A 110,538-nucleotide genomic window follows, 5' to 3' on the forward strand; every position below is an offset into this window, starting at 1 on the left:
CCGCCGCCGTTGTTGATCTGTTCGACGGCCAGCTCGACGGCCTTCTTGTCCTCGCTGCCCAGCGGGGTGTAGTTGCCGGTCAGCGAGACGATGAGGCCCACTTTGATGGGGTCTTGGGTGCTCGATCCGCCACTGCCGCAGGCGGCCGTGGCGAGAACGAGACAGGCCAGGGACGGGAGAAGCCTGCGCATCAGGACCTCCTGGACCGCGAATGTGGCCCTGAATGTAGGCAGGCTTTTTACGCCTGTCAATAGAGTGCCCAACATTGTGATCGGGAGGACGTTGGGCAGAACGGTGACAGCCGTTGCACCGTGGCCTAACTTGGGGCGTACGACGCTCAAGAGAAGGTGATCCACATGCGCACCTCACCCCCTTTCCGCGCAGACCATGTCGGCAGCCTGCTCCGGCCGCCGGCCCTGCTCCGCGCCCGTGAGAGTCTCACCGGCGAGGCGCTGCGCGAGGTGGAGGACGAGGCGATCCGCGAGGTCGTACGCAGGCAGGAGGAGCTCGGTCTGCAGGCGGCGACCGATGGGGAGTTCCGCCGGGCCTCCTGGCACATGGACTTCATCTACCAGCTCGGCGGCATCGGCCAGGCGACCGGCGAGCACATCACGGTCCGCTTCCACAACGAGCAGGGCGACCTCGAGTTCACCCCGGCGGCGATGCGGGTGCACGACAAGATCAGGCTGGACGAGCCGATCTTCGCCGACCACTTCACGTTCCTGCGCGACACCGTGACCACGGTGGTGCCCAAGCTGACCATCCCCTCGCCCAGCATGGTCCACTACCGGGGCGGTCCCGCCTCCATCGACCCGGACGTCTACCCCGACGTCGAGGAGTTCTGGAGCGACCTCAGTGCCGCCTACGCCGAGCAGGTCCGCAGGATCGGTGAGCTGGGCTGTACCTACCTGCAGTTCGACGACACCAGCCTGGCCTATCTCAACGACCCGGCGCAGCGGGCGGAGCTCGCCGAGCGCGGCGACGACGCCGAGCACATGCATCTGCGCTACATCAAGCAGATCAACATCGCGCTCGCGGCCAAGCCCGAGGGTATGGCGATCACCACGCACATGTGCCGGGGCAACTTCCGTTCCTCCTGGGCCGCCTCCGGCGCCTACGACTACGTTGCCGAGGCGCTGTTCGGCGAGCTGGCCGTGGACGGGTTCTTCCTGGAGTTCGACGACGAGCGCTCCGGCGGCTTCGAACCCCTGCGCTTCGTGCCGCCGGGCAAGATGGTGGTGCTCGGCCTGGTCACCACCAAGCGCGGGGAGCTGGAGTCCAAGGACGCGCTCAAGCGGCGCATCGACGAGGCCGCCAAGTTCGTCGACCTGGACCAGCTCTGCCTGTCCCCGCAGTGCGGCTTCTCCTCCACGGTCGAGGGCAACGTGCTCACCGCCGACGAGCAGTTCGCCAAGCTGGCCCTGATCGTCGAGACCGCGCGGGAGGTGTGGGGCTAGGAAGCCCCGGCCAGGTCGCGGCGGGCGTCAGGTGCGGATCGCGGACCGCGCAGAGCCGCGGGCGCGGACCGCGCAGAGGAGGCGGTTGTTGCCGCGCTGCCAGAGCGTGCCGACCTCGGCGAAGCCCGCCCGGCGCAGGGCCTCGACGTGCTGGGACAGCCGGCCGGACTCGGTGCCGCTGTGGGCCGCGCCCGCGGTGGTGCGAGCGGTACGGGCGTCGTTGAGTTCGGTGAACGCGGGCTCGGCTTCGATCGCGTCCCACCACTGCCGCCAGTCCTCCGGGCGGTCGCCCGCGAACACCCGGTCGGTGTGGCGGTCGTGGATGGCGCGTTCGAGCCGGGCGATGGCCGGGGTGGTGTCGTCGTCGGAGTCGAAGTGGTCGCCGTTGAGCAGCAGCCCGCCCGGCCGCAACACGGTGACCAGGTCGGCGTACAGCTTCCGGAGGTCCGGCTCGGCCAGCCAGTGCAGCGCGGTGGTGCTCACCGCGACGTCGGCCGGGCGGTCCAGGCGCAGGGACGCCGTCCAGCCCGGTGTCCGCAGGTCCACGTCGACGAAGCCGAGCTGCGGGTACGCGGCCCGGCCGAGACCGAGCAGCAGCGGGTCGGCGTCGACCGGGATCACCGTGGCCTCGGGCAGCCGCTCCAGGAGCCGGGCGGACAGCGAGCCCGGCCCGCAGCCGAGGTCGATGACCAGCGGGTCGGGGCGGCCCAGGGCCTCGACGGTGTCGATCAGCGCGGTGAAGCGCTCCTCGCGGTCGGGCAGGTAGCCCTCCTGCTGCCGGTCCCAGCGCGTGATCCAGTCGAGTGCGATCTCATGGGTGAGCACGTCGTCTCCTTGTGACCATCGTTTAACCTTTAGACAGTCACAAGCTAAAGCATGGGATGTAACTGGTCAAGTGAATTTCAACAGTCACACGGACACGGTCGTGAGAGTCGCCGTGGCAGTGGTCAACGCGCTGACTCCGGGCGAGAGCCGGGGGCGGCCCTGGCCGGCGCCACGCGATCTCGCCGCCACCGCCACCGACGTGCTCCGTGCCGTCTACCCCACGCATCCCGAGGTCACCGAGGCGGAGGCGGGCGAGTACGCCGAAGTCGCGGCGCGCCTGCGGGTGGTCTTCCAGGCCGTCGCGGATGACGACATCGACACGGCGGCGACGCAGGTCAACAGCCTGCTCGACGAGTCGCGCGCGCGGCCGATGCTCCAGCGGCACGACGGCGAGCCATGGCATCTGCACTTCCACGGCACGGGCGGCACCCTGGCCGGTGACTGGGCGGCGAGCTGCGCCACCGGGCTCGCGATCGTGCTCGGCAGTGAGTTCTCCGAGCGGCTCGGCGTGTGCACGGCGCCGCACTGCGACCGGGTCTACGTGGACGTGTCACGCAACGGCACGCGCCGCTTCTGCTCCACCGCCTGCCAGAACCGGGTCAAGACCGCGGCCTTCCGGGCGCGGGGCAAGGTCACGTGAGCAGGCGGACCGGGGTGCCCGCGAGGAAGGCCTCGATGTCGGCCACGGCCTCGCGGAAGTAGGTGCGGTAGTTGCCCCGTGTGACGTAGCCGAGGTGCGGCGTGGCCAGGACGTTCGGCAGCGTGCGCAGCGGATGGTCGTCCGGAAGCGGTTCCCGGTCGAAGACGTCCAGCCCGGCGCCGGCGATCCGGCCCTCGGACAGCGCCTCGATCAGGGCGGCCTGGTCCACGATGGCCGCCCGCGAGGTGTTGACCAGATAGGCCGTGCGACGCATCAGCGCCAGCTCCGGAGCGCCGAGCAGCCCGCGGGTCGTGTCGCTCAGGACGAGGTGGATCGACACGATGTCCGACTCGGTCAGGAGCGCCTCCTTCGTGGCCGCGTACCGTACGCCCAGCTCGCCCGCCCGATCGGCGGTCAGATTGCGGCTCCAGGCGACGACGTCCATGCCGAAGGCGCGGCCGATGGCGGCCATCTGGGAGCCGATCTTGCCGAGGCCGAGCAGGCCGAGGGTGCTGCCGCGCAGGTCCAGGCCGATCGTGTGCTGCCAGGGGCCGCCGGTCCGCAGGGCGGTGGCCTCGGGGACCAGGTGGCGGGCCAGGCCGAGGATCAGGGCCCAGGTCAGCTCGGTAGGGGGCGCCGAACTGCTGCCCGTGCCGCAGACCGTGACGCCGTGGACGCGGGCGGCGTCGAGGTCGATGGAGGCGTTGCGCATGCCCGAGGTGATGAGCAGGCGGAGGTTCGGGAGCCGGGCGAAGAGCTCGGCGGGGAACGGGGTGCGTTCCCGCATGATCACCACGATCTCGTGCTCGTGGATGGCCCGGACGAGGTCGTCCTGGGTGGCGAAGTGCTCGCGAAAGCTCGTCGCCCGGACCGCCGCCCAGTCGGCCAGACCGAGTGCGATATCCTGATAATCATCCAATACAGCACAGCGCAGCATAAATGCGGATATTACCGGCGATGTCCCCGGCAGGCACAGGTCGCTTGCCGTGTCGCCACTTCGCCCTAACTTCGCCGCCGTGGCTTATCGCCATATACGTGCGGAAGGGTGTCCTGAAGTCTGATGGGAGAGGAAATCATCCCATGCGCAGACCCTTGGCAGCCGCCACCCTCACAGCAGCGGCCCTCATCACCACCTTCGTCGCCCTCCCTGGCGCGGCGAACGCGAGCCCGGCCGGCACCGCCGACCGTACGCACCGCGTCTTCATGAACGGCAGGCAGGAGGTGCCCGGCCCCGGTGACCACGACGGGATGGGCGTCTTCACCTACCAGGTGAAGGGCTCGGAGCTCTGCTACACCATCACCGACCGCCACATCAAGCCGGCCACGGCGGCCCACATCCACAAGGGCAAGAAGGGCGTGGCGGGCCCGATCGTCGTCACGCTGAAGACCCCGGCCAAGGGCTTCGCGAAGGGCTGCATCAAGGCGGTCAAGGACGAGAACAAGAAGAACGCCGCGCTCGTCCTGACCCGGAGCGAGCTGCACGGCATCGTCGACTCGCCGCAGCGGTACTACGTCAACGTGCACAACAAGAAGTTCCCCATGGGCGCCATCCGCGGCCAGCTGTGACCCCCTGCTCCAGCTCCCCGGTGCGATGCGGGGAGCTGGAGCCCGTTCAGCCGGTGGACAGGCGTTCCGCCTCCTCGTGCAGTGCCACGATGAGGATCAGCTCCAGGTGGAGCTCCGCCAGATCGGGCGCCGCGAGGCTGTCGAGGACATGCATGATGGGCCTCCCTCAAGCAAGGACGTCCCATCTGTCACGGGGGTTTACCAGATCATTCCCGGAAGCGTTCCCAGGCCGACTGGCGCGTCATGCTGAGCGAGGCGCCGATGCGCTCCCAGCTGACGTTTCTGGTGCGCAGGTGCCGCACCCAGTCGTGGAGATTGTCGTCGATCTGCACCTGCACGGCGGCGATCTTGGGGAGGTGGTCGAGGATCTGGTCCTCGCTCATGGTCTCCCACACGGGCAGGCGCGGCTCGGTAGAGGCGGCGAGCCGCTCCTCCTTCAGGATCTCGGCGCACAGTCCCACGCACTCGTCGCAGATGTGCACGCCGGGTCCGGCGATGAGCTTGGTCACCTCGGCGGCGCTCTTGTGACAGAACGAGCAGCGCGTGTTTTCCTTCCAGTCAGGCATGGCCTGACACTAGCGCGTCAGGTGGCTCCTGACAAGCCGGTGAGCGTCTGCATGATCTCCTGCCGCTCCTCGTTGATCCTGCGGCAGATCGTCACGTAGGCGTTCAGCACCTTGCAGTACGCCTGACGCGCCTCGTCGAGCTGAGCCGCGCGGATGACGATCCGCTCATGGTCGCCCTGGATCTCGGCCTCGGTGAGCAGCGCCCGCGCCTCGTCCACGATCTCTTCCGCCCTGATCCGCGTACGGCGGAGCAGGGCTGAGCATTCGTAGAGCTCTCCCAGCCGCGCTGAGGAGACGATGAACTCCGCAGCGTGTACGGCCGAGCCGATCACCCTGGGCCCGCGAAGATCGGATCCCACTCTCGCCACCTCCCCGGTCAAGGTTGCCTCACTGTAGACGCGCCACCCCATCCGGTGGATCACCTGTCCTGACGTGGGGGTACCGCATCCTTCCCCCGGGGGAGGTTCTCTCCTCCCGGGTGGGAAAACAGCGTCCCTGAACCTCATTCGGTCTTGCCGGATTGCGGTAATAGGCGGCCTCACCTGCGCTTATGTGAAGAGTGCGATGAATCTTCGGTCTGCGGAAGAGGTGGGGATGAAGAGACGAGATCGGCCACGCGATGCCCGCTCGCCATCACATACTGAAACGACGTGACAGCGGATCGTGACGGCTGAGGGGCGCGCTGGTGGCTATGCCGAAATCGAACGGCGACGAGGACGCGGTGGACGTCAGCGTCATCATCCCTGCCCACAACTGCCGGTCATACCTCGACCGGTGCCTCACCGCGGCGCTGGTCCAGCGGATCAGGAAAGAGATCATCGTCGTCGACGACGGATCGACCGACGGCAGCGAAGAGCTGCTCGACCTCTACGCCACCTACCACAAGGGCAGCGTCAAGGTCGTCAGCATCGCCGGCTCCGGCGGCGCCGGGCGGCCGCGCAACGTCGGCATCGAGCACGCCACCGGCCGCTACGTCTTCTTCTGCGACGCCGACGACTACCTGGGCCCCGAGGCGCTCGAACGCATGGTCGCCATGGCCGACCGCAACGGCTCCGACATCGTGCTCGGCAAGGTCGTCGGGCACGGCAGGCGGGCTCCGATGTCGATGTTCCACCGCGGCGCCGAGCGGGCCGAGCTCGGTGACAGCGCCGTCTACAACAGCCTGAGCTGCTTCAAGCTGTTCCGCAGGGAGATGCTGATCAGCCACGGCATCAAGTTCGGCGAGGGGATGCTCGTCGGCGAGGACATCCACTTCACCGTGCACGCCTACTGCCATGCCAAGGTGATCTCCGTGGTGGCCGACTACGACTGCTACCACCTGGTCTCCAGGGCCGACGGCAGCAGCATCATGCAGCAGCCGGGCAGCCGCGACCCGCGCGGCTGGCTCACCATGATCCGCGGGCCGATCCAGCTCATGACCGAGCACGTCCCGCCGGGGCCGCTCCGCGACCACCTGCTCCGCCGGCACTTCAGGCTCGACGTGTTCGAGCAGCTCGGCGCGCCGTTCCTGGAGGCGGACGAGGTGCAGCGCAAGGAGATCGCGCAGGAGGTGGCCGCGCTCTGCGACAGGTGGATGACGCCCGGCGTCTACGAGCGGCTCAACCGGACCGACAGGCAGCGGCTCACCGCGCTCGGCGACATCAACCGCCTGGTACGCCTGGCCGAGATCGAGGGCGCCGCCGTACGCCGCCGGCTGACCGGCCTGCGCTGGGAGGCGAACCGGCTGGTCGTGACGGGGATCGCCGGGCTCGACGGCATGCCGGAGCACGACGGGGTCGCGGTCGTGCTGCGCGCCCGCAACGTGCGCGGACAGGAGCTGATCGTGCCCGCCGAGCGCGACGGCGCCGCGTTCGCCGCCCGCATCGACGTGGCCGCGCTCGACTCGGGCATCTGGGACCTGCGGGTGGCCGTCGAGATGGAGGGCGTGGTCAGGTACGGCCGGCTCGGCGCCGACCGCGACGGCTGCGTCACCCGGCCGGCGCCCAGGCTGATCGGCAGCGTGGTGACCCTGCCGTACTTCACCAAGGACAACGGCAACCTCAGCATTGACGTCGGCGGTCACCTGATGACGGTGCCGGGCCGGGCCAGGATCCACCGGACACGGTGGACGCTCGGGCGGCGGCTGGTCATCGACGGCGAGGTCACGGTCGTCGGGGTGGTCCCGGCGGCGTCGGCGATCAGCCGGCTCGTCTGGCGCGAGCGGCAGACGGGCAACGAACGGGCCGAGCGGGTGGTGGCTCTGCCCGGTGGCGGGTTCGCGGCCCGGCCCGCGATGGGCAGGTTCGCGCCGGGCATCTGGGACGCCTATCTGGAGGTCGAGCTGGGCGGCCCGCCGGCCAGGTTCCGGATCGAGACCGACGCCCAGACCGTCGCCGCACCGCGCCGGCTGTGGGGCCGGTTGCGGGGCGGGGCCGTGGTCAGGAGCGTGCGCCCGTACGCGACCTCGGGCAAGGGCCGGCTGAGCACGGTGGTGCGCAAGATGAAGACCCGGACGGCCTTCCGCAAAATCCTCGGCTAATTGCCACCTATGTGCAGGTGCAAGTCGATGTCCTAAACTAGCCGTGTTGCAGCACCGCTTGATGAAGGGCTTTTCCGTGCACGTACCTGATGGCTTCTTCAACGCGGCCGTATCCGTGTCCGCCGGGGTGGTCGCCGCCGCGGGGCTGGCGGTCTGCCTGCGCGGAGCCCGGCGCGAGCTCGACGACCGGACCGCGCCCATGGCCGGGCTGGTGGCCGCGTTCATCTTCGCCGTCCAGATGCTCAACTTCCCCGTCGCCGCGGGTACCAGCGGTCATCTGCTGGGAGGGGCGCTGGCCGCCATCCTCGTGGGGCCCTATACAGGTGTGCTCTGTATGGCCGTGGTCCTGCTGGTGCAGTGCGTGTTCTTCGCCGACGGCGGCCTCACGGCGCTGGGGATCAACATCTCGATCATGGGCATCGTCACCGTGGTGGTCGGCTGGGGGGTCTTCCGGCTGGTGGCGAGGCTCACCAAGAGCAGGGGCGGGGTGACGGCGGCCGCGTTCCTCGCCGCGCTGATCTCCGTTCCGTCTGCCGCGCTGGTGTTCTCGGCGTTGTTCTGGGTCGGCGGCACCGCGCCGATCGAGGTCTCCGCGGTGGCTCTTGCCATGGGCGGCGTGCATGTGCTGATCGGCATCGGCGAGGCCGTCATCACGGCGCTGACCGTCGGCGCGGTGCTGGCCGTCCGGCCCGACCTCGTGTACGGCGCCCGCGGGCTGACCAGACCCCTCGTGCTGAGGGGGGCGAGCGCCGGGGAGCCGATCACGGTGGCCGCCGAGGAGCCGGCCCCCGCCCGCGCTTCGGTGAAGCCGTTCCTGCTCGTCGGCCTCGGCCTGACCCTGCTGCTGGCCGGGATCGTGTCCTTCTTCGCCTCCTCCAGCCCCGACGGGCTGGAGGCGGTCGCCGAGAACAAGGGCTTCCTCGACCAGGCCACCGACCACGTGTTCGGGAGGTGGGCGCTGGCCGACTACGGTGAGGTGGGCGGCATCCCCGTAGGGATCGCCGGGATCATCGGCGTCGGGCTCGTGCTGCTCATCGCCGGCGGCGTGGCCTACGCGGCCCGCAGCCGAGGAAAAGTTCGGGTCTGAGCGAATGAACGGGAGACGGTGAGTAGCGGGTGGGCGCTGGGCACCATCATCAGCTCTACCTGGCGGGGGACTCGGTCGTGCACCGGCTTCCGCCGCAGTGCAAGCTGCTGGCCGTCGCCGCCTTCGCCATCGTGGTGGTGGCGACGCCGCGGGAGCGGTTCTGGGCGTTCGGGCTCTACGCGGTCCTGCTCGCGGGCGTCGCCGTGGCCGCCAAGGTGCCGCTGACGTACGTGCTGCGGCGGATGGTGGTCGAGCTGCCCTTCGTGCTGTTCGCCTTCCTCATCCCGGTGATCGGGCTGGGGGAGCGGACGACCGTGCTGGGGGTCTCGCTGAGCGTGGCCGGGCTCTGGGCCGGCTGGAACATCCTGGCCAAGGCGACGCTGGGCGTGGTCGCCTCGATCCTGCTCGCGGCCACCACCGAGCCGCGGGTCATCCTCATCGGGGCCCAGCGGCTCCGGCTGCCCACCCTGCTGGTGCAGATCGCGATGTTCATGCTCCGCTACATGGACGTGATCATGGATGAGATGCGGCGGATGCGGGTCGCGCGGGAGTCCCGTGGCTTCGAAGCACGGAATTTCCGGCACATCCCGGTGATCGCCCGCTCGGCGGGCGCCCTGTTCATCCGCTCGTACGAACGCGGTGAGCGGGTGCACCTCGCGATGCTCAGCCGCGGCTACTCCGGGCGTATGCCGATGATGGACGAAATTTCGGGATCTGTTGGGCAGTGGGCCACGGCCCTCGCCCTGCCGGCCGTGGCTCTAGCCGTACTAGGACTCTCGCTGTGAACTCTCTGGTCGTGAACTCTCTGGAAGTGAACCGGCTCGCCTACGCCTACCCCGACGGGACGCAGGCCCTGTTCGGCGTGGACTTCGCGATCCGGCGCGGCGAGCGCGTCGCGCTGCTCGGCCCCAACGGCGCCGGCAAGACCACGCTCGTCATGCACCTGAACGGCATCCTGACCGCCGGGCACGGCTCGGTCAGCGTGGCGGGCACGCCGGTGCGCAAGGACACGCTCAAGGAGATCAGGCAGCGCGTCGGCCTGGTCTTCCAGGACCCGGACGACCAGCTCTTCATGCCCACGGTCAGGGACGACGTCGCGTTCGGCCCGGCCAACTCGGGTGTGGCCGGCGAGGAGCTGGAGCGCGCGGTCAAGGGGGCGCTGGAGCGGGTCGGCATGCTGGAGGTCATCGACCGGCCGCCGCACCACCTGTCGTTCGGTCAGCGCCGGCGGGTGGCCGTGGCGACCGTGCTGGCGATGGAGCCGGAAATCCTGGTGCTCGACGAGCCGTCGTCCAACCTCGATCCGGCCGCGCGCAGGGAGCTGGCCGAGGTCCTGCGCTCGCTCGACGTGACCGTGCTCATGGTCACCCACGACCTGCCGTACGCGCTGGAGCTGTGCGAACGCTCGCTCATCCTCTCCGACGGGGTGATCGTCGCGGACGGGCCGACCCGCGAGCTCCTCGCCGACTCCGAGCTGCTCGCCCGCCACCGCCTGGAGCTCCCTTACGGCTTCGCCATCCCCGCGGCGGCTGAATAGGGCGGATGGCGGCGGGTCTTTTTCGGGTTTTGGCCCCCTGCATCAAAACCATCCGAGTTTGTGCATGCCCGGTATCCGGGGATGTCGAAGTACAGTGGCTCATCGAGGAGGGGCCAAATGAAGCTGCGGCTTGCGCGACACGCCCTGGGTGATGCCGTGGTGGTGGCCGTTGAGGGGGAGCTTGACCTGTTCACGGCGCCGTTCCTCCGCGACGAGGTCCGCGACGCCATCAAACAGGATGGCGCCTGGCTGGTGCTCGATCTCCAGCAGCTGTCGTTCATGGACTCCAGCGGGCTGTCGGTGCTCATCGAGGCCTGGCGGCTGGCCACGGGAGAGGGCGGCGGCGTGTCACTCGCCGCGCCACAGGCCCCCGTCGCCCGCATCCTGCGCACGACCGGGCTCGACCGGCGGATCAAGGTATATTCCGATGTCGACACGGCCGTAGGTGAGATTTAACCCACTCCGAGTAGAACCTCATTCGGTTGGCGGGTTAGGGTCCGGGATATGGACGTGAACGGATCTGCAGCAATCATCTCCGGCGGGGCCAGCGGCCTCGGCGAGGCGACGGCCCGCGCACTCGCGGGTCACGGCGCCACAGTGGTCATCGCCGACCTCAACGAGCAGCGCGGCAAGGCCATCGCCGACGAGCTCGGCGGCGTCTTCGCCAAGACCGACGTGACGGACGACGAGCAGGTGCAGGCGGCCGTCGAGGCGGCCGTCGCCACCGGCAAGCCGCTGCGCGTCGTGGTGAACAGCGCGGGCATCGGATGGGCCGAGCGCACCGTCAACCGTGACGGCGCCCCGCACAACCCGGCCTCCTTCCGCAAGGTGATCGAGGTCAACCTGATCGGCACGTTCAACCTCATGCGCGTCGGCGCGGCGGCGATCGCCAAGACAGAGCCGGTGGATGCCGATGGGCAGCGCGGTGTGGTGGTCAACACCGCCTCCGTCGCGGCGCTGGAGGGCCAGACCGGGCAGCTCGCCTACTCGGCCTCCAAGGGCGGCATCGTGGGCATGACCGTGCCCGCCGCGCGCGACCTGGCGGCCATCGGGGTGCGGGTCAACACCGTCTGCCCGGGGATCATCGACACCCCGATCTACGGCTTCTCGGCCAACGCCGACGAGTTCAAGGCCAAGCTGGTGGCGCCCGTGGTGTTCCCCAAGCGCATGGGACGGGCCGACGAGTTCGCGCACCTGGTCAGGTCGCTCATCGAGAACGACTACATGAACGCCGAAGTCGTCCGCTTCGACGGCGGCATCCGCTTCCAGCCCAAGTGAGGTTCCGTGTCTGACGAAGTGCTCGTCGAAGAGTCCGACGGCGTGGCCGTGATCACGATCAACCGGCCCGCCGCGCGCAACGCCATTAACGGCGCGGTGGCCCGCGGCATCGCGGCCGCTCTGGACGAACTGGACGCCCGCACCGACATTTCCGCCTATGTCCTGACCGGCGCGGGCGGCTACTTCTCGGCGGGCATGGACCTCAAGGGCTTCCTGTCCGGCGACTTCCCCGTGGTCGAGGGGCGCGGCTTCGGCGGCCTGGCCGAGTCGCCGCCCAAGAAGCCGATCGTGGCGGCGGTCGAGGGCTACGCGCTCGCGGGCGGCTTCGAGCTCGCGCTGTCGTGCGACGTGATCGTGGCGTCGTCGGAGTCCAAGTTCGGCCTGCCGGAGCCCAAGCGGGGTCTCGTGGCAGGCGCGGGCGGCATCATGCGGCTGCCGCGCCGGATCCCGTACCACATCGCCATGGAGCTCGCCCTGACCGGCGACCACTACCCCGCCTCGCGCCTGTACGAGCTGGGGCTGGTCAACCGGATCACCCCGGCGGGCGAGGCGCTGGACGGGGCGCTGGAGCTGGCCCGCAAGATCGCCGCCAACGCCCCGCTGGCGCTCGCGGCGACCAAGAAGGTGATCATCGAGTCGCAGGACTGGTCGCTGGAGGAGATGTTCGCCAAGCAGGGCACGATCATCAATCCGGTGTTCGGCTCGAAGGACGCCATGGAGGGCGCGGCGGCCTTCGCCGAGAAGCGCGCTCCCCAGTGGAAGGGCGAGTAGCCCTTTTCCCGACCCCCTCCCCTGATTGGGAGGGGGTTTCCTTAGCGCACGCATAAGTTCTTCTGCGTACGGTAAAGAAGGAGACGGCAAGCGGGAGGGGCGCATGAGCGACTATTCGAGGTCCGCGTACGAGTCCGCCAAGCGTCGTGCGGGCACCCTCCTCACCGGTGCGCTGAGCGCGGCCTTCGTCATGATCGTGATACTCGGCGTGATGTGGGCGGTCGAGGTCGTCGACTTCACCATGAACGGCAGCCTCGACCGGGAGTTCGGCATCGTCGGCCTGGAGCCTTCGGGGCTCATGGGCATTTTTTTCGCCCCGTTCCTGCACGTGGGCTTCGGTCACCTCATGGCCAACTCGCTGCCGCTGCTGATCCTGGGGTTCCTGGCCGCGTTACGCGGGATCGGGCGGTTCTTCGCGGCCAGCCTGCTGATCATCGTGATCGGCGGGATCGGCACCTGGGCCACCAGCGGGCTCGACACGGTCACGGTGGGCGCGAGCGGCCTGGTGTTCGGATATTTCGGGTACGTGCTGGCCCGCGGGATATTCGACCGGCGCGTGTTCGACATCCTCATCGGCATCGGGGTGGCGGTCGTCTATTACTCGATCCTGTGGGGGCTGCTGCCCAACCAGCAGGGCATCTCGTGGCAGGGCCACCTGTTCGGCCTGCTGGGCGGCGTCATCTCCGCCTGGGTGCTGCGCCGCAAGCGCGAAGCGCTGTAGGACGGCATTTTTCCCCCGATAAGGGTGAAATACCGATACGGCCTCAGACATGTAAGGGGTGACCACAACCCCTGAATGAGGAGGCCGACCATGGGATTCGCCTGTGGATGACGACCGGAGACGCCGGTTCGAGGCCATGTATGCCCAGACATACGAGCCCATTCTCGGATACGCCATGCGCCGCTGCGAGTCCCCCGAGGACGCGGCGGACGCGGTGGCCGAGACGTTCGCCATCGCCTGGCGCCGAGTCGACGTGCTGCCGCCTGACGCGGAGGCCAGGCTCTGGCTGTACGGCATAGCCAGGAACGTCCTGGCCAACCACCGGCGCGGCCGGGTCAGGCGGCTGTCCAGAAGCGTGCAGCTCGACGCCGACCTCGCCGACCTGTACGCCTACTCGCCCGAGGGCAGCGTCGAGCTGGGCGCGATCGCGCAGGCGTTCAAGGAGCTGCACGAGGACGACCGGGAGCTGCTGTCCCTGGTCGCCTGGGAGGGGCTGGACCACGCCCAGCTCGCCAAGGTCCTCGACTGCTCGCGCAACGCCGTACGCATCCGGCTGCATCGCGCGCGCAAGCGCTTCGCCAAGACGCTCGCCCGGGCGGGCGTCTCCGTCAACCGTGTCACCGTGGAGTCCGTATGAACGAGTTGAGGCAGCTCGCCAGGGTCCGGGACGAACAGCTGGCCGGTCAGGCGTCCGGCGCGGGGGCCCGTGCGCTGCTGGCGGCCATCGTCGCCGAAGAGCCGAGTACGGAGGATGCCGGGAGCCGGGCGCCGAGATCCCGCCGCACCCGCCGCCTGGTCGTGGGGCTGGTCGCCACCGCCGCGCTCGCCGTCGCGGCCGTCATGGGCCCCACCCTGCTGAAGCGGGACGCCACCTCGTACGCGAACACGGCCATCGACATCGAGCTGCGGGGTGACGAGTACGTCGCCAGGATCAAGGACCCGTTCGCCGACCACGCCCTGTACGCCGAGGCGTTCCAGGCGATGGGCCTGGACATCGGCATGGAGCTGATACCCGTCTCACCGACCCAGGTGGGCGGCATCGTTCGCATGGGATTCGCCGGCACCACCATGGACGACAAGCTCGGCGGCAACCTGGAGCCGGACGGATGCGCGTTCGGCCACGAAGGCTGCTTCCTCACTGTCACGGTGAGCAAGGGATTCAAGGGCCGTGGCGTCTTCTACCTGGGCCGGCCTGCCAAGCCCGGCGAGAAGTACCAGGCTGTCGGGCAGGCCGGCAGGAAGGGCGAGATGCTCGAAGGCTACGACGCCGACGGACGGACCGTGGGCAAGGTCGTGGCCGAGGCGCGTAGGCGGAACCTGCGGGTGGTCTTCCAGATCATCGAGCCGAACCCGGACGGCAACGGCTTCGGCATGAGCCGGGATCAGTCGGCCGAGGTCGGCGACCACTGGTACGTCTGGGCCGCCGAACCCGAGCAGGTCGGCACCGTGCGACTGCTGGTCACGGAGAAGCACCTCCGGAAGAACCCGGTCACCGGCGAGTAGCTAGGAGGGGTGCACCCGCTCGGCCGGGGAGGATGAGAGCAGGCGATCTATCAGTGCCAGGCCGATGGCCGACAGGACGAAGGCCAGGTGGATGATCGTCTGCCACATCATCTTGCTGTCCGGGATGTCCTGGGCCTTGATGAACGTCTGCAGCAGGTGGACCGACGAGATGCCGATGATGGCCGTCGCCAGCTTGACCTTGAGCACGTTCGCGTTGACGTGGGACAGCCACTCCGGCTCGTCGGGATGCTCGTTGAGGTTGATGCGCGAGACGAACGTCTCGTAGCCCCCGACGATGACCATGATGAGCAGGTTGGAGATCATCACCACGTCGATGAGGCCCAGCACCGACAGCATGACCGTGACTTCGATGTCCTTGTTGCTGCCGTGGAGGACACCTTCGATCAGGTGCCATAACTCGACCCCGAACTGCCACACGTACACGCCCTGGGCCACGATGAGCCCGAGGTAGAGCGGGACCTGGAGCCAGCGGCTGGCGAACATCAGGTAGCCCAGGCCGTTGGGCCGCCTGCTCATACTCATCCGGTATAACCCCCGTCACATGACGATATATCCGCCCAACTGGGCGGAAGGAAGATCAGCCCCGTTCGCGCATGTGGGCTTTTTCGGTAAGAATGTTTCCTAACTCACCTAGCCGGAGGTTGGTCAGTTGGCGAAGCTGGGGTCCCTGGAGCGCGCGATCATGGACGTGCTGTGGGATGCCGGTAAGCCGATGCGGGTGCGCGAGCTGCTGGCCACGCTCAACGAGGAACGCGAGCTCGCCTACACCACGGTGCAGACCGTCGCCGAACGGCTGGTGAAGAAGGGGCTGCTCGTCCGCACGCCGTACCGGAACGCCTTCAAGTACGCGGCCGCCTACTCCAGGGACGAGCACGTCACGCGGCTCATGCTGGAGGCGCTTGCGGCCAGCACCGACCGGCTGCCGGTGCTGGCGAGGTTCGCGCAGAGCGTCGAGGAGGAGGACGCCCTGGCCCTGCTGGACGAGCTGTCGCGCCGGACGGGTCAGAGACGCTCGACCACGTAGTCGACGCAGACCGTCAGCGCCTCGACGTCGGCCGGGTCGATGGCCGGGAACATCGCGACGCGGAGCTGGTTGCGGCCGAGCTTGCGGTAGGGCTCGGTGTCGACGATGCCGTTGGCGCGCAGCGCCTTGGCCACGGCGGCCGCGTCCACGTCGTCGGAGAAGTCGATCGTGCCGACCACCTGCGAGCGGAACTCGGGAGCCGCGAACGGCGTGGTGTAGGAGGTCTTCTCGGCCCAGGTGTAGAGGCGCTGGGCGGAGTCGGCGGTGCGGGCGGTGGTCCAGGCCAGGCCGCCGTTGCCGTTCATCCAGTCGAGCTGGTCGGCCAGCAGGAACAGCGTCGCCACCGACGGGGTGTTGTAGGTCTGGTCCTTGCCGGAGTTGTCGATCGCGACCGGCAGGCTGAAGAACTCCGGCACGTAGCGGTCGGTGGCGGCGATCTCCTCGACCCTCTCCAGGGCGCGCGGCGACATGAGCGCGATCCACAGGCCGCCGTCGGAGGCGAAGCTCTTCTGTGGGGCGAAGTAGTAGACGTCGGTCTCCTCGATGGCCACGGGCAGGCCGCCCGCGCCGGAGGTGGCGTCCACGAGCACCAGCGAGTCGTCGGAGCCGCCCAGCTCGATCGGCCGCTCGATCGGCATGGCCACGCCGGTCGAGGTCTCGTTGTGGGTGAGCGCGTAGACGTCGACGCCGTCCTCGGGCACCGCGGCCGGGTAGGTGCCCACCTCCGACTTGATCACCGTGGGCTCGCCCAGCCAGGGCGCCTTCTTGGCGACGGTGGCGAACTTCGAGGAGAACTCGCCGAACGACAGGTGCTGGGACCGCTCACGGATGAGTCCGAAGGAGGCGATGTCCCAGAACGCGGTGGTGCCGCCGTTGCCCAGCACGACCTGGTAGCCCTCGGGGAGCGCGAACAGGTCGATGAGGCCGGCGCGTACGCGGCCGACCAGGTTCTTGACCGGCTTCTGGCGGTGTGAAGTGCCCATGAGACTCGCGCCGGAGGCGGCGAGCGCGGCCAGTTGCTCGGTGCGAACCTTCGAGGGCCCGCAGCCGAAACGGCCGTCGACGGGCTTGATGTCAGCGGGAATCACGATGTCAGCCACCTGACCAAGGGTACTTACCCGTGAAGGTTGCCTGGACCCGGGTCCGGATGGTGAGAAAGGATGAACCATTCCCACTGATCATTCGTTGGACCAGCAGCACAGAACAGCACCGGCTGGAGGAGCGTCCGGGTGGCCGATCTGCGGAGTGTCGTCGAGGGGCTGATTCGCCGGCCGGCGTTCTGGCGGGCCGACCCGCCGCTGCCCACGGTGTTCGTGACGGGTCCCGCGGCGCTCGCCGCGGCCGAGATGCTCGCCAAGCCGTTCGTTGGCTGCGTGCCCTATGCCCATGTCAAAGAGGGCGCGCACAAGTCGATCCAGGCGCTGGTGGAGGAGCTGGCGGGGGAGCAGAAAGGCGAGCTGGGCAAGCCGGTGGGCGGGTCGCTGCTGCCGCCGCCGCGCTTCCCACTCGCGCAGTTCGTGCTGTGGGCGAGGAAGCAGCGGTATCTGCCGCCGCCGGGCGATGATCCCAAGGATCCTGAAAGCTGGCTGCCCGCTCCGGGCACGCACCCGGGCTACCGGATGTTCAAGGAACGGCTCAAGGAGTGGCAGCGCAGCAGCCGCGACACCGACCGGGGGCGCAGAACGTCGGCCGACTTCCTGGCGCGCGCCGCGACGACCTGGGTGCCGGTCGGCACGCTGGCCGTCTGGTGGTTCAACGGCCCCGCCGACCTCGTCGGCCTCGCCCCGTGGGTGCTCGGCCTGTTGGTGGCCGCGCTCGGCACCACCGGCCAGTTCTTCTTCTCGATCAGGGGGACGTTGTTCACCGGCTGGTTCCGCAAGCAGCCATACGTGCGGCGGGAGCCGTTCGACGGGCCCGCCAAGTACGCGCTCCGCCTGGCCAACGCCGACGACGAGGAGATCAAGCGGTTATTGGTGCACGCGCTGATACGGGATCTGCGCGAGGCGTACAAGAAGTGGATCATCCCGTGGCCGAGCTGGGGCAGGGGCCAGTACGCCCTGCTGCTGATCGAGGTGGTCGATCCCGACGGGATCAACGCGGAGTTCCTGCAGCTCGTGGAGGAGACCACCAAGAAGACCGGGATGCTGCCGCCGATGGTCGTGCTGGCGGCCGTGCCCGCTGTCCCGCCCGGGCCGCCGACCGAGTCCGAGGAGCTGGACGAGCTCGAGAAGGCCGTCGGGCGGTGGCGGGCCGCAGCCCGGTTGCGCGTCCCGGACCTGCGGATCGGCGTCCATGCCACGGATATGCCCGCCGCCGGGGACTACCCGCCGGTGCTGCCGCGCAGGAAGCGGGCCCTGGGCTACTGGACGGCCATAGGGCTGCTGCTGGTCCTCCCGTTCGCCTTGGTCTTTTTGGTGCAGCGAGACAGCATCGCCCACTGCGGCGGCCTGGAGTGGGCGGATCGGATCGGCACCGAGTGCGTCGGCGTCGTGAACGCCACCAGCGACACGCCGGACGGCCTGCTCGTGGATGACGTGAAGGAGACGGTCAAGAAGATCGACGCGAACAACGCCTACGCCATCGGCTCGGGACGGTACGTCAGTGTGGTCGTGTTCGGCGAGTACTCGATCACGAAGACAGAGGCGAACGACACCCGGCTCTCGTCCGCCGTGTCCGAGCTGGAAGCGGTGGAGGAGCAACAGCGGACCGCCAGCACCACGCCCCGCCTCCGAGTGTTGATCGCCAACGCCGGCGACGGCTTCCGCCACGGTCGCCGGGCGGCGCAGCTCGTTACCGAGCTCGCCGGACAGGATCCTCACGTGATGGGCGTGATCGGCCTGCCGCGCAGCGTGGAGGGCGTCAGCCAGGCGATCGAGGAGCTGCATCTGGCGAAGATCCCGATGGTGTCGAGCACGGCGACGGCGGACCGGCTCGGCTACGTCGGCGACTCCGCCGACGGCAAGCAGCCCGGCCAGCCGTCCCCCTACTACTTCCAGGTGGGGCCGACCAACTTCCGTGAGGCGACGCTGGGCGCGCGGTTCGCCCGGCGCATGCTCCTCCCGCACGTGGACAAGCCGGTCGCGGTCATCATCCGGGACGAATCGACCACTGACCAGTACACGAAGAACCTGGCCGACGATTTCGTGACCGCGCTTAAGGAGCAGGGCATCACGGTCAAGGAACCGAAGGACTACACCGTCGAATCGGGCGGCGTCCAGGAAGCCGCTGTGGGGGCCTGCGGCCTCAAGCCGGACGTCTTCCTCTATGCCGGGCGGGCCGCGGAGTTCCTCGGCTTCCTCACCTCGGTCGAGGGCAGCGGCTGCAAGGACGCGAAGGTGATCGCGGGCGACGACGTCGTCAGGGCGATGACCGACCACAGCGGCGAGATCGGTCACATGAAGCAGATGGAGGTCTACTACCTGGCGCTGGCGCACCGGGCGGTGTGGAGGCAGAGCTCCACCAGGCAGACCGCGTTCATCAGCAGCCTGCTCGCGGGCGCGCACACGAAGACCTCCGAAGACAGTCTCATCCTCACCTTCGACGCGGCCAACGTGCTCTACCAGGCGGCCAGTACGGCCTACCGGGCCGGAGCGCAGGAGGGAGGCGGCCTGCCCAGCCGGGGCGACATCCTGTACCGGCTCACCCGAAGGGTCTGGAGCGGATCCAGCGGGAAGATCGACTTTGGCACCGCCGATCTGCACACCCCGGTCGACAAGGCCCTCTCGATCATGAAGGTGGACGTGGACCAGGCAGGTCACCCGAAGCCGGTCGTCCGCTGCGGCTCGCTGGACGTCGGCGAGACGCCCCCGAACAACGCCGTGTGCCCCGGCCTGCCCGACACCGCCGACTCCTCGCCGTCCACCAAATGACGTACGGCTGCCGCGTCGGAACGCGGCAGCCGTACAGATCAGGATCGAGGCGTCAGATGGTGCCGACGACCTCGGCGGCGCCGGGCACGTCGCTGAGCGGACGCGACGCCGGGCCGATGTACTTGGCACTCGGGCGGACCAACCGGCCCGTGAGCTTCTGCTCCAGGATGTGCGCGGCCCAGCCGGCCGTACGGGCGCAGGTGAACATCGAGGTGAACATGTGCGACGGCACCTCGGCGAAGTCCAGCACCACGGCCGCCCAGTACTCGACGTTCGTGGCGAGCACCCGGTCGGGCTTGCGTGCGTGCAACTCCTCCAGCGCGGCCTGCTCCAGAGCGGCGGCGACCTCGTAACGAGGCGCGTTGAGCTCCTTCGCGGTACGGCGCAGCACCCGCGCGCGGGGGTCCTCGGCACGGTAGACGCGATGGCCGAAGCCCATCAGCCTGCTGCCCTTGTCCAGCTCGCTCTGCACGTACTTCTTGGCGTCGCCCAGGTGTTCGACACCTTCGATCATGTGCAGCACCCGGGCCGGAGCACCGCCGTGCAGCGGGCCGGACATGGCGCCGACCGCACCGGAGAGCGCGGCGGCCACGTCGGCGCCGGTGGAGGCGATGACCCTGGCGGTGAACGTGGAGGCGTTCATGCCGTGCTCGGCGGCCGAGGTCCAGTAAGCGTCGATGGCCTTGACATGGTTGGGGTCGGGCTCGCCACGCCAGCGGACCATGAACCGTTCGACGATGGTCTTGGCCTCGTCGACGCGGCTCTGCGGCACCATCGGCAGGCCGAGGCCGCGCGCCGACTGCGCCACGAAGGAGAGTGCCATGACGGAGGCACGCGCGAGCTGGTCGCGGGCCTCCTCGTCACTGATGTCGAGGAGCGCCTTGAAGCCGTAGGCCGGGGCCAGCATGGCCAGCGCGCTCTGTACGTCTACGCGGATGTCACCGGAGTGAACAGGAATGGGGTACGGCTCCGCCGGGGGCAGGCCCGGCTGGAACTTGTTGTCGACCAGCAGGCCCCAGACGTGCCCGAAGGGGACACGGCCGACCAGCTCTTCGATGTCGACACCCCGATAGCGAAGGGCTCCCCCTTCTTTGTCCGGTTCCGCGATCTCGGTCTCGAAAGCTACAACGCCCTCGAGGCCGGGTTTGAAGTCGGACATTCTCGGCCGCCTCCCTTTCTTGCCATGTTCCGGCAATGCCTTGATGTCGAGATACCGGCGGGTCAATTTAACCCCCTACCCGCCCGTGGTCCGTCTCCGGACCCGCCGGAACGTGAAAGCCGCTGGTAGGGAGTGTTGTGTGGGATCTGCCACCAAGCGCGCAAGAATACCGTCTCGTGGATGGAACCTCGCGCCCGCCCGCGCTGGCGGGGCTTCGCCGTACCTATGAGGGCGAGCCGCTGCTCGAAGCCGATCTCGCCCCCGATCCGATCACGCAATTCGCCGTCTGGTTCCAGGAGGCGCTCGCCGCCGGCCTGCCGGAACCGAACGCCATGGTGCTGGCCACCGCCTCGGCCGGCGGCCGGCCGAGTGCCAGGACCGTCCTGCTGAAGGGCTACGACGAGCACGGATTCGTCTTCTACACCAACTACGAGTCGCGCAAGGGCCGTGACCTGGCCGAGAACGCCCGCGCGTCGCTGCTGTTCCCCTGGCACCCGATCCGCCGCCAGGTACGCGTCGAGGGCACGGTCGTGCGGCTCTCGAACGAGGAGTCGGCCGACTACTTCAACTCCAGGCCGTACGGCTCGCGGATCGGGGCCTGGGCCTCGCGCCAGTCCGCGGTCGTGCGGTCCAGGGAAGAGCTGGACGCCCGGTACGAGGAGCTCGCCGCCCGATGGCCGGAGGATCCGCCCGTGCCCGAGTTCTGGGGCGGGTACCGGGTCAGCCCGCTGGAGGTGGAGTTCTGGCAGGGGCAGCTTGACAGGATGCATGACAGGCTCCGCTACCGGCGAACCCGCCCCGGGTGGGTCTTGGAGAGACTTGCCCCTTAATGTGCCTTAAGTGGCAATCGGGGAGCTGGTCAAGCGTCATCTGATAGACATACGGCCGCTGGCCGTGCCCACCTACCGGCGGCTCTGGTCGGGTCAGGCGATCGCCAACATCGGCATCGGAGTGACCGTCGTCGCGGTCAGCAAGCAGGTCTGGGACCTTACCCAGTCCTCGTTCTGGGTCGGCCTGCTGGGTCTGGCCAACCTGATCCCGCTCCTGGTGTTCGGGCTGTGGGGCGGGGCGTTCGCCGACGCGGTCGACCGGCGCCGGCTGCTGATCACCAGCTCGCTCATCTCCTGGGGCGCGACGCTCTTCATCCTGGCGCAGGCCCTCCTGGGGCTGGGCAACGTCTACCTGCTGCTGCTCGCCTCGGCGGTGAGCGCCACCGGGTTCGCCATGACCTCGCCCGCCCGCGGCGCGATCATCCCCAGGATCCTGCCCCCCGAGCTGGTGCCCGCCGCCAACGCGCTGAACTCGCTGGTCTTCGGGTTCGGCGCGATCGTCGGGCCGATGATCGCGGGCGTGCTGCTGGCCTGGCAGGGCTACCCGCTGGCGTACGCGATCGACGCCGTCCTCTTCACGGCCAGCCTGTACGCGGCGATCCGGCTGCCCGAACTGCTGCCCATGGGGGAGATCCAGCGGCCCGGCTGGCGGTCGGTGATCGACGGGCTGCGCTACATCGCGACCGGGCCGGTCCTGCTGATGTCGTTCGTCGTGGACATCATCGCGATGGTCTTCGCCCTGCCGAGGGCGCTGATCCCGCAGGCCGTGGCCGAGCGCTTCGACGGCTCGCCGATCGCGCTCGGCTGGCTGTCGGCCGGCATGGCCATCGGCGCGGTGCTCGGCGCGCTCGGCTCCGGCTGGCTGGGCCGGGTACGCCGCCAGGGGGTCGCTCTGACGGTCACAATCGCTCTCTGGGGCCTCAGCGTGGCCGCGGCCGGGTTAGCCCAGCAGCTGTGGCTCATGGTCGTTCTGATGGCCGTCGGAGGAGTGGCCGACATGGTCTCGTCGGTCTGGCGGCAGTCCATCCTGCAGTTGCACGCTCCCGACGAGATGCGCGGGCGGATGCAGGGGGCGTTCATGGTGGTCGTGGCGGGCGGCCCGCGCCTGGGCGACCTGCGGGCCGGCCTCACCGCCGTGTGGTTCGGGATGACCTGGGCGTGGGTGGGCGGCGGCCTGGCGTGCGCCGTCGCGGTCCTGATCGTCGGCCTGTCGGTGCCCAGCTTCCGCAACTACCGGGCCGGCTAGGCGTACGCCACCGGGCCGGTCGGGAAGGAACTGGGTCGCCCCGGTGTTGTCGTCCTTCGCCATCGCCGGTCGTTCTCCCCATAGGGTTCCCTGTGACTTCTGTGCCCGTCGCGGACGGGTCCAGTCCCCGCCCTGACCGGCGTAGCATTCAGATGGGAGGAGCCTTGACCGCACACGGCCTGATCGACACCACGGAGATGTACCTCCGCACGATCTTCGAGCTCGAGGAGGAGGGCATCGTCCCGTTGCGCGCGCGCATCGCGGAGCGGCTCCAGCAGAGCGGTCCCACCGTGAGCCAGACAGTGGCCCGGATGGAGCGCGACGGCCTGGTCCGCGTCGAGGGTGATCGCCACCTGTCGATGACCGAGCTCGGCCGCACCCTGGCCACGCGCGTGATGCGCAAGCACCGCCTCGCGGAGTGCCTGTTGACCGAGGTCATCGGCCTGCCGTGGGAAGAGGTGCACATCGAGGCGTGCCGCTGGGAGCACGTGATGTCCGAGTCCGTGGAGACCCGCCTGGTGACGCTGCTCGACAACCCGACGGTCTGCCCGCATGGCAATCCGATCCCGGGTCTGGGCGAGCTCGGCGCCAGAGAACCCATAGAAGGCGGCCCAGACCTCTTGACATCCATGTCCGACCTCGCCGGGCCCAGAGATATCCCCGTAGTCGTGCGGCGAATTAGCGAACAAGTGCAAAGCGATCCTGCTGTGATGCTTAAACTCAAGCAAGTTGGGATACAACCCGGACGCGAGGTGACGCTCGCGGCGAGCGACGACGGTGTGCGGGTGACAGGTGACGGTGACGCGAACGACACTCTCGCGGAGCTTCCGCGTGACGTTGCCGCGCATGTTTTCGTCTCCAGACGCTGACTCGCCCGCTACTCCTTGGTTGAATCCCTATTGGGAGGCCCTCCACTCCCCGCCGGTCAACACTGTTGCAGGAGTGCCCGTGGTTCGCTTTGCGCACATGCCCTCCCTAGGAGTGGTCTCCGGATGAAGCGTTGGGGGGATCTGTCGCACGACGAGGCTGATCAGCTGGCGGCCGAATCCGTACTTGATCATGCGGAGATGGCGGTCGTCGTGACCGACCGTTTCAGCAACCTCCTGTATTGGAATCCGTTCGCCGAGAAGCTCTTCGGGCGCCCTTCGAAGTCGTCACGTGACACCTCGATGCTGTCGCTCGGCATCATGGAGAAGGACCACCCGCTCGCCATCGAGCTGACCAAGCACGTACTTAAGGGCGGCGTGTGGGAGGGCACCTTCGACGTGCGGCGGGGTGACGGCACGATCGTCTATGTGCGCGCCCAGGCCGTGCCGCTGCGCCATCCCTCCGGGTCGGTGACGGGCATCGTCGTCACCGCCCGCGAGGCGCTGCGCAGCAACGAGCGGGAGAAGGACCGCTTCGGCCTGCTGGAGCGCATCGGCGAGCGGCTGGCCGGCTCGCTGTACGTCGAGGAGACGCTCAAGCGGGTGGCCGAGATGCTCGTCCCGCAGTTCGCCGACCACTGCTTCATCGAGTTGATGGAGGGCGACCGGCTGGTCCGCCGGGTCTCGCAGCACGTCCAGGGATGGAGCCCGCCGCCCGGCACCTGGAAGCCGATCGGCGCGGAGATCCGCTACCCGGCCAGCCACTACGCCGACACCGCGCTGCGCCGCCAGGAGACCATCCTCGTCGAGGACTTCGCCACCAGCAGCTTCCCCTCGCCGAGCGAGGGCAGCGCCAAGCTGTGCGGCGAGGTCGGCATGACCTCCGCCATCGTCGCCCCCCTGTGCGTACGCGGCGAGACGCTCGGCCTGATGTACCTGGGCCTGTCCAACCTCACCGACCGCCGCAGCCCCCACTACGACGCGTTCGACCGCGACTTCGTCGGCGCCATCGCCACCCGGGTCGCGCTCGCGATCGACAACGCGCTGCTGTTCGAGGAGGAGCGGCACACGGCCGAGTCGTTCCAGAAGCACCTGCTGCCGCGGGCGCTGCCGCAGCTCGACGGCCTGCAGATCGCGGTGCGCTACTACCCGGCGGCGCCGCTCGCCTCCCACGGCCAGGGCATCCAGACCCAGGTCGGCGGCGACTGGTACGACGTGATCCCGCTGTCGGCCGGTCGCGTCGGCATCGTCATCGGCGACGTGGAGGGCCGGGGCGCCAAGGCCGCGGCCATCATGGGCCAGCTCAGGGCGGCGCTGCGGGCCTTCGCCCAGGACGACAAGTCACCGGCCGACATCCTGGCCAGGCTCGACGAGTGGACCCGCATCATCGCCGATCCGGAGAAGGACGACAGCGGCGCCGACATCAGCGTGCCGCCGATCGTGACCTGCCAATACCTCGTCTACGACGCCTGGTCGCGGCAGCTCTCGTTCGCCAACGCCGGTCACGCGCCGCCGCTGCTGCTGGTCGACGGCCAGTGCGTCGAGCTCGACATCGAGGAGGTCGGCCAGCCGCTGGGCGTACGCGCCAAGGGCCTGCACGCCGACCTCGTCTACAAGGAGGAGACCCGCACGCTGCCGCCCGGCGCGGCGCTGCTCCTCTACACCGACGGCCTGGTCGACCGCCGCCCCGGCCGCGACGGCCGGATGCCGACCGACGCCGAGACACTGGGCGTGCTCTGCGAGAAGCTGGCGAAGATGGCCGACTCCGAGGTGGAGCGGGTGGCCGACGCCGCGACCGTCGCGGTGCCCGGCGAGATCGACGACGACATGGCGATCCTGGTGGTCCGGTCGAGCCAGTCTGACCTCGACGTCGAGGAGCGCACGTTCCCGGCGCAGCCGATCATGGTCGGCGAGGCGCGCCGGATGGCCTCCGAGGCGTTCGGCGGCTGGAACGTCCCTGAGGAGCGCGCCGAGCTGGCCTGCCTGCTCGTCTCCGAGGTCGTCACCAACGTGGTGCTCCACGCGGCCCACGCGGGCGTGCCACGCAGGGAGCTGGTCGTCGAGGGGCCGCCGCTGCCGTTCGAGGAGTCCTGGGACGTGCCCGGCTTCGAGGACGAGGTGGTCGGCGACAAGGAGTTCACGCTGCGGCTGCGCCGGGGCGAGGAGTCGGTCTGGGTCGAGGTGTTCGACCAGGACCTGCGCCTGCCGCGGATCCGGAGCGCGGGGGAGAACGACGAGGGCGGACGCGGCCTTTACCTGGTGGACCAGCTCGCCAGGCGCTGGGGGTCGCGACCCACCAGGGAAGGCAAAGCCGTCTGGTTCGAGATTCCCACCCGTAGCCGCTGAGTGGTTGACTCGAGGCCATGGAGCTGGCCTACGAGCGTCGCGGCACCGGTGCGCCGCTGATCCTCATTCATGGCATCGGCCACCACTGGCAGGCGTGGCTGCCGGTCATGGACCGCCTGGCCGCCTCGCGCACGGTCATCGCCATCGACCTGCCCGGTTTCGGCGTCTCGCCCGGCCTGCCCGATGCCATTCCGTACACCGCAGAGTCGCTCGCCGACGCGGTCGAGTCGTTCTGCGCGCTACTCGGCGTGCGTGATCCGCACGTCGCGGGCAACTCGCTCGGTGGTTACGTCGCGCTGGAGCTGGCCTCGCGCGGCGTGGTCGCGACGGCCACCGCGCTGTCGCCCGCGGGTTTCTGGTCGCGCCCCGAGCTGCTGTACTGCCAGGCGGTGCTGCGCGCGCTGCGGGCCACGGCCAGGTCGCTGCCGCCGGAGCAGGCCGTCCGGCTCGCCGAGCACCCACTGGGCCGGGCCCTGTCGGCCGGGCTCCTGGTCGCCCATCCATCCCGGATGTCGCCGACGGCCCTGATCGCCGCCACCCAGGCGCTGGGCGCTTCGTCCGGCTTCGAGGAGACGCTGGAGGCGTTCTCCGGCGTGATGCCGCCCGCGCCGCCCAAGTCGCCCATCACGATCGCCTGGGGCGAGCACGACCGGCTGCTGTTGCGCCGTCAGGCCGTGCGCGCCGCCAGGTGGTCGGGGCAGCGGGTCAAGCTGCTCAAGGGCTGCGGTCACGTGCCGATGAGCGACGATCCGGGGCTGGTGACCCGGGTGCTGCTGGAAGGCAGCGGCGGCTAGGCCGCTTCGAGGTTGGCGGCCATCTGGTTGAGCACGGCGAGAGCGGTCTGGAAGTCTTCCGTGCTGACGCCCTGGGTGGCCAGCCGTCTGTACTCCTCCACGCGGCCGATGACCGCCGCGTGGACCGCCTTGCCTTCTTCGGTGAGGGCGGTGCCGTTGATCCATCCCCTGGTGGTCAGCTCGCGCACCGCGTCGCCGGTGCCGTCGAAGGCATCCAGTGCCTCGTAGGGGTCGTCGCCCTCGGATACGGCGTTGAGCGTCTGCCATTCGCGGCGCGAGAGCTTATGGTCGTGTAGCGCACGGCCCATCGTCTCCTCAAGGAGCGTGTGGACGTGTTTGAGCAAGTATCCGACTCTTCGGTTCATGGATGTATAGTAGCAACTATATGTATTTTGACAATGATATTGCAGCGGTCGAGCGCGCCATGGTCGCGATCAGGCGCAGGCAGAGCAGACGCGCGCTGGCGCGGCTGCAGGGCGCGCCGGGGCCGGAGTTCGAGGTGCTCGACGTGATCGAGGCCGCGAGCCCGCCCGTCACCGTCTCGACCGTCGCCGACGCGCTCTCGGTCGACCAGCCGAGGGCGAGCAGGCTGGTGGCGGCGGCCGTCGCGGCCGGCCTGGTCAGGCGTGAGGCGGACCAGGCCGACGGGCGCAGGGCGCTGCTCGTGCTGACCGACGAAGGCCGGACGGCGCTGGAGCAGGCGCATCACGGCAGGCAGACGGCGTTCGCCGCGGCCATGACGGAATGGTCGGACGCGGAGCGCGCGGAGTTCGCGCGGCTCCTCACCCGCTTCGTCGAGGGGCTCCCCGGCTAGCGGAACGTCTGGCCATAGACGAGCAGCATGACGATGACGAAGACGATCATCACCCCGACGTAGCCCACGGGTCCCATGCGCAGCGCCCGGCGCACGCGGTTGAGGCCCCAGGCGAACAGCAACGCCAGGAAAACCAGCAGGATCAGGCCGCCATCCATGCTGACCAGTATGCGGTGTCGGAGCCCTTGCCGCGCGGTGTCAGTTGGAGTTGCCGTGGCTGGCCGGCCAGCCCTTGGTCTCCATCTTCGCCAGCCGGCGAACCGTGATCTTCTTCTTCGGCTGGGTCTCTCGGCTGTCCTCCGGCGCGATCTCTTCGGGACGCACTCAGCAGCCTCCTGGGTCGGTTTCGGTATGGGTGACTGACGCGATTCTGAACGATCAACCACTGCTGTCAAGCACTACACACGTCACACTCGTCACGCGCGGGGAAGCGGACGAAGATCTGGTCGTCGGGCGCCACCAGGTTGAGGCCGTACGCGTAACCGGGGGCGACGTCGGGGATGCCGGTCAGCAGTGAGATCACCGCGTGGGCGGTGAGCAGGCCCGACAGGCCGCCCGAGGTCGAGAGCACGCCGGGCCAGCCGGAGTCGGTCGTCCTTCCGCGGCGCTCGCCTTCCGCCCGCAGGCACTCGTAACACGGGAAACCCGGCGCGAAGACGCCCACCGACAACTGCGGGCCCTCGTAGCCGCCGCCCACCCAGGGGATGCCCGCGGCGGCGCAGGCTCGGTTCGCCCACTGGCGGATGCCATCGGGCTCGCGTGGCTCGTCCGCGCAGAGCGCGAGCACGTCGAAGCCGGTGATCAGCCGGGTCAGCTCCGCCAGGCTGCCGATCCGCCGGTTCTCGCCGGTCACCTCGATGTGGGAGTTGACCGCTCGCAGCCGTTCCGTGGCGACGTCCACCTTGGGCAGGCCCACGTCCTCTTCGCCGTACAGGGTCTGGCGGTTGAGGTTGGACAGCTCGACGCGATCGCCGTCGACGCAGTGGATAGTGCCGACGCCGGCGGCGGTGAGGGCCCAGGCGGCGTGCGAGCCGGTGCCGCCCAGGCCGAGCACGACCACCCTGGCCCGCTTGAGCAGGAGCTGCGGTGCCCAGCTCGGCTCGCGCGGGCGCAGGCTCGCCCAGCGGAAGTAGGCGGCGTTCCTGGCGTACCGGTCCAGCTCGGCGGGGGCCAGCTCCGGCGGCGGCGCGGCCGACGCGTCCTCGACGTGGCCGGAGTCCAGCAGCGTCGTGACGAGCTCGGCCGCGTTCGGGCAGCGGTCCGCGAGCGCGGTGACGATCTCTCCTCGGGTACGGGTGCCGTCCATGAGCTGGAGGGCGTGCCAGGCGTGGCCGTTCGGGTCCTCGATCTCACTGGCGAGTCCGTAGATTTCCCCGCCTATCCGGATCGTGCCGTTGTCGAGACGATACGGGCGATGCTCCGGTTTTACCCGAGGACGCGTCATGCGTCCGGATTCTAGAACCCGAAGGACCGTCCGATGATCTCCTTCATGATCTCGGTGGTGCCGCCGTAGATGGTCTGGACGCGGCTGTCGATCCAGGCCTTGGCGACCGGGTACTCCATCATGTAGCCGTAACCGCCGTGCAGTTGGAGGCAGCGGTCGATGACCTTGTTCTGGAGCTCGGTGGTCCACCACTTGACCTTGGCGGCGTCGACCACGGTCAGCTCCTTGGCGTTGAGCGCCACGATGCACTTGTCCACGTAGTGACGGGCGATCTCCGTCTCGGTGGCCAGCTCCGCCAGGACGAACCGGGTGTTCTGGAAGGACCCGATAGTCCGCCCGAAGGCCTGGCGGGACTTGCAGTACTCGATGGTCTGCTCCAGCACGGTCTCCGCCGCCGCGACCGCCGCCACCGCGATGGACAGGCGTTCCTGGGGCAGGTTGTTCATGAGCTGGAAGAAACCCTGGCCCTCTTCGGCGCCGAGCCGGTTGGCCACGGGAACGCGGACGTTCTCGAAGAACAGCTCGGCCGTGTCCTGCGCCTTCATCCCGATCTTGTCGAGGTTCCGGCCGCGCCCGAACCCCTCCATACCCCGCTCGACGACCAGCAGCGTGGTGCCGCGCGCCCCCGCCTCGGGGTCGGTCTTGGCGACCACCACGACGAGGTCGGCGTTGATCCCGTTCGTGATGAACGTCTTCTGCCCGTTGACCAGGTAGTGATCGCCTTCGCGGACCGCGGTCGTCCTGATCCCCTGCAGGTCGCTCCCGGCACCCGGTTCGGTCATCGCGATCGCCGTGATGAGCTCGCCGCCGGCGAACCCGGGCAGCCACCGCCGCTTCTGCTCCTCGTCGGTCAGGTCGACGAGGTACGGCGCCATGATGTCGTTGTGCAGGCCGAATCCGAGCCCTGACGCCCCATGCCGGATGATCTCCTCGACGATGACCGCGTTGAACCGGAAGTCGGTGACACCGGCGCCTCCGTACTCCTCCGGGACGGAGAATCCGAACATGCCGATCTCGCCGGCCTTCTTCCATACCTCGCGCGGGACGATGCCGTCCTTCTCCCACTCACCGTGGTGTGGTGTCACTTCACGGGCCATGAACTCGCGCACGGTCTCCTGGAAAAGCAGGTGCTCCTCATCGAAGAGGTCTCGCCGCATCAGTCGCCTCCAAGCTGGGTGGGTGTGCAGAACAGAATACGATTCTGGTGCGGCTTTTCCAGGGGCGGACACGGGTTCATCACAAGTGCTGATAGTTACGGTGTTCGGCGGATATCGACCCTAAGATCGACCTTCGGCTTAGTGTTGATCGGAGTGTGCCGTGAGTCGGTTGCGGAAGGCGTTAATCGCCGCATCGGTCGGCATGGCGGCATCAGCCGCGTTCGTGGTGACATCCACTCCAGGCGAGGCGGAGTCATCGCTCGTCGCGAAGTATCTCTGCACGGGTGGTGTCGCCGGGACCGGGACGGGCGTCCAGCTGGAGGCCACGATCACGCCCAGGCTGACCGAGGGCGGCATGCTGAATGTCGGCTGGGCGCTCAAGTATCAGGGCACTCGCCGGTTCGGATCGCCCGGGTTCTTCCCGGCGGGTTCCACGCTCAACCTCGAAGGCGTGGTCGACATCACCGGCGCCTGGACCGGCCAGCTCCGGCCGAAGGGCAGCAAGGACCAGGCGGACCTCGTGCCCGGCGACCAGCTCGTGCTCCCCGACGGCCTGTCCGACGCCGGCTCCGTGCAGCGCACCGGCACCGTCCGGATCAAGCCGGCCGCGCTGGTCGTCCGGTTCAAGCCCGCCGAGGGGGAGGTGATGGTCAACAACCACAAGAGCGTCATCTCGTACACCCCGGACTGGAGCCGGATCCACACCGAGGAAGAGTTCGGCGACCACCTCTACGACCTGCACACGACCAACACGAAGAACGGCGTCGCCAAGCTGAGCTTCACCGGCACCCAGGTCGCCTACATCAGCAGGCGCGAGCGGGACCTCAGCGAGGTGCGAGTGCTCCTTGACGGCGACACCGTGACCGACGGGCTGGTCGAGCCGGGCAAGGACCGCGACGGCACCCCGATGACCGGCACCCAGGCCCAGGAGGTCCTCTGGGAGTCGCCGGTGCTCGACTACGGACCCCACACGATCGAGGTCATCAACACCGAGGCCAAGACCGCGTACGTGGACGCCTTCAAGGTGACCACCGGCAACCTGGACGAGCCGCCGACCCACAACCAGGCCACGTGCACGCTGCAGGGCGACCCCGGCGCAATCGAGGTGACGGTGCCCGGCGCCACCCCCAACTCGCCGACGCCGACGCCGACCCCGACACCCACGCCGACGCCCACCCCCACCCCGACCCCCACGCCGAGCGGCTCGGTCAGCCCGTCGAGCAGCCCGACGGTCTCGTATCCGAACGTGAACCCGGGTATCGACCGCAACCTGGTGAGCGTGGTGCCGGGCGGCGTGAACACCAGTACGGCGACCCCCAAACCGACCACCACCAAGACCAAGTACGTCAAGGCGCAGGTGGCCAAGACGCCCAAGGGCGGTGTGGACTCCGGTGTGGCTCCGGAGCCGGGGCGCGGGTCGTACGGGCTGATCGCGGGCGGCTCCATGCTGCTGATGGGGAGCGTCACAGGAGGGCTGGTGCTACGGCGGCGCAAGGCCGGGCACACCGGAGGAGTTGAGTCATGACCGAGCAGAAGCCGCTGCTGAACAGGGCACTTCCCGGGCTGTTGATCGCCGGGTCGCTGGGCGGGGTGGGCGCCATCATGGTCGGCCTGCTGTCGCTGGCGCCGACCGTGGACGACGGCTCGGGTCCCGGACCGCAGGCCCAGCCGAGCACGGTTCAGATTCAGAACGCGGCGGGCGCCTTCGTCCTGCCCCCGACCGTGGGCCCGGGCGGCAAGAACGTGCCGCTCACCCCGGCTCGCCTGGACGCCCCGCCGCCGCTGGCCGCCGCCCCGGTCGTCGCACCGATCCCGCCGGCCAAGACCAAGGCCAAGAAGGCGGCGCCGGTCCGCATCAAGATTCCGAAGATCAAGGTCAACGCCACGATCGGCTCGGTCACCGTCGACATCAAGGGCAACATGACCACCCCGCCGCTGTCCAAGCCGAGCCTGACGGGCTGGTACAAGTTCTCGCCGGTCCCGGGCGAGCTGGGGCCCGCGGTGATTAACGGCCACGTGAGCACCACGAAGGGCGCGGCGGTGTTCTACCGGCTCTCCGAGGTGGCCAAGGGGGACCAGATCTACGTGTACCGGTCGGACAAGAAGGTGACGCGATTCACGGTGAGCGGGGTCGAGCAGGTCAGCAAGTCCTCGTTCCCGACCGCTCGCGTGTACGGGAACACGAAGAACGCGCAGCTCAGGCTGATCACTTGCGGGGGTGTCTTCAACAAGACGGCTCACAGCTACACGGACAACATCATCGTGTACGCCACCCTGTCCAAGAAGAAGGGGTGAGGCGGGCAAGTGCTTGCTTGTAGGGTTTACGCGAACTTCACAGGGACAGTTCGTATCATCTCTACCTAACCGTGACCAACGGCTGGGATTCTGATACGCCTGTTGTTACTGCGCTGAACGGAGAAGGACAGTGCTGACGTCCAAGGCGAGGCGCCGCCTCGCCCTCAAGGCATCTGGCCTGGCCGTAGCGGGTGCAGGTATTTTCTGGGTTGTCCCGGCGGTGGCCCAGGCGATGGCGACGAAACCGGTGACCTACACGTGCACGACAGGCACGGGCGCAGGTGTCGACTACAAATTCGAGATGGACCTGCAAGGGCCACTGACCACGCCAACGCCCAGCTCCACAGCGGTGGTGACATGGAAGATCGCCCAGCCGGCGGCCTCGCCGACGTCGTTCACGGCACCGTCGGCGATCGCCACCACAGACCGCGTGGTCATCCAGGCGACCGCGGTGATCACTGGGACGCCGAATCCCAGTCCGACTGAGACGCGGTCGGTTGGTGCGTCCATGACGCCCCTCGCACCGGTCACCGCCAAGGCCACCATGCCCATCCCGCCGGTCCTGATTTCGCTCACGCCCAAGGCGACCGGTGTGATCGCCGTTGTGCCCGACGACTTCATCCTGCAGGTGGGCCCCACAAGCGGCACGGCACCGTCTACTTGGTACACCTGCAGCGTCAAGACCGGTTCCGAGGCCGAGGCGACCGCCGCGGCGGCTCTGATCACCGTCGCGACCGCCGGCACCACCCCCACCGGCACTCCGACCAGCAGTTCCACCCCCACCACCACGCCAACGACCACCCCCACCAGCTCGTCCCCCAAGCCCACCAAGACGCACACCAAAATCGTCACCAAGACGCCCACTGCGACGAAGACCACCACCAAGAGCTCCAAGACCCCCAAGGCCGGAGCCGACACAGGTGGTGGCGGTGACATGGGTCCCGACGGCAGGATGATCGTGCTGACCGGATCCCTACTGATCCTCGCCGCCGGCGTTGGAGGACTCGTGCTGCGTCGCCGTACCATCTCCAAGGGCTGACCGACGTGGCCGGACAGTACCCCTACGGGGGTGAGCCGCCGCAGGACAGGGGAAGCACGGTCCTCAGGTCGGTGCTGATCCTGGCCGCCGTGGCCGGGGTGGTGACCGTGGTGGCGGGGCTGTTGATCGTGCTGCGTTCGCCCCAGGAGTATGGTCTGGCCAGCCAGCGTGACACGCTGCCCGTCACCGTTCAGCCCGACGGCAAGGCCACGGGACAGCCGGCACAGGCCCTGTTCAAGGCGGCCCCCACGGCGCCGCCGCCGTTGCCGGAGCTGAACCCGGCGCCCCCGATGCTGCCGTCCACCCCGCAGCGGATCGTGATCAAGCGGCTGGGGATCAACGCGCCGGTCCAGTCCGTCGGGCTCGCCAAGGACGGAACCATCCAGGTGCCGCCGGCCGACAACCCCAACCTGGCCGGCTGGTACCGGAACATGTCCACTCCCGGCGAAGCCGGTCCGGCCGTGATGCTCGGACACAAGGACACCCGGACGCGCAGCGCCGTCTTCAGTCGCCTGTACGAGATCCGCAACGGCGACACCATCGAGGTCAAGCGGCAGGACCACACGACCGCCGTGTTCACCGTCGGCGGCGTGGAGCAGGCGAGCAAGAAGACGTTCCCCACCCAGCGGGTCTACGGCAACCAGACCAACGCCCAGCTGCACCTCATCACCTGCGGCGGCACGTACAACCGCAGTATCGGTCATTACACCGACAACATCATCGTCTATGCGACGATGACAAGCTCCTATCGAGGCTGAACGCGGAGGCGCGCGCATGGGCTGGATGGCTAAGCGGAGACTGCGTACTGGCCCGACGGCGGCCCTGCCCGCCAAACCGAGCCAGGCAGATCTCCTGCGAGTGGTACGACTGGCCGACCCGGAGGCCCGCGAGGACGGCGGTGACATCGTGGCGGTGGACGTCCGCGTGCACGCTCCGGTCGAGGCCGAGCCCGCGTTGGTGGGCGACGAGCTGGAACAGGTGTGGGCCTGCCGGGTGGTGGCCGAGGGGCCCCTGCCGTTCGACTACTTCGACCGTTACCTGGCCGAGGGGATCGCCTTCCGCCTCGGTGGGCTGGCCGTGTGCAGGGGAGAGGTGACCGATCCCGCCGACGACGATCGCGGCGGCCCGGCGGTGATCCTTCCGGTACGGCCGACGCCGGACGAACTGCGAGCGGTGCTGAGCCGCATCGAGGGCGGCCACAAAGCCGAAACAGGCGACAGTGACGATGCCGACGGCGCCACGGACGTGGCGACCTCGGACGCCGCGACCGAGGACGCGGCGATCACGGGCACCGCGACCGAGGCCGCCGTACCTGAGGACGCCGCGATCGCCGACGCCGCGACCGCAGATGCGGACGCGGATGCGGAGGTCGACGCGGATGCGGTCGCGAGCACGGACACGGCTGCGGACGGCGACGGCAAGCCCGACGTCGCGACCGCGGACACCGAGAGTGCCGCAGACGTCGACAGCGAAGCCGAGTCTGAGGCCGACACCGCGACAGTGGACGCCGATGCCGACGGAGAAGCCGAAGCGGTGGTTGCCGAGGTCCCCGCTGCCGGCAGTGACGCCGACCAGGACGATTTCCTCTACACGGTCGGCGACATACGGATCCTCGTGGTCCCGGAGAAGGGCCGGCCGCCCGCCGTACAGGAGCTGCTGCCCTTCGCCACCGAGCTGACCGCGATCGAGCTGCGCGGCGATGACCCCGCGAAGGTCGGCGCGCTCGCACTACGCCTGTCGGACGAGCTGAACGGGCTGATCGTGGACCGCTGGCGGTTCCGGATCGACGCGGTGGAGGACCTTCTGCCCCCGGGGTGACGGGGCGCAGAGCATCGTTCTGTTGTAGTCTCTCCCTAATAACCGAACAATGCTCGGTTTCAGGAGGGCACTGTGGCAGAGGCGTACATCGTCGGGGCGGTCCGTACCCCGGTCGGCAAGAAGAAGGGCGGCCTTTCCACCGTCCACCCCACTGACCTGGCCGCTCACACGCTGAAGGCGCTGATCGACCGCACCGGCGTCGACCCCACCGCGGTGGAGGACGTCATCATGGGGTGCGTCATGCAGTTCGGCCCCCAGAGCATGGACATCGCGCGGAATGCCTGGCTCTCGGCGGGACTGCCGGAGACCACGGCCGGTGTCACCATCGACCGGCAGTGCGGCTCCTCGCAGCAGTCGATCCACTTCGCGGCGCAGGGCGTCATGTCCGGCACCCAGGACCTGGTCGTGGCGGCCGGAGTCGAGTCGATGAGCATCGTCCCCATGGGCTCGTCGATCACGGCCGCGCTGGAGAAGGGCATGCCGTTCCCGTTCGGCGACATGTGGGTCGAACGGTACGGCAAGCAGGAGATCTCGCAGTTCCGCGGCGCGGAGCTGATGTGCGAGAAGTGGGGCCTCAAGCGCGACGAGCTGGAACGGTACGCCTTCGAATCCCACCAGCGGGCCGCCAATGCCATCGCGAACGGCCACTTCAAGGACCAGATCGCCCCCATCAACGGCGTCTCCGACGACGAGGGGCCGCGCGCGGACACGACGCTCGAGAAGATGGCCGGGCTGAAGACGCTCAAGGAAGACGGCCAGATCACCGCCGCCACGGCGTCGCAGATCTCCGACGGCTCGGGCGCGGTGCTGATCGCCTCGGCGCAGGCCGTGAAGGACCACGGGCTGACCCCGCGCGCCCGCATCCACCAGCTCGCGCTCATGGGTGACGACCCGGTGTTCATGCTGACGGCGCCGATCCCGGCGACGCGGCGGGCGCTGAAGAAGGCGGGGATGTCGATCGATGACATCGCGGTCACCGAGATCAACGAGGCGTTCGCGCCGGTGCCGCTGGCGTGGATGAAGGAACTCGGCGCCGACCCGGCCACCGTCAACCCCAACGGCGGCGCCATCGCCCTGGGTCACCCGCTGGGCGGGACGGGCGCGATCCTGATGACCAAGCTGCTGCACGAGCTGGAGCGCACGGGCGGCAGGTACGGCCTCCAGACCATGTGCGAGGGCGGCGGCCAGGCCAACGTCACCATCATCGAGCGCCTCTGACCCTGTTACTCAGTCCTGACGACGGTGCCCCGGCTCCTCGAACGAGGAGCCGGGGCACCGCGGGGAGTGCGGCGCGCCCATGGCGTCGGGTCGCGCGCCGCACGTACTACCATCCCGGGTAGTGGACTAGCGTCCCTTGGACGGGATCCGCCTGGGCGGCGCGATGGGCCGCTGCGGCATCCTCGGCATCTGCCGGGGAACCGGCGGGCCCTCCTGCCCAGGGAGGTTCTTGCCGTTTTTCTTCTTGCCTGAACGAACTCGCATGAGGAAGCTCCTTTACAAAACTCACGACGCGGCCCATGGCCGGTCGACAAGCTCAGCTGCCGCGTCTTGGACGAGATCGGCGGGTGTGCGCACCGCCGGACGGGTTGCCGAATTACAGGTAAAGGCGCATGTCATCGACCCTATGCGCGTCCACTGCCCATCGCAACTGATTTATTCGCGCGTCCTTGTGAGCTCCTGGCGGATGGCCTGTGCCGTCGCGCGGTGCTCGGTGGCGGCAGCCGGATCCGGCCCGTCGAGCACGGCCGCGATCCCCTCGTGGGCCAGTGCCTCCTTGTACCGGTAGCCCACCTTCCGGGCCAGTTCGAGTGCTTGACGGTGCAGGCGCAGGGCCTCGTCGGGCAGGCCGGCCAGCCGGCAGGTCTCGCCGTAATCGTGGAAGAAGTGCATCTTCCACTCTTCCTCGAACAGCTCGTCCAGGAGCGTGAACGCCTGCCGATGGCTGGCCAGCGCCTCTTCGTAGCGGCCCATCTGACGCAGGGCGACGCCCAGGCAGTTGAGACACCACGCCTCGTTGTGTTTGTGGCCGTCCTCGCGGGCGAGTTCCAGTGCTTGGCGCAGGTGCGCCGCGGCCTCGTCGGGTCGCTCGTGGGCGATGGCCATGCCGAGGGTGATCCGGGCGGTCAGCGCGGCCGGCCAGGCGGGGGCGGGGTGCGGGATGTTCAGCACCTCGCGGGCCAGCCGCGCCGCCTCCTCACGGTGTCCCAGCTGCAGCAGCGCCCAAGCCTCGTAGGCGCTCGCATGGGCCGCGCCCATCGGGCAACCGGCGTCGGCGTACAGCTTCCCCGCCAGCCGGAAGAGGTCGAGTGGCTCCTCGACATGGCCCTCGTCCCACCCCAGGAGGCCGCGGCGCATGATCAGGTCCGCCTCGGAGCGGATGTCCCCGGCCTGGGACAGCAGCGGTGCCGCCGCCTCGTACGCGGCGCCGGCCTCCGCCATCCGGCCCGCGTTGTAGCGGGCGAAGCCCAGGTCACTGTGCGCCTCGGCCAGTTGCCGCGGATCGCCCAGGCGCTGGGCGGCGGTCAGCGATCGCTCGAAGAGGACGTTGAGGTGCGTCGTGCCGCAGCGCCGCGCGAAGAACGCCCGCATGAAGCGCGGCAGCTCGCTCGCGTGCGCGTCGGCTCCGGTGGCGACCGCCACCTCGAAGACGCCCATCAGGTTCGTGTACTCCGTGGCGAACCAGCCGAGAGCAGCGTGCTTGTCGGTGAACCGCGGCAGCTCGGCCGGGGGCCGGCCCGCGGAGGCCGCGCGGCTGCCGGACACGTCCGGCATCGCGGCGTCGGCGGCGGCCGCCGCGTGCACGTAATAGTCGAGCACCCGGCCCAGCGCCTGCTCACGCTCCGCCGGAGAATCCTGCTCCGCGGCGGCTCGGCGCGCGTGCTGGTGCACCAGGTCGTGCAGCGTGTAGCGACCAGCCGACGGCTGCTGGACGAGGTGCGCGTCGAGCAGGTCCTCCAGCATCGCCTGGGCCCTGCGCAGCGGTACGTCCGCCAGCGCCGCGGCCACGTACTCGTCGAAGGACGACCCGGACAGCAGGCCCAGCAACCGGAACAGCCGGCGCTCGGCCCGGCCCAGCTGCCGTACGGACATGGCGAACGCGGTGTCGAACTCGCTCGCGCCCTCCGCCATGCGTTCGACGAGGATGCCCACGGTCCAGCCCGGCCGGTGCCGCAGTCGGGCTCCGGCCAGCCGCAGGGCCAGCGGCAGATGTCCGCACAACCGCAGCACCTCGGCCGCGGACTCCGGGTCGCGGGCCAGCCGGCCGTCGGGGCCGCTGGGATCGCCGCTGGCGCGGACCAGTAGCTCCGCACTCTCCTCCGGGGTCAGCACGTCCAGCGACACCGGGGGCACCTCCTCCAGGCCCAGCAGCCGGTTGCGGCTGGTGACCAGGGCGACGGAGGGGCCCGCGCCGGGCAGCAGCAGGCGGACCTGGTCAGCACTGGCGGCATTGTCGAGGACCACGACGGCCCGCCGACCGGCGAGTTCCGACCGCCAGCAGGCGGCCAGCGGCTCGACGCCACCCTCCTGCGGGATCTTTTCCGATGGGACGTCGAGCGCGGCGAGCAAGGTCCGCAGCGCGGGATCGGGATCGAGTGGTTCCCGCCCGTCGGTGAACCCGTGCAGGTCCAGATAGAGCTGGGCGTCCGGGTACTCGACGGCGAGCCGGTGCGCGGCGTGCACCGCAAGACAGGTCTTTCCGACGCCCGCCATGCCGTCTAAGGCGACCACCCGGCTGCTGTCCACCGCGGCGAGTACGGCGGCGAGCTGGGCCTCACGTCCGGTGAAGTCGGGCACGTCGCGCGGCAGATCGTTGCGGGGCGGGCGTGGGGCACCGGCGGGCGCCGACGGGGGCTGGACCTGACGGCTCGTCTTCGGAGGCGCCGGCAGGGGGTTCGTGGCCCGTTCCCACAAGGGGCGCAGCGGACGAGGGTCACGCTTGACGAGGCGGCAGAGCTCGATCACCACGGGCCAGGGCGGCACCGACTGGCCGCTGAGGTAGCGCGACAGCGACGACGAGCTGAGACCCGTGTCCCGCGCGAGGGCCCGCACGCCGCGCCCGGACAGCTCCTGGAGCAGACGCAGCCGGGCGGCCAGTTCGTCTTGAGGGTCCGCCTTGGTCATCCGCTGTGTCCTGCCTCTCTGTCCCACTGCCGAAGCAACTTACCTGGACGAATCGCCGCAGGCCATAGCCGTTTCAGCTGTCCCACGGTGTCCCATCGCCATCGTCATGGCAAGCCCGTTCGGCTGTTATGGAGTCACGCCCCGAGGGACGGGGCGCCGATCCGGAAGAGGAGAACCACAATGCAGTCCCGTATGCAGAACCCGGCCGCCATCCTGCCCGACGCGATGCAGCCCATCCAGCAGCTCTTCAAGGCCGTGCACGCCGGTGGGGTGGACGGTCAGACCCTGGAGCTGGTGCACCTGCGGGTCAGCCAGATCAACGGCTGCAGCGCCTGCGTCGACGCGGGCGCCAAGAGCTCCCGCAAGGCCGGGGTGAGCGACGAGCGGCTGGCCACGGTCGCCGCCTGGAGGGAGGCCCCGTACTTCACCGAGGAGGAGCGGGCGGCGCTCGAACTGGCCGAGGCCGCGACGCGGCTGGCCGACCGTCCCGACGCGGTGAGCGACGAGGTCTGGGACAGGGCCGCCACCTATTTCGACGAGAAGCAGTTGGCCGCGATCGTGCTGATGATCGGCGTCACCAACCTGTTCAACCGGCTCAACGCCACCACCCGGCAGATCGCCGGCGCATGGGGGTGAGCGGTGCGCGGTCCCGGACCCGCGGCCCGGGACCGCTCGCCTCACCTTTGCCAGCCCGTCGCCCATACCAAGAGGGAGATTTCCACCATGAACGAAACGCGTAAGTCTGACCAGAAGTTCGATGGGTTCACCGACGAAGAGCGAGCCGCGATGAAGGAGCACGCCCAGGAGCTGAAGACGGCCGCGCGCCGCGGCTCGCGCGCGGCCAAAGCCGACGGGGAGCGCGACGTGCTCGCGAAGATCGCCGAGATGGCGGAAGCGGACCGGGTCCTCGCTGAGCGGATCCATGCGGTCGTCAAAGCCGGCGCGCCGGCTCTGTCACCGAAACTCTGGTACGGGATGCCCGCCTACGCCAAGGATGGCAAGGTCGTCTGCTTCTTCCAGAGCGCGGAGAAGTTCAAGGCGAGGTACGCCACCCTCGGCTTCAACGACCCGGCGAACCTCGACGACGGCACCATGTGGCCGACCGCCTTCGCGCTGACGAAGTTGACCGCTGACGACGAGGCGCGGATCGCCACACTCGTGCGGCAGGCGGCGGGCTGAGGGTCAACGCTCTTGACCGAGCCGCCCCTCGAACCCCGAAACCATGGCCCGCATCCCCGCCTCGAACCACTGGTCGTAAAACGCCACCACCGCTGTGCCGTTCGGTTGCGGGGCGTCAGTGCTGCCCGGTGGGGTGCCGACCTGGGCCAGGGCGTGGCCCAGGACGTAGACGGCGATCGACTGGATGGCGGTGAGCGCGTCCTGACGCGGGATCCCCGCCGCCTCGAAGCGGTCCAGCAGCCCGGCCAGCAGCTCCAGCCCCAGATCGATGTCCACCGGATGGGTCGCCAGCAGTGGCACGGCGTGCGGATGGCCGAGCAGCATCCGCCGGTAGGCCCCCGCGAACCGGGCGAGTGCCTCGGGCCACGGCATGTCCGCTTCGAGGTCGATCACGGCCTCGGCGAACAGGTGATCGACCACCGCGGCGAGCACCGCGTCCCGGTTCGGCAGGTGGCGATACAGGGACATGGCCGCGACCCCGAGCTGGGTGCCGAGGCGGCGCATGGTGAGCGCGTCGAGCCCCTCGGCGTCCAGTACGTCGATGGCCGCGGCCACGATCCGTTCGCGGGTCAGGACGGCCGGGCGTCCCCTGCCGCGCCGGGGTGCGGGCTCGTTCATCCACCCAGGGTAACGATCAGCGTGGTGGCCAGCATGAGCAAGGACAGAGCGCCCACCACCAGGTGCTGAACGTCGATCACCACCTCATGCCCCTCGGTCGGCAGGATCTTGAGCGTCCGGCTGTACTCGCGCTGATAGGTCTCCCGCTGGGCGGCCGTGCCACCGCGGAAGTAGGGGAGCCACCAGTTCCGTACGTGTCCGCCGACTATGAGCACGCAGAGCGCGGTGGCGGCGATCAGCGACCAGGTCTGGTGCAGTGCGACCCCGGCTGCGATCAGTAACGGGAACGGGTAGTTGACGCAGGCCGCGAGCACGCGCTGGCCGATGTTGCCGGGCCGGAGGTCGTTCAGCGGGAACATCGGCACCCACTCGGTCACGACGAGCCAACCGAGCCAGACGAACGGGACGATGATCGCGATGGTGGACATGGTGCTACCTCTCGATTGATTTTGAGTACGTTGTAAGCTTACGTAGTACACAAAATGGCCGCAATGGGGTTGCCGGAGATCGGGTCGCTGGGACATGCTCGGGGGATGATGGACGACCGGAGGCTGGTGCGGATCTCGAAATACCTGGCCAAGCACCTACGCCATGAGCCCGAGCGGATCGGGATCGAGCTGGACGAGCGCGGCTGGGTGGAGGTCGACGTCTTCCTGCGGGCCGCAGCCTCCCACGGGTTCCCCATCGACCCGGCTGACCTGCAGCGGGTCGTGGCAGGCAACGACAAGCAGCGGTACGCGCTGGAGAACGGCAGGATCCGGGCGAACCAGGGCCACTCCATCGAGATAGACCTGGACCTGCCGGTGGCGGAGCCGCCCGCGTACCTCTATCACGGCACGGTGGCGAGGAGCCTGCCCGCGATCCGGGCCGAGGGCCTGCGGCCGATGAACCGCCACCACGTCCACCTGTCGCCCGACCGCGAGACGGCCACGCGGGTGGGAGCCCGGCGGGGCAAGCCGGTGGTCCTGTCGGTGGACGCGGGGGCGATGCACGAGGCCGGACACGAGTTCCGCGTCAGCGCCAACGGGGTGTGGCTGGTGGACGGGGTGCCACCGGCGTTCCTCCGCTTCCCGGACTGACGTCAGACTTTCGTCAGGGGTGGTCCTGGACGGTCGGCGGATCTTTTCCGGTCGGCTGATTCCTACCGTCGTCACCATGAAACCCAAGCTCATCGGCGCCCTCGCCGCGGCGGCGGCGCTGATCGCCGCACTGTCCGCACCCTCAATCGCGCAGGCCGCGTCGAGCGCCGAGCTGACCCCCGCCGCCATCGACACCTACCTCGGCAAGGTCATGGATGCCACCGCTTTGCCGGGTATATCCGTCGTGGTCACCCACAACGACCGAGTGATCCACGCCGCCGGCTACGGTCGGGGCTCCGACGGCAAGCCCGTCACCGCCGACACCCCCATGCGGGTCGCTTCTCTCAGCAAGTCGTTCACCGCCATGGCCGTGCTGACGCTGGCCGACGCGGGCAAGATCCAACTGGACCAGCCGGTCGCCGAGCAACTGCCCGGCTTCCACATGGCGGACCCGCGCGCCACGACGATCACCGTACGTCAGCTGCTCAACCAGACCTCCGGCCTGTCCGACACCACCGTCGACATCAGCGCGCTGGAGGAGACCACCTCCCTCACCCAGTACGTGGATCGGCTCAAGACCGGCACGCTCGCCACCGCCCCTGGCACCAAGTGGGCGTACTGCAACGTCAACTACGACCTGGCCGCCCGCCTGGTCGAGGTCGCCGGCGGCCAGAGCTTCGACGACTACCTGAAGCAGCACGTCTTCGCCCCGCTCGGCATGACCCACAGCGCCCTGCGACAGGAGCAGGTCCGGCCGTCGGACGGCTACAACTCGGTGTTCGGCGCCTGGATGGCTCGTCCCGAACTGCCCGGGTTCCTCGACGGCAGCGGCTCCGGCGGGGTCATCACCACCGCCGCCGACATGGGCGCCTGGCTGGTCAGCCAGAACGGCAAGGGCAAGCAGCTCGTCACACCCCAGAGCCTGCGGACCATGCACGCCCCGTCGAAGATCAGCGACTACGGCATGGGCTGGAGCCTCGACGGCGACACCAAGCTGTACGTGCACTCCGGCAACCTGTTCACCTATACCGCCGTCGAAGCGATCTCCCCCGAGACCGGCTACGGTTTCGCGGTCATGACCAACAGCGCGGCCCTCACCGACGACACGTACGCCGTCGCCACCGGTCTCTTCGCGATGACCCAGGGGCGGACGCCCGAGGTGCCCGGTGGTGGGCGGCAGACGTTCGAGCTGGTGCTCGGCCTCATCGGGCTGGCGGCCGTCGGGTTGGGCATCGTGGGCGTAGCGCGGTCACGACGCTGGGCGGCCAGGCGGGCCGGGCGTCCCGGGTGGCGAATCGCGTTGCGGATGCTACCGGTGCTGCTGCCGGTCGCAGTATTGGCGGCATATCCGGACATGATCTCGTTCATCTCGAACGGGCGGACGGTCACCTGGGCCCAGCTCACCTACTTCCCCGTGCCTCTCACGATCACCCTGACGGTCGCGGCGCTGGCAGGCGCGGCCACGACGGTGATGCGGCTCGTCCGGCTGCGGACACTACGGCGCTCGATAGGGTCTAGCAGGTGAGAAACGGGGCGATTCTGGCGGTTGTCGCGGGGATCAGCCTGGTCAACGGGCTGCACCTCGACTACATCCCGGTCTGGCGGCAGTTGCTGTTCGTGGTGGTGGCCGTGGTCGCCTACCTGCACGGCCGGCATCTTCCGGTACGCCGGGACTGGCTGGTCCTGGGGGCGGTCGCGATACCCGGTGTCGTGGCGCTGGGCGTGGATCTCTGGGACGGTGTGGGCGCGCTGATGTCCCTGGGGCTGTTCGCGGTGCTGCCCTGGTTGGCGGGGCGGTTCCGGCGGCAGCAGGCGGAGCTGGTCGAGGCGGGACGGCAGCGCGTCGGTCAGTTGGAGCGGGAGCAGCAGTACACCGCCGAACGCGTCAAGCTCCATGAACGCGCTCGTATCGCCTCCGACATGCACGATTCGCTCGGCCACGAGCTGGCGCTGATCGCGCTGCGGGCCGGGGCCCTGGAGCTGGCCGCCGACATGAGCGAGGCGAACCGGGAGGCGGCCGCCCAACTGCGGGTCTCGGCGGTGACGGCCACCGACCGGTTGCGCCGTACCGTCGGCCTGCTGCGCGACTCGGGCGGCGCCACGACGGACCCACCGGACGAATCGATCGAGGCACTGGTCGAACGGGCTGTGCGGGCCGGCATGGCGGTGACCCTGCGTCGCGACGAACGGTCGGCGATCCTGCCGCCTCTGCTGGACCGGGCCGCGCATCGGGTGACACAGGAGTCACTGACCAATGCCGCCCGCTACGCACCCGGCGCCGAGGTCCAGGTCACCATCGAACACAACGCCGGTACGCTCACTGTCACCGTGACCAACGCACCCCCGCCCACAGAACCGGCCTTGGCCGACGACGACGCCAAGCGAGGGTCGGTGCCGGTGGGCGGCCGTGATGGTGGACGGCCCGTGCGGGTCGGTGACCACAGCGGTCGGCCGGTCCCGAGTCCCGGCGGTGGGGCGGTGCCCATCGGTGGTGGCGGTGGCACCGGGCTCGCGAGCCTGCGAGAACGGGTCCGGCTACTGGGCGGCACGCTGCAGGCCGGACCAACCGGCGCGGCCGCCCCGAACGTGGCGCCGCACATCGGTGGGTTCGCCGTGACGGCCCGGTTCCCCTGGCGGCCGTCGGACACAGGAGAAAGCGCATGATCCGAGTCCTACTGGCCGATGACGAGCCCATGGTCCGGGCAGGGGTCAGGTCGATCCTGGCCACCGACACCGGCATCGAGGTGGTCGCCGAGGCCGGAGACGGCCGGGAGGCCGTCGAGCTGGCCCTCGCGCACCGGCCGGACGTGGCGATGCTCGACATCCGCATGCCCCGCCTGGACGGCCTGGCCGCGGCGGCCGAGTTGCGGGCCGTGCTGCCGGACGTGGCGGTGGTCATGCTGACCACGTTCGACGAGCGCGAGTACGTGGCCAGGGCGCTGGAGGAGGGCGCGGCCGGTTTCCTGCTCAAGGCCGCCGACCCGCGCGAGCTGATCATCGGCGTCCGGGCGGTCGCGGGCGGCGCGGCGTACCTGTCGCCACGCATCGCCCACCAGGTCATCGCCGAGCTGAACGACGGCCGGCTCACCCGCACCACCACAGCCCGCAAACGGACCGAATCCCTCACTCCGCGCGAACACGAGGTGCTGGCCCTCGTCGGCCGCGGCCTGTCCAACCAGGACATCGGCCGCGAGCTGTTCCTGTCGCAGGGCACGGTCAAGGCCCACGTCAGCGCCATCCTCCTGCGGCTGGAGGTGACCAACCGCGTCCAGGCCGCGATCATCGCCTACGAGGCGGGCCTGGTCACGGACTGAGGACATCCGAAGGCTCGTACGGCAGCAGACTCGGCGCGGTGTTGTGCACCTGCTGGAAGATGACCGACGTACGGAACCCGGCGATCTCCCGCCGCTTGCTGAGCCGGTCGAGCAGGAAGGCGTGCAGGTGGTCCAGGTCCTGGACCGCCACGTGCAGCAGGAAGTCGTCCCCACCCGCCAGGACGAACACGCTCAGCACCTCCGGCTGCTCGGCCGCCGACTGCTTGAACGTCTCGATGACCGTCCTGCTGAGCGGACGTACCTGGACGGAGACGAGCGCCTGGACGCTGCGGTTCAGTGCCGCCGGGGCGATGTCGGCGTGGTAGCCCCGGATGACCCCGCGCCGGGTCAGGGCGCGGACGCGTTCCAGACAGGTGGAGGGGGCGACGCCCAGCTGTCTGGCCAGTTCGCGGTTCGATTGCCGCGCATCCGTTTGAAGAAGCCGAATGATTCCCGAATCAAGTTCATCCACAGCGGCATTATCTCTTCGGAACCAGCCAAACGTTCGCCGGAAGGCAGGAAGCATCACGCATTCGACTAATTTCGGCTGCTATGTCGGAACAAACGAAAGGTCGCCTGAGTGCCGGGCAGGGTACGGCGATGCTGCTGGGCGGGGTGCTCGGACCGGGCATGCTGGTGCTGCCGCAATTGGCCGCCCAGGCCGCGGGCCCGGCGTCGATCCTGGCCTGGGTGGGCCTGCTGGTGCTGAGCGCACCGGTGGCGATCACGTTCGCCACGCTCGGCGCGCGCTACCCGAACGGCGGCGGGGTGGCCGCCTTCACCGGCCTCGCGTTCGGCGGCCGGGCCGCCGCGGTGGTCGGCTGGTGGTTCTACGGCGCGGTTCCGCTCGGCATCGTGGCCGGCGCGCAGGTGGGCGCGGTCTACGTCGCCGCGACCCTGGGCGTGGACCAGACCATCGCCGCCGCCACCCTGCTCGCCGCCGCCTTCCTCGCCAACGCCGCGGGCCTGCGCACCTCCGGGCGCCTCCAGGTGACCTTGGTACTCCTCCTGATCGCGCTCCTGGCGACGGCCGTCGCCACCGCCGCGCCACACGCCAGCGCCGCGAATTTCACCCCATTCGCCCCGTACGGCATGGCAGGCGTGATCTCCGCGGCCGGAGTGCTCTTCTTCGCCTTCGTCGGCTGGGAAGCCGCCACCCACCTGTCCGCGGAGATCGGCGACATCAGAAGGGCCACCACGGTGACCCTGCTCGTGATCTCCGTCCTCTACCTGAGCGTCTCCATCGTCTCGATCGCCGTCCTGGGCCGCCCGGCCCCCATGTCCGCCCTGCTGGAGACCGGCATCGGCGCCGCGGCCGGTCCGATCACGATGGCCGCGGCCATCGCCCTCACCTTCGGCGCCATCAACACCTACATAGCCGGCGCCGCCCGCCTGGGCGCGTCCATGGCCGGGAGCGGATCCCTGCCGTCCTGGTTCGGCAGAGGCGGCGCACCTGGACAGACCCCCTACCGCAGCCTGGCCCTGCTGGCCGCCCTGACCGGCCTGGTCATGCTGTTGCCGGCCGACCTCGACACCCTCATGCGGGCCACCTCGGCCTGCCTGGCCGCGGTGACCACGGCGGGAGTGGCCGCGGCCACCCGAATCCTGCCGCCGGGAACGCAGCGCAACACGGCCATCGCGGCGACCGCCCTGTCATGCATAGCCCTGGCCTGCTGCGGCACATACCTAGCAGTGCCGGCGGCTCTGTCCCTGATAGCCCTGCCGGTGGCAAAGCGGCAACGAGCGTAGGCCCGAAACCGGGTGCGGCGGGTGGCGGGCGACCCGGGCTTGCCGTAGAAGAAAGAGAAAGAGACCCCTCACCGAACGGAAGAGGGACGCGATGACCGACTACGCAAAGGCGAGAGAGCTCGGCGAGCAGGCCCGCGAGAAGGAGTGGACCCGCCCGAGCTTCGCGAAGCAGCTGTTCCTTGGAGACTTCCGCCTCGACCTGGTCTATCCCGCACCCACGCTGGCCGACGAGGCGACCAAGCGGGGGGAGGACTTCGTCAGAGCCGTCCGGCGGTATCTGGACACGCACGTCGATCCCGCCGCGATCGAGCGGACCGCGCAGGTGCCCGACGAGGTGGTCAAGGGACTGGCCGAGCTCGGGGCGTTCGGGATCACGATCAGCCAGGACTACGGCGGGCTGGGCCTGCCGTATCTGTACTACTGCCGCGCGCTCATGCTCGTCGGGTCCTACTGCCCGGCGCTGGCCACGCTGCTGTCGGCGCACCAGTCGATCGGGGTGCCGCAGCCGCTCAAGCTGTTCGGCACCGAGGAGCAGAAGCGGGAGTACCTTCCGAGGTGCGCGCGCGGCGAGGTGTCGGCGTTCCTGCTGACGGAGCCGGACGTGGGCTCCGACCCGGCGCGGCTGTCCACGACCGCCGTCAGGGACGGCGACGACTACGTGCTCGACGGCGTCAAGCTGTGGACGACGAACGGCGTGGTCGCCGACCTGCTGGTCGTTATGGCCCGCACCGGCAAGAAGATCAGCGCGTTCGTGGTCGAGGCCGACTCACCCGGCATCACGGTGAAGCGGCGCAACGCGTTCATGGGGCTCAGGGGCATCGAGAACGGTGTCACCGAGTTCTCGCAGGTCAGAGTGCCTGCCAAGAATCTTATCGGGCGTGAGGGCGAAGGGCTGAAGATCGCGCTCACCACGCTCAACACCGGGCGCCTGTCGCTGCCGGCCACCTGTGCGGGCAACGCCAAGTGGGCGGTGAAGATCGCTCGCGAGTGGAGCAACGCCCGGGTGCAGTGGGGGCGCAAGGTCGGTGAGCACGAGGCCGTCGCCACGAAGATCGCTTTCATCGCGGCCACCGCCTACGCCCTGGAGGCCGTCTGCGAGCTGACCAGCCGCATGGCCGACGACCAGCGCAACGACATCAGGATCGAGGCCGCGCTGGCCAAGCTCTACGCCTCCGAGCTGTCGTACCAGGTGCTCGACGAACTGGTCCAGATCAGGGGCGGGCGCGGCTACGAGACCGCCGAGTCGCTGGTCGCGCGGGGCGAACGCGGGGTGCCGGTCGAGCAGATGCTGCGCGACTCGCGGATCAACCGGATCTTCGAGGGCTCCTCCGAGATCATGCGGCTGCTGATCACCCGCGAGGCGGTCGACGCCCACCTGTCGGCGGCCGGGGAGCTGATCAACCCCGACGCGTCCAGGAAGGAACGCGCGCAGGCGCTGCGACAGGCCGGCCGCTTCTACGCCCGCTGGCTGCCGAGCCTGGTCGCGGGCAGCGGCAACCTGCCCGCCGGCTACGCCGAGTTCGGCCCGCTGGCCGCCCACCTGCGCTTCGTCGAGCGGACCAGCAGGAAACTGGCCCGGTCCACCTTCTACGGGATGTCCCGCTGGCAGGGGCGGCTCGAACACAAGCAGTCGTTCCTCGGCCGGATCATCGACATCGGGGCCGAACTGTTCGCGATGACGGCGGTCTGCGTCAAGGCCGAGGAGGACGCCCACGACCTGGGGCGGCGGCCGTACGAGCTGGCGGACACGTTCTGCCAGCAGGCGCGGCGCCGGGCGGAGGCGCTGTTCGCCAGGCTCTGGGACAACAGCGACAGCCAGGACACGCGCCTGGCCCGCTACGTCCTCGAAGGCCGTTACACCTTCGTCGAGGAGGGCATTCTCGACCCGTCCATCGAAGGGCCGTGGATCGGATCACCGCAGGGCGGGGAGAACGTACGGAGAAAGATCCTCTGACGCGCGGTCTAGACCGGTTGTGAGGTTTTTCGCGCCTGAGTGTTTTCAAACCGAGACCAACCGGTATAGACCAGACGCCAAATCGGGGCTTACTCTGACGCAAACGCGTTGAGCTGTGACTCACGCACCCGGCGGCTGGTACGGACCAGCAAGACCCGTCCGATGAGAAGGCGGTACTTTCGGTGAACATGAAACTTGTGGGCGGTGCCGCTCTCGGCTTGGCGACCGTGCTGGTCCTGTCCAGCTGCGGCTCGGGAGGCGATTCCGGGAGCACTCCGAAGGCCTCCGCCGGCGGCGCGGTGACGCTCAAGATGGTCGCCGCCGACTACGGCGACGGCCCGGGCAAGCCGAACTCGGGTGAGACGTTCTGGAAGGGCGTCGTGGACGAGTTCCAGGCGGCGAACCCGAACATCAAGGTCGACGTCCAGGTCATCAACTGGAACGACATCGACAAGCAGGTCGCCACCATGGTCCAGAACGGCCAGGTGCCCGACATCCTGCAGACCGGCGACTACTCCGGCTTCGTCAAGGACCAGCTCCTCTACAAGGTTGACGAGGTCCTGTCGCCCAACGTCTCCGGCGACATGCTGCAGAAGTTCGCCGACTTCGGCAAGGTCGACGGCGCCGCGTACGGCATCCCGTTCGTGTCCTCGGCCCGCGCCCTGTTCTACAACAAGGACCTGTTCAAGAAGGCCGGCATCGCCGAGCCGCCCAAGACCTGGGACGAGCTCAAGGCCGACGCCGAGAAGCTGAAGAAGGCCGGCGTCAGCCAGCCCTTCGGCCTCCCGCTCGGGCAGGAGGAGGCCCAGGCCGAGTCGTTCCTGTGGATGCTCGGCAACGGCGGCGGCTACAAGGACGCCTCCGGCAAGTGGGCGATCAACTCCCCGCAGAACGTCGAGACGTTCAACTACGTGAAGGGCCTGGTCAACGCCGGCCTGACCACCCCGAACCCGGGCACCAAGGACCGTAAGACCGTCTGGGAGGACTTCGGCGCCGGCAAGGTCGGCATGGTCAACGGCGGCCCCATGTCCATCCCGATCTTCGACGCGGCCGGGCTGAAGAACTACGGCGTCGCGCCGATCCCCGGCAAGTCCGGCCCGCTCGACACCACGCTCGGCGTCATGGACTGGATCATGGCGTTCAACAAGAACGGCCACGCCGCCGAGATCAAGAAGTTCTTCGACTTCTTCTACACCGGCAGCGCCGCGCAGAAGATCAGCGACACCTACAAGCTGCTGCCCGTGACCAACGGCGGCATCCAGAAGCTGTCGGGCGACGAGAAGCTCAAGCCGTTCCTCGACGCGCTGCCCAACGCCAGCTTCTACCCGTTCCAGGACCCGAAGTGGGCCGAGGTCAACCCGGCGATCAAGCAGACCATCGGCGGGGCCGTCAAGGACGATCCGGCCAAGGTGCTCGGCGAACTCCAGAAGACCGCCGAGGGCAGCTGACCCTTCGGGGGCCCGTACGGCCGGCGCTCCGCGTCCAGAGCGCTGGCCGTACCGTTATGGAAGGTTCCGCATGAAAAGGTTGCGCGCCCTGGAGCCCCTAGCCTGGGTCGGGCCTGCTGTCGTACTGATCGCCCTGGTCGTGCTCTGGCCGGTGGTCGAGATGATCCGCTCGTCGTTCCTGAAGATCAGCCGGTTCGGTGTGGTCCAGGGCGGGAACGGCGTGGCGAACTACGAAAAACTGTTCGGTGAGAAGGACTTCGCCGACATCATGGTCCGCAGCGTGATCTGGGTGGTCGCGGTCGTCGCCCTGACCGTGCTGATCTCGCTGGCCCTGGCCCAGCTCTTCAACCAGCGTTTCCCCGGCCGCAAGCTGGCCCGCTGGGCGCTGATCGCGCCGTGGGCGGCCTCGGTGCTGATGACGGCGATCATCTTCAAGTGGATGCTCGACCCGGAGGTCGGCGTCATCAACCAGATCAGGCTCAAGCTCGGCCTGATCGACGCGATGGGCGGCGCCTCGGCCGACCAGCTCGGCGACGCCTCGACGGCGATGCCGTGGCTGATATTCGTCGCGGTGTTCGTGTCGGTGCCGTTCACCACGTACGCGCTGCTGGCCGGTCTGGCGACCATTCCCAACGACGTCTACGAGGCGGCCAAGATGGACGGCGCCACCCGGCTGCGGACGTACTGGTCGATCACCCTGCCGCTGCTCCGGCCCGCCCTGACCGTCGCCGCGCTGATCAACGTCATGAACGTCTTCAACAGCTTCCCGATCATCTGGGCGATGACGCACGGCCAGCCCGGATATTCGACGGCGACCTCGACGATCCTGATGTTCATCCTCAAGGGCTCCAACATCGGCGAATCCGCCGCCATGTCGGTCGTCAACTTCGGCATGGTGATCATCCTGACCGCCATCTTCCTCAAGGTGTCCCGCTGGAACAAGGAGGTGGCGTGATGGCCGTCAAGACGGCGCCGACGCTGGCCACGCACCACCACGCCAAGCCCCACCGTGCCCCTGCACGCCGGATGCCCAAGCTCAAGACCGTGGTCATCGCGGGCAGCGCGTACGTGATCGCGCTCATCTTCCTGTTCCCGTACCTGGTGATGCTGCTCACCTCGCTGCGTCCCCAGGAGACGCTGCGCGACGTGACGTTCTTCCCGACGCAGTGGGAGTGGTCGAACCTGGCCAACTTCTGGACCAGCGGCCTGGCCGGGAACCTCATGGTCACGCTCAAGGTGGCGGCGGGTTCGACCGTTCTGGTGCTGCTGGTGGCGCTGCCGGCCGCGTACTACTCGGCCCGGCACAACTTCAGGGGGCGTACGGCGTTCCTGATCCTGGTGCTGATCACCCAGATGTTCCAGCCGACGGCCATGCTGGTGGGCATCTACCGGGAGTTCTACCAGTTCGGGCTGGTGGACTCGATCTGGTCGCTGATCCTGGTCAACGGCGGGTTCAACCTGGCGTTCGCGGTGTGGATCCTGAACGCGTACTTCTCCTCGATCCCGCGTGAGCTGGAGGAGGCGGCGTTCATCGACGGCAACGGGCGGTTCGGGGCGTTGTTCCGGATCACGCTGCCGCTGGCCATGCCCGGGGTCATCACCGCGCTGATCTTCACCTTCATCGCCGCGTGGAACGAGTTCGTGGTGGCGCTGACGCTGACCACGACCCCGGCGAACCAGCCGCTGACGGTGGCGCTCAACTCGTTCATCGGTCAATACCAGGTGGACTGGCAGAACCTCTTCGCCGGTTCGGTGATCGCCACCATCCCCGTGATCATCCTCTTCGCTCTGATCGAGCGAAAGGTGGTGGGAGGTCTGACGGCGGGCTCCATCAAATAACCCGCCACGACAGCCATCCCCGCCCGGGCCCTCCTCCACCGGCCCGGGCCCCTCAGCCGCCCCGCTCGCCGGTGGCGGCTGAGGTGGTTTCTACTGGGGTACGCGGGCGACGCAGAAGACGGTCTGGCCGAAGGGAGGCCGGATGAAGCGCTCGATGAGACGCGTGGCCGGGACCACCGTCCGGTCGTAGATCTTCACGAGTCGCGGATCCGGGTAGCCCACGCCGCCCCGGCGCACGGCCGCCCACCAGGCGATGCCGCCCAGGAAGTTGATCGGCTTCAGCACCTCGGCGTCCAGCCCCGCCTTGGCGACCGTCGCGCCCAGGGTCTTGGGGGTGTAGCGCTGGACGTGCCCGACCTTGCGGTCGAAGTCTCCATAAAGCTGCATGTAGCCGGGCACCCAGATGATGATCCGCCCGCCGGGCTGCGTGACCCTGGCCAGCGAACGCAGCGCCTCGGCGTCCTCCTCGATGTGCTCCAGGACGTTCATCAGCACGACGGTGTCGACCTTGTCCTCAAGCGGGATGTCGGTCGGCAGCCCGAACTGCAGCACGCTGATGTCGTCGCGTCCCTCGAAGCGCTTGCCGAGCTGCTCGACGCAGTAGGGGTCGAAGTCGCTCACCACGAGCCGGTCAAGACGCGGCAGGAACTGCTCGGCGAAATGTCCCAGCCCAGAGCCGATCTCCAGCATCGAACGACCGACATGCGGGGCGACCATGTCGAACTCGTACTGCCGATAGTTCTTGGCCTCGTCCCCACCTAGGTGGTTCTCCAGGGCCTCGTCGCCGGCCGCCGGTTGTACTACACGGTCATACCCAGAAGACATAGTGCCGTTCCTTCGAAGGGCTCATGGATTTGCCCGAGTCTAATGCCCCAGCAGCGCCGATGGTCACCTGATGCGCCAACCGCCCTTCCCCCAACCCCCATAAATGCGGTGAAATCTGACTCATTCATGGACGACGACGAGGCGATAAGCCGCTCGCTCGCCGGTGACCTGTCCGCCTACGAGGCGCTGGTCGCCCGCTACAGCGCGCTCGCGCACCGCACCGCCGCGATGCTCGGAGCGGGGGACGAGGCCGAGGACGTGGTGCAGGAGGCGTTCGTCAAGGCGTTCAGGCATTTATCGTCCTTCCGTAGGGACGCCCCTTTCCGGCCGTGGCTGCTGCGGATCGTGGCCAACGAGACGCACAACCTCACCCGGTCGCGCGGGCGTAGATCCGAGCTCGCCGTACGTCTCAGCGCCACGGCCGACGTCACGGCCCCCGACGACCCGGCGGGCTCGGCCATCGCCACGGACCGGCGCGCCCGCCTGCTGGAGGCGGTACGCCACCTGCCCGAACGGGAACGTCAGGCGGTCGTCTGCCGGTACTTCTTACAGCTGACGGAAGCGGAAACCGCCCAGGTGCTCGACTGGCCGCTCGGCACCGTCAAGTCCTGTACTCATCGCGGCCTCGCGAGGCTCAGGGAGGAGGTGGGCAGTGAGCTCGCATGACCCCTTCGACGACCTGGCCGCCGAACTCACGGCCCTCGCCGACTTCCTTGACGTCCCCAGCCCACCTCCGGCCGACGTGGCGGCAGCCGTCCGCGCCCGCCTGGGGCCCACCCAAGCCACGCCTACGACTCCTGAGGCGTCCCTTGAGGCCGCCCCTGAGGCTGAGGCGTCCCCTGAGGCCGCCCCCGAGGCTGAGGAGGCCTCCGAGGAGCGCCCTGAGGCGCCCGGTGTGCCCGACACCAGGCGGCACCCCCCGGCGCCGGGTCGGCGGGACGATGAGCGGCGGCCTCCGGCGCAACGTAGGCGGCGCGCCAGATGGCAGATCGTGACAGCCATCGTCCTGGCCGTCATAGCCATCACGGCCGCCACCCCCCAGGGCCGAGCCGCTGTGCGGGCGATCCTCCACTACGCGGGCATCGAGCTGCGCGTGGGCGGCTCCACCCCCGAGCCCGTCATCACCCCCACCACCCTGCCGGGCGAGCACGCGGTGGCCCCGGCAGACCTCGCCGAACAGGTGAGGTTCCCCATCAAGACCCCCACCGCGCTGGGCACCCCCGAGCGCGCCACGGTGAGCGACAACGGCCGCGTGGCGTCGATGTTCTGGCCGGGCGGCATCCGCCTGGACCAGTTCGACGGCACGCCCAGCCCGTACTTCTTCAAAACCATGGGCCCACCCTGGCCCGAGGACATCCAGGTCGCGGGCGTCACCGCCTGGTGGCTCGGCGGCTCGCACCCCCTCGGCTACATCAAGCGCGAGGACGGCACGTCGGTCCCCCTGCGCCAGGCCGAACCCACCCTCATCTGGCAGTCCGGCACCACCGGCTACCGCCTGGAAGGAGCCGGCACCAAGGAGCGCGCCGCCGAAATAGCCGCCTCACTCCGGTGAGGCCAGCCAATCGTCGATCTCCTTCAGCAGCTCCTTACGCACATCCTCCGGCGCCGTGGACGCCTTGATCGACTGCCGCGCCAGCTCGGCGATCTCCGCGTCGCCGAAGCCGTAGGCCTCCCGCGCCAGCTCGTACTGCCGCAACAACCGCGCCCCGAACAGCAGCGGGTCGTCGGCCCCCAACGCGATCGGCACCCCCGCGTCGAACAGCCTGCGCAACGGCACGTCCGCCACCCGCTCGACGACCCCCAGACCCACGTTGGAGGTCGGGCACACCTCGCAGCAGATCTGCCGCTCGGCCAGCCGTTCCATCAGCCACGGGTCCTCCGCCGCCCGCACCCCGTGCCCGACGCGATCCGCGCCGAGGTCGTCCACGCACTGCGCGACGCTCCGGGGCCCGAGCAGCTCACCCCCATGCGGTACGGCCAGGAGCCCGGCGCGCTTGGCGATGCGGAACGCCCGCTCGAACTCCCGGGCCGCACCGCGACGCTCGTCGTTCGACAGCCCGAACCCGACGACCCCCTTGTCCAGGTATTGCGCCGCGAGCCTGGCCAGCGTGTTGGCGTCGAGCGGGTGCTTGGTGCGATTGGCCGCCACGACCACCGCGATCCCGATGTCCGACCGGGCGGCGGCCTGGGCGGCGGCGTCCAGCATGAGCTCCAGAGTCGCCGTCAACCCGCCGAACCGCGGCGCGAACCCCGACGGGTCCACCTGGATCTCCAGCCACCGCGACCCGGCCGCCGCCTCGTCCTCGGCCGTCTCCCGCACCAGCCGGTAGACGTGCTCCGGCCGCCACAGCACCGACCTGGCGATGTCGTACAGTCGCTGGAACCTGAACCAGCCGCGCTCGTCGGTGGCGTGCAGCTGGGGCGGCCAGTCCTGCTCCAGTGCGTCGGGCAGGTGCAGGCCCTGTTCGCGAGCCAGCTCGATCAGCGTCGTATGCCGCATCGAGCCGGTGAAGTGCAGGTGGAGATGAGCCTTGGGCAGCAGGTCAAGCGGGCGTGGCATTTCCATATCTTGCCACTCAACCTGTCCGGGCGTTCGCGCGTTGGGAGGGGCGAAAGGGGACCCCGCTCATGACGGATGAAGACGAAACGGCATTCGACGAGTTCCTTGCCGCCCGCAGCACATCGTTGTTACGCACCGCGATCCTGGTCTGCGGAGCCACCCACCACGACGCCGAGGACCTGGTCCAGCACGCTCTGGAGAAGGTCTACCGGCACTGGCGGCGGATCCGGCACGACAACCCCGAGGCGTACGCGCGGAAGGTCGTCGTGAACGCGGCGATCAGCCGGGCGCGGCGGCGGCGCGTCGTACAGGAGATCACGTTCGCCCGGCCGCCCGACACCGCCGCGAACTCCCCCGACCTGGACCTGCGCGACACGCTCATCGAGGAGCTGCGCAGGCTGCCGCCGAAGATGCGGGCGGTGATCGTCCTGCGCTACTGGGAGGACCAGTCGGAGGCGGTCACCGCGTCGCTGCTCGGCTGCTCGCTCGGCACGGTGAAGAGCCAGGCGGCCCGGGGCCTCGCCAAGATCCGCGAACGCATGACCGTCGCAGAAGGAGCGATCCGATGAAGGTTGAAGACGCCCTGGCCGAGGCCATGGCCGCGCACGTCGCCGACGTTCAGGCCACACCGTCACTGGGCCGGGACGTGCGCCGCCGCCACCGCGCGCACGTGATCAGAATCCGTACGGCCGGCGCCGCCCTCGCCACCGCGCTGGTCGCCGTGACCGTACCGGCGATGCTGAACTCGGCGGAACCCGCCAAGACCCAGCACACCGCCACCGGCCCGGACCGGGCCGTGGTGGACGCGGTGATCGTCCCGGAGGTCAGGGACATGCCCGTCGCCAAGGCGATCGAGACGCTGAAGCAGGCCGGACTGGTCGTCGAGGACCCGGAGACGGCCACCGCCAAGGGTCTGGTTCAGGTGCAGGACCCCGCTGCGGGCCAGGAAGTGGCGAAGGGGACGAACGTGCGGCTCACCGTCGCCCTGGCGTCGTCGATGCCGCAGGATCTCGGCGACCTGGGCGACGGCAGGAAGTTCGGCGGCATCCACGTCGGCTACCTCCCCGACGGGCTCGAATGGGGCAGGTGGTCGGGCAAGAACGGCTTCGGCAAGACGAGCTATACGACCACTTTCAAGGAGCCTGGGCAGGAAGAGGGCCTCTACGCCTTTCAGGTGGTCGTGTTCGTGGATGAGGCGAGCAAGCAGATCGCGCAGCAGTTGGCGAGGTACCCCAGCGAGGGCGCCGAAACCACCGACATCGGTGGTAAGCGGGCCTACCTGACGAAGGTCACCGAAGGCGGTGAAGTCGCCGCCGAGGGCGACAACGTCTCGACGAGCACCATCGGCTGGACACTGCGCAAGGGGCTGGCGGTCGAGGTGTACATCAGCCCGGACTATGCGAAAAAGGTCGACGCACGGGTCGAGCTGAAGAAGATCGCCGAAGGGATCGAACCCGTCAAGTGAACGGGGGGTACGGGTGAGATCAGACCGGGGATCTACCGTGCATGATGCCGGAGGGCGGGACCAGCGGTCAGGCGCTGCGCGCGATGCTGGCGTTCCTGGCGCTCGGGGTCGCTGCCTCGATCATCTATGGGCTGTTCTCCTCCGGATTCGGGCAGGTGCATCCCGTACCGGTGGGGGCGCCCCCACCGGTACGGACCGACGGGCCTTCGCCGGTCGCGGGTGGGGCGACTGCCCCGGCACCCGCACCGGCGCCCGTCCGGGGGGTGACCGTCACCGCTTCCAGCGCGTCGGCCCGGATCGCGGTGGTCTCGAACGACTTCTGGCTCACCTACCTGCCCGCCGGGCTGGATCGCGCCGACGGGGGAGCGATCGAACCCGACCAGGGCGCCTGGGCCAGATTCGCCCCCAAGACGAAGCCGGGCGGGTACGTCGAGGTACGGGTCGAGCACGGCCCGGTGGCCGCCGACTGGCTCACCTACCAGCGGCGGATCTCGCTGCGAACCCCCAGGGACACCACCGTCCGCGGTAGACCCGCCCTGGTCGGCAGGTATCCCGGGGGCGGCCTGATGATCGTCTGGCTGGAGCGCACGGGCACCGGAGCCTGGATCCGGGTCAGCGAGTCCTTGAGTGACGAACTCCTTCGTGTTGCCGCCTCGGTCAAGGCTCCTGTAGGAGACTAGGGACCTTTTCTGCGGTATTTCACTCGAAGTCATGGGGGGCTGATGCGACGCCTGGCAGCGGTCTTCCTCGTGTTCGCGCTGACCGCGTGCGGCGGACCCGCCGTGCCGGAGGCGGATCAGGAGGCGGACACGGTCACACCGGAGCCAAGCCGGGCCGAGCTGACGAACACGTCTCTGACCTGCGATTCCGGAGAGCTCGACATCGTGAACCTGCCCGCGGGGGTGGAACGCGCGGGCACGTTCGCGCGGGTGAAGTCACTGCGCGAGCAGCTCAAGGTGAAGGGCGTGCGATGGCGCAGGAACGACGAGGAACTGCTCGTCGCCGTGGTGTGCGGGGTGCATGGCGCCGAGCGGTTCGCCACGCTGGTCAGCCGGTCGAGCCTGGGCGCGTACCACGGCAAGCCCGCCCTGCGCTGGCGTACGCGGGGCGGGCTGAGCAACTTCATGTGGCTGGAAAGGCCGGGCACCGCGGTCTACATCGGCGCCACGCCCGGACTGGCCCACGATATCGAGAAGGTGGCCGCGGGAGTCGGCTGACCCTCGCGGCCTGGGCCTCCGATGAGCGGTCCGGTCAGTGGGCTTCGGCGAGGAGCTTGGCCAGGCGGCTGACGCCCTCCGCCAGGTCGTCGTCCCCCAGGGCGTACGAAAGTCGGAAATATCCGGGCGTGCCGAACGCCTCGCCCGGAACCACCGCCACCTCCGCCTCCTCCAGGATCAGCTCGGCCAGCTCGGCCGACGACTGCGGCCGACGGCCGCGCAGCTCCTTGCCGATCAGCTCCTTGACCGAGGGGTACACGTAGAACGCCCCCTTCGGCTCCGGGCAGAGCACGCCCGGGATCTCGTTGAGCATCCGGACCATCGTCCGGCGGCGGCGGTCGAAGGCCTCACGCATCTCCGCCACGGCCGACAGGTCGCCGGAGACGGCGGCCAGAGCGGCCATCTGGGACACGTTCGAGACGTTGGACGTGGCGTGCGACTGGAGGTTCGTCGCGGCCTTGACCACGTCGGACGGGCCGATCAGCCAGCCCACCCGCCAGCCCGTCATGGCGTACGTCTTGGCCACGCCGTTGAGGATGACGACCCGGTCGCCCAGCTCGGGGACGGCCGTGGCGATGCTGGTGAACTCCGTTCCGTCGTACACGAGATGCTCGTAGATCTCGTCGGTGACGACCCAGAGGCCGTTGGCGGCGGCCCAGCGGCCGATCGCCTCCGTCTGCTCGCGTGAGTAGACGGCGCCCGTCGGGTTGGACGGCGAGACGAACAGCAGGACCTTGGTGCGCTCGGTGCGGGCCGCTTCGAGCTGTTCGACACTCGCGAGGTAGCCGGTCGTCTCGTCCGTGACGACGTCGACCTGGACGCCGCCGGCCAGCTTGATCGCCTCGGGGTAGGTCGTCCAGTAGGGAGCGACCACCAGGACCTCGTCGCCCGGGTCGAGCAGTGTGGCGAACGCCTGGTAGACGGCCTGCTTGCCGCCGTTCGTGACCAGGACCTGCGACGCTTCGACCTGGTAGCCCGAGTCGCGCAGCGTCTTGGCGGCGATCGCCTTCTTGAGCTCGGGCAGGCCGCCGGCCGGGGTGTACTTGTGGAAGCGGGGGTCGTGCGCCGCGGCGACCGCCGCCTCGACGATGTAGTCCGGCGTCGGGAAGTCGGGCTCACCGGCGCCGAAGCCGATGACCGGGCGGCCGGCCGCCTTCATCGCCTTCGCCTTGGCGTCCACGGCGAGCGTGGCGGATTCGGAAATCGCGGAAATTCGGGTGGAGATTCGAGGTCGGGTGGACATGGGTCCATGCTGTCATGAGCCCCGTGACCTGGGCGATCGACTTTTGGTTCGACGTAGTGGGCATAACCCCGATACACTTTCGCCTGGTCGTGCCGCCGCATGTCGACGTGCGGTTCGGTCCAGGCAGTGAGCTGATCAGGGTAGTGTGGTTGGCGACATAGGGCACTGGCGCAATTGGTAGCGCACCGGTCTCCAAAACCGGCGGTTGGGGGTTCGAGTCCCTCGTGCCCTGCGAGTGCGGTCCGCGCAATGGCGTGTAAGCGCGCCGCAAACTGCGTTGGATACGACAGATTCAGGTGAGGACTGTGGCGATCGACACGCGCGGCGAGACCGCAGGCAAGCCTAGTGGCGAGAAGAAGACGCGCACCTCGCCGGCTCTTTTCTACCGGCAGGTAGTCACCGAGCTGCGTAAGGTCATCTGGCCGACACGCAAGGATCTCATCACTTACACCACGGTCGTTCTGGTATTCGTTCTGATCATGGTTGGGATCGTGTACGGGCTCGACGCCGCGCTCGGCTGGGCCGTCCTCCGCGTCTTCGGCGGATCCTGATCCGGACACCGCCGGTTTCGGCCGACGGGGTCGCCATTCGATTCGACGAAAGAGGAAAAGTCACCGTGTCCGAGTCTTCAGTGCCGGCAGACGAGTCCCGCGAGGAGTGGGACACCGAGCCGGAAGAGGCCGCCGAGGCCGCTGAGGAGACCGTCGACGAGTTCGACGCCGACGTCGCGGACAGCGACGAGAGCGACGATGACGAGGTCGCCGACGAGGCTCCCGCCGTCGACGAAGACGGTGACATCCTGCCTGACGTCGACCCGGTCGAAGAGTTCAAGCGCTCACTCCGTGGTCAGCTCGGCGAGTGGTACGTGATCCACTCCTACGCCGGCTACGAGAACCGGGTGAAGTCCAACATCGAGAGCCGCAACGTGTCTCTCAACATGGAGGACTACATCTTCCAGGTCGAGGTGCCGACGCACACCGTCCAGGAGTTCAAGAGCGGCAAGAAGGTGCCGGTCAAGGAGCGGGTGCTGCCCGGCTACGTGCTGGTGCGCATGGAGCTGACCGACGAGTCCTGGGCCGCCGTGCGCAACACGCCCGGTGTGACCGGCTTCGTGGGCCTGTCCAACAAGCCGAGCCCGCTCAACCTCGACGAGGTCGCCAAGCTGCTGGCGCCCGAGCCGACCGAGGAGAGCAAGAAGTCCTCGGCCAAGACCAGCACAGGACCGACCGTCGAGTTCGAGATCGGCGAGTCCGTCACGGTCATGGACGGCCCGTTCGCCACCCTGCCCGCCTCGGTCAGCGAGATCAGCCCCGAGTCGCAGAAGCTCAAGGTGCTCGTCTCGATCTTCGGTCGTGAGACTCCGGTCGAGCTGTCGTTCAACCAGGTCTCGAAGATCTAAGACGATCACGTAAGCTGATATGTCGTCCCCACACGCGTGGACGGTGACCCCTGTGTTCTGGGGTCCGCACGCCCGTGGGGGTTTGCAACACCATTCTCAGGACCCGGAGAAGGATCATGCCTCCAAAGAAGAAAATCGCGGCGCTGGTAAAGGTGCAGCTGCCCGCTGGCCAGGCCACGCCCGCGCCGCCGGTCGGTACCGCCCTCGGCCCGCACGGCGTCAACATCATGGACTTCGTCAAGCAGTACAACGCTGCCACGGAGTCCCAGCGGGGCAACATCATCCCCGTTGAGATCACGATCTTCGAAGACCGCAGCTTCACCTTCATCACGAAGACGCCCCCGGCGCCCGAGCTGATCAAGAAGGCTCTGGGTCTCGACAAGGGCAGCCCGACCCCGCACAAGGAGAAGGTCGGCAAGCTCAGCCGCGAGCAGCTCCGCAGCATCGCCGAGACCAAGATGCCGGACCTCAACGCCAACGACATCGCCGCGGCCGAGAAGATCATCGCCGGCACCGCCCGGTCGATGGGCATCACCGTCGCCGACTAAGACCTTCCCGATCCGCGGGAGGGCCAGCACCTTGGCCCACACCGCGATCCGTGGGAGAGCCGGTTTCCGGCTCCAACCCGCACCCGATCAGTGGGAGGGCCGTACACCGGCCCGCACACCACAAGGAGACAGACATGAAGCGCAGCAAGGCGCACAAGGACGCGTCGGCCAAGGTCGACCACGACAAGCTCTACGCCCCCGTCGAGGCCGCGAAGCTGGCCAAGGAGACGTCCACCACCAAGTTCGACGCCACCGTCGAAGTGGCGCTGCGACTGGGCGTCGACCCTCGCAAGGCCGACCAGATCGTGCGCGGCACGGTCAACCTCCCGCACGGCACCGGCAAGACCGCCCGGGTCCTGGTCTTCGCCACCGGTGACCGTGCCGAGGCGGCCCGCGAGGCGGGCGCCGACATCATCGGCGCCGACGAGCTCATCGACGAGATCGCCAAGGGCAACCGGCTCAACGAGTTCGACGCCGTTGTGGCCACCCCTGACCTCATGGGCAAGGTCGGCCGTCTGGGCCGTGTCCTCGGCCCGCGTGGCCTCATGCCCAACCCCAAGACCGGCACCGTGACGCCCGACGTGGCCAAGGCTGTGACCGAGATCAAGGGCGGCAAGATCGAGTTCCGTACGGACCGGCAGGCCAACCTGCACTTCATCATCGGCAAGACGTCGTTCAACGAGCGCCAGCTCATCGAGAACTACGCCGCCGCCCTTGACGAGGTGCTCCGGCTCAAGCCGTCGGCTGCCAAGGGTCGTTACCTGAAGAAGGTCACCTTCTCCACGACCATGGGCCCCGGCGTCCCCGTCGACCCCAACCTCACGCGCGGCCTGACCGCCGACCTGGACGCGTAGCGAACCCCGACCGCCAGAAGCCCCGCTTCCGGCGCTCATCGCACCATCTGGCCCTCGCCGACTTCGGCGGGGGCTTGTTGCGTTCCCGGGCTCGGTTCGGACGGTTGGTGGCCACAAGCGCCCGCTGTTCGTCGCGTCCTCCGCTGCGGCGCGTTGCCCATGGGGGCGTCCGCTGCGCGCAGAGTCGTGCGGCCGGTAGGTAGCGCCGCCCTCATGGGAGCCTCCGCGCGTGCGGACATTGTGCGCCCCGCGGATGTCGTCGGATGCGGCGCGCCCCTACGAGTAGCCTCCGCCGTGGCGTGCGCTCGTTCGGTCGCCGCGCTACCGTCGACATCCGCAGGAGCCTCGCGGGCGGTCTCCGTCGCGGTGCTTCCCTGTCTTTCGCTGTCGCGTGTTGCCTCCACTGAGGCGTGACTCCTTGGGAGCTCTTCGGTGGCGTGCGTTTCGCGTGGATGGCGCCCATGGGCGCGCCCGCGTCGGTCATGCGGCCCACCGGTGTTGGCGCGCCTCACGGGGGCCTCGTGGGGCCTCTGTCGCGGTGCTTTCGTGGGCGGTCTTTTCGATGTTGCGGCCTGCCTCCGTTGCGGCGTGTGCCTTCTGGTGAGCGCGATCCGGTACGGCTGGCAGGGGAAACCGGGGGATGAGTACCGCATGCGGTGACGTACCGGAAAGAAAGATCAGAGCACCGCGCAAAGACAGACGCCGAGGCAGAGAGCATGTTGACCCGAGAGGGAAAGCGGGTCGGGGAAGACCCTGGGTTTTCCCTGAAAAGTCAGGGGAAGACGGCAAATCGGGTCACCGACACGTAGGGTCAAAACATGCTGAAGCGCAGAATTTCTCTCGCTACCGCCGCGGCCGGTGCCGCTCTGGTCGCGGTAACGGTTGCCGGTTGTGGAACGAACGCGCAGCCCATCCAGGTCAACCTGGCCGCGTCCGAAGTACTCACGCAGGCCGCGCAGAAGACCGCGGAGGTCACCAGCTACACCGTCGACGCCGTCGTCGACGTCAAACACCCCCAGGAGGGGAGCGGCAGGGTGCAGGGGCGGATGCTCTACCAGAGCAAGCCGCAGCTGGCCGTCGACCTCACACTCGACACCATCGACATGGGCGACAAGAGTCTGCCCGGCGGAGCGCGAGCCGTGCTCCAGGGCGACGCCGTCTACGTCAAGGTCGAGGCGCTCAAGCAGCTCGTCGGCGCGACGAAGCCGTGGATCAAGGTGCCGCTGACCGAGGTCGGCGGCCCCGGTGAGATCAAGACGTACCTCGACCAGATCCAGCAGTTCGACCTGGCGGCGGTCACCAAGATGGTGACGGCCTCCAAGGACGTCAAGGCGGCCGGCAACGAGACTGTCGGCGGCGTGGACACCACCCACTACAGCGGGACGTTCCCGGTGGACGCGGCGGTGCAGCAGTTGCCGGCTGACAAGCAGGAAGCCGCCCGCTCGAACCTGGCCGAGCTCAAGGACATCAAGTTCGACATCTGGGTCGGCAGCGATGGCCTGCCGCGCAAGGTCGCGCTGAACGGTGCCAAGGAAGGCGCCACGATGGACGCCACCCTGCTTTTCAAGGGGTTCAACGAGGCCGTCAACATCCAGACGCCGCCCGCCGACCAGATCGGTGAGCTGCCGAAGAACGTCTCCAACTAAGGACGATCGCTGAGCGGCGCCGCCTGAGTGCGGCGCCGAAAGCGTCGCCGACCGAGAGCGATTTGGAAACTCGGCGACCAGGACGTACTCTGGTCGTTGCCGAAGACCGCCGGTTGTCGTCAGGTTCTCAAGACCTGGTGACCGAAGGATCCACAGTCTGTGGACGGCCCGCGCAGGTGTGATACGAGTTTCCTACACGGTCTTTTCCGTGTGTGAGCCCCGTGTGCGCCCTGCGCCCGGGGCCGTTCTCATTTCTGGGCCTTCACCGGTGGCACATCTGGAAGGAGGCCCATGGCGAGGGCGGATAAGGCGACAGCAGTTGCCGAGCTCAGGAGCGAGTTCGAAGGCAGCGCTGCGGCCGTTCTGACCGAGTACCGCGGTCTCACCGTCGCGCAGCTCAAGCAGCTGCGTGTTTCTCTTGGTGAGAATGCGAAGTTCGCCGTGGCGAAGAACACCCTGACCAAGATCGCGGCCACGGAGGCCGGTTTCGCGGGTCTTGACGACCTGCTCGCCGGTCCGACCGCGATCGCCTTCGTCAACGGCGACGTTGTCGAGGCAGCCAAGGGTCTGCGTGACTTCGCCAAGGCCAATCCCCTTCTGGTGATCAAGGGCGGCGTCCTTGACGGCAAGAGGCTGGACGCTACAGAGATCACCAGGCTCGCCGACCTCGAGTCCCGCGAGGTTCTCCTCGCGAAGCTGGCCGGCGCCATCAAGGCGAAGCAGAGTTCTGCCGCCGCGATGTTCGCCGCGCTGCCCACCAACATGGCCCAGCTGGCCGACGCCCTTCGCGCCAAGCGCGAAGAGGCGGGCGAGTAGTACGGGGATTGCCGCAAATCCCGCGGTCCCGTTCCTAGTTATCGCAAGATCCATACGGAGGAAACCATCATGGCGAAGCTCAGCACCGACGAGCTGCTCGACGCGTTCAAGGAGATGACCCTCCTCGAGCTTTCCGAGTTCGTGAAGCAGTTCGAGGAAGTGTTCGACGTCAAGGCCGCCGCCCCCGTCGCGGTTGCCGCCGCCCCCGCCGCCGGTGGTGGCGAGGCCGCCGCCGTTGAGGAGCAGGACGAGTTCGACGTCATCCTCGAGGCTGCCGGCGACAAGAAGATCCAGGTCATCAAGGAGATCCGCGCCCTGACGTCCCTGGGCCTCAAGGAGGCCAAGGACCTGGTCGACGGTGCTCCCAAGAACGTCTTCGACGGCAAGGTCAACAAGGAGCAGGCGGAGAAGGCCAAGGCTGCCCTTGAGGGCGCCGGCGCCAGCGTCACCGTCAAGTAACACTTTCGAGGCATATCACTCGAAGAGCATTACCGAATCGCCCGCTGTGGCGTTTCACCCCCAGAAGGGGCGGCTGCACCCAGGTGCCGGGTGCGCCGCCTCTTTTGTGTTTTCTGCCTGGCCGGCGCATGGCGTACAGAGCTCACGAGATTCTCATGGTCGTCTCATCGCAGGGCGAGAGGCCGTGTTTAGCGTTCGAGTGTGTTCAAGGATGTGCGTGTCAGAGATCGATGGGCGTTGGCCGGGCTGCTCGCCGCCACCGCGGTGCTCTACGTATGGGGGCTCAACGCCTCCGGATGGGCGAACTCGTTCTACTCGGCTGCCGTACAAGCGGGCAGCCAGAGCTGGAAGGCGTTCTTCTTCGGGTCGTCCGACGCGGCCAATGCCATCACCGTGGACAAGACGCCGGCCTCGCTGTGGCCGATGGAGCTCAGCGCCAGGATCTTCGGGCTGAACTCCTGGAGCATCCTCGTGCCCCAGGCGCTCATGGGCGTGGCGACCGTGGGCATGGTCTATGCCGCCGTACGCCGCCGGTTCCCCGCGTGGGCCGCGTTGCTCGGCGGGGCGGTCATGGCGGTCACGCCGGTGGCGGTGCTGATGTTCCGCTTCAACAATCCGGATGCGCTGCTGGTGCTGCTGCTGACCGTCGCGGGTTACTGCGTCGTGCGGGCACAGGAGAAGGCGGGGACGCGGTGGCTGGTGCTGGCGGGGGCGTGCATCGGGTTCGCGTTCCTGGCCAAGATGCTGCAGGCGTTCGTGGTACTGCCGGGGTTCGCGCTGGTCTACCTGATCACGGCTCCGACCACGCTGGGGCGGCGGCTCTGGCAGCTCGTGCTCGCGGGTGCGGCCATGCTGGTGTCGGCCGGGTGGTGGCTGGTGGCTGTGGCGCTGGTGCCCGCCGCCGACCGGCCGTACATCGGCGGCTCCCAGACGAACAGCGTGCTGGAGCTCGCGCTCGGTTACAACGGGATCGGGCGGCTGAACGGCGGCGACTACGGAGGGCTCGGCAACCTCAACCAGGAGGCCGGCTGGTTGCGGATGTTCGACACCGAGGCGGGCGGCCAGATCTCCTGGCTGCTGCCGGCAGCGCTGGTGCTCCTCGTGGCCGCGATCTGGCTGACGCGGTCGGCGCCGCGGACTGATCCCGTACGGGCGCAGGTGGGTGTGTGGGGGAGCTGGCTGGTGGTGACCGGGCTGATCTTCAGCCTGATGCAGGGCATCTTCCACGCGTACTACACGGTGGCGCTGGCTCCGGCGATCGCGGTGCTGGTGGGTTCCGGGGTGGCGCTGCTCTGGGAGCGCCGGGAGAACCGGGTGCTCGCGCTTACGGCGGCTGTTACGGCTGGGTGGGCGTACGTTCTGCTGACGCGTAGTTCGGAGTGGAATTCCTGGCTGGGGCCGATCGTGCTCGTCGCCGGGTTGGCGGCGGCAGTGGGGCTCCTGGTCGTCGGGCGTGACCAGGAGGTCGAGACGGGTCCGGCTGGGGTGCCGTCTGAGGGATTGGCGGGCATGCCGTCTGAAGGATCGGCGGGCGGTTCGTCCGTGGAATTGACGGGCGCGCCGTCTGCGGGGACCGCTGCGGTGTCGGCTGAGGGGCCTGAACGGGTGCTGTCCGCTGGACCTGTGGGGGAGCCGTCGGCGGGAACCGCCTGGGTGCTGTCTGCCGGACCTGCGGGAGCTCCAACCTCGGGAGGGTCATCGGAGGGGCCTGCCGAGGTGCTGTCTCGAGGATCTGTAGGAACGTCGTCCGAGGGGCCTGGAGGGGTGCGGTCCGGGGGACGTGGTTGGTGGTCGCGGCGGTTGTCGGGGATTGTCGCCGGGATGGCGGTCGTGGTGTGCCTGGCCGGGCCGGCCGCGTACGCGGTGGACACCGCCGCGTCCGCGCACACCGGCGCGATCCCCACGGCGGGTCCCTCGACGGGGGGTTTCGGCGGACCTGGAGGGTTTCGCGGAGGTCGCGGGCCCGCGGCTATGGGACCGGGCGGGTTCGGCGGGGGCGGCCAGCCAGGCGCCGCCGGTAGGGGCGGTCAGCAGGGCGTTACCGGTCAGCCGGGTGGTACCGGTCAGCCGGACGGCACCGGCGGCAATGCGAGGTCTGACGGTATGGGCGGCGGCGGGTTCGCTCGCGGCGGCCGGGGAGGCGGGATGGGCGGGCTGCTCCAGTCCGCCACCCCCAGCGCCGAGCTGACCGCCCTCCTGAAGAGCAACGCCTCCGCCTACACCTGGGTCGCCGCGGCCGTCGGCTCGAACAACGCCGCCGGATACCAGCTGGCCACGGGTCAGCCGGTGATGGCAGTGGGCGGCTTCAACGGGACCGACCCGGCGCCGACACTCGCCCAGTTCAAGCAGTACGTGGCCGAGGGGAAGATCCACTACTTCATCGGTGGTGGCATGGGCGGTATGCGCGGCGGGACCGGCACGGGCGGTAGCGGCGACGCGAACGAGATCGCGGCGTGGGTGCAGGAGACGTTCACCGCCAGCACCGTCGGCAATGCCACGATCTACGACCTCACCGCCACCAAGTGACCGACCACAGCGGCCCACAGGCCCTGCCCTAACGCCGGGGCCGCCCGGCTCCTCCCGAGCCGGTCCCCCGGGTCGGCCCCGGCAGGGTCGGCCCCCTCGGCCGCTCGCCCCAGGCCGGCCCGCAGAGTCGGTCCGCTCACTCCGGGTCGGCCCACCGAGGGGCCCGCACGTGCCGCCCGCGCGGCCAGGCGCACGTGCTGGTGGCCCGGCCGCTTGTACGTGCGGGCGGTGCTTCTGCCAGGTCGGTGAACGTCAGCCGGTCACCGCGCTAGGCGGCGCGGACGCGGGCGATGGCGCTGGTGTCCATATAGTCACGCGTGTGGACGATCAGTCCGTCCCTGACCCGCAGGATCAGCAGACCCGGCACCGTCAGCTCTTGATCGGCCACCGTGACCACCGTCTCGTGCTCCGCCACGACCACCTCCGGGTCCGTGGTCTGGCGGATGGCCACGTCGCGGATCTCCTTCACCAGAGCCTCCATGGCGCCCCACATCATCGTGTACCCCGCCCGGACCCCCTCCCGGCCCTTGAACGGCGGCAGCCCGCCGAACGGGAACTCGTGCAGACCGTCCTCGGCATAGAGATCAGCCAGCTCGTCGGCCGATTTGTGCAGCATCGCGGCGTGATAGGCGGCGACGACACCAGCAACGGACATGGGAACCCCATTTCGCTCAACGGACGTTGACTCAACGAGCGTAGAGCGAAACGAGGCGAACGGTCAACGCCTGTAGAGTGAACGGCATGACGGAGTGGGTGGCGTGACCGAACGGGCGGAACGCCGCCGCAGGACCGAGCAGCGGATCCTGGAAGCGGCCAGGAAGCTCTTCGCCGACCTGGGGTTCGAACGGACCACGATCCGGGCGGTCGCCAAGGCGGCCGAGGTCGACCCCGCGCTCGTCATGCAGTACTTCGGCAGCAAGCAGGATCTGTTCAGCCAGGCCGTACGCGTGGCCCCGGCGCCCGTGGCCCCGGGCGACACCGATGAGCTGGTCGAACAGCTCCTCGGCAGCCTCGGCATGAAGATGGGGGAGCTGCCGCAGGGGTCCCTGGCCATGATGCGGTCGATGCTCACCCACCCGGAGGCGGCCGCGTCGGCGCGGGCCGTACTGAGCCGTCAGATTCAGCAGATCGGCGAGTCGATCCCTGGCGACGACGCGCGGATGCGGGCGGCGCTGATGACGACGATCATGCTGGGCGTGACCGTGGGCCATCAACTGCTCGAACTCGACGAGCTACGCGAAGTGCCTCAAGCGGACATCGCACGGGTCCTCCGCCCGGCCCTGAAAGCGATCGCCGGCCCTCAGGCCGAATAGAGGCTCAGGACCGCATCCTCCCGTTGCTGGACTCGGCGTCTCATAACCGGCCAGTAACAAGTTATTAGAACTGGTTCCAATTCGCTCGCCCGCCGCTATAAAGTGTGCGGCACGTTACCCCCTGCGCATGGAAGGTGACCCATGGGCGTCGAAGTCGTGGTCGACGGGCTGACCAAATCGTTCGGCCGGCAGGTCATCTGGGAGGACGTCTCACTCACCCTGCCCGCGGGCGAGATCTCGGTGCTGCTCGGCCCGTCCGGCACCGGCAAGTCGGTCTTCCTGAAGACCCTGGTCGGGCTGCTCAGGCCGGACCGCGGGCACATCTGGATCGACGGCTACGACCTCGCCAACTGCAACGAGAACAAGCTCTACGAACTGCGCCGCCTGTTCGGCGTGCTGTTCCAGGACGGCGCCCTGTTCGGGTCGCTCAGCCTGTACGACAACATCGCCTTCCCGCTGCGCGAGCACACCAAGAAGAGCGAGTCGCAGATCCGCCAGATCGTGCTGGAGAAGATGGAGCTCGTCGGCCTGCTCGGCGCCGAGACCAAGCTGCCCGGCGAGATCTCCGGCGGCATGCGCAAGCGGGCCGGGCTGGCCAGGGCACTGGTGCTCGATCCCGAGATCATCCTGTTCGACGAGCCCGACTCGGGTCTCGACCCGGTACGGACCGCCTATCTCAACCAGCTCATCGTCGACCTGAACGCCGAGATCGAGGCGACGTTCCTGATCGTCACGCATGACATCAACACCGCCCGTACGGTGCCCGACGACATCGGGCTGCTGTTCAGGCGGGAGCTGATCATGTTCGGGCCGCGCGAGATGCTGCTGTCGAGCGACGAGCCGGTGGTCCGGCAGTTCCTCAACGCCAGGAAACACGGGCCGATCGGCATGTCGGAGGAGAAGGACGTCTCCGAGTTGGAGGCCGAGGCGCAGCTGGGCCACGACCCCGGCTCGCTGCCGCCGATCCCGCCGCAGCTGATGCCGAGCGGCAACGGGCTCCGCCGTACGCAGCGGCCGCCCGGCACCTGGTTGGCGGCCAACGGGGTCATCCCGCCCCAAGGCTCCTTCGTGGACGATCGCGGGCGCAACTGGCTGGAAGAGTATCCCCGCCTGATCAACGCCCACCTCAACGGCGTCAGGTAGAGATCACGACATTTCCTGACGACGGCTGTCGCAGGCGGTCTGGACCGGTTCGTGGCCCTCGCCGGACTCGCGGGGAATCCACTGGCCCTGCCGCCAGGCGGCCCGAGAAGGCGCTTTCCACGGCCTCGGTGATGGGAAAGGGCAGAATGCCGCGCTGTGCGCGCAACGGGCCTCAGGGGGCCGTCTGACGGCGTTTGTCAGGTGCTTGCCTCATCGAGGCCGGCCAGGACAACGCGCCCCGCCTCCGTGAGGGTCCTATGTCGCCTCTGTCGTTTCCCGGGCTGCGGGACGGATCGGCGGGTTATCATCCGCGCAACCAAGCCGGGAGGTGAGCAGACGTGGACGAACCCGCCGCCCGGCCACTCCGCGTCCTGACCGGCGTACTCGTTCTGCTGGTGGTGCTGCTCGGCGCCGCCGTGGTGTTCCTTCGCGGACAGGATCTGGCCGAGCAGGCCAGAGCGGACGACCGGCGAGCCGCGCTCGACGCGGCGGGCACGCACGCGATCAACCTGATCTCGCTCGACTACAAGACCGTCGACGCCGACGTGGGGCGCATCCTGGCCACCTCCACCGGCGTGGCCAAGGAGGAATACACGGCCAACGCGGGCAAACTCAAGTCCACCACGCTGAAGAACAAGGTCGTCCAGCACGGCGTACTCCGCGCCACAGGGCTCGTGTCGATGACGGAGGAGACCGCGCGGGTGCTGGTCGTGGCCGACGTGGAGATCCGCTGGGACGGTTCCAAGACCCCCAAGCAGGAGCGGTTCTACCGGTGGTCGATGGACCTGGCCAAGGAGAAGGGAGTCTGGTTGGTGTCGAGGGCGGTGCAGGTGGTGTGAGGGCGGTCGTGATCGCGCTGCTGGTCCTGGTGCTCGGGCTCGGCGCGGTGTCAGGAGTGTTCTGGTACGACGCGCACTCCTTGCGCGTGGACGAGGAGGCCGGAAGAGAGGCCATGGCCGCGGCCCGTACGGTGGCGCCGGACCTGCTGTCGTACGACTACCGGACGGTCGAGCGGGATCTGGCCCGGGCGACCGGACACACGACCGGCGAGCTGGCCAAGCACTACAAGGAGCTGGCGGCCACCCTGGTCGCCAAGGCCAAGGCGGAGAAGACGGTGCAGACGGCGGCCGTCGCCGACGCGGGTGTGGAGCGGGCAGAAGGTGATCGAGTTGAGGTTCTGCTCTTCGTGAACACGGGTACGGTCAAGAAGATCCCCGGCAAGGCCGAACCACAGCAACAGGTCAGCCAGAACCGGGCCAGGTTCGTCATGATCCGGCAAGATTCGCGCTGGCTGGTGGCCGAGCTGTCGACCTTGATCGGTACGGCTTGAGTCACCGGGCGCGTCCCAATGTTCAATTGTTACCAAAAATAAGGTTTAGCGAACCCCAAGTACCGGGCATCAGAGTCACAGCAGCACCGGTTGTCGGCATGGGTTCGACCCTCGGTGTGACGGAGCGTTAACCGTCCCCGTTCGCGGGTATCGTCTTGGGCCTGACGGTAGGCGTCCGATCACGCAGGGGAGAAAACCCAGCGTCCGGCCCCTGGGTCGGCGGAAAGTCGCGCTTGCGGGCTTGACGTTTCCGCTCGAACGGGCGATGCTGCGACCAACGTGGAGCATGCAGCGAGAGTGAAGTGGACAGGCGTGTGCCGTTCGGCTACACTGCCCCTTTGCGCTGCCCTTTGACGACCCGCTCCGCTTGCTCACGTTGCGAGGTTGTCTGGCGTGCGTGTAGTCAGTCCGCCGCGAGCCCTCGGAAGGACATCTGTTGGCAGCCTCGCGCAACGCCTCCGCCGTACCCGCTGGTCCCCGTCGCGTCTCTTTTTCGCGCATCCAGGAGCCCCTCGAAGTTCCTGACCTTCTCGCCCTGCAGACCGAGTCATTCGACTGGCTGCTCGGTAACGAGAAATGGAAGGCCCGGGTAGAGGCGGCTCGTCAGGCCGGGCGCAAGGACGTCCCGACCCAGTCGGGCCTCGAAGAGATCTTCGAAGAGATCAGTCCCATCGAGGACTTCTCGGGGACCATGTCCTTGTCGTTCCGCGACCACCGGTTCGAGCCGCCCAAGTACTCAGTAGATGAGTGCAAAGACAAGGACATGACCTTCTCCGCCCCGATGTTCGTCACGGCGGAGTTCATCAATAACACCACAGGCGAGATCAAGAGCCAGACGGTGTTCATGGGTGATTTCCCGCTCATGACGCCGAAGGGCACCTTCATCATCAACGGCACCGAGCGTGTCGTGGTCTCGCAGCTCGTCCGGTCCCCGGGCGTCTACTTCGAACGTAATGTCGACAAGACGTCGGACAAGGACCTCTACGGCTGCAAGGTCATCCCGTCCCGGGGTGCCTGGCTCGAGTTCGAGATCGACAAGCGTGACAGCGTCGGTGTGCGTATCGACCGCAAGCGCAAGCAGGCCGTCACCGTGCTTCTCAAGGCACTGGGATGGACCAACGAGGCGATCCTCGAGCGTTTCGGCCAGTACGAGTCGATGCGCGCCACCCTGGAGAAGGACCACACGGCCGGCCAGGACGACGCGCTGCTCGACATCTACCGCAAGCTGCGTCCGGGCGAGCCGCCCACCAAGGAATCCGCGCAGACCCTGCTGGAGAACCTGTACTTCAACCCCAAGCGTTACGACCTCGCCAAGGTGGGTCGTTACAAGATCAACAAGAAGCTCGGGGTCGGCAGTGAGATCAGCCAGGGGACGCTGACCGAAGAGGACGTAGTCGCCACGATCGAGTACATCGTCCGGCTGCACGCCGGCGAGGACTCGATGCCGGCCGCCCAGGAGGCGCCGGTCGACACCGTGATCGTCGAGGTCGACGACATCGACCACTTCGGCAACCGCCGCCTGCGCAGCGTCGGCGAGCTCATCCAGAACCAGGTCCGCCTGGGTCTGGCCCGCATGGAGCGCGTCGTGCGCGAGCGGATGACCACTCAGGACGTCGAGGCGATCACGCCGCAGACCCTGATCAACATCCGCCCGGTCGTGGCGTCGATTAAGGAGTTCTTCGGCACCTCGCAGCTGTCGCAGTTCATGGACCAGACCAACCCGCTGGCCGGCCTGACGCACAAGAGGCGTCTGTCCGCGCTCGGCCCCGGTGGTCTGTCCCGTGAGCGGGCCGGCTTCGAGGTTCGTGACGTGCACCCGTCCCACTACGGCCGGATGTGCCCGATCGAGACCCCGGAAGGCCCCAACATCGGCCTGATCGGCTCGCTGGCCTCCTACGGCCGGATCAACGCCTTCGGCTTCGTGGAGACGCCTTACCGCAAGGTCGTCGACGGCAAGGTGACCGAACAGATCGACTACCTGACCGCCGATGAGGAAGACCGCTTCGTCAAGGCGCAGGCCAACAGCGCGATCAACCCCGACGGCTCGTTCGCCGAGGCTCGCGTCCTGGTCCGCACCAAGGGCGGCGAGACCGAGCTGGCCCGGGCCGAGGAGGTCGACTACATCGACGTCTCGCCGCGCCAGATGGTGTCGGTGGCCACCGCGATGATCCCGTTCCTGGAGCACGACGACGCCAACCGGGCGCTGATGGGCTCCAACATGCAGCGCCAGTCGGTGCCGCTGCTCAAGAGCGAGGCGCCGCTGGTCGGCACCGGCATGGAATACCGTGCCGCGACCGACGCCGGTGACGTCATCAGCGCCGAGAAGGCGGGCGTGGTCGAGGAGGTCTCCGCCGACTACGTCACCGTGATGAACGACGACGGCACCCGCACCACCTACCGTGTCGCCAAGTTCAAGCGGTCCAACCAGGGCACCTCCTTCAACCAGAAGCCCATCGTCGCCGAGGGCGACCGGGTCGAGGTCAACCAGGTCATCGCCGACGGTCCCTGCACCGACACCGGTGAGATGGCGCTGGGCAAGAACCTGCTGGTGGCGTTCATGCCATGGGAGGGTCACAACTACGAAGACGCGATCATCCTGTCCCAGCGGCTGGTGCAGGACGACGTCCTGTCCTCGATCCACATCGAGGAGCACGAGGTCGACGCCCGCGACACCAAGCTGGGCCCTGAGGAGATCACCCGGGACATCCCCAACGTCTCCGAGGAGGTCCTGGCCGACCTCGACGAGCGCGGCATCATCCGCATCGGCGCCGAGGTCGTACCCGGCGACATCCTGGTCGGCAAGGTCACCCCGAAGGGCGAGACCGAGCTGACCCCGGAGGAGCGGCTGCTGCGCGCGATCTTCGGTGAGAAGGCCCGTGAAGTCCGCGACACCTCGCTGAAGGTGCCGCACGGCGAGCAGGGCAAGGTCATCGGGGTCCGCGTGTTCTCCCGCGAAGAGGGCGACGAGCTGCCGCCCGGCGTCAACGAGCTGGTCCGCGTCTACGTGGCCCAGAAGCGTAAGATCACCGACGGCGACAAGCTGGCCGGCCGGCACGGCAACAAGGGTGTCATCTCCAAGATCCTGCCGGTCGAGGACATGCCGTTCCTGGAGGACGGCACCCCGGTCGACATCATCCTCAACCCCCTGGGCGTGCCCGGCCGAATGAACGTCGGCCAGGTGCTGGAGACCCACCTCGGGTGGATCGCCGCCCGCGGCTGGGACATCTCCGGCGTCCAGGAAGCCTGGGCCGAGCGGCTGCGTGACAAGGGCTTCGAGAAGGTCGCCCCGCGCACCAACATGGCCACGCCGGTCTTCGACGGCGCCCACGAGGAGGAGATCGTCGGCCTCCTCGGCAACACCGTCGCCAACCGCGACGGCGACCGGATGGTGCAGCAGAGCGGAAAGGCCAAACTGTTCGACGGCCGCTCCGGCGAGCCGTTCCCCTATCCGATCGCGGTCGGCTACATCTACATCCTGAAGCTGCTCCACCTGGTCGATGACAAGATCCACGCCCGGTCGACCGGCCCCTACTCCATGATCACCCAGCAGCCGCTCGGCGGTAAGGCCCAGTTCGGTGGCCAGCGCTTCGGTGAGATGGAGGTCTGGGCTCTGGAGGCGTACGGCGCCGCCTACGCGCTCCAGGAGCTGCTGACGATCAAGTCCGACGACGTCCTGGGCCGCGTGAAGGTCTACGAGGCGATCGTCAAGGGCGAGAACATCCCCGAGCCGGGCATCCCGGAGTCCTTCAAGGTCCTCATCAAGGAAATGCAGTCGCTGTGCCTCAACGTCGAGGTGCTCTCCAGCGACGGCATGTCCATCGAGATGCGTGACACCGACGAGGACGTCTTCCGCGCGGCGGAGGAGCTCGGTATCGATCTGTCCCGGCGTGAGCCGAGCAGCGTGGAAGAAGTCTGAGGGGGAGATCGCACAAAATGCTAGACGTCAACTTCTTCGACGAGCTCAGGATCGGCCTCGCGACGGCCGACGACATCCGTCAGTGGTCGCACGGCGAGGTAAAGAAGCCAGAGACCATCAACTACCGCACCCTCAAGCCGGAAAAGGACGGGCTCTTCTGCGAGAAGATCTTCGGTCCGACCCGCGACTGGGAGTGCTACTGCGGCAAGTACAAGCGCGTCCGGTTCAAGGGCATCATCTGTGAGCGCTGTGGCGTCGAGGTGACTCGCGCCAAGGTGCGTCGTGAGCGGATGGGCCACATCGAGCTGGCCGCGCCCGTCACGCACATCTGGTACTTCAAGGGCGTCCCGTCGCGCCTCGGTTACCTGCTCGACCTGGCCCCGAAGGACCTGGAGAAGGTCATCTACTTCGCGGCGTACATGATCACGCATGTCGACACCGAGATGCGTGAGCGTGACCTGCCCTCGCTGGAGGCGAAGATCTCCGTCGAGCGGCAGCACATCGAGCAGCGCCGTGACGCCGACGTCGAGGCCAGGCAGAAGAAGCTCGAAGGCGACCTGGGCGAGCTTGAGGCCGCGGGCGCCAAGGGCGACCAGCGCCGCAAGGTCCGTGAGGGCGCCGAGCGCGAGATGCGTCAGCTTCGCGACCGGGCCCAGCGTGAGCTGGACCGGCTCGACGAGGTGTGGAGCCGCTTCAAGAACCTCAAGGTCCAGGACCTTGAGGGCGACGAGCTGCTCTACCGCGAGATGCGCGACCGCTTCGGCCGCTACTTCAAGGGCGGCATGGGCGCTCAGGCGATCCAGGACCGCCTGATCAGCTTCGACCTCGACGTCGAGTCGGAGAACCTGCGCGAGACGATCCGCAGCGGCAAGGGCCAGAAGAAGGCCCGCGCGCTCAAGCGGCTCAAGGTCGTGTCGGCGTTCCTCAACACCACCAACTCGCCGCGTGGCATGGTGCTCGACTGCATCCCGGTCATCCCGCCGGACCTGCGCCCGATGGTGCAGCTCGACGGTGGCCGGTTCGCGACCTCCGACCTGAACGACCTGTACCGCCGGGTCATCAACCGGAACAACCGCCTCAAGCGTCTGCTCGACCTCGGCGCGCCCGAGATCATCGTGAACAACGAGAAGCGGATGCTCCAGGAGGCCGTCGACGCGCTGTTCGACAACGGCCGTCGTGGTCGCCCGGTCACCGGTCCCGGCAACCGTCCGCTCAAGTCCCTCAGCGACATGCTGAAGGGCAAGCAGGGCCGGTTCCGCCAGAACCTGCTGGGCAAGCGAGTCGACTACTCCGGCCGTTCGGTCATCGTCGTCGGCCCGCAGCTCAAGCTGCACCAGTGTGGTCTGCCCAAGCAGATGGCGCTGGAGCTGTTCAAGCCGTTCGTGATGAAGAGGCTGGTCGATCTCAACCACGCCCAGAACATCAAGTCGGCCAAGCGGATGGTCGAGCGGGCTCGTCCGGTCGTGTGGGACGTGCTCGAAGAGGTCATCACCGAGCACCCGGTGCTGCTCAACCGCGCTCCGACGCTCCACCGTCTGGGCATCCAGGCGTTCGAGCCGCAGCTGGTCGAGGGCAAGGCCATCCAGATCCACCCGCTCGTCTGCACCGCGTTCAACGCGGACTTCGACGGTGACCAGATGGCCGTGCACCTGCCGCTGTCGGCTGAGGCCCAGGCCGAGGCACGCATCCTGATGCTCTCGACCAACAACATCCTCAAGCCGGCCGACGGCAAGCCCGTGACGATGCCCACCCAGGACATGGTCATCGGCCTCTACTGGCTGACCACCCAGAAGGACGGCGCGGCGGGCGAGGGCCGGGTCTTCGGCTCGATCGCCGAGGCTCAGATGGCCTTCGACCGTCACGAGCTGGAGATCCAGGCGAAGATCCAGATCCGGCTCAAGGACGTCCTGCCGCCCCGCGAGTGGGTCGCGCCGGAGGGCTGGGAGCAGGGTGACCCGATCCGTCTGGAGACGACGTTCGGCCGGTGCCTGTTCAACCAGACGCTGCCGGCGAGCTACCCGTTCGTCAACTTCCAGGTCGGCAAGAAGCAGCTGTCCGTCATCGTCAACGAGCTGGCCGAGACCTATCCCAAGGTCGACGTGGCCAACTCGCTCGACGCGCTCAAGGACGCCGGCTTCCGCTGGGCGACCCGCTCCGGTGTCACGATCTCGATCGACGACGTCGTCGCGCCGCCCAACAAGGCCACCATCATGGAGAACTACGAGCGCCGGGCCGACAAGGTCCAGCGTGAGTACGAGCGTGGTCTGATCACCGACGAGGAGCGCCGTCAGGAGCTCATCGAGATCTGGACGCACGCGACGGCCGACGTCGAGACCGACATGGTCAACGCCTTCCCGGCGACCAACCCGGTCTGGATGATGGTCAACTCCGGTGCCCGAGGCAACAAGATGCAGGTGCGTCAGATCGCCGGCATCCGTGGTCTGGTGTCCAACACCAAGGGTGAGACGATCCCGCGTCCGATCAAGGCCTCGTTCCGCGAGGGCCTGTCGGTGCTGGAGTACTTCATCTCCACCCACGGACAGCGGAAGGGTCTGGCCGACACCGCCCTGCGTACCGCCGACTCGGGTTACCTGACCCGTCGTCTGGTGGACGTGGCGCAGGACGTCATCGTGCGTGAGATCGACTGCGGCACCGACCGCGGGGTCCCGCTGCACGTCGCCGATCGGGACGCGTCGGGCAACCTGGTCAAGGCGGAGAACGCCGAGTCCAACGTGCACGGCCGCATCCTGGCCGAGGACGTCGAGGTCGACGGCAAGGTCATCGCGGCGGCTGGTGTCGACATCAACGACATCCACGTCACCGCGCTGGTCGAGGCCGGCATCGAGACCGTCCGCACGCGGAGCGCGCTCGTCTGCGAAGCCAAGATCGGCGTCTGCGCGACCTGCTACGGCCGCTCGCTGGCGACCGGCAAGCTCGTCGACGTCGGCGAGGCGGTCGGCATCATCGCCGCCCAGTCGATCGGTGAGCCGGGCACGCAGCTGACGATGCGTACCTTCCACACCGGTGGTGTGGCGGGCGCCGACATCACCCACGGTCTGCCCCGTGTCCAGGAGCTCTTCGAGGCGCGCATCCCCAAGGGTGTCGCCCCGATCTCCGAGACCGAGGGCAGGGTCCGCATCGACGAGACCGACAAGTCTCGTAAGATCGTCATCACACCGGATGACGGCTCGGAGGAGATCGCGTACCCGGTCTCGATGCGTTCACGCCTGCTCATCTCCGATGGCCAGCGCGTGACGGTCGGCCAGCAGCTGGTCGCCGGTGCGGTCAACCCCAACGAGGTGCTGCGCATCCTCGGCCCGCGGGCCGTGCAGCTGCACCTGGTGGCCGAGGTCCAGCAGGTGTACCGCTCGCAGGGTGTGTCGATCCACGACAAGCACATCGAGATCATCGTGCGGCAGATGCTCAAGCGCGTGAACGTGCTGGAGTCCGGCGAGACCGACCTGCTGCCCGGCGAGCTCGTCGAGCGCCCGCGCTTCGAGCAGATGAACCGCCAGACGGTGGCGGAAGGTGGCTCCCCGGCCGCCGGTCGCCCGGTGCTCATGGGCATCACGAAGGCGTCGCTCGCCACCGAGTCGTGGCTGTCGGCGGCCTCCTTCCAGGAGACCACCAGGGTCCTGACGGACGCGGCGATCCACGCCAAGTCCGACTCGCTCCTGGGCCTGAAGGAGAACGTCATCATCGGTAAGCTCATCCCGGCCGGTACGGGCATGCCCCAGTACCGCAACATCCGGGTCGAGCCCACCGAAGAGGCCAAGGCGGCGATGTACACCGTCGGTGGATACGACGGTTCCGCGGCCGACTACACCTTCGGCACCGGCAGCGGCGAGGCCGTTCCGCTGGAGGAGTACGACTTCGGTCAGTACAACCGCTAGTCAGCGTTTCGAAGCACCGCGTCTGGATCTTGGTGATCCGGGCGCGGTGCTTTGTTTTGTAGTTACGGCCAGCCCGGTGGGCCCCACCCGCCGTACGGGGCCGGGCTCCCTCCAGGGGCACGCTCCTCCGGTTTACGGGCTGGGCGCCGCTACGTGCGCGCTCTGGGCCGTCTGGGTGGTCGGAGGGTAGCCGGGACCACTTCACAGGTTCCGATGCCTGGTGCGCCCATCCAGCGCGCGCATGGCCATGCGTGGTCCGGTGCGAGTCATCATGGGGAACCGCGACGAAATACTCCGTGGGCCGGATATCATGGGCGTGGAGCAGTAGCCGGGCATGTATCGAAGAGGGCCCAGCGACCAGCAGTAGTGGCAAAAGCGTGTCCGCTTTGTCGCGCTGCTTTGACGTGTCGCGTGGGCCTGGGTAGTCTAGAGCATCGTGCCCGTCGTTAGCGGGCTCTCGGCTGTGCGCTCATATATGGGAGCGCCGGACGGCTTCCTGGCTCGTTGTCCCTGCGGATGTGTCTGTGCGAAGAGCGCGACACGCCCGAGCGCGGGGGCGCCGAGACGGGGAAAACCAGCAGGTCATGACACCGGCAGAACCTGCGAAATGCACAAGACGTATTACCGGCCAGCACGAACGGAGTGGCAGTGCCCACTATTCAGCAGTTGGTCCGCAAGGGCCGGCAGGACAAGGTCGCCAAGACCAAGACTCCTGCCCTAAGGGCGAATCCGCAGCGTCGAGGTGTGTGCCAGCGCGTCTACACCACGACCCCTAAGAAGCCCAACTCGGCACTGCGCAAGGTGGCCCGTGTTCGGCTCACCAACGGCATCGAGGTCACGGCTTACATCCCCGGTGTGGGCCACAACCTGCAGGAGCACTCCATCGTGCTCGTGCGCGGCGGTCGTGTGAAGGACCTGCCGGGTGTCCGCTACAAGATCATTCGCGGTTCGCTGGACACCCAGGGTGTCCGCAACCGCAAGCAGGCTCGCAGCAAGTACGGCGCGAAGAGGGAGAAGAGCTAACTATGCCTCGCAAGGGTTCTCCCGGCCGCCGTCAGCTCATGTCTGACCCGGTCTACAGCTCGCCGCTGGTCACCGCTCTGATCAACAAGGTGCTCCTGGACGGCAAGCGTTCCATCGCGCAGTCGATCGTGTACGGCGCCCTTGAGGGCTGCAGGGACAAGACGGGCAACGACCCGGTCGTCACCCTGAAGCGCGCGCTTGACAACGTCAAGCCGACCCTCGAGGTTCGCAGCCGTCGTGTTGGTGGCGCGACCTACCAGGTGCCGGTCGAGGTGCGCGCCGCGCGCAGCACGACGCTGGCCCTGCGCTGGCTGGTGCAGTACTCCCGCGCCCGCCGCGAGAAGACCATGACCGAGCGCCTCATGAACGAGCTCCTCGACGCCAGCAATGGCCTCGGAGCGAGTGTCAAGAAGCGCGAGGACACCCACAAGATGGCCGAGTCCAACAAGGCCTTCGCCCACTACCGCTGGTAACCCCGGCGGGTTCGACGAGACGACGAGGACGCGAGAGAAGTGGCCGCAACGACCGCTCTAGACCTGGCAAAGGTCCGAAACATCGGGATCATCGCCCATATCGACGCGGGTAAGACCACCACGACTGAGCGCATCCTGTTCTACACCGGCATCAACTACAAGATCGGTGAAGTCCACGATGGCGCTGCCACCATGGACTGGATGGAGCAGGAGCAGGAGCGTGGCATCACGATCACGTCCGCTGCGACGACCTGCGAGTGGGACGGTCACACGATCAACCTGATCGACACCCCGGGCCACGTCGACTTCACCATCGAGGTCGAGCGTAACCTTCGTGTCCTCGACGGTGCGGTCACCGTGTTCGACGGTGTCGCGGGCGTCGAGCCGCAGTCGGAGACGGTGTGGCGTCAGGCCGACCGCTACAACGTCCCCCGCATTTGCTTCGTGAACAAGATGGACCGGGTCGGCGCGGAGTTCCACCGCTGCGTCGACATGATGGTCACGCGTCTGGGCGCCACCCCGGCGGTCATTCAGCTTCCCTGGGGCGTCGAGGCCGGTTTCAAGGGCGTCATCGACCTGGTGAAGATGAAGGGCCTGCTCTGGAGCGAGGACGCGGCCAAGGGCGAGATGTACGACGTCGTCGACATCCCGGCCGACCACGCCGAAGCCGCTCGTGAGTGGCGCGACAAGCTCGTCGAGACCGTCGCCGAGAACGACGACGAGATGATGGAGCTCTTCCTCGAGGCGATCGAGCCCACCGAGGAGCAGCTGGTCGCGGCTATCCGCCGCGCGACGCTGGCCAGCGTCATCAACCCGGTTCTCACCGGCACCGCGTTCAAGAACAAGGGCGTGCAGCCCCTGCTCGACGCGGTGGTCGCCTACCTCCCCGCGCCGATCGACATCCCGGCTTTCGAAGGCCACGCGGTCGGCAACGAGGAGAAGGTCGTCGTCCGTCACGCGGACCCGACCGAGCCGTTCTCCGCGCTGGCGTTCAAGATCGCGAGCGACCCGCACCTGGGCAAGATCACCTACATCCGCATCTACTCCGGCACACTCGAGTCGGGTTCACAGGTCGTGAACTCGGTGAAGGGCCGGAAGGAGCGGATCGGCAAGATCTACCAGATGCACGCGAACAAGCGTGAGGAGCGCCCGGTGGCCTCCGCCGGCCAGATCGTCGCCGTCATGGGTCTCAAGGACACCACGACCGGCGACACCCTGTCCGACCCGGCCAACCAGGTCGTGCTCGAGTCCATGACGTTCCCGGCTCCGGTCATCAACGTCGCGATCGAGCCCAAGACCAAGGGCGACCAGGAGAAGCTGTCGACCGCGATCCAGCGGCTGGCCGAGGAGGACCCGTCCTTCCAGGTCCGTCGTGACGAGGAGACCGGCCAGACGGTCATCTGGGGCATGGGCGAGCTTCACCTGGAGATCCTCGTCGACCGTATGCGTCGCGAGTTCAAGGTCGAGGCCAACGTCGGTCGTCCTCAGGTGGCCTACCGCGAGACCATCCGCCGCACGGTGGACAAGGTCGACTACACCCACAAGAAGCAGACGGGTGGGTCCGGCCAGTTCGCGCGGGTCATCATCAAGCTCGAACCGCTGGGCGAAGGCAACGACGGCTACGAGTTCGAGAACAAGGTCACGGGTGGCCGGGTCCCGAGGGAGTACATCCCCTCGGTCGACGCGGGTGCCCAGGAGGCCGCCGAGTTCGGCGTGCTGGCCGGCTATCCGATGGTGGGCGTGAAGGTGACGCTGATCGACGGTGCCGCGCACGACGTCGACTCCTCGGAAATGGCCTTCAAGATCGCCGGCTCGATGGCCTTCAAGGAGGCCGCTCGCAAGGCCGACGCTGTACTCCTCGAACCGATGATGGCCGTCGAGGTCACCACGCCCGAGGACTACATGGGTGACGTCATCGGTGACCTCAATGGTCGCCGCGGGCAGATCCAGGCGATGGACGAGCGGGCTGGTGCCCGTGTCGTCTCGGCGCTCGTACCGCTTTCTGAGATGTTCGGCTACGTGGGCGACCTGCGTAGCAAGACGCAGGGGCGCGCGAGCTACAGCATGCAGTTCGACTCTTACTCGGAGGTGCCTCCGGGCATCGCCAAGGAGATCGTCGCGAAGGTCCGGGGCGACTAGTCCCGGAACCCCCGGCCGGGCCCAGCCCGGCCGTCAAGGGGCTTCGGCCTCTGGTGGGGCGGTGCGAGCCGCCTCACCGCCTAGGGGTTCGGGATCACCCGGGCCCGAGTGTGTAGACGAAAGTCAGTCAGATTCTCAAGGAGAGAACCAGTGGCTAAGGCCAAGTTCGAGCGGAACAAGCCGCACATGAACATCGGCACCATTGGGCACATCGACCACGGCAAGACCACGCTGACCGCGGCGATCACCAAGGTGCTCCACGACCGTTTCCCCGAGCTGAACAAGGCTACTCCGTTCGACAAGATCGACAAGGCGCCGGAGGAGAAGGCCCGCGGCATCACGATCTCCATCGCGCACGTCGAGTACCAGACGGAGAAGCGCCACTACGCTCACGTGGACTGCCCCGGTCACGCGGACTACGTGAAGAACATGATCACCGGTGCCGCGCAGATGGACGGTGCGATTCTCGTGGTCGCCGCCACTGACGGCCCGATGCCGCAGACGAAGGAGCACGTCCTCCTGGCCCGCCAGGTCGGCGTCCCCTACATCGTCGTGGCCCTCAACAAGGCCGACATGGTCGACGACGAGGAGATCCTGGAGCTCGTCGAGCTCGAGGTCCGTGAGCTGCTCTCGGCTCAGGAGTTCCCCGGCGACGACCTTCCGGTCGTTCGCGTCTCCGCGCTCAAGGCTCTTGAGGGCGACGCGAAGTGGGCCGACAGCATCATCGAGCTGATGAACGCGGTCGACGAGAACGTGCCCGAGCCGCCCCGCGAGACGGACAAGCCGTTCCTCATGCCGGTCGAGGACGTCTTCTCGATCACCGGTCGCGGCACGGTCGTCACCGGCCGTATCGAGCGCGGTGTCGTCAAGACCAACGAGCAGGTCGACATCATCGGCATCAAGGCCGAGAAGACGACCACCACGGTCACCAGCATCGAGATGTTCAACAAGATCCTCGACGAGGGTCACGCGGGCGACAACGCCGCGCTGCTGCTCCGCGGCATCAAGCGCGACGACGTCGAGCGCGGCCAGTGCATCATCAAGCCGGGCACGACCACCCCGCACACCGAGTTCAACGGCCAGGTCTACATCCTGTCGAAGGACGAGGGCGGCCGCCACACGCCGTTCTTCAACAACTACCGCCCGCAGTTCTACTTCCGTACGACTGACGTGACCGGTGTCGTGCACCTCCCCGAGGGCACCGAGATGGTCATGCCGGGCGACAACACCGAGATGCGCGTTGAGCTGATCCAGCCCATCGCCATGGAGGACGGTCTCAAGTTCGCGATCCGTGAGGGTGGCCGCACCGTCGGCGCCGGCCGGGTCATCAAGATCATCAAGTAGTACGATCGCGGGGCGGCGGTCGTCCCTCGGATATCGAGGCCGACCGCCGCACCACGAGAGGGCAGGAGTCCCTACGGCTCCCGCCCTCAGGCCTCACGGGAAAGCCGTGATCTCGCAGTGGCTTCGGAGTGACCGAAGTAACTGCCGGATCACGGAAGAAAACGGCAGATCATCAACGTCTGTCACGTGGGGTTGTGCGGGCTCGTCCTGCACGAATAGCGGCAACAGGCCGCACGATACTTTTTCAGACGACAGCGAAGGACACCGAGGCCACTATGGCGGGACAAAAGATCCGCATCCGGCTTAAGGCCTATGACCACGAGGTCATCGACAGCTCGGCCAAGAAGATCGTCGAGACGGTGACGCGGACTGGCGCGAAGGTCGCGGGCCCGGTGCCGCTGCCGACCGAGAAGAACGTGTACTGCGTCATCCGCTCGCCGCACAAGTACAAGGACAGCCGCGAGCACTTCGAGATGCGCACGCACAAGCGGCTGATTGACATCATCGACCCGACGCCCAAGACCGTCGACTCGCTCATGCGGCTCGACCTCCCCGCGGGCGTCGACATTTCGATCAAGCTCTGAGGGAACGCACTGACATGGCTAAGACGATCAAGGGCGTCCTGGGCAAGAAGCTCGGCATGACCCAGGTCTTCGACGCGGACAACCGGATGGTTCCGGTGACCGTGGTCGAGGCCGGTCCGTGCGTGGTTACCAGGGTCCGCACCGCCGACAAGGATGGCTATTCCGCCGTTCAGCTCGGCTTCGGACAGGTCGACCCACGGAAGGTCAACAAGCCGCTCGGCGACTACCTGCGTAAGCACGACATCACCCCGCGCCGTTACTTCGCGGAGATCCGCACCGACGACGCTAGCGACTACACCCTGGGCCAGGAACTCCTGGCCGACACCTTCGAGGCCGGCCAGTTCGTCGACGTGACGGGCAAGAGCAAGGGCAAGGGCTTCGCCGGTGTCATGAAGCGACACGGCTTCAAGGGCCTGAGCGCGTCGCACGGTACGCAGCGCAAGCACCGCTCGCCGGGTTCCATCGGTGGCTGCGCCACCCCGGGCCGCGTATTCAAGGGTCTTCGCATGGCTGGTCGGATGGGTAACGTCCGCACCACCGTGCAGAGCCTCAAGGTTCACGCCGTCGACGTCGAGAACGGTCTCATCCTGATCAAGGGTGCGATCCCCGGCGCCAACGGCAGCCTGGTCCTCGTCCGCACCGCTGCCAAGAAGGGGGCTGCCAAGTGACCAGCATTGACGTCCTCGACGCCAGCGGTTCCAAGGCCGGCACCGTCGACCTGCCCGAAGACATCTTCGGCGCCAAGGTCAACATTCCGCTGATCCACCAGGTGGTCGTGGCCCAGCTCGCCGCTCGCCGGCAGGGCACCCACAAGGCCAAGACCCGTGGTGAGGTCAGGGGCGGCGGCAAGAAGCCGTACCGCCAGAAGGGCACCGGTCGCGCCCGTCAGGGCTCGACCCGCGCGCCGCAGTTCACCGGTGGTGGCGTCGTCCACGGCCCGGTGCCGCGCGACTACTCGCAGCGGACGCCCAAGAAGATGAAGGTCGCCGCCCTGCGCGGTGCCCTGTCCGACAGGGCGAGCGGCGGGCGCGTGCACGTCGTGAGCGGTCTGGTCACCGGCGAGACGCCGAAGACCAAGGCGGCTCTCGAGGCCCTGCGTAAGATCACCCAGTCCAGGACCGTCCTCCTCGTCGTCGACGAGGCCGACGAGCTGACCTGGCTGAGCCTGCGCAACGCTCCCGAGGTTCACCTGCTGGACTCCGGGCAGCTCAACACCTACGACGTGCTCTGCCACGACGACGTGGTCTTCACCCAGGAGGCGTACGACCAGGTCGTGGCGCGGCTGTCGGCAGGGTCGGCCAATGCGAGTGAAGGGGCTGACGCCTGATGGAGAAGATCGCCGACCCGCGCGACATCATCATCAAGCCGGTCGTCTCTGAGAAGAGCTACGGCCTGATCGATGAGAACAACAAGTACACGTTCCTGGTGCGCAATACCGCGAACAAGACCCAGGTCAAGATCGCTGTTGAGCAGATCTTCGGGGTCAAGGTCACCAGCGTGAACACGATCAACCGGCAGGGCAAGCGCAAGCGCACCCGCACCGGTTTCGGCAAGCGTCCCGACACCAAGCGCGCGATTGTGAGCCTGGTCGAGGGCGATCGGATCGACATCTTCGGTCAGATCGGCTAGCAGCCATAGAAGTAGGCGGGCCGTACGGCTTGCCAAGGGTAGAGACCGTCGCACGTTCGTGCGGCGGGCTCACCCATGTAACCGACGAAGGATGAACGAAAAAGATGGGCATCCGTAAGTACAAGCCGACGACTCCGGGTCGCCGCGGGTCGAGTGTCTCGGACTTCTCCGAGATCACCCGCAGCACGCCCGAGAAGTCGTTGCTTGCGCCCCTTCACAGCAAGGGCGGCCGCAACGTACACGGCCGGGTCACCGCTCGCCACCAAGGCGGCGGTCACAAGCGCGCCTACCGGATCATCGACTTCCGGAGGCATGACAAGGACGGCATCCCGGCGAAGGTCGCTCACATCGAGTACGACCCCAACCGCACCGCCAACATCGCTCTGCTGCACTACGCCGACGGCGAGAAGCGCTACATCATCGCGCCGACCGGCCTCAAGCAGGGCGACCGCATCGAGAACGGCGCCGGGGCCGACATCAAGCCGGGCAACTGCCTGCCGCTGCGCAACATCCCGACGGGTACCTTCATCCACGCGGTGGAGCTCCGTCCGGGCGGCGGCGCCAAGCTCGGCCGCTCCGCTGGCGCTCAGATCCAGCTGCTCGCCAAGGAAGGCCAGTACGCCACGCTGCGTATGCCGTCTGGTGAAATGCGCATGGTCGACGTGCGCTGCCGGGCGTCGGTGGGTCAGGTCGGCAACGCCGAGCAGGCCAACATCAACTGGGGCAAGGCCGGCCGCATGAGGTGGAAGGGCAAGCGCCCGACCGTCCGCGGTGTCGCCATGAACCCCGTTGACCACCCGCACGGTGGTGGTGAGGGTAAGACCTCCGGTGGTCGCCACCCGGTGAACCCGAAGGGCAAGCCCGAGGGCCGTACCCGCCAGGCCAACAAGTCCAGCGACCGGCTGATCATCCGCCGCCGGAGCAAGAGGAAGAAGCGGTAGGAGCAGCCGATATGCCACGTAGCCTTAAGAAGGGTCCCTTCGTCGACGACCACCTCGCCAAGAAGGTGGACGTTCAGAACGAGAAGGGCACCAAGACCGTTATCAAGACGTGGTCGCGGCGCTCCATGATCGTGCCGGACATGCTCGGGCACACGATCGCCGTGCACGACGGCCGCAAGCACGTCCCGGTGTTCGTCACCGAGTCGATGATCGGCCACAAGCTGGGAGAGTTCGCCCCGACGCGTACCTTCCGCAGTCACGTCAAGGAAGATCGCCGCAGCCGGCGATAGACGCCTTCAGAAGCAGTTAAGAGGAGTAAGCGATGGAAGCCAGGGCTCAGGCGCGGTTCGTCCGCGTCACGCCCCTCAAGGCCCGCCGCGTGGTGGACCTTATTCGCGGGCTGCCCGCTTCGGAGGCGCAGGCCGTGCTGCAGTTCGCTCCCCAGTCGGCGAGCGAGCCGATCTACAAGGTGCTCTCGAGCGCCATGGCAAATGCAGAGCACAACTTCGATCTCGACCCCCAGACGCTCTTCGTGAGCCGGGCGTGGGTCGATGAGGGCCCGACGCTGAAGCGGTTCCGTCCGCGTGCCCAGGGTCGTGCCTATCGGATCAACAAGCGGACGAGCCACATCACCGTGATCGTGGAGTCCCGCGAGCCGAAGGGAAGGACCCGATAGTGGGCCAGAAGGTTAACCCGCACGGGTTCCGCCTCGGCATCACGACCGACTTCAAGAGCCGGTGGTACGCCGACAAGCTGTACAAGTCGTACGTCGCCGAGGACGTGTCGATCCGTCGCATGCTGCAAAAGGGCATGGAGCGGGCCGGCATCTCCAAGGTGGAGATCGAGCGCACGACCGACCGCGTCCAGGTCGACATCCACACCGCCCGGCCGGGCATCGTCATCGGCCGTCGCGGCGCGGAGGCCGACCGCATCCGCGGTGACCTGGAGAAGCTGACCAAGAAGCAGGTCCAGCTCAACATCCTCGAGGTGAAGAACCCCGAGATCGACGCCCAGCTCGTCGCGCAGGGTGTCGCCGAGCAGCTCTCCAGCCGTGTCTCGTTCCGTCGTGCCATGCGCAAGGCCATGCAGTCGGCCATGAAGAGCGGCGCCAAGGGCATCCGGGTGCAGTGCTCGGGCCGTCTTGGCGGCGCTGAGATGTCGAGGTCGGAGTTCTACCGCGAGGGCCGCGTGCCGCTGCACACGCTCCGCGCGGACATCGACTACGGCTTCTACGAGGCCCGCACCACCTTCGGCCGCATCGGCGTGAAGGTGTGGATCTACAAGGGCGAGGCGCCCACCAGCCGCGCCGAGCGTGAGGCGGCCGCTGCCGGTGCCCGTGCCGGCCAGCGTCGTGAGCGTGACGACCGTCGCGGCGGCCCCGGTGGCGGCGGCGGCGGTGACCGTCCGCGCCGTGGTGGCGGCGCCGGTGGCGCCCGTCGCGGTGGCGGTCGTGGCGACCGCGCCCCCAGGACTGAGGCGGCCTCACAGGCTGCCCCCGAGACCGGCCCGGCTGCGCAGCCGGGTGCTGAAGGGAGCTGACCATGCTGATCCCGCGCAGGGTCAAGCACCGCAAGCAGCACCGGCCCGACCGCAGCGGTGCCGCCAAGGGCGGCACCAGGGTCGTGTTCGGCGAGTTCGGCATCCAGGCTGTTGAGCACTCCTACGTGACCAACCGCCAGATCGAGTCGGCTCGTATTGCGATGACCCGTCACATCAAGCGTGGTGGAAAGGTGTGGATCAACATCTACCCCGACCGCCCGCTGACCAAGAAGCCGGCTGAGACCCGCATGGGTTCCGGTAAGGGTTCGCCCGAGTGGTGGATCGCCAACGTCAAGCCGGGTCGCGTCATGTTCGAGCTTTCCGGTGTCGCCGAGTCGGTTGCCCGCGAGGCGCTCACTCGCGCGATCCACAAGCTGCCCATGAAGTGCAAGATCGTTAAGCGTGAAGTTGGTGAGGCGTGATGGCTAAGGGCCTGACCGCCGGCGAGCTGCGAGTCGAGGACGAGGACACCCTGGTCCAGAAGCTCAAGGAGGCCAAGGAGGAGCTGTTCAACCTCCGCTTCCAGGCAGCGACCGGACAGTTGGAGAGCCACGGGCGGCTGCGTGCCGTCCGCCGCGAGATCGCCCGTATCTACACCGTGATGCGCGAGCGCGAGCTTGGCATCATCACGGTTGAGAAGGAGACGAGCGATGGCTGAGACCGAGACCACAGAGACCACCGAGACGAACGACGACTCGCGGAACTTCCGCAAGGTCCGTGAGGGCCTGGTCGTCAGCGACAAGATGGACAAGACCGTCGTCGTCGCCGTCGAGGACCGTGTCAAGCACCGTCTGTACGGCAAGGTCATTCGCCGTACGACCAAGTACAAGGCACACGACGAGGCCAACGCCTGTGGCGTCGGCGACCGTGTGCTTCTGATGGAGACCCGCCCCCTCTCCGCCACCAAGCGGTGGAGGGTCGTGGAGATCCTCGAGAAGGCCAAGTAACACTTCTCGGATATACCGCGCCTCGTGGGGGCCTCCAGGCCCCCATGACGGTGTCCAAGGACGCGAGGCCCCGGCCTCGCGTCGCCTGCGGTGCGGCTCCTGGAGCTGTGGCCGGAGGAAAAAGACCATACAAGTTCCGCCAGGCTCGGCAATGACGAGAACCAGCGCGACTGATCAGGAGAAGAAACGTGATCCAGCAGGAGTCGCGGCTCAAGGTCGCCGACAACACGGGTGCCAAGGAGATTCTTTGCATCCGCGTTCTCGGTGGCTCGGGCCGACGCTACGCCGGTATCGGCGACGTGATCGTCGCCACTGTCAAGGATGCCCTGCCCGGTAGCACGGGCGTCAAGAAGGGCGACGTGGTCAAGGCCGTAATCGTCCGCACGGTCAAGGAGCGCCGCCGGCCCGACGGCTCCTACATCCGCTTCGACGAGAACGCCGCCGTCATCATCAAGGACAGCGGCGACCCTCGCGGCACCCGTATCTTCGGCCCGGTGGGCCGTGAGCTGCGCGACAAGAAGTTCATGCGCATCATCTCGCTCGCGCCGGAGGTGTTGTAATGCCGAAGCTGCATGTGAAGAAGGGTGACCTCGTCCAGGTCATCGCCGGTAAGGACAAGGGTGCCAAGGGTCATGTCATCGCCACCCTCCCGCGGGAAGACCGCGTGGTGGTCGAGGGCATCAACATGATCAAGAAGCACGCGAAGGAGACCCACCAGGGTCCGCGCGGCGCCAAGACCGGCGGCGTGCAGACCATGGAGGCTCCCATCCACGTGAGCAACGTGAAGAAGCTCAAGGACGAGAAGCGCGACGACAAGCCCGCCGACAAGAAGGCCGACGACAAGGCCGACGAGACGGGTGAGGACAGCTGATGACTGCCACGACTACTGAGACCGAGCGTCCGACGCCGCGCCTCAAGACGAAGTACCGCGAGGAGATCGCGGCCAAGCTTCGCGAGGACTTCGGCATCGAGAACGTCATGCAGATCCCCGGCCTGGTGAAGATCAAGGTCAACATGGGTGTCGGCGAGGCGGCTCGCGACTCGAAGCTCATCGAGGGGGCCGTTCGCGACCTCACCGTGATCACCGGTCAGAAGCCGGCCGTCGTCCGGGCGCGCAAGTCCATCGCCCAGTTCAAGCTGCGCGAGGGCATGCCGATCGGTGCGCACGTCACCCTCCGCGGCGACCGGATGTGGGAGTTCCTCGACAGGCTTCTGTCGCTGGCGCTGCCCCGCATCAGGGACTTCCGTGGCCTGTCGCCCAAGCAGTTCGACGGCAACGGCAACTACACGTTCGGTCTGACCGAGCAGGTCATGTTCCACGAGGTCGACCAGGACAAGGTCGACCGGCCGCGGGGCATGGACATCACGGTCGTGACCACCGCGAAGAACGACGACCAGGGCCGGGCGCTGCTGAAGCTCCTCGGGTTCCCCTTCAAGGAGGCCTGATCATGGCGAAGAAGTCGCTGATCGCCAAGGCAGGGCGTAAGCAGAAGTTCGAAGTCCGGGCGTACACCCGTTGCACGCGTTGTGGCCGGCCCCGCGCCGTCTACCGCAAGTTCGGGCTCTGCCGTGTGTGCTTCCGTGAGATGGCGCACCGGGGCGAGCTGCCTGGCATCACCAAGTCCAGCTGGTAGTTACCCTTGGGGGCGGCCACGTGTCGCCCCCGTGGGGCTGTCGGCCGTACATATGTAGAACTGTCAAACCAGGGTGCTCTCGCGGAGAGCGCCCATGACCGCGCCGAAGGTCCACCGGTAGAGCTCTGCTTCACCGACTGGAAACCGCGGCGAGGAAGGCCACTGGCCATGACGATGACCGACCCGATCGCAGACATGCTGACGCGTCTGCGTAATGCGAACTCGGCGTACCACGACAGCGTGACGATGCCGTATTCGAAGATCAAGGCGCACATCGCCGAGATCCTCCAGCAGGAGGGTTACATCCAGGCTTGGACCGTCGAAGACGCCAAGGTTGGCAAGAACCTCGTGGTGGAGCTCAAGTTCGGGCCTACCCGTGAGCGGTCGCTCGCGGGACTGCGCCGGGTGTCGAAGCCCGGTCTGCGGGTGTATGCGAAGAAGGACAATCTGCCTCGAGTCCTGGGTGGGCTGGGTGTCGCGATCATCTCGACGTCCGCCGGCCTCATGACCGACAAGCAGGCCGGCAAGCGTGGTGTGGGCGGGGAAGTCCTCGCCTACGTCTGGTAGAGGGGAGGAACACAGCATGTCGAGAATCGGACGGCTGCCCATCCCTGTGCCGAATGGCGTAGACATCGCGATCAGCGGCCAGGATGTTCAGGTCAAGGGCCCGAAGGGCACGCTTTCTCATACGGTCGCGGAGCCCATCGTGGTGGGTCGCGACGACGACGGCGCTATCGCCGTCACCCGGCCGAACGACGAGAACAAGGTTCGTGCGCTGCACGGCCTGTCGCGGACGCTGATCGCCAACATGGTGCAGGGCGTCACGCAGGGCTACTCCAAGACCTTGGAGATCGTCGGCGTCGGTTACCGCGTTCAGGCCAAGGGCCCGACGCAGCTGGAGTTCGCACTGGGCTTCAGTCACCCGGTCATCGTCGACGCCCCCGAGGGCGTCACCTTCCGTGTCGAGAGGCCGACCCTGTTCCACGTGGACGGCATCGACAAGCAGAAGGTCGGCGAGGTCGCGGCCAACATCCGCAAGTTGCGCAAGCCTGACCCGTACAAGGGCAAGGGCGTGCGTTACCAGGGCGAACAGATCCGCCGCAAGGTCGGAAAGGCTGGTAAGTAGGCATGGCTCCGAAGACTGCGTTCGGCAAGCACACGGCTGCCCGCACCGTCTCGCGGGCCCGCCGTCACCGCCGCGTCCGCAAGAACGTCGTCGGTACGGCCGCGCGTCCGCGCTTGGTCGTCAACCGCTCGACTCGTCACCTGTTCGTGCAGATCGTGGACGACTCCGTCGGCCACACGCTGGTGAGCGCGTCCACCATGGACTCCGCGCTGCGCACGCTCGAGGTTGACAAGACCGAGAAGGCCAAGAAGGTCGGCGAGCTCCTCGCTCAGCGGGCCAAGGAAGCCGGGATCACCGCGGTTGTGTTCGACCGTGGTGGCAACCGCTACGCAGGGCGCATCGCCGCTCTGGCGGACAGCGCCCGCGAAGGCGGGCTCGAGTTCTGATGCGGGCCCGGACATCGCAACTAATGGCAACTGAGATGAGGAACCACTGATGGCTGCAGCTCCGCGTCGCGGTGGCGGCACCGGTGGCGAGCGGCGTGACCGTCGTGACGATCGCCGCGGCGGCGCCGCCGACAAGGGCGTCTCGTACATCGAGCGCGTAGTGAAGATCAACCGAGTGGCCAAGGTCGTGAAGGGTGGTCGTCGCTTCAGCTTCACCGCCCTCGTCGTCGTCGGTGACGGCAACGGCCTGGTCGGCGTCGGCTATGGCAAGGCCAAGGAAGTCCCCGCGGCCATCGCCAAGGGTGTCGAGGAAGCGAAGAAGCACTTCTTCAAGGTGCCGCGCATCCAGGGCACCATCCCGCACACCGTGCAGGGTGAAGAGGCGGCCGGTGTCGTCTTCCTGCGTCCGGCCTCCGCCGGTACCGGCGTCATCGCCGGTGGCCCGGTGCGCGCCGTACTGGAGTGCGCCGGGATCCACGACGTCCTGTCCAAGTCGCTCGGCTCGGACAACCCGATCAACATCGTGCACGCCACCGTGGCGGCTCTGAAGGGTCTTTCCCGGCCCGAGGAGATCGCCGCCCGCCGTGGCCTGCCGATCGAGGACGTCGCTCCGGCCAGGATGCTGAAGGCTCAGCGCGAAGGCATCGCCGAAGCCGCGGCAGCCAAGGCGGTGAGCTAGTCATGGCACGCCTGAAGATCACTCAGGTTCGCTCGAAGATCGGTGGCAAGCAGAACCAGCGTGACTCGCTGCGTTCGCTTGGCCTGAAGCGAATCGGCGATGTCGTCGTCAAGGAGGACCGGCCCGAGATTCGCGGCATGGTCACCGTGGTGACGCACCTCGTCGAGGTGGAAGAGGTCGACTAGTCATGACTGACAAGGCTCCGCTCAAGATTCACGATCTGCGTCCGGCCCCCGGCGCCAACAAGTCCAAGGTCCGCAAGGGCCGTGGCGAGGCGTCCAAGGGTAAGACGTCCGGTCGCGGCACCAAGGGCAGCCACGCCCGTACGACGGTCCCCCTCGGTTTCGAGGGTGGCCAGGTGCCGCTGCAGAGGCGTCTGCCGAAGCTCAAGGGCTTCTCCAACGCGCTGTTCAAGACGACCTACCAGGTTGTCAATCTGGACAGGATCGGTGAGTTGTTCCCCGACGGTGGCGAGGTCACCGTCGAGACGCTGGTCGCCAAGGGTGCTGTCCGCAAGAACCAGCTGGTGAAGGTGCTCGGCACCGGCGAGATCTCGGTCGCGGTGAACGTGCAGGCTCACGCCTTCTCGTCCGCCGCGAAGGAGAAAATCGCCGCTGCTGGGGGTTCCGTTACCGAGCTGTAAGAGCTATTACGAGGCGTGGGGGCTCTGTCCATGGGCCCCCACGCCCGTAGTGCGTTAGAGTTCGCGAGACGGCAGGCTTCTGTCCGGCTCGTTTTACCAGAGACTTCTGATGGCAGATCCCCGCACCATCGCATACTCACACCGCCTTATAGGCGCGCAGGAGGGACCGTGCTGACCGCGTTTACCCGGGCGTTCCGGACGCCGGACCTGCGCAAGAAGTTGCTCTTCACTCTGGGCATCATCGCGCTGTTCCGTCTCGGCTCGGTTCTTCCGACTCCGGGCGTTCACGTCCAGAACCTTGCGTCCTGTTTTGATCAGGTCCGCAATGGTGAAAACGGCAATATCTACGGGATGGTGCAGCTGTTCAGCGGCGGCGCGCTCCTGAAGCTGTCGGTGTTCGCGCTGGGCATCATGCCTTACATCACCGCGAGCATCATCCTTCAACTTCTCGTCGTTGTGATCCCACGCCTCGAAGCCCTCAAGAAGGAGGGACAGGCCGGTCAGACGAAGATCACCCAATATACGCGTTACCTGACGATCGGTCTGGGCATTCTGCAGTCGACCGCGTTCATCGCGCTGGCGCGCTCCGGTCAGCTCTTCCAGGGTTGCGACAAGGACGTCCTGCTGGACCCCGACAACATCTTCATGATCGTCACCATGGTCGTCATCATGACGGCCGGCACCTCGGTAATCATGTGGCTGGGCGAGCTCATCACCGACCGTGGTGTGGGCAACGGCATGTCGATCCTGATCTTCACGCAGGTCGTCGCGGTCTTCCCGTCCGAGCTGGCCAGCATCTTCCAGGCCAACAAGTTCACCTTCGCGGTCGTCATGGTGGTCGGTGTCTTCATGATCGCCGCCGTGGTCTTCGTCGAGCAGGCGCAGCGCCGCATTCCCGTCCAGTACGCCAAGCGGATGGTCGGGCGCAGGATGTACGGCGGCACGTCCACCTACATCCCGCTGAAGGTCAACCAGGCCGGCATCATCCCGGTCATCTTCGCGTCCTCGCTGCTCTACCTGCCGCAGCTCCTGACCTCGCTCTTCGCCAACGCGGAGTCGCCGAACGCGGTCGTGGAGTGGATCTCTCAGAACCTTACCAAGGGTGACACGCCCGTCTACATGATCACGTTCTTCGTCCTGATCGTGTTCTTCACCTACTTCTACGTGTCCATCACGTTCAACCCCACTGAAGTAGCTGACAACATGAAGAAGTACGGTGGGTTCATTCCGGGCATCCGTCCGGGCCGGCCGACGGCTGGCTACCTGAGTTTTGTGCTCACCCGTCTGACCGCCCCTGGCGCTCTCTATCTGGGTCTGATCGCCATGATCCCGATCGTCGCGCTCGCGGTGGCCGGGGCGAGCCAGAACTTCCCGTTCGGAGGGACGAGCATTCTCATCATGGTTGGCGTCGGCCTGGACACCGTGAAGCAGATCGAGAGCCAGTTGCAGCAGCGTAATTACGAAGGCTTCCTGCGGTAGTGCGTCTCGTTCTAGTCGGGCCCCCCGGAGCGGGTAAGGGGACACAGGCCCAGTACATCGCGTCGAACCTGTCAATCCCGAAGATCTCGACAGGTGACATCTTCCGTGCCAACGTCTCCGGGGGCACGGAGCTCGGCAAGCTCGCCAAGGCTTACATGGACCGTGGCGACCTGGTGCCTGACAAGGTCACCATCGCCATGGTCCGTGACCGCCTCGCCGAGGACGACGCGCAGGACGGCTTCCTGCTCGACGGCTTCCCCAGGAACGTCGCTCAGGCCGAGATCCTGCGCGACATGCTGAAGGAGTGGGGCCAGGCTCTCGACCTGGTCCTGGAGCTCGTGGTGGACGACGACGAGGTGGTCAGGCGGCTGGCCGGCCGTCGCACCTGCAGCCAGTGCGGTCGCATCTGGCACGTCGAGTTCGACGACAAGAAAGACGACAGGTGTGACGCCTGCGGCGGCACGCTGTTCCAGCGTGACGACGACAAGGAAGAGACCGTCAGGCATCGCCTGGAGGTCTACCAGGAGCAGACGGCGCCGCTGGTGTCCTATTACGCGGACGAGGGCATCCTCGTGGGTGTCGACGCGACCGGTCCGGTCGAGGAGGTAACCCAGCGGGCCATGGAGGCCATCAGCCCTTTCATGGGGTAGGCCCGATGGCCGAGTGCGGAGGTGGCACGGATTTCCGTGCCACCTCGCGGCTATTGTGGGGGAATTGGTCTCCCACAACTGCCCGTTGAGACCCCGGGAGGTGCCAGACGTGTTCAAGAAGAACAAGCATGGAATTCAGATCAAGACGGCCGAGCAGCTCGACAAGATGCGGGCGGCCGGTCTGGTGGTCGGACGCACGCTCGACCTGCTGAAGCGTTCGGTCGAGCCGGGGATGACGCCCCTGGACCTCGACGCCATCGCCGAGAAGGCGATCAGGGATGAGGGCGCGATCCCGTCGTTCAAGGGTTATCAGGGGTTCCCCGCCACGATCTGCGCCTCGGTCAACGAGGAAGTGGTGCACGGCATCCCGACGGACGCCCGCCCGCTGCGCGACGGCGACGTCATCTCCATCGACTGCGGCGCGATCCTCGACGGCTGGCACGGCGACTCCGCGGTCACGGTGCCGGTGGGGGAGGTGGACGCGAAGCTCACCGAGCTGATGCGGATCACCGAGGAGGCGATGTGGCGCGGCATCGCCGCGTTGACCGTCGGCCGCCACCTGTCGGACATCGGGTACGAGGTGGAGCGCTACGTCAAGTCGCAGGGCCGCTTCGGCATCCCTCCGGAGTACGGCGGGCACGGCATCGGCACCGAGATGCACATGGACCCGTGGATCGCCAACCACGGGCGCCCCGGAAAGGGGCCGGTGCTGGAGGCCGGAATGTGCCTGGCGATCGAGCCCATGGTCAACCTAGGCACGGAGCGCACCCGCGTACTGGCCGACGATTGGACCGTCGTGACGATCGACGGCAAGCAGTCCGCACACTTCGAACACAGCGTCGCGGTGACACATAATGGTCCTTGGGTGCTTACCGCCCTTGATGGGGGCAAAGAGCGCTTGGCGCAGCCGTAGAACGAGCCGGGAGTGGTGGGTATGGCGCAGAGCCCCGAGATGCGTGCCTCGGACGTCGACCGCGACCGGGTGGCCGCCGTGCTCCGGGAGCACACCGCGCAGGGCCGTATCACGATGGACGAGTTCAACGAGCGCCTCGAACAGCTCTACCAGAGCAAGACGTACGGTGAGCTGGCCCGGCTGACCGCCGACCTGCCGGACGTGGACCTGCGCAACCCGCCCGCCAAGCTGCCCGGCACCGCTCCGGCGCCCAAGAGCGGCATGCATTCGGGGATGCGGGCGGCCTGGGGAGCGTGGGCCGCGGCGAGCTCGATCAACTGGGTGATCTGGTTCATCGTGAGCGTCACCTCCGGGCACATGATCTATCCCTGGCCACTGTGGGTGATGGGCCCCTGGGGTGTGATTCTGCTGCTGAGCACCATCTCCGGAGGCGGGCAAAAGCGGCGATGAGTGTGTAGTAGTGCACTGTGTGTATTCGTGCGCAGAAGGCCTGACATGACCTCCATAACGTAAGCGGTGCCGGACAAAAAGGGACTGACCCGAGCAGTCCCAGTCCGGTACGGGGAACCGTCTTACAGGAGGACACAGTGCGTATCCGTAACCTGCTCGCCGGCACCGCTCTCGCAGGATCGATGGTCGCCGGAGCGCTGGCCATCGCTCCCGCCGCCCAGGCCGACGCCGCTACCGCCACTCAGGCGCAGAGCGCCCAGGCCGCTCCGAAGCACTTCTTCGGTCCCTACTTCTCCAACGGCTCCGAGAACGGCAGCCACGAGTCGTACTTCAGGGGCTACTGGCAGAAGCGCGGCGGCAACTACTACTTCTACGGCGATCTGTGGGACCGTCACCACAACGACGGCGACTACAGCTACGTGTGGTTCAAGTACTACGACCGCCACGGCAACTTCCACAAGAACTGGTACCGGTCCGACGACCGTCGCCACTTCGACAGCATCCGCTTCAAGCGGGACTTCAAGATCCAGGTGTGTGAGGGCAACACGCGGAACAGCGGCTGCGGCAGCTGGCACGACGTGTTCTAAGCCCACCAGGGAGTGTGCTGACTCTCACGGGCCCGCCGGTTCGCCGGCGGGCCTTTCGCCGTACATACGGCCTGGACGGGTCTGCGGATGGGGTAAACTCACTCGTGGTTGTGTCAGGACACCTGGCACGCGTTTCGCGTTTTAGTCTCAGGTGTCGTACACTCCTTACTCGGCTCACTATGACTATCACGCGTCGGCGCCCGTTGCCGGTCGCCGCTCTCTTCGAAGCGTGAGGTCGCGGCTGCTTAGTGAACCGGAGCCTCAGACGATCGATCAGTGAAACGCGAGGAATTTTGGCCAAAAAAGACGGCGCCATCGAGATCGAGGGCACTGTGGTCGAGTCGCTCCCGAACGCCATGTTCAGGGTGCAGCTTGACAACGGCCATAAGGTCCTGGCCCACATCAGCGGACGGATGCGGATGCACTACATCCGGATCCTGCCCGACGACCGGGTAGTCGTGGAACTGAGCCCCTACGACCTGAGTCGTGGGCGGATCGTCTACCGATACAAGTAAGACGTCTGAGGAACACGAAGGACAATGAAGGTAAAGCCGAGCGTCAAGAAGATCTGCGACAAGTGCAAGGTGATCCGCCGGCACGGTCGCGTCATGGTGATCTGCGACAACCTGCGCCACAAGCAGCGTCAGGGTTAGTCGCCGCAAGGCTTCTCCGAGTCCGCCCCAGTAAGGGAGCGGGCTCGACGCATGAGAAGCCTGAGACAGTAATCGCGCGTCACACCTGAGCAGGCGGCCTGTTTTCCAGGCCGTACCACCCAGGAGACCCCCGGTCGGAGGCCGGGGCCCTCACCCCGGGCATGGGGAGGGGACGTGAGGCGCAAGACCTCCGCCACAACGAAGGAGAATGCCCGACCATGGCTCGCCTGGTTGGCGTCGACCTCCCCCGCGAAAAGCGGCTGGAGATCGCTCTCACCTACATTTACGGAATTGGCCGCACCCGCGCGCTGGAGGTCCTCGAGGCCACCGGTGTCAGCGGTGACACCCGCGTCCACCAGCTCACCGACGCCGAGCTCGTCCCGATGCGTGACTACATCGAGGCGAACTTCAAGATCGAAGGTGACCTGCGCCGCGAGGTTCAGGCCGACATTCGTCGCAAGATCGAGATTGGTTGCTACCAGGGCATCCGGCACCGCAAGGGCCTGCCTGTCCACGGTCAGCGCACCCAGACCAACGCGCGCACCCGCAAGGGCAAGAAGAAGACCGTGGCCGGCAAGAAGAAGCCCGGTAAGAAGTAGTCCACGCAGCCGCGGGACCGAACACCTCAGGAGTGAAGGCAAAGGATGCCTCCTAAGAGCCGTCAGGGTGCGCCCAAGAAGGTGCGCCGCAAGGAAAAGAAGAACGTCGCTCATGGGCACGCCCACATCAAGAGCACGTTCAACAACACGATCGTTTCGATCACCGACCCCAGTGGGAACGTGATCTCCTGGGCCAGCGCCGGCCACGTGGGTTTCAAGGGCTCCCGGAAGTCCACCCCGTTCGCCGCTCAGATGGCCGCCGAGAACGCCGCCCGCCGCGCCATGGAGCACGGCATGCGTAAGGTCGACGTCTTCGTCAAGGGTCCCGGCTCCGGCCGTGAGACCGCGATCCGTTCCCTTCAGGCCACCGGGCTCGAAGTGGGCTCGATCCAGGACGTCACCCCGGTTCCGCACAACGGCTGCCGTCCGCCGAAGCGCCGCCGCGTCTGACACCCAGGAGAAACTGAGAAATGGCTCGTTACACGGGTGCGGACTGCAAGCTCTGCCGCCGGGAGAAGACCAAGCTCTTCCTCAAGGGCAGCAAGTGCGAGTCCGCGAAGTGCCCCATCGAGATCCGTCCTTACCCGCCGGGTGAGCACGGCCGCGGACGTCCCAAGGAGTCCGAGTACCAGCTTCAGCTTCGTGAGAAGCAGAAGACCCGCCGCATTTACGGCGTCCTCGAGAAGCAGTTCCACAACTACTACGAGGAAGCCTCCCGCAAGGCCGGTAAGACCGGTGAGGCGCTGCTCCAGATCCTGGAGAGCCGTCTCGACAACGTGGTCTACCGCGCCGGGTTCGCCCAGTCGCGCGACGCCGCTCGCCAGCAGGTCCGTCACGGGCACTTCCTGGTCAACGGCAAGAAGGTCGACATCCCCTCGTACCGCGTGCGCGAGCACGACATCATCGAGGTCCGCGAGACCAAGCGCAACCTGCTGCCTTACGAGGTGGCTCGCGCCACCGCCGGCGACCGCTCGGTCCCGCCGTGGCTCGGCGTCGTGCCGGACAAGATCCGCGTCCTGATCCACCAGCTGCCGGTCCGCCAGCAGATCGACACCCAGGTTCAGGAACAGCTGATCGTCGAGTACTACTCGAAGTAAGTAGTGGTTGAGGTACGGCTCGCCGTACCTCAACTAAGCTTGTATCGGAGTGGCGTCATATAGCGGGCGCCACACGAAAAGGGGAGAACCCGCATGCTGATCGCTCAGCGCCCGACTCTTCTCGAAGAGTCGATCGACGACACCCGATCCCGATTCGTCATCGAGCCGCTGGAGCCGGGTTTCGGCTACACCATCGGCAACTCGGTCCGCCGCACGCTGCTGTCGTCCATTCCGGGCGCGGCCGTGACGAGCATCCGGATCGAGGGCGTGCTGCACGAGTTCTCGACCGTTCCCGGGGTCAAGGAAGACGTCACCGACATCATCCTCAACCTCAAGGAACTGGTCGTCTCGTCCGAGCACGACGAGCCGGTCGTGATGTACCTGCGCAAGCAGGGCCCGGGTGAGGTCACCGCCGCCGACATCGCGCCTCCGGCCGGTGTCGAGGTGCACAACCCCGAGCTGCGCATCGCCACGCTCAACGGCAAGGCGAAGCTGGAGATGGAGCTGACCGTCGAGCGCGGTCGCGGCTACGTCTCCGCCGCCCAGAACAAGCAGCCGGGCCAGGAGATCGGTCGTATTCCGATCGACTCGATCTACTCCCCGGTGCTCAAGGTCACCTACAAGGTCGAGGCGACCCGAGTCGAGCAGCGTACCGACTTCGACCGCCTGATCCTGGACGTCGAGACCAAGCCGGCCATGAAGCCCCGCGACGCGGTGGCCTCCGCCGGTAAGACTCTCGTCGAGCTCTTCGGCCTGGCCCGCGAGCTCAACGTCGAGGCCGAGGGCATCGACATCGGCCCGTCGCCGACCGACGCCGCCCTGGCCGCCGACCTGGCGCTGCCGATCGAGGAGCTGAACCTCACCGTTCGCTCGTACAACTGCCTCAAGCGCGAGGGCATCCACACCGTGGGTGAGCTCGTCGCCCGCAGCGAGCAGGACCTTCTCGATATAAGGAATTTCGGCGCCAAGTCGATCGAAGAGGTCAAGCAGAAGCTGCACGAGATGACGCTGGCGCTCAAGGACTCCCCGCCCGGGTTCGACCCGAGCGCGGTGGCCGGCGCCGGTTACGACGACGACGACAGCGCGTACGTCGAGACCGAGCAGTACTAAGCCATCGCGAGGGCTCATCCTCGCGAACCCCCGCGCCGGACGGCTCAGCCGCCCGGCGCGGGCGACGATAACGGGTCGCACAGAGAGCGACTGCGACCCGGCCCGACTTCGGTACCTGGTACGGCCGGGGCGGGTTAACTCACAAGGAGAACGCAATGCCCAAGCCTCCCAAGGGTGCACGTCTTGGTGGCAGCCCGGCGCACGAGCGGCTGATCCTGGCTAACCTCGCCACGGACCTGTTCCGCCACGGCAAGATCCGGACCACGGTCACCAAGGCCAAGCGCGTCCGTCCGCTGGCGGAGCGCCTGATCACCAAGGCGAAGAAGGGCGACATCCACAACCGTCGCCAGGTGCTCACGGTCGTCAAGGACAAGGGCGTCGTCCACCACCTCTTCACGGAGCTCGCGGTGACGTTCGCGGAGCGTCCGGGCGGTTACACCCGGATCACCAAGGTGGGCGCCCGTAAGGGTGACAACGCTCCTATGGCGGTGATCGAGCTGGTGACCGAGCCGCTGAACCCGGTGCGCGTCTCGCGCTCGGAGGCCCCGGCCGCTGCCGCCGCCCCCGCCGCTGAGGCGCCTGCTGCCGAGGCCGTCGCGTCGGACGAGGCCCCTGAGGCCCCCGCCGCGGAGGCCGCCGAGGCTGGCGAGGCGAAGAAGGACGAGGCCTGATCCGTCAGGTCGGTTGAATCGGGCTCGGACCCCTCTTGTGGGGGTTCGGGCCCATTCGCGTTTCAGGTGGTCTGGGGAGGTTGCGGGAGGATGATCGTGGTACGGCTCCGCCTTGATCTCGGCTACGACGGGACGGATTTCTCCGGGTGGGCCAGGCAGCCGGGGCTGCGTACGGTCCAGGGGGAGATCGAGCAGGCGCTCGGCCGGATCCTGCGGCTCACCGAGCCGCCGGCGCTGACCGTCGCCGGGCGTACGGATGCCGGGGTGCACGCGCGCGGGCAGGTGGCGCACGTGGATCTCCCGGTGGAGGCGCTCTCCGCCCTCGACCGCAACCACCGGAGATCCGCCGTCCGCGAACCCTCGGCGACCTTCCCGCCTGCCAGCCCCACGCCTGCCGACCCGGCGTCAGCCGGCTCCGCGGCGACTGGCTCCGCGGCGACTGGCTCCGCGGCGACTGGCTCCGGGGCGACTGGCTCGGTGTCGGTGGACGCCGTAGGGGGGCTGGACGTGGATGAGCGGCTCGCTACGCTGCTGCGGCGGCTGGCTGGGGTGCTGGAGTCGGATGTGCGGGTTCATCGGGTCTCCGTGGCTCCTGAGGGCTTTGACGCGCGTTTCTCCGCGCTGTCACGCCGGTACGCGTACCGGGTGAGTGACGCGCCCGGTGGGGTGGATCCGTTGCGGCGCCGCGAGGTGGTCTGGCATAACCGCCCGCTGGACCTCGACGCGTTGAACGCGGCGGCCGGGGACCTGCTCGGTGAGCATGACTTCGCCGCCTTCTGCAAGAAGCGCGAAGGGGCCACCACGATCCGGCGGCTGCAACGGCTCGACTGGGTGCGGGAGGGCGACGGGGTATTGGTCGCCACCGTGGTCGCCGACGCGTTCTGCCACTCGATGGTGCGCTCGTTGGTCGGCTCGCTCCTGTCGGCGGCCGATGGGCGCCGGCCCATGGAGTGGCCGGGCCAGGTGCTGGCGCGGGCCGTGCGGGACTCCGGGGTGCACGTGGCGCCCGCGCACGGCCTGTGCCTGGAAGCGGTGAGCTACCCGCCGGACGCGGAACTCGCCGAGCGCGCCCTCGCGACCCGGCGCGTCCGCACGCTGGGCGATGTCCCGCCTGCCACCGACTAGCAGATCTCCGGCCTGCCGCCGATCAAGGCGATCTTCGGCCTGCCGCCGACTGAGCCGTAGCCGTAATCGGTCAGTCGTTGGTGAGGCGGCGTTCCAGGACCTGTGAGGTCTGGTCGCGGAAGGCGCCGCTGACCTTGTCGAGTGTCTTCTCCTTGGTGCCGGGCGTGTGGCCGTCGGCGTACGTGGCGTAGCTGAAGACGATGTACCGGCCCCAGACCAGGCCCGCCGCGTAGCCGCCGGCGATCTCCACGCGTTCGCCGCCAGTGCCTTCCGCCGCGGGGAGGCCGCGGAACCAGACGTTGCGGCCGAGGTTCTTGGCCTTGTCGGCGCTCATGGCCGCCTCTTTGGTCGGCAGCACGGCGATGCCGGTCGTCACGGCGTAGCGGCGCTTGGTGTCCACATAGGTCGCCCGTACGATCCGGCTGCACTTCTGGTCGCGCAGCGCGTCGGCGAAGGGGCCGGAGGCGGCCTTCTCGCAGCTCGACGTCATGTCGGTCTTGACCTTGGAGAACACGGCGCCACCCGCTTCGATCTTCTTCTGCGGGAACGCCTCGGAGAGCGACATCTTGCGCGGATCGGTCTCTTCGGAGTTGAGGATCGAGGTGGCCGGGACGACCGGGGTCGTGGCGACGTCGGTGCTGACGATGGTCGGGGGTGCCGTCGCCGACGGCTCCTTGGCGGCCGTCGTGGCGGCGGGCGGGGGCGGCGCGCTCACCGACTTGTAGGCGAAGAAGCCGCCGGTGGCGACGCCTGCCAGAGCCAGTACGCCCAGGGTGATGAAGAGCGCCTTCCTGCCTGCCGGCTTGCCGGGCGGGCTGCCGGCGGGCGGTGTCGCCTGGAACGGCGACTGCTTGAACGGTCCTTGCCCGTAGGCGGCGGGGAGGCTCTGCGATCCCGGAGACAGTGCCACCGGGGCGGGCAGAGCGGGAGTGGGTTTCTGGCCCCATACCTCGAAGGGGAGGTCGGGGACCCGGCTCTCCTGCTCGGGTCCGCCGTGGGGGAGCGGGGGCCAGACCGGGACATCGCTGGGCTCTACCGGGTGTCCGGCGGGGGCGTTCGGATCGAATGCCGATGGAGCCGGGCCCGTGTCGAAGGCATGGGCTCGGGCGTTGGGGTCGAAGGCGCGCGCGGGAGTGGTGGGGGTGGAGGCGGCCGGGGTGGTCGCGTCGAACCCGGGCGCGGTCGTGTTCGCGTCGAAGTCAGGATCGGTGGTGTTCGCGTCGAAGCCGGGTTGGGCCGCGTCCCTGGCGCCGAAGGGCCGGGCGGAGGCGCCCCTCGCGTCGAAGGGGTGGGGGGCGGTCAGGTTCGGGTCGGTCTGGAAGTCCTCGGCGTCCTCCGAGGGGTCGGCCTCTTCGTAGTCGGGTGCGGGCTCGCCGAATGTGGGGCCCTTGGTGGTGGGGCCGCCGTATACGGAGCTCTTGGCGCCGGACGGGGAGTCGCCGGATGTGGAGGTGAGAGGCGGGATGAGACCGCCCGGATAGGTGGGGGCGTCGTCCGGTGGCTCGTCCGAACTGTCCGATGGGACGTTCCAGGGAGACCTCGGGTCTGCCGCGTCGTCGGCGTCCGGCTCCACGGCGAGCTCGCCTGTGGCGGCGGGCCAGGGCGCGGGTGGGTCGGAGACCGGCGCGGGCCATACCTGCATGCCGGCGGCAGCGGCGGTGAAGGCCGGCGGTGGCTCCCAAGACGGCGCGCCGGGCACCACGGGTTCGACCGCCCAGGTGGCGGGCTCCTCCGGGACGGGCGCGGGCCACGGGCCGCTCGACGGCGACCATGGGACGCCGGACTGGCCGGGTGGTGTCTGGGGGTCCGGCTCCGGCTCCGCGACCTGCCACGAAGGCTGGGCGCCGGGCTGCGCGGGAGGCTGAGCACCGGGCAGCGCCGCGCCGGACTGCGACGCGGGTTGGGGGCCGGATGCCTGCGCGCCTGGTGCCGTGGGCTGCCGTGGCGGTCCGGAGCCGGTGGCCTGGGGGCCGCTGGGCGGTCGCGGGGAGGGGGACGGGGTGCCGGGCTGGGCGCCGAGATTGCGGGGCAGGCGGCCACGCATGGGGCGGGGCGGGCCCTGAGGGTCGGCGAACCAGTCGTACTGGGCGCCGTCGTCGCCGGCCACCTCCCACGGCTGCGCACCAGGGAAGGCCGGCAGGGCGGGCCGGTCCTCGGCCTCATCCGATGCCTGGTCCGCCGGCTGTGGTTCGAACGGTTGCCAGTCGGCCGACGCGTCGAAGGCCGATGCCCCGGTCACCGTCTGCTCGGCATCCGGCGTACCCGGGAAGGCAGGCAGCCTCTCCCCAGTGGGAACGGGGCCGAACGCCCCGCCCGGACGGGTTTCGGAGTCGTCATCGGCACGGTCATAACCGGCACCGCTATAGCCGCCGCTGTCAGAGCCGGAATCAGCGCCCGAGCCGGGTTCGGCTGGAGCCGGCGATGCTTGATGAGACCCGGGCGCCTCTTGGGACGCCCGTGACTCGGGATATTGAAGGGGCTGGCCGAAGCTCGGCGGGGGCGTCGCCGGTGCGGCCGAGCCGTCGGATTCCCTACGATCGTTCTCAGACCCAGGTTCCTGGCCACGCATAAAGGGGAGCCTAGCGAGAGTCGCGAGATCGTTATGCCGGTATGGGCGTTCCCGACTGGATCATCGATGCTATTTGAGTACTTATGAAGGGGTTTAAGCGCGTTTACGCACCCGAATGGCCGGTCAGGATGCGGGCGTCCAGGGCCTTGAAGACGGTGGCCTTGGTGATGTCGTCGACCGCCTGGAAGAGCTTCTTCTGCCCCTTCTTGTCGGGCTTGCTGCCGTCCTTGTTCTGGAACCAGATCATGACGGCGTAGTGGCCGTACATCCAGATCTGGGTGCCGCCGCTGCCGGAGCCCAGGTTCTTGGTGAGCGAGTCCTTGCCGGCCAGCGGCTTGACGTAGTCGGTCTTGCTGCCGACCGACCGCACCTTGGTCGCGGCCTTGGTGGAGGTGAGGTTGGCCACGCCGACCGTGCCCATCACCTTGCCGGCCTTGTCGCGGAAGGTGGCGCGGATGATCTGCGTGCACTTGCCGGACTTGAGGGCCTTCTGGATCTTGCCGCCGACAGCCCCGTCGGCGCACTTCTTGATCTTGCTGGTGGTCGTCATCGTGTACGAGCGGCCGGCGACGGTGACCTTCTTGGTCGCGAAGAGCTCCTTGACCGTGAGCGGGTCGGGGTCGGTCTTGCGCTCGGACGCGTAGCTGTACTTGCCGGGCGGCGCCGACGGCAGCGGCGCGGAGGTGCGGCGGGCAGCCTCGGTCTGTGCCTGCTGGGAGTCGTCCGACCTGAACATCACCACGAGGCCTCCGACGAACACGCCGAGCACCGCGAGGCCGCCGAGCGTGAACCAGAGCGGTCCACGCGAGCGTTTGCCCTCGTCATAGGGGCTCCAGGTCGTGCTGCGCCGCACCGGCTCGGCGGCCGGCTCGGTCGGCGTCGGCGCCGGGGCCTTGTCCTTGTCCTTGGCTCTGCGGGAGGAACTGGCCGCGACCGGCTCGAAGGGGTTGCGGGTGCCGCCGGGTTCGGCCGTGTCACGGGCCCTGCGAGAACGGCGGGGAGTGCTCTCCGTGCTGGTGTCACGTTCGTCGGGAAAACCCATGCGGCGACATTACCGTGAAGGCGGTCATGAATAACCGAAGTCCTGGGTCCACCAAGGTCCGCCGGGGCCGGCCACCACACCGACACCGATGGACTCGATACGGCAGTTGAGGATGTTCTGGCGGTGGTCGGCGCTGTCGAGCCAGCCGCGGACCGCCTCTTCCGGCGAGGTGTAGCCGCGGCCGATGTTCTCGGCGGCGCCCATCCGGTATCCGGCGCGCTCCATCCGGTCCCACGGTGACGAGCCGTCGGGGGAGTCATGGGTGAAGCGGCCGCTCTCCGCCATCTCGATGGAGTGCGCGCGGGCCGAGCGGGTCAGCCTGGCGTCCGTCCGGAGCGGGCCGCAGCCGCGCTTGGCCCTGGCGGCGTTGGTGAGGCTGACGACCTTGGCCGCCATCGCCGGCGACACCTCGACGGTCTGCTCGCCGAGCACCCGAGTGGGGTCCTCCGCGGTGTAGCCGGGCACCGTGTTCTTGTCCGGGCGCTTGGTGGGCCGGATGCTGGCCCTGCCGCGCGGGATCCCGGTGGTGGTCTCCCTCGCGATGCGCCCGGCGTACGGCTGCGCCTTCTTGGGCTTGGGCGTGGCCTTGACCTTGGCCGCGGCGGCGGGCGGGGCCGTCTCGTTGAGATAGATGTGGTCGGCGGGATCCGCCTCGTCGGTCATCCGCCCGATCAGCACGCCCGTGAAGAGGACCGCCATGAGGCACGCGAGCACCCCCAGATGGTTCCGGCGCCGTGCGCTCCGCTGGGTTTGCCGGGTGAGAGAGTTGTGCCACATGCCGCAGTCAACGATAGAGATGTCTGGTCCTGGGAAAGAAGGGATCCCAGGGAACCGAAATCGAACCGTTCTGTGTCAGGTAGACTCGCCTTCGGGTTACCGGTCTTTTGACCAGCACCCTTAAGTGCGGGTAGCCTAATCAATCGTTGTGTGCATAGGTCCAGCGAGACCAATGCGCGGCGCGTCCGGCGTCATCTCCCATCATCAGCCCATCGGGCGGGGAGACGGAAGGTCCGGGCCGTCGTGTGCCCGCACCGACCGACCCTAGAGCTGTCGCTTCCGACAGCGCCGAAGACGCGAGCATAAGAAGGCTACGACCGTGCGCACGTACTCACCGAAGCCCGCCGACGTCCAGCGTCAGTGGTACGTCATCGACGCGACCGATGTCGTGCTGGGCCGGCTGGCCAGCCACGTCGCGATCCTGCTCCGCGGCAAGCACAAGCCGATCTTCGCCAACCATGTCGACACCGGTGACTTCGTGGTCGTCATCAACGCGGACAAGATCGCGCTCACCGGCAACAAGCGTGAGCAGAAGAAGGCTTACCGTCACTCGGGTTACCCGGGCGGTCTGCGTTCCGTCAGTTATGGCGAGCTCATGGACAAGCGGCCGGACAAGGCCGTCGAGAAGGCCGTCAAGGGCATGCTGCCGAAGAACTCCCTCGGCCGGAAGATGGCCAAGAAGCTGAAGGTCTACGCGGGGTCCGAGCACCCGCACCAGGCCCAGCAGCCGGTGCCGTTCGAGATCACCCAGATCGCCCAGTAGTTTCCGAAAGATTTAGAGGAGAACCGTGGCTGAGCCCACCGGTGTCGAGACGGCCGTCGAGGCCGAGGTGGAAGGCTTCTCCGGCGAGGAGTTCCCTTCCGAGTACACCACCGAGTCCACCGCCAGCGCTGACGCTCCCGTGCGTAAGCCCGTCACCACGGGCAACTCGTACGGAACCGGCCGCCGGAAGGAGGCGATCGCCCGCGTGCGCATCGTCCCTGGCACCGGCAAGTGGACGATCAACGGTCGTTCGCTGGACACCTACTTCCCCAACAAGGTCCACCAGCAGATCGTCAACGAGCCCTTCGTGGTGCTCGGCGCCGAGGAGGCGTTCGACGTCATCGCGCGCATCGACGGTGGCGGCGTGACCGGCCAGGCCGGCGCGCTCCGCATGGGCCTGTCCCGAGCGCTGTCGATCCTTGATGTCGATGTCAACCGAGCGCCTCTCAAGAAGGCCGGCTTCCTCACCCGTGACGCCCGCGCCACGGAGCGGAAGAAGTACGGTCTCAAGAAGGCCCGTAAGGCTCCGCAGTACAGCAAGCGCTAAATTGGCGCGCCTTTTCGGCACCGACGGGGTTCGTGGGGTCGCTGGCCGCGATCTCACGGCGGAGCTCGCCATGGACCTTTCGGTCGCGGCGGCTCACGTCCTCGGCGATGCGGGCGCGTTCACGGCCACAGGACGTCGTCCTGTGGCCGTCGTAGGCCGGGACCCGCGTGCCTCGGGGGAGTTCCTCGAGGCCGCCGTGGTCGCCGGCCTTGCGTCGTCCGGAGTGGATGTGCTGCGCCTCGGCGTGCTGCCCACCCCGGCCGTCGCCTACCTCACCGCCGCGCTCGGCGCCGACATCGGCGTCATGCTGTCGGCCTCGCACAACCCGGCGCCGGACAACGGCATCAAGTTCCTGGCCCGCGGCGGCTACAAGCTGTCCGACGCGGTCGAGGACGAGATCCAGCGCCGGCTCGGCGAGGACTGGACCTTTCCCGTCGGCTCCGCCGTGGGCCGGGTCCGCGACGCGTACGGTGAGGCCGACCGTTACATCTCCCATGTGCTGACCAGCGTCAGCGGCCGGCTCGACGGGCTCGACATCGTGGTCGACTGCGCTCACGGCGCGGCCCACATGGTCGCCCCCGAGGCGCTGGTGCGGTCCGGAGCCAGGGTGGAGGCGATCGGCGCGCGGCCCGATGGCCTCAACATCAACGCCGGCTACGGCTCCACCCACCTGCCCAAGCTGCAGCAGGTGGTCGTCTCGCGCGGCGCCGACCTCGGCATCGCCTACGACGGCGACGCCGACCGCTGCCTGGCGGTCGACCACACCGGCGCGA

General features: G+C 67.9%; 124 protein-coding genes, 1 tRNA gene and 1 pseudogene (2 of these 126 cut by a window edge). 100 read left to right on the forward strand and 26 right to left on the reverse strand.

What is annotated here, in order from left to right:
- A protein-coding gene (locus tag ACGFNP_RS16030) for an ABC transporter substrate-binding protein (protein ID WP_393319102.1) crosses the window boundary here: on the reverse strand, positions 1–191 show its 5' portion. Its footprint begins 988 nt before the window's first position; the window shows 191 of its 1,179 coding nt (coding positions 1–191); it begins with the start codon at positions 189–191; the stop codon falls past the left edge of the window.
- A 165-nt stretch (positions 192–356) separates the two neighbouring features.
- Between ACGFNP_RS16030 and ACGFNP_RS16035 the strand changes: the two genes are divergently transcribed.
- Complete coding sequence (locus tag ACGFNP_RS16035; RefSeq protein ID WP_393319105.1) at positions 357–1,457, forward strand: 5-methyltetrahydropteroyltriglutamate--homocysteine S-methyltransferase; 1,101 nt, start codon at positions 357–359, stop codon at positions 1,455–1,457.
- A 27-nt stretch (positions 1,458–1,484) separates the two neighbouring features.
- Here the strand turns inward: ACGFNP_RS16035 and ACGFNP_RS16040 are convergent, their stop codons facing one another.
- Positions 1,485–2,282 (reverse strand): class I SAM-dependent methyltransferase, encoded by a 798-nt coding sequence (locus ACGFNP_RS16040; protein ID WP_358340747.1) that lies wholly within the window; start codon positions 2,280–2,282, stop codon positions 1,485–1,487.
- 100 nt (positions 2,283–2,382) lie between these two features.
- Between ACGFNP_RS16040 and ACGFNP_RS16045 the strand changes: the two genes are divergently transcribed.
- Entirely contained in the window at positions 2,383–2,922 is a 540-nt protein-coding gene (locus tag ACGFNP_RS16045; protein ID WP_358340745.1) for a CGNR zinc finger domain-containing protein, read from the forward strand.
- Here the strand turns inward: ACGFNP_RS16045 and ACGFNP_RS16050 are convergent.
- Positions 2,915–3,841 carry a D-2-hydroxyacid dehydrogenase family protein gene (locus tag ACGFNP_RS16050; RefSeq protein ID WP_393319109.1) on the reverse strand — a complete coding sequence of 309 codons (927 nt, stop codon included), beginning with the start codon at positions 3,839–3,841 and terminating at the stop codon, positions 2,915–2,917. The genes ACGFNP_RS16045 and ACGFNP_RS16050 overlap by 8 nt on opposite strands.
- A gap of 161 nt (positions 3,842–4,002) precedes the next feature.
- Here ACGFNP_RS16050 and ACGFNP_RS16055 point away from each other — a divergent pair, with 161 nt between their 5' ends.
- Entirely contained in the window at positions 4,003–4,488 is a 486-nt protein-coding gene (locus ACGFNP_RS16055; RefSeq protein ID WP_393319112.1) for a CHRD domain-containing protein, read from the forward strand.
- 380 nt (positions 4,489–4,868) lie between these two features.
- Here the strand turns inward: ACGFNP_RS16055 and ACGFNP_RS16060 are convergent.
- Both ACGFNP_RS16060 and ACGFNP_RS16065 read right to left on the reverse strand, forming a co-directional pair.
- Positions 4,869–5,054, reverse strand: a pseudogene (locus ACGFNP_RS16060) (ClpX C4-type zinc finger protein); the annotation flags it as partial.
- 17 nt (positions 5,055–5,071) lie between these two features.
- Positions 5,072–5,413 (reverse strand): hypothetical protein, encoded by a 342-nt coding sequence (locus tag ACGFNP_RS16065; RefSeq protein ID WP_358340739.1) that lies wholly within the window; start codon positions 5,411–5,413, stop codon positions 5,072–5,074.
- 332 nt (positions 5,414–5,745) lie between these two features.
- On the opposite strand from ACGFNP_RS16065, the gene ACGFNP_RS16070 reads away from it, so the two are divergent.
- From ACGFNP_RS16070 to ACGFNP_RS16115, 10 genes are all read left to right on the forward strand, one after another.
- Positions 5,746–7,572, forward strand: a complete 1,827-nt coding sequence (locus tag ACGFNP_RS16070; protein ID WP_358340738.1) for a glycosyltransferase family 2 protein — start codon at positions 5,746–5,748, stop codon at positions 7,570–7,572.
- A 76-nt stretch (positions 7,573–7,648) separates the two neighbouring features.
- The gene (locus ACGFNP_RS16075) at positions 7,649–8,659 is read left to right on the forward strand and encodes an energy-coupling factor ABC transporter permease (protein WP_393319117.1); all 1,011 of its coding nucleotides are present in this window, start codon (positions 7,649–7,651) and stop codon (positions 8,657–8,659) included.
- Positions 8,660–8,688: 29 nt separating this feature from the next.
- Positions 8,689–9,444 carry a cobalt ECF transporter T component CbiQ gene (cbiQ, locus tag ACGFNP_RS16080; protein WP_358340734.1) on the forward strand — a complete coding sequence of 252 codons (756 nt, stop codon included), beginning with the start codon at positions 8,689–8,691 and terminating at the stop codon, positions 9,442–9,444.
- 11 nt (positions 9,445–9,455) lie between these two features.
- A complete protein-coding gene (locus tag ACGFNP_RS16085) occupies positions 9,456–10,196 on the forward strand; it encodes an ABC transporter ATP-binding protein (RefSeq protein WP_358026560.1) in 741 nt (246 codons plus the stop codon).
- A 117-nt stretch (positions 10,197–10,313) separates the two neighbouring features.
- Entirely contained in the window at positions 10,314–10,652 is a 339-nt protein-coding gene (locus ACGFNP_RS16090; protein WP_214643247.1) for an STAS domain-containing protein, read from the forward strand.
- 48 nt (positions 10,653–10,700) lie between these two features.
- Positions 10,701–11,474 carry an SDR family NAD(P)-dependent oxidoreductase gene (locus tag ACGFNP_RS16095; RefSeq protein WP_358340730.1) on the forward strand — a complete coding sequence of 258 codons (774 nt, stop codon included), beginning with the start codon at positions 10,701–10,703 and terminating at the stop codon, positions 11,472–11,474.
- Positions 11,475–11,480: 6 nt separating this feature from the next.
- A complete protein-coding gene (locus ACGFNP_RS16100) occupies positions 11,481–12,245 on the forward strand; it encodes a crotonase/enoyl-CoA hydratase family protein (RefSeq protein ID WP_358340728.1) in 765 nt (254 codons plus the stop codon).
- Between the two features lie 103 nt (positions 12,246–12,348).
- Positions 12,349–12,966, forward strand: coding sequence for a rhomboid family intramembrane serine protease (locus tag ACGFNP_RS16105; protein ID WP_358340726.1), 618 nt, complete (start codon positions 12,349–12,351; stop codon positions 12,964–12,966).
- Between the two features lie 103 nt (positions 12,967–13,069).
- The gene (locus ACGFNP_RS16110) at positions 13,070–13,603 is read left to right on the forward strand and encodes an RNA polymerase sigma factor (protein ID WP_358340724.1); all 534 of its coding nucleotides are present in this window, start codon (positions 13,070–13,072) and stop codon (positions 13,601–13,603) included.
- Positions 13,600–14,469 carry a hypothetical protein gene (locus tag ACGFNP_RS16115; RefSeq protein ID WP_393319124.1) on the forward strand — a complete coding sequence of 290 codons (870 nt, stop codon included), beginning with the start codon at positions 13,600–13,602 and terminating at the stop codon, positions 14,467–14,469. The genes ACGFNP_RS16110 and ACGFNP_RS16115 overlap by 4 nt, the downstream gene beginning before the upstream one ends.
- Here ACGFNP_RS16115 and ACGFNP_RS16120 read toward each other — a convergent pair whose 3' ends face one another.
- Positions 14,470–15,006: a TIGR00645 family protein gene (locus ACGFNP_RS16120; RefSeq protein WP_358340720.1), complete on the reverse strand. Its 537-nt coding sequence runs from the start codon at positions 15,004–15,006 to the stop codon at positions 14,470–14,472.
- Between the two features lie 133 nt (positions 15,007–15,139).
- On the opposite strand from ACGFNP_RS16120, the gene ACGFNP_RS16125 reads away from it, so the two are divergent.
- Complete coding sequence (locus ACGFNP_RS16125; RefSeq protein ID WP_214643254.1) at positions 15,140–15,514, forward strand: BlaI/MecI/CopY family transcriptional regulator; 375 nt, start codon at positions 15,140–15,142, stop codon at positions 15,512–15,514.
- On the opposite strand, the gene serC is transcribed toward ACGFNP_RS16125, so the two are convergent.
- Complete coding sequence (gene serC / locus ACGFNP_RS16130; protein WP_358340716.1) at positions 15,493–16,614, reverse strand: phosphoserine transaminase; 1,122 nt, start codon at positions 16,612–16,614, stop codon at positions 15,493–15,495. The genes ACGFNP_RS16125 and serC overlap by 22 nt on opposite strands.
- A gap of 129 nt (positions 16,615–16,743) precedes the next feature.
- Here serC and ACGFNP_RS16135 point away from each other — a divergent pair, with 129 nt between their 5' ends.
- Positions 16,744–19,383, forward strand: a complete 2,640-nt coding sequence (locus ACGFNP_RS16135) for a hypothetical protein (protein WP_393319129.1) — start codon at positions 16,744–16,746, stop codon at positions 19,381–19,383.
- A 52-nt stretch (positions 19,384–19,435) separates the two neighbouring features.
- Here the strand turns inward: ACGFNP_RS16135 and ACGFNP_RS16140 are convergent, their stop codons facing one another.
- Positions 19,436–20,542 (reverse strand): citrate synthase 2, encoded by a 1,107-nt coding sequence (locus ACGFNP_RS16140; protein ID WP_358340712.1) that lies wholly within the window; start codon positions 20,540–20,542, stop codon positions 19,436–19,438.
- A gap of 176 nt (positions 20,543–20,718) precedes the next feature.
- On the opposite strand from ACGFNP_RS16140, the gene pdxH reads away from it, so the two are divergent.
- From pdxH to ACGFNP_RS16165, 5 genes are all read left to right on the forward strand, one after another.
- A complete protein-coding gene (gene pdxH, locus ACGFNP_RS16145) occupies positions 20,719–21,372 on the forward strand; it encodes a pyridoxamine 5'-phosphate oxidase (RefSeq protein ID WP_219534802.1) in 654 nt (217 codons plus the stop codon).
- A gap of 10 nt (positions 21,373–21,382) precedes the next feature.
- Positions 21,383–22,618, forward strand: a complete 1,236-nt coding sequence (locus tag ACGFNP_RS16150; RefSeq protein ID WP_358340708.1) for an MFS transporter — start codon at positions 21,383–21,385, stop codon at positions 22,616–22,618.
- Between the two features lie 164 nt (positions 22,619–22,782).
- Positions 22,783–23,487 (forward strand): metal-dependent transcriptional regulator, encoded by a 705-nt coding sequence (locus ACGFNP_RS16155; RefSeq protein ID WP_358340706.1) that lies wholly within the window; start codon positions 22,783–22,785, stop codon positions 23,485–23,487.
- 123 nt (positions 23,488–23,610) lie between these two features.
- Positions 23,611–25,830, forward strand: coding sequence for a SpoIIE family protein phosphatase (locus ACGFNP_RS16160; RefSeq protein ID WP_358340704.1), 2,220 nt, complete (start codon positions 23,611–23,613; stop codon positions 25,828–25,830).
- Positions 25,831–25,847: 17 nt separating this feature from the next.
- Entirely contained in the window at positions 25,848–26,624 is a 777-nt protein-coding gene (locus tag ACGFNP_RS16165) for an alpha/beta fold hydrolase (RefSeq protein ID WP_358340702.1), read from the forward strand.
- Here ACGFNP_RS16165 and ACGFNP_RS16170 read toward each other — a convergent pair.
- Positions 26,621–26,989, reverse strand: a complete 369-nt coding sequence (locus tag ACGFNP_RS16170; RefSeq protein WP_358340700.1) for a hypothetical protein — start codon at positions 26,987–26,989, stop codon at positions 26,621–26,623. The two genes, ACGFNP_RS16165 and ACGFNP_RS16170, sit on opposite strands and share 4 nt — an antisense overlap.
- Positions 26,990–27,048: 59 nt before the next feature.
- Here ACGFNP_RS16170 and ACGFNP_RS16175 point away from each other — a divergent pair, with 59 nt between their 5' ends.
- Complete coding sequence (locus ACGFNP_RS16175) at positions 27,049–27,438, forward strand: MarR family transcriptional regulator (RefSeq protein WP_358340698.1); 390 nt, start codon at positions 27,049–27,051, stop codon at positions 27,436–27,438.
- Here ACGFNP_RS16175 and ACGFNP_RS16180 read toward each other — a convergent pair.
- The 4 genes from ACGFNP_RS16180 to ACGFNP_RS16195 form a co-directional block, all read right to left on the reverse strand.
- A complete protein-coding gene (locus ACGFNP_RS16180) occupies positions 27,435–27,596 on the reverse strand; it encodes a hypothetical protein (protein ID WP_393319135.1) in 162 nt (53 codons plus the stop codon). The genes ACGFNP_RS16175 and ACGFNP_RS16180 overlap by 4 nt on opposite strands.
- A gap of 40 nt (positions 27,597–27,636) precedes the next feature.
- On the reverse strand, positions 27,637–27,762 hold the full coding sequence (locus tag ACGFNP_RS16185; protein WP_281428996.1) for a hypothetical protein: 126 nt from the start codon (positions 27,760–27,762) through the stop codon (positions 27,637–27,639).
- Positions 27,763–27,829: 67 nt separating this feature from the next.
- Entirely contained in the window at positions 27,830–28,882 is a 1,053-nt protein-coding gene (locus tag ACGFNP_RS16190) for a HesA/MoeB/ThiF family protein (RefSeq protein ID WP_393319138.1), read from the reverse strand.
- Positions 28,883–28,893: 11 nt separating this feature from the next.
- Complete coding sequence (locus ACGFNP_RS16195; protein ID WP_358340694.1) at positions 28,894–30,039, reverse strand: acyl-CoA dehydrogenase family protein; 1,146 nt, start codon at positions 30,037–30,039, stop codon at positions 28,894–28,896.
- A gap of 169 nt (positions 30,040–30,208) precedes the next feature.
- On the opposite strand from ACGFNP_RS16195, the gene ACGFNP_RS16200 reads away from it, so the two are divergent.
- Positions 30,209–31,564: a hypothetical protein gene (locus tag ACGFNP_RS16200; RefSeq protein WP_393319141.1), complete on the forward strand. Its 1,356-nt coding sequence runs from the start codon at positions 30,209–30,211 to the stop codon at positions 31,562–31,564.
- Positions 31,561–32,334, forward strand: a complete 774-nt coding sequence (locus tag ACGFNP_RS16205; RefSeq protein ID WP_393319144.1) for a class F sortase — start codon at positions 31,561–31,563, stop codon at positions 32,332–32,334. The genes ACGFNP_RS16200 and ACGFNP_RS16205 overlap by 4 nt, the downstream gene beginning before the upstream one ends.
- Before the next feature lie 288 nt (positions 32,335–32,622).
- On the opposite strand, the gene ACGFNP_RS16210 is transcribed toward ACGFNP_RS16205, so the two are convergent.
- Positions 32,623–32,793, reverse strand: coding sequence for a hypothetical protein (locus tag ACGFNP_RS16210; RefSeq protein WP_358340689.1), 171 nt, complete (start codon positions 32,791–32,793; stop codon positions 32,623–32,625).
- 49 nt (positions 32,794–32,842) lie between these two features.
- Here ACGFNP_RS16210 and ACGFNP_RS16215 point away from each other — a divergent pair, with 49 nt between their 5' ends.
- The 4 genes from ACGFNP_RS16215 (at position 32,843) to ACGFNP_RS16230 (ending at position 36,409) form a co-directional block, all read left to right on the forward strand.
- Entirely contained in the window at positions 32,843–33,373 is a 531-nt protein-coding gene (locus tag ACGFNP_RS16215; RefSeq protein ID WP_358340687.1) for a hypothetical protein, read from the forward strand.
- 5 nt (positions 33,374–33,378) lie between these two features.
- On the forward strand, positions 33,379–34,131 hold the full coding sequence (locus tag ACGFNP_RS16220) for a class F sortase (RefSeq protein WP_393319149.1): 753 nt from the start codon (positions 33,379–33,381) through the stop codon (positions 34,129–34,131).
- Between the two features lie 25 nt (positions 34,132–34,156).
- Entirely contained in the window at positions 34,157–35,191 is a 1,035-nt protein-coding gene (locus ACGFNP_RS16225) for a hypothetical protein (RefSeq protein WP_393319152.1), read from the forward strand.
- A gap of 72 nt (positions 35,192–35,263) precedes the next feature.
- A complete protein-coding gene (locus tag ACGFNP_RS16230; RefSeq protein WP_393319155.1) occupies positions 35,264–36,409 on the forward strand; it encodes an acetyl-CoA C-acetyltransferase in 1,146 nt (381 codons plus the stop codon).
- A 126-nt stretch (positions 36,410–36,535) separates the two neighbouring features.
- On the opposite strand, the gene ACGFNP_RS16235 is transcribed toward ACGFNP_RS16230, so the two are convergent.
- Together ACGFNP_RS16235 and ACGFNP_RS16240 are read right to left on the reverse strand one after the other, a co-directional pair.
- Positions 36,536–36,673, reverse strand: a complete 138-nt coding sequence (locus tag ACGFNP_RS16235) for a hypothetical protein (protein ID WP_393319158.1) — start codon at positions 36,671–36,673, stop codon at positions 36,536–36,538.
- 171 nt (positions 36,674–36,844) lie between these two features.
- Positions 36,845–39,313, reverse strand: a complete 2,469-nt coding sequence (locus tag ACGFNP_RS16240; RefSeq protein ID WP_393319161.1) for an ATP-binding protein — start codon at positions 39,311–39,313, stop codon at positions 36,845–36,847.
- Between the two features lie 180 nt (positions 39,314–39,493).
- Here ACGFNP_RS16240 and ACGFNP_RS16245 point away from each other — a divergent pair, with 180 nt between their 5' ends.
- Positions 39,494–39,949: a carboxymuconolactone decarboxylase family protein gene (locus ACGFNP_RS16245; protein ID WP_358340675.1), complete on the forward strand. Its 456-nt coding sequence runs from the start codon at positions 39,494–39,496 to the stop codon at positions 39,947–39,949.
- An 87-nt stretch (positions 39,950–40,036) separates the two neighbouring features.
- Positions 40,037–40,492 carry a DUF1801 domain-containing protein gene (locus ACGFNP_RS16250; protein WP_358340673.1) on the forward strand — a complete coding sequence of 152 codons (456 nt, stop codon included), beginning with the start codon at positions 40,037–40,039 and terminating at the stop codon, positions 40,490–40,492.
- Positions 40,493–40,495: 3 nt separating this feature from the next.
- Here the strand turns inward: ACGFNP_RS16250 and ACGFNP_RS16255 are convergent, their stop codons facing one another.
- Both ACGFNP_RS16255 and ACGFNP_RS16260 read right to left on the reverse strand, forming a co-directional pair.
- Entirely contained in the window at positions 40,496–41,110 is a 615-nt protein-coding gene (locus ACGFNP_RS16255) for a TetR/AcrR family transcriptional regulator (RefSeq protein WP_393319164.1), read from the reverse strand.
- Entirely contained in the window at positions 41,107–41,538 is a 432-nt protein-coding gene (locus ACGFNP_RS16260; protein ID WP_393319167.1) for a hypothetical protein, read from the reverse strand. The genes ACGFNP_RS16255 and ACGFNP_RS16260 overlap by 4 nt, the downstream gene beginning before the upstream one ends.
- A gap of 108 nt (positions 41,539–41,646) precedes the next feature.
- On the opposite strand from ACGFNP_RS16260, the gene ACGFNP_RS16265 reads away from it, so the two are divergent.
- The 4 genes from ACGFNP_RS16265 to ACGFNP_RS16280 all read left to right on the forward strand — a co-directional run bounded on the left by ACGFNP_RS16265 (position 41,647) and on the right by ACGFNP_RS16280 (position 45,503).
- Positions 41,647–42,189 (forward strand): RNA 2'-phosphotransferase, encoded by a 543-nt coding sequence (locus tag ACGFNP_RS16265; protein ID WP_358340898.1) that lies wholly within the window; start codon positions 41,647–41,649, stop codon positions 42,187–42,189.
- Positions 42,190–42,265: 76 nt separating this feature from the next.
- Positions 42,266–43,714, forward strand: coding sequence for a serine hydrolase domain-containing protein (locus ACGFNP_RS16270; protein ID WP_393319170.1), 1,449 nt, complete (start codon positions 42,266–42,268; stop codon positions 43,712–43,714).
- A complete protein-coding gene (locus ACGFNP_RS16275; RefSeq protein ID WP_393319173.1) occupies positions 43,711–44,853 on the forward strand; it encodes a sensor histidine kinase in 1,143 nt (380 codons plus the stop codon). The genes ACGFNP_RS16270 and ACGFNP_RS16275 overlap by 4 nt, the downstream gene beginning before the upstream one ends.
- Positions 44,850–45,503 carry a response regulator gene (locus tag ACGFNP_RS16280; protein ID WP_393319176.1) on the forward strand — a complete coding sequence of 218 codons (654 nt, stop codon included), beginning with the start codon at positions 44,850–44,852 and terminating at the stop codon, positions 45,501–45,503. The genes ACGFNP_RS16275 and ACGFNP_RS16280 overlap by 4 nt, the downstream gene beginning before the upstream one ends.
- Here the strand turns inward: ACGFNP_RS16280 and ACGFNP_RS16285 are convergent.
- Positions 45,493–45,975, reverse strand: coding sequence for an Lrp/AsnC family transcriptional regulator (locus tag ACGFNP_RS16285; protein WP_358340661.1), 483 nt, complete (start codon positions 45,973–45,975; stop codon positions 45,493–45,495). The two genes, ACGFNP_RS16280 and ACGFNP_RS16285, sit on opposite strands and share 11 nt — an antisense overlap.
- Positions 45,976–46,055: 80 nt before the next feature.
- On the opposite strand from ACGFNP_RS16285, the gene ACGFNP_RS16290 reads away from it, so the two are divergent.
- From ACGFNP_RS16290 to ACGFNP_RS16310, 5 genes are all read left to right on the forward strand, one after another.
- A complete protein-coding gene (locus ACGFNP_RS16290) occupies positions 46,056–47,252 on the forward strand; it encodes an APC family permease (RefSeq protein ID WP_393319179.1) in 1,197 nt (398 codons plus the stop codon).
- A 91-nt stretch (positions 47,253–47,343) separates the two neighbouring features.
- On the forward strand, positions 47,344–49,206 hold the full coding sequence (locus ACGFNP_RS16295) for an acyl-CoA dehydrogenase family protein (RefSeq protein ID WP_393319182.1): 1,863 nt from the start codon (positions 47,344–47,346) through the stop codon (positions 49,204–49,206).
- A 188-nt stretch (positions 49,207–49,394) separates the two neighbouring features.
- Positions 49,395–50,654 carry an extracellular solute-binding protein gene (locus ACGFNP_RS16300; protein WP_358340655.1) on the forward strand — a complete coding sequence of 420 codons (1,260 nt, stop codon included), beginning with the start codon at positions 49,395–49,397 and terminating at the stop codon, positions 50,652–50,654.
- Positions 50,655–50,724: 70 nt separating this feature from the next.
- The gene (locus ACGFNP_RS16305) at positions 50,725–51,609 is read left to right on the forward strand and encodes a carbohydrate ABC transporter permease (RefSeq protein ID WP_393319186.1); all 885 of its coding nucleotides are present in this window, start codon (positions 50,725–50,727) and stop codon (positions 51,607–51,609) included.
- Entirely contained in the window at positions 51,609–52,493 is an 885-nt protein-coding gene (locus ACGFNP_RS16310) for a carbohydrate ABC transporter permease (protein WP_358340651.1), read from the forward strand. The genes ACGFNP_RS16305 and ACGFNP_RS16310 overlap by 1 nt, the downstream gene beginning before the upstream one ends.
- Before the next feature lie 90 nt (positions 52,494–52,583).
- Here the strand turns inward: ACGFNP_RS16310 and ACGFNP_RS16315 are convergent, their stop codons facing one another.
- Positions 52,584–53,318: a class I SAM-dependent methyltransferase gene (locus ACGFNP_RS16315; RefSeq protein WP_358340649.1), complete on the reverse strand. Its 735-nt coding sequence runs from the start codon at positions 53,316–53,318 to the stop codon at positions 52,584–52,586.
- 108 nt (positions 53,319–53,426) lie between these two features.
- Here ACGFNP_RS16315 and ACGFNP_RS16320 point away from each other — a divergent pair, with 108 nt between their 5' ends.
- Positions 53,427–53,984, forward strand: coding sequence for an RNA polymerase sigma factor (locus ACGFNP_RS16320; protein WP_393319191.1), 558 nt, complete (start codon positions 53,427–53,429; stop codon positions 53,982–53,984).
- Positions 53,971–54,870: a hypothetical protein gene (locus ACGFNP_RS16325; RefSeq protein ID WP_393319194.1), complete on the forward strand. Its 900-nt coding sequence runs from the start codon at positions 53,971–53,973 to the stop codon at positions 54,868–54,870. Before ACGFNP_RS16320 ends, ACGFNP_RS16325 begins: the two co-directional genes overlap by 14 nt.
- Here ACGFNP_RS16325 and ACGFNP_RS16330 read toward each other — a convergent pair.
- Positions 54,859–55,878: an adenosine deaminase gene (locus tag ACGFNP_RS16330; protein ID WP_393319197.1), complete on the reverse strand. Its 1,020-nt coding sequence runs from the start codon at positions 55,876–55,878 to the stop codon at positions 54,859–54,861. The genes ACGFNP_RS16325 and ACGFNP_RS16330 overlap by 12 nt on opposite strands.
- A 68-nt stretch (positions 55,879–55,946) precedes the next feature.
- Here ACGFNP_RS16330 and ACGFNP_RS16335 point away from each other — a divergent pair, with 68 nt between their 5' ends.
- Genes ACGFNP_RS16335 through ACGFNP_RS16350 form a run of 4 tightly spaced genes read left to right on the forward strand, consistent with a single transcriptional unit; the run spans position 55,947 to position 58,560 of the window.
- Positions 55,947–56,447, forward strand: a complete 501-nt coding sequence (locus ACGFNP_RS16335; protein ID WP_358340642.1) for a SigE family RNA polymerase sigma factor — start codon at positions 55,947–55,949, stop codon at positions 56,445–56,447.
- A complete protein-coding gene (locus ACGFNP_RS16340; RefSeq protein WP_358340640.1) occupies positions 56,444–57,343 on the forward strand; it encodes a PASTA domain-containing protein in 900 nt (299 codons plus the stop codon). Before ACGFNP_RS16335 ends, ACGFNP_RS16340 begins: the two co-directional genes overlap by 4 nt.
- Before the next feature lie 41 nt (positions 57,344–57,384).
- Positions 57,385–58,023 (forward strand): hypothetical protein, encoded by a 639-nt coding sequence (locus tag ACGFNP_RS16345; protein ID WP_358340638.1) that lies wholly within the window; start codon positions 57,385–57,387, stop codon positions 58,021–58,023.
- A 42-nt stretch (positions 58,024–58,065) separates the two neighbouring features.
- The gene (locus ACGFNP_RS16350) at positions 58,066–58,560 is read left to right on the forward strand and encodes a hypothetical protein (RefSeq protein ID WP_393319201.1); all 495 of its coding nucleotides are present in this window, start codon (positions 58,066–58,068) and stop codon (positions 58,558–58,560) included.
- Positions 58,561–58,594: 34 nt separating this feature from the next.
- Here ACGFNP_RS16350 and ACGFNP_RS16355 read toward each other — a convergent pair whose 3' ends face one another.
- Complete coding sequence (locus tag ACGFNP_RS16355; RefSeq protein WP_358340634.1) at positions 58,595–59,803, reverse strand: pyridoxal phosphate-dependent aminotransferase; 1,209 nt, start codon at positions 59,801–59,803, stop codon at positions 58,595–58,597.
- Between the two features lie 159 nt (positions 59,804–59,962).
- Here ACGFNP_RS16355 and ACGFNP_RS16360 point away from each other — a divergent pair.
- From ACGFNP_RS16360 to ACGFNP_RS16400, 9 genes are all read left to right on the forward strand, one after another.
- Positions 59,963–60,035: transfer RNA gene (locus ACGFNP_RS16360), tRNA-Trp, on the forward strand.
- 73 nt (positions 60,036–60,108) lie between these two features.
- Positions 60,109–60,354, forward strand: coding sequence for a preprotein translocase subunit SecE (gene secE, locus ACGFNP_RS16365; RefSeq protein WP_214643290.1), 246 nt, complete (start codon positions 60,109–60,111; stop codon positions 60,352–60,354).
- A 65-nt stretch (positions 60,355–60,419) separates the two neighbouring features.
- Complete coding sequence (gene nusG / locus ACGFNP_RS16370; protein WP_358340632.1) at positions 60,420–61,202, forward strand: transcription termination/antitermination protein NusG; 783 nt, start codon at positions 60,420–60,422, stop codon at positions 61,200–61,202.
- A 116-nt stretch (positions 61,203–61,318) separates the two neighbouring features.
- Complete coding sequence (gene rplK / locus ACGFNP_RS16375) at positions 61,319–61,750, forward strand: 50S ribosomal protein L11 (protein WP_358340630.1); 432 nt, start codon at positions 61,319–61,321, stop codon at positions 61,748–61,750.
- Positions 61,751–61,884: 134 nt separating this feature from the next.
- On the forward strand, positions 61,885–62,604 hold the full coding sequence (gene rplA / locus ACGFNP_RS16380; protein WP_358340628.1) for a 50S ribosomal protein L1: 720 nt from the start codon (positions 61,885–61,887) through the stop codon (positions 62,602–62,604).
- Between the two features lie 818 nt (positions 62,605–63,422).
- On the forward strand, positions 63,423–64,250 hold the full coding sequence (locus ACGFNP_RS16385) for an LppX_LprAFG lipoprotein (RefSeq protein WP_358340626.1): 828 nt from the start codon (positions 63,423–63,425) through the stop codon (positions 64,248–64,250).
- 291 nt (positions 64,251–64,541) lie between these two features.
- Entirely contained in the window at positions 64,542–65,066 is a 525-nt protein-coding gene (gene rplJ, locus ACGFNP_RS16390; protein ID WP_358340625.1) for a 50S ribosomal protein L10, read from the forward strand.
- Between the two features lie 69 nt (positions 65,067–65,135).
- Complete coding sequence (gene rplL / locus ACGFNP_RS16395) at positions 65,136–65,525, forward strand: 50S ribosomal protein L7/L12 (protein WP_225293990.1); 390 nt, start codon at positions 65,136–65,138, stop codon at positions 65,523–65,525.
- A 201-nt stretch (positions 65,526–65,726) separates the two neighbouring features.
- Positions 65,727–68,051, forward strand: coding sequence for a glycosyltransferase family 39 protein (locus ACGFNP_RS16400; RefSeq protein ID WP_393319209.1), 2,325 nt, complete (start codon positions 65,727–65,729; stop codon positions 68,049–68,051).
- A 268-nt stretch (positions 68,052–68,319) separates the two neighbouring features.
- On the opposite strand, the gene ACGFNP_RS16405 is transcribed toward ACGFNP_RS16400, so the two are convergent.
- Positions 68,320–68,706 carry a nuclear transport factor 2 family protein gene (locus ACGFNP_RS16405; protein WP_219534849.1) on the reverse strand — a complete coding sequence of 129 codons (387 nt, stop codon included), beginning with the start codon at positions 68,704–68,706 and terminating at the stop codon, positions 68,320–68,322.
- A gap of 103 nt (positions 68,707–68,809) precedes the next feature.
- Here ACGFNP_RS16405 and ACGFNP_RS16410 point away from each other — a divergent pair, with 103 nt between their 5' ends.
- The 44 genes from ACGFNP_RS16410 to ACGFNP_RS16625 all read left to right on the forward strand — a co-directional run bounded on the left by ACGFNP_RS16410 (position 68,810) and on the right by ACGFNP_RS16625 (position 104,067).
- Positions 68,810–69,364, forward strand: coding sequence for a TetR family transcriptional regulator (locus ACGFNP_RS16410; RefSeq protein ID WP_358340620.1), 555 nt, complete (start codon positions 68,810–68,812; stop codon positions 69,362–69,364).
- A 141-nt stretch (positions 69,365–69,505) separates the two neighbouring features.
- Positions 69,506–70,507 (forward strand): ABC transporter ATP-binding protein, encoded by a 1,002-nt coding sequence (locus ACGFNP_RS16415; protein WP_214643298.1) that lies wholly within the window; start codon positions 69,506–69,508, stop codon positions 70,505–70,507.
- Between the two features lie 338 nt (positions 70,508–70,845).
- The gene (locus ACGFNP_RS16420) at positions 70,846–71,346 is read left to right on the forward strand and encodes a hypothetical protein (protein ID WP_393319213.1); all 501 of its coding nucleotides are present in this window, start codon (positions 70,846–70,848) and stop codon (positions 71,344–71,346) included.
- A complete protein-coding gene (locus ACGFNP_RS16425; protein WP_393319216.1) occupies positions 71,343–71,837 on the forward strand; it encodes a hypothetical protein in 495 nt (164 codons plus the stop codon). Before ACGFNP_RS16420 ends, ACGFNP_RS16425 begins: the two co-directional genes overlap by 4 nt.
- Before the next feature lie 436 nt (positions 71,838–72,273).
- Positions 72,274–75,753, forward strand: a complete 3,480-nt coding sequence (gene rpoB, locus ACGFNP_RS16430) for a DNA-directed RNA polymerase subunit beta (protein ID WP_393319219.1) — start codon at positions 72,274–72,276, stop codon at positions 75,751–75,753.
- A gap of 17 nt (positions 75,754–75,770) precedes the next feature.
- A complete protein-coding gene (locus ACGFNP_RS16435; protein WP_358330639.1) occupies positions 75,771–79,646 on the forward strand; it encodes a DNA-directed RNA polymerase subunit beta' in 3,876 nt (1,291 codons plus the stop codon).
- A gap of 648 nt (positions 79,647–80,294) precedes the next feature.
- Positions 80,295–80,669 (forward strand): 30S ribosomal protein S12, encoded by a 375-nt coding sequence (rpsL, locus tag ACGFNP_RS16440; protein ID WP_214633169.1) that lies wholly within the window; start codon positions 80,295–80,297, stop codon positions 80,667–80,669.
- Between the two features lie 2 nt (positions 80,670–80,671).
- Positions 80,672–81,142, forward strand: a complete 471-nt coding sequence (gene rpsG / locus ACGFNP_RS16445; RefSeq protein WP_138670613.1) for a 30S ribosomal protein S7 — start codon at positions 80,672–80,674, stop codon at positions 81,140–81,142.
- 39 nt (positions 81,143–81,181) lie between these two features.
- Positions 81,182–83,281 carry an elongation factor G gene (gene fusA, locus ACGFNP_RS16450; RefSeq protein WP_358330635.1) on the forward strand — a complete coding sequence of 700 codons (2,100 nt, stop codon included), beginning with the start codon at positions 81,182–81,184 and terminating at the stop codon, positions 83,279–83,281.
- Between the two features lie 150 nt (positions 83,282–83,431).
- Positions 83,432–84,625, forward strand: a complete 1,194-nt coding sequence (tuf, locus tag ACGFNP_RS16455) for an elongation factor Tu (RefSeq protein ID WP_358330632.1) — start codon at positions 83,432–83,434, stop codon at positions 84,623–84,625.
- 275 nt (positions 84,626–84,900) lie between these two features.
- Positions 84,901–85,209, forward strand: coding sequence for a 30S ribosomal protein S10 (gene rpsJ, locus ACGFNP_RS16460; RefSeq protein ID WP_012887830.1), 309 nt, complete (start codon positions 84,901–84,903; stop codon positions 85,207–85,209).
- Positions 85,210–85,223: 14 nt separating this feature from the next.
- Complete coding sequence (rplC, locus tag ACGFNP_RS16465) at positions 85,224–85,877, forward strand: 50S ribosomal protein L3 (RefSeq protein ID WP_219539602.1); 654 nt, start codon at positions 85,224–85,226, stop codon at positions 85,875–85,877.
- Positions 85,874–86,536: a 50S ribosomal protein L4 gene (rplD, locus tag ACGFNP_RS16470; protein ID WP_219539601.1), complete on the forward strand. Its 663-nt coding sequence runs from the start codon at positions 85,874–85,876 to the stop codon at positions 86,534–86,536. Before rplC ends, rplD begins: the two co-directional genes overlap by 4 nt.
- Entirely contained in the window at positions 86,536–86,838 is a 303-nt protein-coding gene (gene rplW, locus ACGFNP_RS16475) for a 50S ribosomal protein L23 (RefSeq protein ID WP_358026397.1), read from the forward strand. The genes rplD and rplW overlap by 1 nt, the downstream gene beginning before the upstream one ends.
- A gap of 104 nt (positions 86,839–86,942) precedes the next feature.
- Positions 86,943–87,779, forward strand: coding sequence for a 50S ribosomal protein L2 (rplB, locus tag ACGFNP_RS16480; protein ID WP_214633175.1), 837 nt, complete (start codon positions 86,943–86,945; stop codon positions 87,777–87,779).
- A gap of 11 nt (positions 87,780–87,790) precedes the next feature.
- Positions 87,791–88,069, forward strand: coding sequence for a 30S ribosomal protein S19 (gene rpsS / locus ACGFNP_RS16485; RefSeq protein WP_358026393.1), 279 nt, complete (start codon positions 87,791–87,793; stop codon positions 88,067–88,069).
- Between the two features lie 32 nt (positions 88,070–88,101).
- A complete protein-coding gene (gene rplV / locus ACGFNP_RS16490) occupies positions 88,102–88,455 on the forward strand; it encodes a 50S ribosomal protein L22 (RefSeq protein ID WP_219539598.1) in 354 nt (117 codons plus the stop codon).
- Entirely contained in the window at positions 88,455–89,318 is an 864-nt protein-coding gene (rpsC, locus tag ACGFNP_RS16495; RefSeq protein WP_358330628.1) for a 30S ribosomal protein S3, read from the forward strand. Before rplV ends, rpsC begins: the two co-directional genes overlap by 1 nt.
- Positions 89,319–89,320: 2 nt before the next feature.
- Positions 89,321–89,740 (forward strand): 50S ribosomal protein L16, encoded by a 420-nt coding sequence (gene rplP / locus ACGFNP_RS16500; RefSeq protein WP_219539596.1) that lies wholly within the window; start codon positions 89,321–89,323, stop codon positions 89,738–89,740.
- The gene (gene rpmC, locus ACGFNP_RS16505; protein ID WP_214633180.1) at positions 89,740–89,976 is read left to right on the forward strand and encodes a 50S ribosomal protein L29; all 237 of its coding nucleotides are present in this window, start codon (positions 89,740–89,742) and stop codon (positions 89,974–89,976) included. Before rplP ends, rpmC begins: the two co-directional genes overlap by 1 nt.
- A complete protein-coding gene (rpsQ, locus tag ACGFNP_RS16510; protein ID WP_214633181.1) occupies positions 89,969–90,265 on the forward strand; it encodes a 30S ribosomal protein S17 in 297 nt (98 codons plus the stop codon). Before rpmC ends, rpsQ begins: the two co-directional genes overlap by 8 nt.
- Positions 90,266–90,453: 188 nt before the next feature.
- Positions 90,454–90,825, forward strand: coding sequence for a 50S ribosomal protein L14 (rplN, locus tag ACGFNP_RS16515; RefSeq protein ID WP_026214151.1), 372 nt, complete (start codon positions 90,454–90,456; stop codon positions 90,823–90,825).
- A gap of 8 nt (positions 90,826–90,833) precedes the next feature.
- Positions 90,834–91,136, forward strand: a complete 303-nt coding sequence (gene rplX / locus ACGFNP_RS16520; RefSeq protein ID WP_358330662.1) for a 50S ribosomal protein L24 — start codon at positions 90,834–90,836, stop codon at positions 91,134–91,136.
- Entirely contained in the window at positions 91,136–91,711 is a 576-nt protein-coding gene (gene rplE / locus ACGFNP_RS16525) for a 50S ribosomal protein L5 (protein ID WP_214633183.1), read from the forward strand. Before rplX ends, rplE begins: the two co-directional genes overlap by 1 nt.
- A 2-nt stretch (positions 91,712–91,713) precedes the next feature.
- Positions 91,714–91,899, forward strand: a complete 186-nt coding sequence (locus tag ACGFNP_RS16530; protein ID WP_090769707.1) for a type Z 30S ribosomal protein S14 — start codon at positions 91,714–91,716, stop codon at positions 91,897–91,899.
- Positions 91,900–92,067: 168 nt separating this feature from the next.
- Entirely contained in the window at positions 92,068–92,466 is a 399-nt protein-coding gene (rpsH, locus tag ACGFNP_RS16535) for a 30S ribosomal protein S8 (protein WP_192789898.1), read from the forward strand.
- Between the two features lie 16 nt (positions 92,467–92,482).
- The gene (rplF, locus tag ACGFNP_RS16540) at positions 92,483–93,025 is read left to right on the forward strand and encodes a 50S ribosomal protein L6 (RefSeq protein ID WP_214633184.1); all 543 of its coding nucleotides are present in this window, start codon (positions 92,483–92,485) and stop codon (positions 93,023–93,025) included.
- A gap of 2 nt (positions 93,026–93,027) precedes the next feature.
- Positions 93,028–93,411 carry a 50S ribosomal protein L18 gene (gene rplR / locus ACGFNP_RS16545; protein ID WP_358330625.1) on the forward strand — a complete coding sequence of 128 codons (384 nt, stop codon included), beginning with the start codon at positions 93,028–93,030 and terminating at the stop codon, positions 93,409–93,411.
- Between the two features lie 49 nt (positions 93,412–93,460).
- Complete coding sequence (rpsE, locus tag ACGFNP_RS16550) at positions 93,461–94,090, forward strand: 30S ribosomal protein S5 (RefSeq protein WP_049572667.1); 630 nt, start codon at positions 93,461–93,463, stop codon at positions 94,088–94,090.
- Between the two features lie 2 nt (positions 94,091–94,092).
- Complete coding sequence (rpmD, locus tag ACGFNP_RS16555) at positions 94,093–94,275, forward strand: 50S ribosomal protein L30 (RefSeq protein WP_132509679.1); 183 nt, start codon at positions 94,093–94,095, stop codon at positions 94,273–94,275.
- A gap of 2 nt (positions 94,276–94,277) precedes the next feature.
- Positions 94,278–94,733, forward strand: coding sequence for a 50S ribosomal protein L15 (rplO, locus tag ACGFNP_RS16560; protein ID WP_345558121.1), 456 nt, complete (start codon positions 94,278–94,280; stop codon positions 94,731–94,733).
- Between the two features lie 168 nt (positions 94,734–94,901).
- Positions 94,902–96,212, forward strand: coding sequence for a preprotein translocase subunit SecY (gene secY, locus ACGFNP_RS16565; protein ID WP_358330621.1), 1,311 nt, complete (start codon positions 94,902–94,904; stop codon positions 96,210–96,212).
- Complete coding sequence (locus ACGFNP_RS16570; protein WP_214633188.1) at positions 96,212–96,862, forward strand: adenylate kinase; 651 nt, start codon at positions 96,212–96,214, stop codon at positions 96,860–96,862. The genes secY and ACGFNP_RS16570 overlap by 1 nt, the downstream gene beginning before the upstream one ends.
- A 109-nt stretch (positions 96,863–96,971) precedes the next feature.
- Complete coding sequence (gene map / locus ACGFNP_RS16575) at positions 96,972–97,775, forward strand: type I methionyl aminopeptidase (protein WP_358330618.1); 804 nt, start codon at positions 96,972–96,974, stop codon at positions 97,773–97,775.
- Between the two features lie 21 nt (positions 97,776–97,796).
- Positions 97,797–98,225 carry a DUF1707 domain-containing protein gene (locus tag ACGFNP_RS16580; RefSeq protein WP_358330615.1) on the forward strand — a complete coding sequence of 143 codons (429 nt, stop codon included), beginning with the start codon at positions 97,797–97,799 and terminating at the stop codon, positions 98,223–98,225.
- A 137-nt stretch (positions 98,226–98,362) separates the two neighbouring features.
- Entirely contained in the window at positions 98,363–98,812 is a 450-nt protein-coding gene (locus ACGFNP_RS16585; RefSeq protein ID WP_358330612.1) for a hypothetical protein, read from the forward strand.
- A gap of 293 nt (positions 98,813–99,105) precedes the next feature.
- Positions 99,106–99,327, forward strand: coding sequence for a translation initiation factor IF-1 (gene infA / locus ACGFNP_RS16590; RefSeq protein WP_012887858.1), 222 nt, complete (start codon positions 99,106–99,108; stop codon positions 99,325–99,327).
- Between the two features lie 24 nt (positions 99,328–99,351).
- Complete coding sequence (gene rpmJ / locus ACGFNP_RS16595) at positions 99,352–99,465, forward strand: 50S ribosomal protein L36 (RefSeq protein WP_003956441.1); 114 nt, start codon at positions 99,352–99,354, stop codon at positions 99,463–99,465.
- A 218-nt stretch (positions 99,466–99,683) separates the two neighbouring features.
- On the forward strand, positions 99,684–100,064 hold the full coding sequence (rpsM, locus tag ACGFNP_RS16600) for a 30S ribosomal protein S13 (RefSeq protein ID WP_214633192.1): 381 nt from the start codon (positions 99,684–99,686) through the stop codon (positions 100,062–100,064).
- Positions 100,065–100,109: 45 nt separating this feature from the next.
- Positions 100,110–100,514: a 30S ribosomal protein S11 gene (gene rpsK / locus ACGFNP_RS16605; RefSeq protein WP_012887860.1), complete on the forward strand. Its 405-nt coding sequence runs from the start codon at positions 100,110–100,112 to the stop codon at positions 100,512–100,514.
- A gap of 20 nt (positions 100,515–100,534) precedes the next feature.
- A complete protein-coding gene (gene rpsD, locus ACGFNP_RS16610; protein ID WP_358330608.1) occupies positions 100,535–101,161 on the forward strand; it encodes a 30S ribosomal protein S4 in 627 nt (208 codons plus the stop codon).
- Positions 101,162–101,254: 93 nt separating this feature from the next.
- Positions 101,255–102,271 (forward strand): DNA-directed RNA polymerase subunit alpha, encoded by a 1,017-nt coding sequence (locus ACGFNP_RS16615; RefSeq protein WP_214633194.1) that lies wholly within the window; start codon positions 101,255–101,257, stop codon positions 102,269–102,271.
- A gap of 155 nt (positions 102,272–102,426) precedes the next feature.
- Positions 102,427–102,942, forward strand: a complete 516-nt coding sequence (gene rplQ, locus ACGFNP_RS16620; protein WP_393319237.1) for a 50S ribosomal protein L17 — start codon at positions 102,427–102,429, stop codon at positions 102,940–102,942.
- Positions 102,943–103,032: 90 nt separating this feature from the next.
- Positions 103,033–104,067, forward strand: a complete 1,035-nt coding sequence (locus ACGFNP_RS16625) for a tRNA pseudouridine synthase A (protein WP_393319240.1) — start codon at positions 103,033–103,035, stop codon at positions 104,065–104,067.
- Positions 104,068–104,137: 70 nt separating this feature from the next.
- Here the strand turns inward: ACGFNP_RS16625 and ACGFNP_RS16630 are convergent, their stop codons facing one another.
- The 3 genes from ACGFNP_RS16630 to ACGFNP_RS16640 all read right to left on the reverse strand — a co-directional run bounded on the left by ACGFNP_RS16630 (position 104,138) and on the right by ACGFNP_RS16640 (position 108,377).
- Entirely contained in the window at positions 104,138–106,306 is a 2,169-nt protein-coding gene (locus tag ACGFNP_RS16630) for a hypothetical protein (RefSeq protein WP_393319243.1), read from the reverse strand.
- 433 nt (positions 106,307–106,739) lie between these two features.
- The gene (locus ACGFNP_RS16635) at positions 106,740–107,678 is read right to left on the reverse strand and encodes a hypothetical protein (protein ID WP_393319246.1); all 939 of its coding nucleotides are present in this window, start codon (positions 107,676–107,678) and stop codon (positions 106,740–106,742) included.
- A gap of 24 nt (positions 107,679–107,702) precedes the next feature.
- Positions 107,703–108,377, reverse strand: a complete 675-nt coding sequence (locus ACGFNP_RS16640) for a CAP domain-containing protein (RefSeq protein WP_358330596.1) — start codon at positions 108,375–108,377, stop codon at positions 107,703–107,705.
- Positions 108,378–108,774: 397 nt separating this feature from the next.
- On the opposite strand from ACGFNP_RS16640, the gene rplM reads away from it, so the two are divergent.
- The 3 genes in view from rplM to glmM are tightly spaced (at most 25 nt apart) and all read left to right on the forward strand, a layout consistent with a single transcriptional unit that may run on beyond the window.
- Complete coding sequence (gene rplM, locus ACGFNP_RS16645) at positions 108,775–109,218, forward strand: 50S ribosomal protein L13 (RefSeq protein ID WP_219531477.1); 444 nt, start codon at positions 108,775–108,777, stop codon at positions 109,216–109,218.
- A 25-nt stretch (positions 109,219–109,243) separates the two neighbouring features.
- Entirely contained in the window at positions 109,244–109,765 is a 522-nt protein-coding gene (rpsI, locus tag ACGFNP_RS16650) for a 30S ribosomal protein S9 (protein ID WP_358330593.1), read from the forward strand.
- A 1-nt stretch (position 109,766) separates the two neighbouring features.
- Positions 109,767–110,538: the 5' portion of a phosphoglucosamine mutase gene (gene glmM, locus ACGFNP_RS16655; protein WP_358330590.1), read on the forward strand. The gene runs 575 nt beyond the window's last position; only the first 772 of its 1,347 coding nucleotides appear in the window; its start codon is at positions 109,767–109,769; its stop codon lies beyond the right edge, outside the window.

Source organism: Nonomuraea sp. NPDC049269, from assembly GCF_043197155.1.
Classification (GTDB): domain Bacteria; phylum Actinomycetota; class Actinomycetes; order Streptosporangiales; family Streptosporangiaceae; genus Nonomuraea.

What these genes read in the sequence shown, in the direction of transcription:
- ACGFNP_RS16235 (WP_393319158.1), bottom strand. Translation starts at nt 36,673, where the DNA reads ATGCGAGTTCGTTCAGGCAAGAAGAAAAACGGCAAGAACCTCCCTGGG.
- ACGFNP_RS16415 (WP_214643298.1), top strand. Translation starts at nt 69,506, where the DNA reads ATGGGCGTCGAAGTCGTGGTCGACGGGCTGACCAAATCGTTCGGCCGG.
- rpmJ (WP_003956441.1), top strand. Translation starts at nt 99,352, where the DNA reads ATGAAGGTAAAGCCGAGCGTCAAGAAGATCTGCGACAAGTGCAAGGTG.
- ACGFNP_RS16170 (WP_358340700.1), bottom strand. Translation starts at nt 26,989, where the DNA reads ATGAACCGAAGAGTCGGATACTTGCTCAAACACGTCCACACGCTCCTT.
- rpsJ (WP_012887830.1), top strand. Translation starts at nt 84,901, where the DNA reads ATGGCGGGACAAAAGATCCGCATCCGGCTTAAGGCCTATGACCACGAG.
- rplW (WP_358026397.1), top strand. Translation starts at nt 86,536, where the DNA reads ATGGAGAAGATCGCCGACCCGCGCGACATCATCATCAAGCCGGTCGTC.
- rpsG (WP_138670613.1), top strand. Translation starts at nt 80,672, where the DNA reads ATGCCTCGCAAGGGTTCTCCCGGCCGCCGTCAGCTCATGTCTGACCCG.
- ACGFNP_RS16265 (WP_358340898.1), top strand. Translation starts at nt 41,647, where the DNA reads ATGGACGACCGGAGGCTGGTGCGGATCTCGAAATACCTGGCCAAGCAC.
- rplJ (WP_358340625.1), top strand. Translation starts at nt 64,542, where the DNA reads ATGGCGAGGGCGGATAAGGCGACAGCAGTTGCCGAGCTCAGGAGCGAG.
- ACGFNP_RS16090 (WP_214643247.1), top strand. Translation starts at nt 10,314, where the DNA reads ATGAAGCTGCGGCTTGCGCGACACGCCCTGGGTGATGCCGTGGTGGTG.
- ACGFNP_RS16625 (WP_393319240.1), top strand. Translation starts at nt 103,033, where the DNA reads ATGATCGTGGTACGGCTCCGCCTTGATCTCGGCTACGACGGGACGGAT.
- rpsM (WP_214633192.1), top strand. Translation starts at nt 99,684, where the DNA reads ATGGCTCGCCTGGTTGGCGTCGACCTCCCCCGCGAAAAGCGGCTGGAG.
- ACGFNP_RS16105 (WP_358340726.1), top strand. Translation starts at nt 12,349, where the DNA reads ATGAGCGACTATTCGAGGTCCGCGTACGAGTCCGCCAAGCGTCGTGCG.
- ACGFNP_RS16270 (WP_393319170.1), top strand. Translation starts at nt 42,266, where the DNA reads ATGAAACCCAAGCTCATCGGCGCCCTCGCCGCGGCGGCGGCGCTGATC.
- ACGFNP_RS16245 (WP_358340675.1), top strand. Translation starts at nt 39,494, where the DNA reads ATGCAGTCCCGTATGCAGAACCCGGCCGCCATCCTGCCCGACGCGATG.
- ACGFNP_RS16315 (WP_358340649.1), bottom strand. Translation starts at nt 53,318, where the DNA reads ATGTCTTCTGGGTATGACCGTGTAGTACAACCGGCGGCCGGCGACGAG.
- rplE (WP_214633183.1), top strand. Translation starts at nt 91,136, where the DNA reads ATGACTGCCACGACTACTGAGACCGAGCGTCCGACGCCGCGCCTCAAG.
- ACGFNP_RS16165 (WP_358340702.1), top strand. Translation starts at nt 25,848, where the DNA reads ATGGAGCTGGCCTACGAGCGTCGCGGCACCGGTGCGCCGCTGATCCTC.
- rplP (WP_219539596.1), top strand. Translation starts at nt 89,321, where the DNA reads ATGCTGATCCCGCGCAGGGTCAAGCACCGCAAGCAGCACCGGCCCGAC.
- ACGFNP_RS16300 (WP_358340655.1), top strand. Translation starts at nt 49,395, where the DNA reads ATGAAACTTGTGGGCGGTGCCGCTCTCGGCTTGGCGACCGTGCTGGTC.
- ACGFNP_RS16180 (WP_393319135.1), bottom strand. Translation starts at nt 27,596, where the DNA reads ATGGATGGCGGCCTGATCCTGCTGGTTTTCCTGGCGTTGCTGTTCGCC.
- ACGFNP_RS16640 (WP_358330596.1), bottom strand. Translation starts at nt 108,377, where the DNA reads ATGGCGGTCCTCTTCACGGGCGTGCTGATCGGGCGGATGACCGACGAG.
- rplK (WP_358340630.1), top strand. Translation starts at nt 61,319, where the DNA reads ATGCCTCCAAAGAAGAAAATCGCGGCGCTGGTAAAGGTGCAGCTGCCC.
- ACGFNP_RS16035 (WP_393319105.1), top strand. Translation starts at nt 357, where the DNA reads ATGCGCACCTCACCCCCTTTCCGCGCAGACCATGTCGGCAGCCTGCTC.
- ACGFNP_RS16070 (WP_358340738.1), top strand. Translation starts at nt 5,746, where the DNA reads ATGCCGAAATCGAACGGCGACGAGGACGCGGTGGACGTCAGCGTCATC.
- rplV (WP_219539598.1), top strand. Translation starts at nt 88,102, where the DNA reads ATGGAAGCCAGGGCTCAGGCGCGGTTCGTCCGCGTCACGCCCCTCAAG.
- ACGFNP_RS16240 (WP_393319161.1), bottom strand. Translation starts at nt 39,313, where the DNA reads ATGACCAAGGCGGACCCTCAAGACGAACTGGCCGCCCGGCTGCGTCTG.
- ACGFNP_RS16195 (WP_358340694.1), bottom strand. Translation starts at nt 30,039, where the DNA reads ATGCGGCGAGACCTCTTCGATGAGGAGCACCTGCTTTTCCAGGAGACC.
- rpmC (WP_214633180.1), top strand. Translation starts at nt 89,740, where the DNA reads ATGGCTAAGGGCCTGACCGCCGGCGAGCTGCGAGTCGAGGACGAGGAC.
- ACGFNP_RS16310 (WP_358340651.1), top strand. Translation starts at nt 51,609, where the DNA reads ATGGCCGTCAAGACGGCGCCGACGCTGGCCACGCACCACCACGCCAAG.
- ACGFNP_RS16225 (WP_393319152.1), top strand. Translation starts at nt 34,157, where the DNA reads ATGGCTAAGCGGAGACTGCGTACTGGCCCGACGGCGGCCCTGCCCGCC.
- ACGFNP_RS16215 (WP_358340687.1), top strand. Translation starts at nt 32,843, where the DNA reads ATGACGCCCCTCGCACCGGTCACCGCCAAGGCCACCATGCCCATCCCG.
- rpsH (WP_192789898.1), top strand. Translation starts at nt 92,068, where the DNA reads ATGACGATGACCGACCCGATCGCAGACATGCTGACGCGTCTGCGTAAT.
- ACGFNP_RS16095 (WP_358340730.1), top strand. Translation starts at nt 10,701, where the DNA reads ATGGACGTGAACGGATCTGCAGCAATCATCTCCGGCGGGGCCAGCGGC.
- ACGFNP_RS16305 (WP_393319186.1), top strand. Translation starts at nt 50,725, where the DNA reads ATGAAAAGGTTGCGCGCCCTGGAGCCCCTAGCCTGGGTCGGGCCTGCT.
- rplL (WP_225293990.1), top strand. Translation starts at nt 65,136, where the DNA reads ATGGCGAAGCTCAGCACCGACGAGCTGCTCGACGCGTTCAAGGAGATG.
- rplA (WP_358340628.1), top strand. Translation starts at nt 61,885, where the DNA reads ATGAAGCGCAGCAAGGCGCACAAGGACGCGTCGGCCAAGGTCGACCAC.
- ACGFNP_RS16205 (WP_393319144.1), top strand. Translation starts at nt 31,561, where the DNA reads ATGACCGAGCAGAAGCCGCTGCTGAACAGGGCACTTCCCGGGCTGTTG.
- rplB (WP_214633175.1), top strand. Translation starts at nt 86,943, where the DNA reads ATGGGCATCCGTAAGTACAAGCCGACGACTCCGGGTCGCCGCGGGTCG.
- rpsD (WP_358330608.1), top strand. Translation starts at nt 100,535, where the DNA reads ATGGCTCGTTACACGGGTGCGGACTGCAAGCTCTGCCGCCGGGAGAAG.
- rplQ (WP_393319237.1), top strand. Translation starts at nt 102,427, where the DNA reads ATGCCCAAGCCTCCCAAGGGTGCACGTCTTGGTGGCAGCCCGGCGCAC.
- ACGFNP_RS16055 (WP_393319112.1), top strand. Translation starts at nt 4,003, where the DNA reads ATGCGCAGACCCTTGGCAGCCGCCACCCTCACAGCAGCGGCCCTCATC.
- ACGFNP_RS16635 (WP_393319246.1), bottom strand. Translation starts at nt 107,678, where the DNA reads ATGGGTTTTCCCGACGAACGTGACACCAGCACGGAGAGCACTCCCCGC.
- rpsK (WP_012887860.1), top strand. Translation starts at nt 100,110, where the DNA reads ATGCCTCCTAAGAGCCGTCAGGGTGCGCCCAAGAAGGTGCGCCGCAAG.
- ACGFNP_RS16330 (WP_393319197.1), bottom strand. Translation starts at nt 55,878, where the DNA reads ATGCCACGCCCGCTTGACCTGCTGCCCAAGGCTCATCTCCACCTGCAC.
- ACGFNP_RS16120 (WP_358340720.1), bottom strand. Translation starts at nt 15,006, where the DNA reads ATGAGCAGGCGGCCCAACGGCCTGGGCTACCTGATGTTCGCCAGCCGC.
- ACGFNP_RS16340 (WP_358340640.1), top strand. Translation starts at nt 56,444, where the DNA reads ATGAAGGTTGAAGACGCCCTGGCCGAGGCCATGGCCGCGCACGTCGCC.
- rplC (WP_219539602.1), top strand. Translation starts at nt 85,224, where the DNA reads ATGGCTAAGACGATCAAGGGCGTCCTGGGCAAGAAGCTCGGCATGACC.
- ACGFNP_RS16355 (WP_358340634.1), bottom strand. Translation starts at nt 59,803, where the DNA reads ATGTCCACCCGACCTCGAATCTCCACCCGAATTTCCGCGATTTCCGAA.
- rpmD (WP_132509679.1), top strand. Translation starts at nt 94,093, where the DNA reads ATGGCACGCCTGAAGATCACTCAGGTTCGCTCGAAGATCGGTGGCAAG.
- ACGFNP_RS16530 (WP_090769707.1), top strand. Translation starts at nt 91,714, where the DNA reads ATGGCGAAGAAGTCGCTGATCGCCAAGGCAGGGCGTAAGCAGAAGTTC.
- ACGFNP_RS16115 (WP_393319124.1), top strand. Translation starts at nt 13,600, where the DNA reads ATGAACGAGTTGAGGCAGCTCGCCAGGGTCCGGGACGAACAGCTGGCC.
- rplF (WP_214633184.1), top strand. Translation starts at nt 92,483, where the DNA reads ATGTCGAGAATCGGACGGCTGCCCATCCCTGTGCCGAATGGCGTAGAC.
- rplR (WP_358330625.1), top strand. Translation starts at nt 93,028, where the DNA reads ATGGCTCCGAAGACTGCGTTCGGCAAGCACACGGCTGCCCGCACCGTC.
- ACGFNP_RS16190 (WP_393319138.1), bottom strand. Translation starts at nt 28,882, where the DNA reads ATGACGCGTCCTCGGGTAAAACCGGAGCATCGCCCGTATCGTCTCGAC.
- rpsS (WP_358026393.1), top strand. Translation starts at nt 87,791, where the DNA reads ATGCCACGTAGCCTTAAGAAGGGTCCCTTCGTCGACGACCACCTCGCC.
- ACGFNP_RS16435 (WP_358330639.1), top strand. Translation starts at nt 75,771, where the DNA reads ATGCTAGACGTCAACTTCTTCGACGAGCTCAGGATCGGCCTCGCGACG.
- ACGFNP_RS16295 (WP_393319182.1), top strand. Translation starts at nt 47,344, where the DNA reads ATGACCGACTACGCAAAGGCGAGAGAGCTCGGCGAGCAGGCCCGCGAG.
- ACGFNP_RS16335 (WP_358340642.1), top strand. Translation starts at nt 55,947, where the DNA reads ATGACGGATGAAGACGAAACGGCATTCGACGAGTTCCTTGCCGCCCGC.
- rpsQ (WP_214633181.1), top strand. Translation starts at nt 89,969, where the DNA reads ATGGCTGAGACCGAGACCACAGAGACCACCGAGACGAACGACGACTCG.
- ACGFNP_RS16255 (WP_393319164.1), bottom strand. Translation starts at nt 41,110, where the DNA reads ATGAACGAGCCCGCACCCCGGCGCGGCAGGGGACGCCCGGCCGTCCTG.
- ACGFNP_RS16615 (WP_214633194.1), top strand. Translation starts at nt 101,255, where the DNA reads ATGCTGATCGCTCAGCGCCCGACTCTTCTCGAAGAGTCGATCGACGAC.
- ACGFNP_RS16250 (WP_358340673.1), top strand. Translation starts at nt 40,037, where the DNA reads ATGAACGAAACGCGTAAGTCTGACCAGAAGTTCGATGGGTTCACCGAC.
- ACGFNP_RS16140 (WP_358340712.1), bottom strand. Translation starts at nt 20,542, where the DNA reads ATGTCCGACTTCAAACCCGGCCTCGAGGGCGTTGTAGCTTTCGAGACC.
- ACGFNP_RS16280 (WP_393319176.1), top strand. Translation starts at nt 44,850, where the DNA reads ATGATCCGAGTCCTACTGGCCGATGACGAGCCCATGGTCCGGGCAGGG.
- ACGFNP_RS16345 (WP_358340638.1), top strand. Translation starts at nt 57,385, where the DNA reads ATGATGCCGGAGGGCGGGACCAGCGGTCAGGCGCTGCGCGCGATGCTG.
- ACGFNP_RS16580 (WP_358330615.1), top strand. Translation starts at nt 97,797, where the DNA reads ATGGCGCAGAGCCCCGAGATGCGTGCCTCGGACGTCGACCGCGACCGG.
- ACGFNP_RS16290 (WP_393319179.1), top strand. Translation starts at nt 46,056, where the DNA reads ATGTCGGAACAAACGAAAGGTCGCCTGAGTGCCGGGCAGGGTACGGCG.
- ACGFNP_RS16160 (WP_358340704.1), top strand. Translation starts at nt 23,611, where the DNA reads ATGAAGCGTTGGGGGGATCTGTCGCACGACGAGGCTGATCAGCTGGCG.
- ACGFNP_RS16175 (WP_358340698.1), top strand. Translation starts at nt 27,049, where the DNA reads ATGGTCGCGATCAGGCGCAGGCAGAGCAGACGCGCGCTGGCGCGGCTG.
- ACGFNP_RS16385 (WP_358340626.1), top strand. Translation starts at nt 63,423, where the DNA reads ATGCTGAAGCGCAGAATTTCTCTCGCTACCGCCGCGGCCGGTGCCGCT.
- ACGFNP_RS16350 (WP_393319201.1), top strand. Translation starts at nt 58,066, where the DNA reads ATGCGACGCCTGGCAGCGGTCTTCCTCGTGTTCGCGCTGACCGCGTGC.
- rplO (WP_345558121.1), top strand. Translation starts at nt 94,278, where the DNA reads ATGACTGACAAGGCTCCGCTCAAGATTCACGATCTGCGTCCGGCCCCC.
- rpsE (WP_049572667.1), top strand. Translation starts at nt 93,461, where the DNA reads ATGGCTGCAGCTCCGCGTCGCGGTGGCGGCACCGGTGGCGAGCGGCGT.
- ACGFNP_RS16405 (WP_219534849.1), bottom strand. Translation starts at nt 68,706, where the DNA reads ATGTCCGTTGCTGGTGTCGTCGCCGCCTATCACGCCGCGATGCTGCAC.
- ACGFNP_RS16260 (WP_393319167.1), bottom strand. Translation starts at nt 41,538, where the DNA reads ATGTCCACCATCGCGATCATCGTCCCGTTCGTCTGGCTCGGTTGGCTC.